Raw genomic sequence first — 102,908 nt, 5'->3', positions numbered from 1 at the left:
CTGCGGTCAGCGTCGTCTTACCATGGTCAACGTGCCCAATCGTGCCGATGTTGACGTGCGGTTTTGTACGCTCAAACTTTTCCTTTGCCATTCCTCAGGCGCCCTTTTGCGATTTGGGGGACCCTTGGTCCCGTGGTTACATCTGCGCGCGCGAGATATTTGGTTCAAAGGGGAAAATCAAGCACATCCTGAGGGAAATGCGCCGATCACGCCGGATTTTGCGTGAGCTCACTCGTTTCCAGCGGCTGGATCAGGTCGGGACGCCGATCAAACCAACCATTGTCCTTGTGTTCTTCGGCCAGCCACTCTTCGACTCGGTCGGCAACTTTCAGGGCAAGGCCACTCATCTGCTCTTCTTTTGTGCGAGTATTGCCCGATCCTGTCAGAGCGCTCTCTCCGGTCGTGTCTTCCAGAACTTGGAATTGCTTACCCTTGGCGAGGAATTCTTTCTTCTTCACATCGTAGACATTAACCAGAACAATCGCCGTGCTTTTGGGATTGTAGATGACGGGAATGCCCGGAGGCGCCAGCATATAGCCTTCGAGGCTGATACCGATGTCGTATTCCTGAGCGCCTTCATAGCGGCCGAGACGGATATCAACCGCGTTCTGAATGGCGTTTTCCCATTCTTTTGGTGTCGCATCGCGCGAGACCGGTCCTTGGCGGGCTTTCTCAGCGAAGGCGTAGTTTACGCGTAGCTTGAATTCCCCCAACGATTCAGGTTCCTCATATACTTGCGTCTGCGCGCAGGCGCTCATCAGGGCAAGTCCAGTAATCAGGGTCAAAATGCGCAGCATGATCTCGTCTCGATAGGCCTGTTTTTCTTTGATCTAGCGCACCGATACGGCCTGTGCCAAGCCGTATCGGCGGAATTCGCCCGAAACCCTCGTCAGATCACGAGAATTTATAGTCCCGCGGGAAACCATAAGGGGGCTTTTTCCCAACGCTGGCGCGCTTGGCCAGCCATTGGGACATATCCGTTTCGTGCCGGGTTTTGTCGCCGCCCATGGACCATCTCAGGCCCTCTTCCCAGTTAAAGGTGGTGATGTCGGACAGGCCGCCATCCAACTCCAACGTACCCTGCCGGCCGCGCGCCATATTGTATTTCTGCAAGCGCACGCCTTTGCCTCGGGTCATCTCGGGCAGCTCTTCGGTCGGGAAAACCAGGAACTTACCATTCTGCGAGACTACTGCGACGTGATCGCCCGCGACCGGTTTACAGATCATCGCCGTCTCGTCGCCCTTGACGTTCAGCACCTGTTTCCCATTGCGGGTCTGGGCCAGAACGTCATCTTCAGGCACCATAAAGCCGTTGCCTGCGTCGGAGGCCACCAGCAGCTTGCGCCCCGGCTTGTGGATCAGGATGTCGATGATCTGCGCCTCGTTCGGCAGATCCACCATCAGGCGGAGCGGCTCACCCATGCCCCGCCCGCCGGGCAGGTTCGCGGCGCTGACCGTATAGAACCGCCCGTTCGACGCGAACACCAGCAACCGATCCGTGGTTTCCGCATGGAAGATGAAACGGGGGCCGTCACCATCTTTGAACTTTAATTCACGCTTGAGGTCGATGTGACCGGTCATGGCCCGAATCCAGCCCATCTGAGAGCAGACCACTGTGATCGGCTCCTTGTCGATCATCGCCTCAAGCGGCACTTCCTCGACCTGTCCGGCCTCGGCGAACCGGGTACGGCGCGCGCCGCCTTCGTAGTCTTTGCCGAAGGTCTTCTTGGTCTCTTTCAACTGCTCGGCGATCTTGGCCCATTGCAGAGCGGGATCGGCCAGTAGGTCTTCGAGATTGGCGCGCTCCAGCATCAACTCGTCGCGTTCGCGGACCAGTTCCATCTCTTCCAGACGGCGCAGACTGCGCAGGCGCATATTGAGAATCGCGTCGACCTGAACTTCAGACAACTCACCCTCACCCGGTTTGGGCGTGATGTAGTCGGATTCGTCCGTGGCGCGGACGTGATCAATCCCCCAATCCTCGCGCATCAGCGCCGCTTTAGGGTCGTCGTCGTAGCGGATGATGTCGATCACACGGTCGAGGTTGAGGAAGGCGACGATAAAGCCCTCCAACACTTCCAACCGGTGGTCGATCTTGGCCATGCGGTGACGCGAGCGGCGGATCAGCACCTCTTGCCGGTGATCAAGAAAGGCGCGCAGCACTTCCTTCATCGAACAGACCTTGGGCGTCACCCCGTCGATCAGCACGTTCATGTTCAGGCTGAACCGCACCTCAAGGTCCGAGTTGCGATAGAGCATGCCCATCAGCACCTCAGGGTCCACGTTCTTGGAACGCGGCTCAAGGATAAGACGGATGTCGTCTGCGGATTCGTCCCGTACATCGGCGAGGATCGGGATTTTCTTGGTCTGGATCAGCTCGGCGATCTTCTCGATCAGCTTGGATTTCTGAACCTGATACGGGATCTCGGTGACGACGATCTGCCATTGGCCGCGGCCCAGATCTTCGACTTCGAACTTGCACCGCAGCCGGAAGGACCCGCGCCCGGTGCGATAGGCTTGCGCGATATTCTCGGGCGGCTCAACGATGACGCCGCCGGTCGGGAAATCCGGACCGGGAACATAGTTCAGCAACGTGTCGTCGCGCGCATCCGGCGTTTTGATCAGATGCAGACAAGCGTCGCAGAGTTCCGAGATATTATGCGGCGGGATATTTGTCGCCATGCCTACGGCAATCCCGCTGGCTCCGTTGGCCAACAGGTTCGGAAACTGCGCGGGCAGAACGACCGGCTCGGTCAGCGTCCCATCATAATTGTCGCGGAAATCAACGGCGTCTTCGTTCAAACCTTCAAGCAGCGCCTCGGCCACGATGGTCATCCGCGCTTCGGTGTATCGCGAAGCCGCGGGGTTATCGCCGTCGATATTGCCGAAATTCCCCTGCCCGTCGACCAGCGGGTAGCGGACGTTGAAGTCCTGCGCCAGACGCGCCATCGCGTCGTAGATCGCGGCGTCACCATGCGGGTGATAGTTACCCATCACATCGCCCGAGATCTTCGCGGACTTCCGGAAACCTCCGGTTGCACTGAGTCGCAATTCCCTCATCGCATAGAGGATTCGCCTGTGAACCGGTTTCAAACCATCACGCGCATCCGGCAGCGCCCGGTGCATGATGGTGGACAGCGCATAGGTCAGATAGCGCTCACCAATTGCGCGGCGTAGCGGTTCGGCTACCTCGCCCCCATTGTCAGGGGCCTCCATGTTGGGGTCGTCGATCGTATCGTTCATATATGATGTGATACGACGCAAGCGCGGCTTGGTAAAGCAACCAAGACTTTTTTTACTGGGGACAAGTCGCGCTTTTTGCAACAGGGGGAGGCAACCCCCGGATTTCCCCCATTTTTCGACTCCCACCTCGAAATATGCTATGCTCTCATGAATTAAACTGCTGCCAATTCTTGTATTTACGATTTCTTCGGGGGGAAGCGTCATGACGCGCCTGATTCTTGTTACTTTTGCCGCCCTTGGCTGGGCCTTCTACGTCATGAGCGGAGGCCCCGACTTTGAGCCGCGCGGCCTGCGCAGTGACAATCCGCAGCGCATGGCTGCCACGTTCGAACCTGCACCGAAGGCGACGCCTCCGGCAGCCGCTCCGGTTGAGGAATTGGTGACCCGCGCCGCAGTTCAACCCATCCCCGTTATTGAGTTTATTGCAGAACCCGAACCTGTTCTGGGCGAGGAAGAAACCAAGGCGCTTCTGTCTCAGGTTGCAGCCGGACTGCAGGCGAATCCGTCCCTGTTCGAAGATCAGGATGTGACGCTGACGTTGGCCTCGCTGGAAGGCGGCGTGACGGCGATGCAGCAAGTCACAACCGACGCGGAACCTGCTGTGGCACCTGTCGCGGAGCCGGAAAAGGACATCCGCGAAATCTCTGGCACCCGCGTGAACATGCGCGATGGTCCGGGCACGATCTATCCCATTATCGGCAAGGCCACGATCGGGCAGCGGGTTGAGGTTCTGAGTGATTCCGGCACCGGCTGGCTGCGCACACGCGTGTTTCCCGGGCAACAGGTCGGATGGATTTCGGCATCACTGGTCCGCAAAACCACGAACTGACGTCCGGGCGTCATTGCCCTGTTTCCTCTCGCAGCCTAGGTGTTGAGGACGTTGAGGTTCGGGGCCATCATGCAGAAATCAATTCTTATTACCGGCTGCTCGTCTGGCATCGGTCTGGATGCAGCACACGGTATGCGTGCACGCGGCTGGCGCGTCTTTGCCTCGTGCCGCCAGCAGCGTGATTGCGACAGGCTGCGTGCGCAGGGATTTGAAAGCCCGCGAATCGACTATCAGGACACAGACAGCATCACCGCCGGACTGGCCGAGGTTCTTGAGGCCAACGGAGGCACCTTGGACGCATTGTTCAACAATGGGGCGCACGGGCTGCCCGGCGCGGTCGAAGATGTGCCGACCGACGGTTTGCGGTTCATCTTCGAATCGAATGTCTTCGGCTGGCACGAGCTGACGCGGCAGGTCATTCCCGTCATGCGCGAACAGGGTCATGGGCGCATTGTCCAGAACTCCTCAGTTCTGGGGCTGGTCGCATTCCCCTGGCGCGGCGCCTATGTCGCCACCAAATATGCGATCGAAGGTCTGACCGACACGATGCGCCTGGAACTGCGCGGCAGCGGCGTCAAGGTCATCCTGATCGAACCCGGTCCGATCACGTCAAAAATCCGCGAAAAGGCGATCCCGGTGTTCGAGCGGTTCGTGGATTGGGAGAACTCGGTCTTGCGTGACAGGTATGAGGCATATTTGCTGAAACGGCTCTACGAAGGCTCTGGCCCAGACGCGTTCGAACTGCCTGCCTCGGCGGTCACCAACAAGCTGGCACATGCGGTCGAAGCGAAACGGCCAAAGGCACGCTACTATGTGACGACTCCGACCTATATCGCAGGCTATTTGCGGCGAATTCTGCCAACAAAAGCCATCGACCGCATTCTGTCAGACATCTGAGGCAATATTTCCCGTTCGCTTTTGGCACTGCAGGCGCTAGATCAGGCGCACACAAAGAATAAGCGGACGGTGACTGACGATGGACCCTTTGATGGTCGTTTTGCTCTTGGCGATGGCGGCGGTTGTCGTCGTGCTGACCCTTGGAATCGCAAATTTCGGAAAAAGCGGCATGGATGCCGCCAAGAAGAGCAACAAGATGATGCGCCTGCGCATCCTCTTTCAATTCATTGCCGTATTGCTGATTGTGCTTTACGTCTTCCTGCGCGGACAAGGAGTTTGAAGATGGTCGTTCTGAACAAGATCTACACGCGCACAGGCGATGACGGAAAAACCGCTTTGGGCAATGGCGAACGGGTTGCGAAATACTCGGGCCGCGTGGCCGCATATGGAACGGTTGATGAGCTGAACGCCTTTGTCGGCGTCGCCCGGACCGAAGCCGAGGGTGAAACCGACGCCGCCTTGGCCCGCATACAGAATGACCTGTTCGATCTGGGGGCTGATTTCTGCCGCCCCGACATGGAAAAAGACGCCGAGGCCGACTACCCGCCGTTGCGCATCGCGCCTGCCCAGATCGACCGGCTCGAGGCTGAAATCGACGCGATGAATGCCGATCTTGAACCACTGCGCAGCTTCATCCTGCCCGGTGGCTCGCCTTTGGCGGCGCATCTGCATGTCTGCCGCACCGTCTCACGCCGGGCTGAGCGTCTGGCTGTTGAGCTTACCAATATGGAGCCTGTCAACGAGGTCGCGGTCAAATATCTGAACCGTCTGAGTGATTGGTTCTTCGTCGCCGCCCGCTGCGCCAACAACAGCGGCAAGGATGATGTCTTGTGGGTTCCGGGCGCGAACCGCTGAAAGCGGCGGGACGTCCCGGCGACCGGAAGGGCGGAGCCCAGGCCTAAAAGGTTGGCGCAACGTGTCGTCAACTCGGCGCCCTGCTGACCAAAACAATCAGTATTCTTGGTTCAGCTCGACGGATTGGCCACCGACGACCAAATCTCCCCGACCCCAACATCGACGGCTAACCGTCAAAAAACTCTGCTCCCTATTCGTCAAAAAACACAAAACGCGACGTCTCAAGCCCATGACGTGACGATTTTGCTCTGTTGTCGATGAGATTGAGGCGCTATCTAGTCCCGCGAGAGCATTGGTGGAGTCGCAACGCGGCTTGCCGTTTTTGTAAGGAGCGAACGCAAAAATGAAGGTACTTGTGCCTGTCAAGCGCGTGATTGACTACAACGTTAAGGTCCGTGTTAAGGCGGATGGCAGCGGTGTTGATCTCGCCAATGTAAAAATGTCGATGAACCCGTTCGACGAGATTGCAGTTGAAGAGGCGATCCGCCTGAAAGAAGCAGGCAAGGCTGACGAAGTCGTTGCTGTTTCGATCGGCGTGAAGCAGGCGCAGGAGACGCTGCGGACTGCTCTGGCCATGGGTGCCGACCGCGCGATCTTGGTTATTGCTGCGGATGACGTCCACACGGATATTGAGCCTCTGGCCGTTGCGAAAATCCTGGCCAAAGTGGTCGAGGAAGAGCAGCCGGGCATCGTTCTGGCGGGCAAGCAGGCGATCGACAACGACATGAACGCCACCGGCCAGATGCTGTCGGCCCTGCTGGGTTGGAGCCAGGGCACCTTCGCCTCCGAGCTGGACATCGAAGGCGACACTGCCAAGATCACCCGTGAGGTTGACGGCGGTCTGCAGACCATCAACGTCAAGATGCCGACCATCGTGACCGTTGACCTGCGCCTGAACGAGCCGCGCTATGCTTCGCTGCCGAACATCATGAAGGCGAAGAAAAAGCCGCTGGATGAGAAAACCGCTGCCGATTACGGCGTCGACGTCACTCCGCGTCTGGAAATCGTCAAAACCGATGAGCCGCCGGCGCGTGCCGCTGGTATCGTCGTCGGCTCGGTTGATGAGCTGGTCTCGAAACTCAAAGAAGCGGGGGCTGTGTAATGGCTGTACTTCTGCTTGCCGAAGTCAACAATGGCGAACTGTCGATGGACGCCACCGCCAAGGCCGTATCCGCCGCGAAAGCGCTGGGTGATGTGACCGTTCTGGCCGCAGGTGGTTCTGCCGCTGCTGCCGGTGAGGCTGCTGCCAAGATCGACGGCGTGTCCAAGGTTCTGGTTGCGGAAGACGAGTCGCTGGGCCACCGCCTGGCGGAATCGACCGCAGCACTGATCGTAGGTCTGGCCGATGGCTATGAGCACATCGTTGCCCCTGCCACCACCGACGCCAAGAACGTCATGCCGCGCGTTGCTGCGCTGCTGGACGTAATGGTGATCTCGGATGCGTCCGGTGTGGTTGACGGCTCGACCTTCGAGCGTCCGATCTACGCGGGCAACGCGATCCAGACCGTCAAGTCGAACGACGCCAAGAAAGTCGTCACCTTCCGCACCGCTTCCTTTGATGCGGCAGGCGAAGGCGGTGCGGCTGCGGTTGAGACCATCTCGGTTGGCGAAAACCCCGGCCTGTCGTCCTGGCTTGAGGACAAGGTTGCCGAGAGCGACCGTCCCGAGTTGACCTCGGCTGGTGTTGTTGTTTCGGGCGGCCGTGGTGTCGGCTCGGAAGAAGACTTCAAATTGATCGAGACTCTGGCTGACAAGCTGGGCGCCGCTGTTGGCGCGTCGCGTGCCGCCGTGGACTCGGGCTATGCCCCGAACGATTGGCAGGTGGGTCAGACCGGTAAGGTTGTTGCACCGGACCTGTATGTCGCTGTTGGCATCTCGGGCGCGATCCAGCACTTGGCGGGTATGAAGGACTCGAAGGTTATCGTTGCGATCAACAAAGACGAAGAAGCACCGATCTTCCAGGTTGCTGACTTCGGTCTGGTTGCCGACCTGTTCCAGGCCGTACCCGAACTGACCGAGAAACTCGGCTGATCGAACCAAGCGGTTGCTTGGAAAACCATTGCAAGGCCCGCTCCAATGGCGGGCCTTTTTCAATGCAAATCCCGGATCGAGCGGGAGAGAGTTTCCGCGATCCGACGATGGGTCGCCGGGCCGACCATATGTTCGGCCATAGGCTGCTGAAGGGTCCCGAACAGCATATCCTCCAACTCATCCGATTCGCCGGAGATCCGGACTGACATCGAAACGACATCCGCACTGTAGGGCCTCAGTGCGTCCAACATCTCGGTATCCACAAAGACCGGCTCACAGCCCAGCGGCCCTGCAACCTCATGGGCGATCTCGCCATCGACCTGCAGGTTCAGCAAAACGACCGGAGGCCGGATCGCCTGTAGAAAAGCGCCAAGCGCCTCGACCCACTTTTTGCGAAGTTCGTGGGTGACGATTTCGAAGCGTGCGTCCGAATAGGAATGCAACAGTCCCAGCAAGTGACGCACGAAATGGACGTCCGTGAAATCCACCTCTGGGTAGAGCGTCAGCAGGTCCGGTGTCGGAGATAAAAACCGGTCGTTGCGGCGCGGATGCACGCGGTAGAAGCGATTCGATTGCCCCAGCGCCCCTGGCAATTGCAGCACGCAAAGTTCGGACTCATTCGCCAGCTCAACCAAGGTGGAATCGCCGCACAGCGCCTCAACCCCACAAAGAAGACTGCCGAAGTTGATGCATTTGCGGTCCAGCAGACCTTCGAGAATCGCGACGTAGGGGCGTTCGACGAAGCGACCGAATGTCTCGTCCCCTCCGATACACGCCAGATAGGACCCGTCCAACGCGCGCAACGGCCCCCGGAATCGCAGTTTTGACGCCCCATACTGACAGACGCTGTCTTCGAGCACGGCTGCGCACGTTTGATGATAGCTCATATCACTCACCCAATTTTTCACCCGGTTGCCATCTTGCCGTCGCAAGTCTTGCGAAATTGCTAATGCGCGGATTTGAGGCAAATTTGACCGGTCCACAGACCTCGGATGCCTCTTGCCGCCCGCCCCAAACTGCCGGTAATGTCGCGGCGAGCTGAGAGCAGAGGCACCAGAGCATGGAAATCAAATCGGTCGGAGTGATTGGCGCAGGCCAGATGGGCAACGGGATCGCGCATGTTCTAGCCTTGGCCGGCTATGACGTGTTGGTCAATGACGTCAACAAGGACGCCCTGGACAATGCCGTAAAGACGATCGAAGGCAATCTGGCGCGTCAGGCCTCACGCGGGAAAATCTCGGACGAGGCTGTGCAAGCCGCTTTGGGGCGGATCACCACCACGCTGGAATTGCCGCGTCTGGGCCAGACCGATCTGGTGATCGAGGCCGCGACCGAGCGTGAGGCGATCAAGCAGGCGATCTTTGAGGATCTGCAACCGCATTTGCTGCCGCATACGATCCTGACATCGAACACATCCTCGATCTCGATCACGCGATTGGCCAGCCGGACCGACCGACCAGAGCGGTTCATGGGGTTCCACTTCATGAACCCGGTGCCCGTCATGCAACTGGTCGAGCTGATCCGAGGGATAGCCACCGACGAAGAGACCTATAACGCCTGTAAGGCCGTTGTCGACAAACTGGGCAAAACCGCCGCCAGCGCCGAGGATTTCCCGGCCTTTATCGTGAACCGTATCCTGATGCCGATGATCAACGAGGCGGTCTATACGCTCTATGAAGGTGTGGGGAGTGTTCAATCCATCGACCAGTCGATGAAGCTGGGCGCCAATCATCCTATGGGGCCACTGGAACTGGCCGATTTCATCGGGCTCGACACCTGTCTGGCGATCATGAACGTGTTGCATGATGGGCTGGCGGATACCAAGTATCGCCCCTGCCCGCTGCTGACGAAATATGTCGAGGCCGGTTGGCTGGGGCGTAAGACCCAGCGTGGATTCTACGACTATCGCGGCGACGTGCCGGTTCCGACGCGCTAAGAGGGGGCCAGCCCCCTCGCCCGGATTTCATCCGGTCTCACCCCCGGGATATTTTAGCCAGATAAAGGAGCGGATCAGCGCTTTGCTATGCCGCCCAAAGACATCGTGTGGTTTCGCAGCCACGCCATGAAACCGCGCGGGTCGCGTTCAAGCAGTTGCATGTCTTCATCCGAGATCGGCTCTCCGATCACCGGGGATTGGGGCTTGTTGCAAGAGCGGACGATCTCATGCAGCAACAGGCCCTGCCGTAGGATCGGCGAGAGTTTGTTGGCGATCTGATAGGCGCGCGAGTTGCGGCCGGGGAAGTAGATCGGCACCACGGCCGCGCCTGAACGGCGTATCATTTTGGCGGTGAAGACGTTCCATTCGCGTTCAATCGCCGGCCCGAACCAATCATCCGAGGACATCACCACACCAGAGGGGAACAGGGCGACCACGCCACCCTCTTTCAGGTGGTCCATCGCCTTGGTCCGCATTTCCAGCATTTTGGTTTGCGCTTCAGGATCATGCGGGAAGGGAACGGGGATCATAAACGAGGTCGCGGCCTCATCCAGGCCAGTCAGAACCGAGCGGGTCAGAATACGGTAGTCGCTACGAACACGTCCAATCAGTTCAGCGAAAATCATGCCGTCCACCATGCCATGAGGATGGTTGGCGACAACGACAACGGGGCCGGTTTTGGGAATACGTGCGATCTGTTCCTCGGGTGTGGTGAGGGTGATCCCCATCGTCTTGAGCGCCCCACCCCAGAACCGCTGGCCACGATACTGCTCGTTTTTCTTTTCGAATTTATTGACCATCCGAAGAATGGTCAGCTTGCCAGTACACCATTCGATGGCGCGGATTGCCGTCGCGGTCCAGGCATCGTCGAACGAATTGGCATAGGTCAGGGTTCTACGGTCGTAGACCTCGCCCTGATCTTCGGTCCCGTTGACCACGGGGCCTGTCTTGGTGTCGTGCGTTGTTTCCGCCAATTCTTGGTCTTCCCGTTCTTCCTGTCCCGGCGGGGTGGCTTTAGAACCCCTCGCCGAACTTGTCGTTCACAAGCGTTTCCAAGGCTTCTGCCAATGCCTCAGCATCCGGCCCGGAGGTCTCGACGTCAATAGTGGTTCCGCGCGAGGCTGCCAACATCAAAAGGCCCATGATACTGTCGCCTGATGCAGAAAGTCCGTCCTTGGAGACTTCGGCACTGGCATCGAAACCTTCTACTACCTCAACCAGCTTGGCCGAGGCGCGGGCGTGCAGGCCCTTTTCGTTGATGATTTTCAAGCTTCGATTGGTCATTTCAATACGTCCGGTCCTAATCCAATGTCACATTTTGCGCATTGATGTACTTGCGTCCAGCCTCCATCGCGTGACGCACGGCATCGGCTACGGGCAGGTGGCGGCTTTTGGCCAATTTGATCAGCATGGGAAGGTTCGCGCCATACAAAATGCGCCGATCCTGCGGCGCACAGGCCCGGAGGCTGAGGTTCGACGGGCTGCCACCGAACAAGTCCGTCACGATCACCACACCGCCGCCCATATCAACGTCGTTTGCGGCACGGCAGATTTCGGCCTGCTTTTCATCGCGGTCATGATCGGCTTCGATCGCAATCGCGACCAGGCCGGGCTGCGGCCCGACAACATGCTGCATGGCGGCCAGATACTCTTTGGCCAACCCTCCATGCGCTACGATCACTATCCCGATCAATCCGGCCTCACATTCAATGCGCGTCGTTCCATCTCGCGGTGCCTAATTGCCACCTGCTGCCCCCTGTCTGCAAGGGCTTTCGCAACCGCCTCGGCCAAAGCGACAGATCTGTGCTGGCCGCCGGTACACCCGAAAGCAACCGACAGGTGCGCTTTGCCCTCGGCGCGAAAGGCAGGCAACAGAAGGTCCAGCATTCCGACCACCCGATCAAAGAACGGAGCGTAGTTCTTATCGGACTGGACGTAGCGCGCCACGTCAGCGTTTCGACCGTCCGCGGCACGCAATTCGGGCCGCCAATAGGGATTGGCCAGAAAACGGCAATCGAACACCATATCGAGGCCGCGCGGCAGGCCGCGCTTATACGAGAAGGACTCGATCGAGACCGCAAGATGGCGGCCACCTTGTGGGGCGAACCAGTGTTCGACCTCTTCACGCAGTTGGTGAACATTCAGGGCGCTGGTGTCGATCAGGGTATCGGCGATTTCGCGAATTGGGGCCAGCAGCTCTTTTTCTTGGCGCACGCCGGTTTCAGGGCCCGCGTCCTTTGCTACAGGATGACGCCTACGGGTTTCCGAAAAACGGCGTAGAAGAACCTCATCACTGCAATCCAAATAGAGGACGGTCAGTTCCACCTGTTCCATGCGGCCAAGCTTGGCGGCCAGTTCGATGAAGCCGATGGTCGAGAAATCTCGGTTGCGCGCATCAATACCCAAAGCCATGGGCCGATCATCTGTTGCCCCTTCAAGCAGGCGCGTCAGCAGGCCCATAGGCAGATTGTCTATTGCCTCAAACCCCAGATCCTCAAGCACGTGAATGGCTGTCGATCGTCCTGCCCCGGACGGCCCAGTCACTAGAACGATCCGCCGTTGCGCTGTCATGTGCTGGTCCATTCCGGGTCTACGCGCCCCATTTTAAGCAGTTGCATCAGTGCTTCGGCCAAATTGGGCACGCCAGCGCCAAACAACAAGGGTACATAGTGCCCCAGCAGCTGCAAAGTAACAGGTTCTGGCAGGCGGGCAGGCTGCGTTTGATCCATGTCGAGCACATAGTCCAAAGCCACCGGGCCGCAAGGGGCGGTGCGCAACAGCCCGATGCCACGCGCCTCGATCAAGCCCGCAATCCGCTGTGGTGCGTCGGCAATCACCGCGCCCTCGTCCCGGCGCAGATCGACCCGGTCGTCGGCAACCAGATCGGCCCCAAAGGCCATCATGCGAAGGGCGAGTGAGGATTTGCCCGACCCCGAAGCTCCAATGATCAGCAGCCCCCGCCCCTGAACGGCGACACAGGTCGCGTGAATACAGGCCCTGTCTTTATCCGAAATGTCTGAAAGCGTCTGACTGCTCATGTCCTAGACAGGAAGCCCCACGACGAAACGCGCGCCCAGCGGCTCCGAGGTGACATCGGCTTCGGTCGGTCGGATATTCTCGGCCCAGATCACGCCGCCATGCGCCTCAACAATCTGTTTCGAGATCGCCAACCCGAGGCCGGAGTTGTTGCCAAAATGCTCCTCGGGCCGTTCAGAGTAGAAGCGTTTGAAGACCTTGGTCAGAGCCTGTTCTGGTATGCCGGGGCCTGTGTCTTCGACAACGACAAGCACACGGTGGTCTCGTTGACGTACCCAAACGCGGATCGCATCGCCCTCCTCGCAGAAGGAGATCGCATTGGTGATCAGATTGACGAAAACCTGGGCCAAGCGCGCCTCAAGCCCATTGATCACGATCGGGTCGGCGGGCAGGTCAGTGGCGTATTCGATGCCCTTGGACTTAGCATCTTCGCCCAGAAACTGACCCAGATTGTCCAACAATTTCAGCAGGTCAAAGGGCTGCTCAGCCTCTTTTACAAGCTCCGCATCCAGCCGCGAGGCGTTCGAGATATCGCTGACCAGGCGGTCCAAACGCCGCACGTCATGTTCGATGACGCCCATAAGCTTTTCACGCTGATCGTCGCGCTTGACCATCCGCAGCGTTCCCACAGCGGATTGGAGGCTGGCCAGCGGGTTCTTGATCTCATGCGCCACGTCCGCTGCGAATTGTTCATTCGCGTCAATCCGGTTGTAAAGCGCCGTGACCATGCCCCGCAGCGCCAAGCTAAGACGACCAATCTCATCAGGGCGGGCGCTCAGATCCGGGATGCGGATGCGGCCCGGATTAACGCCTGTACCCCGGTCCTTGCCCATCTCGGCCGCGGCGGCCAGATCGGCCAGCGGATTGGCAATGGTCGACGCGAGAACAAGGCTGAGACCAACCGAGACCAGCAGAGCGACAACAAACATTTGCAGGATCCGCTCCTGCTCGCGCCGCGCCAGCGCGTCGATCTCACCCGCTGGGCCGGTTATCGCTACTGCTCCAATCGGCGCATCGTTGAACACGATGGGAGAGGCGGCAACGATCACGGTCTCTTCCATCTCGTCCTGAACGGCCTGCACCTGCGTTCTCCCGCCAAGCGTATCGGGGATGATGGATTGCACCCGTTGGGCCAGTGTTGGGGCCTCGTCAGTCGTTGACCAGTTGAACACCCGGGACACCCCGGTCCAGACCGCATTCAAAGCGTCACTGATAACCGTGCTTCCGGTTTGGATGTCCGCCTCTGACTGCAGGATGGTCGATAGATCCACGGCAACGGAGGCACCCCGCGTCCAGCCGATCAACGTGCCGCTGGCGTCGTAAACAAAGACCTCGCCACCTTCTGGCAAGCTTAGCCCAGCCAGCGTGTCTCCTACATCCAGCACCCGCGGATTCTGCGCGCCCGCAGCTGCGTTTTGACGGATCTGAGCCTCAAACACGTTGCTGACCAGCTGCGCATCGCCCATGAGGTTGCGCGCGGTTTGCTGAACCTGTTCTTTCCGGGAGTCGTCCAGATACAACAGTCCTGTTACCAGAATGACCAAGGCGATCAGGTTGAAGGTGACGATCTTGCGCGCCAAAGGCGAGCCGCGCAGAGAAAACAGGTTCCTCCGCGACCGCTTCTCTCGCAGTTCGGCAGACTCGGGGTCTTGTGGGATAACCCAGTCATCCCCGATGACGACATCACCGTCGTGCAGCTCGTCAGATTGGTCAGTGTCACGCACGGGACCACAATACCTTCAAACGGGGCGCGTGCCTATTCTTCGTTGTAGCGGTAGCCGATGCCATAGAGCGTCTCGATGGCCGAGAACTCAGGATCAGCGGCGCGCATCTTCTTGCGAAGACGTTTGATGTGGCTGTCGATGGTGCGATCGTCGACATAGACCTGATCGTCATAGGCCACATCCATTAGCTGGTCGCGGCTTTTGACGAAGCCAGGGCGTTGCGCCAGGGCCTGCAGAAGCAGAAACTCGGTCACGGTCAACGAGACATCATTGCCCTTCCAGGTCACCGCATGGCGCAGCGGGTCCATCCGCAACTCACCACGTTCCATGACCTTCGCATCACCTGTGCTAACCGCAGCGCTATCGCCCTCGGTGGCTTCCTGACGACGCAGCAAGGCGCGAATACGTTCTACCAGAAGGCGCTGCGAAAACGGCTTCTTCACATAGTCGTCCGCGCCCATGCGCAGACCCAGAACTTCGTCGATCTCGTCATCCTTGGAGGTCAGAAAGATAACCGGCATCTGGGTTTTTTGGCGCAGCCGCTGCAACAGATCCATCCCGTCCATCCGCGGCATCTTGATATCCAGAACAGCCATATCGGGCAGCTTTTTGTTGAAAGCATCCAGCGCAGCCTGACCGTCATTATACGTTTCAACCTCGAAACCCTCGGCTTCGAGCGTCATGGATACCGACGTCAGAATGTTTCTATCGTCATCCACCAGTGCAATCTTTGACATTGGGGTCACCCCTATTCCTGCTCACATACGCAATAATACGCTTTTTTGTAGGATATTGTTGGCGGTTTTAAGGCGCCGAATCAATCCGTAACCACGAATCAAGCCTTTCTTGCGGCAGTTCTGCGGCAAAAATGCCTTGCCGACCGCAAAATGCTGCCCGGTTTTCCGACAGGAAATTTGTGATGGCGCTAAACCTGAACTTGGTTGCGCTAACTGCGTCAAAGCCTCCTGTTCATGCCCCAAACGACCATGATAAGAGGACGCCTGTCCGCCGGAGTCGTCCGGCATGATTGCCCCAAGAGCGCACCGGGCCGAACTGCCTCCGCGCCGCCACAGGAGAAGACACACATGACATCTGGACGGGTTAACCCGCAATTCCGCCTCGAAGATCAGGGCATCGAGGGTCTGGGCAATGTCTATTATAACTTCATGGAACCGGCGCTGATCGAAGAAGCGCTGAAGCGCGGCGAAGGCACTCTTGGCAATGGCGGGGCCTTTCTGGTCACCACCGGCAAGTTCACTGGCCGTTCGCCCAAGGACAAACACGTCGTCAAAACCGACAGCGTCGCCGACAGCATCTGGTGGGAAAACAACGCCGCCATGAGCCCCGAAGGCTTTGACGCACTGTACGAAGACATGCTGGCCCATATGAAAGGCCGCGACTATTTTGTGCAGGACCTCGTTGGCGGGGCCGATCCGACCTACTCGATCAACGTGCGCATGGTCACCGAGCTGGCCTGGCACAACCTGTTCATCCGCCATCTGCTGCGCCGCCCGGATCGCGAAGATCTGGATGATTTCACGGCTGACTTCACCATCATCAACTGCCCCAGCTTCCAAGCGGATCCCACCAAGCACAACTGCCGTAGCGAGACGGTGATTGCACTGAACTTCGACCGAAAGCTGATCCTGATCGGCGGCACCGAATACGCGGGCGAGAACAAGAAATCCGTCTTTACGCTGCTGAACTACATGCTGCCGGAAAAAGGCGTGATGCCGATGCACTGCTCGGCCAACCACGCCGTTGGGAACCCGGTCGACACCGCTGTCTTCTTCGGCCTGTCGGGCACCGGCAAGACCACCTTGTCCGCCGATCCAGCACGCATTCTGATCGGTGACGACGAACATGGCTGGTCGGATCGTGGTACGTTCAACTTTGAAGGCGGCTGCTATGCCAAGACCATCAACCTGAACGCCGAGGCTGAGCCCGAGATCTACGCGACAACCTCGAAATTCGGAACAGTAATCGAGAACATGGTCTTCGATCCCGAAACCAAGGAACTTGATTTCGATGATGACTCGCTGACTGCAAACATGCGCTGTGCCTACCCGCTCGAGTATATCTCGAACGCGTCCAGCAGCGCTCTGGGCGGTCATCCCAAGAACATCATCATGCTAACCTGTGATGCGTTCGGCGTTCTGCCTCCGATCGCGCGGCTGACACCGGCGCAGGCCATGTATCACTTCCTGTCCGGCTTCACCTCTAAGGTAGCAGGTACCGAACGTGGCGTGACCGAACCGCAGCCGACCTTCTCGACCTGCTTTGGCGCGCCTTTCATGCCGCGCCGCCCTGAGGCCTATGGCAACCTGCTGCGTGACAAGATCGCCCAGCACGGCGCAACCTGCTGGCTGGTCAACACCGGCTGGACCGGTGGCGCCTACGGGATTGGAAGCCGGATGCCGATCAAGGCGACCCGCGCTCTGCTGACCGCCGCACTGGACGGTTCGCTGGCCGATGCCGAGTACCGCAAGGACGCCAATTTCGGCTTCGACGTGCCTGTCTCGGTTCCCGGAGTGCCTGAGGTTTTGCTGGATCCGCGCCGCACTTGGGATGATCAGGTTGCGTTCGACAAGCAGGCAGAGAAGCTGGTGCAGATGTTTGCGGAGAACTTTGAACAGTACATTCCGTTCATCGACGAAGACATCAAGGCTGTTGCCATCGGCTGACCTGAATCAAGGGCGCTTCGGCGCCCTTTTCTTTGCCTGAGCGTTCACCTTCCGGTTACCGCGCGGAAACAGCATATACAAATGCGTTGTTCCGAAGTTTCCGATACGCTACAGTCGCTACATTAAATTGGCCCGGAGCTTTTGCACCGGGCCGAATCTTAAAATAACCTTTGGGCAGCTCATGCGCGGACACTCACACCGGCGAATTGGGCAACCTAATCACGACGCTAGTCTAAGTAGATGGGGTAAAGTGTCAATATGAAACCAACCAAACACCACGGTGTTTGGACGTATTTCCAGGTTTCGGCTTTGGCTGAGTTGGCACGACAAAGACAGGTAAGATATGACCGAAATCTCGAAACTCACCGAACTTCGCAAGCTTATGCAAAGCATGGAGCGCACACTAGGCCTTGAACAGCTTTCTCCGGTCGAGCGCGACATTTATTACGCGGCCGAAGAGCTATCGAAGGCCGATCAGGAAGTCCGGACATTCGGCTTGATCGAACACACTCTGGTCCAGAGCGTTTCGCGGCCCACCTTTTTCCGCGCGCTGAAGTCGCTGGTCGAAAAGGGTTATCTGTCGCAAAGCGGCACAGCCAATCGCGGACGGTATATCGTACATGCACCACGGTGACGCCGCGCCCCGGCAGATCAACGGCTGATCGACGTGCGCAAGTGGGCCTCGGAAACATTTTTTGCCTCTTTGGCCTATGTGATCGCATCCTTCCTCACTTTCGAGGTCCTGATGCCTTTGCAGAACTTGTTCTTTCCCGAATATCCAAGTCGGGCAAGTCTGCTGTTTCTGCCGCATGGCGTGCGCGTTTTGTCCGCGTGGCTATTGGGCTGGAGGGCGATCTTTGCCCTCCTTCCCGGTGTTTTCATCGTTTTCGCAGCACTCGGTGGCAGCGATGTGTTCTTGCCCAGCCGTCTTATGGCGATGGCAATCGCCGTAACAACGGTTCCCGCGGTCTTCTATCTCTGCAAATGGCTCGGCTGGGATTTGTTCCCGCGCGCCGACCGAAAACCCTGCTGGATCTGCATCATGGGCGTCGGCGTTGTAACTTCGTTCCTGGTCTCGGGTCTGACGAATTTAGCCTTCGGCAGTGCGACCGCTGAGTACATCGCCTTTCTGATCGGAGACGTCTCGGGCCTCTTCTTCCTGATGCTCGGCCTCTATTTCGCGTTTCGCTTTGCGGACAAGCGGGCGTGATCCGCTAACCGAACAGACCACGGCGGACGAGGTTCAGCCCAGCAATCAACAGTACCAACAGGGTTATTTTCCGAAACAGGGCCTGATCAATGCGGTCCTGCAACCGCATCCCCAGCCACAACCCCGCAAGGGCGGGCACGACCAAAACGGCCGAAAACGGTGCTGTGTCTCGGTTCAGTATCCCTGATCCGATATGGGCCACTGTCAAAGCCACAGCGCCCAGCCCATAGATCACGCCCTGCACTCTCAACTGCTCTTGCTTCGGGGTGTTCAAGGCCGTCAGATAGGCCACGGTCGGAGGGCCCCACACGCCCGACATCCCCCCGACAAATCCGGCGATTGCTCCGAAGATCGCTTCGAAACGCGCTGATGCCGCCTTGAGGGAAAAGGTGACCCCGAGGATCTGCAGCAAAGCAAAGGCTGTCACCGGAATGCCGATCAACATCAGGAAGGTCGAAGCTGGAACCAGCGTCACCAACTGCGCTCCGATCAGCAGAAAGATCAAACCAACGCTCAGAAAGACCCGGAACCGCCGGATCGAGGCAATAGCCGCCCGCCCCCCTTCCTGCAGCGCCTGAACACCATTGGTCACAACGGTCGAGAAGATCAGACCGGCAACCGCGAGCTCAGGCGACAGGAACATGCTCAGCCCCGAAACGAGAACCATCGGCATCGCAAACCCGACCATGCCTTTGACCCATCCGGCTAGACACGCAATCGCAGCAGCCAGGGCAAGATCGGTCGGAGAGAGTGTGGAAAACAGTGTCATGCCGTCTAGATATCACCCTGTGCGCTCTCTGCACTGCAAAAATTCCAAGGTAATATTTGAACTTTTTCGCTGCGTAATAAGTATTTTTGTTGCGCTGCACGTGCAGCATGATATGACCAGACGACGCAAAAGAGGACGTGATTCATGGCCCATGACGGACAGGATATGACCCAGATGACGACAGCTGCGATTTTGCCGGACCTTCTGGCCCTGACAAAAGCCGCCGTACCCGCGGTCGAAGCTGTATTTGAGCGTGCACGCGATTCGGTGCGGTCCATGGTCGAGGCGGACGGTCGCGTCTCGGGCGCTTTGATCGAGGCGAACCAGACAGCTGCCCACGGGCTAGCATGGCTGGCGACCTATCATCAGTCCCTCGCGCAGATGCAACGCTGGGCCGAAGCGCTTGAGGCGGACGGCAAGTTTGGCGAGATTGAGCAACTGCTGCACCAGATCGCCTTTGGTGAGTATCTGCATCAGGTCGCTGGTGGTATCCCCATGAACCAGGGCGAGGTTGTCCGCCTGCAGGATTTGGGGCTGGGCTGGGACGCTCTGTCCGGGTTCCAGACTTCTGAGATCCAGACTCTGATGGCGCAGGCAAATACGCAAGCTGCGCGTTCGCGCCTTGTATCCCTGATGGAAGACCAGGCCGGAGCCACCATGTTCGGCGCGTCGGGTCTGGACGAAGAGCTTGAGATGATCCGCGACCAGTTCCGTCGCTATGCTGTCGAAAAGATCGAACCGCACGCCCATGACTGGCACCTGAAGGACGAACTGATCCCGATCGAAGTTATCGAAGAGCTGGCCGAGATGGGCGTTTTCGGCCTGACCATCCCCGAAGAATTCGGTGGATTTGGCCTGTCCAAAGCCTCGATGTGCGTGGTGTCCGAGGAGTTATCGCGTGGCTATATCGGCGTCGGTTCTCTGGGCACACGCTCCGAGATCGCGGCCGAGTTGATCATCGCAGGCGGTACGGATGAGCAAAAAGCAAACTGGCTGCCGAAGCTGGCCAGCGCCGAGATCCTGCCGACCGCTGTGTTCACCGAACCCAACACCGGCTCGGATCTGGGTAGCCTGCGCACCCGCGCGGTCAAGAACGCCGATGGCGACTATGAGATCACTGGCAACAAAACGTGGATCACTCACGCGGCCCGCACCCATGTGATGACCCTGCTGGCACGTACCAATCCTGACAGCACCGATCACCGGGGCCTGTCGATGTTCCTGGCAGAAAAGACACCGGGCACGGATGAGGCCCCCTTCCCCACCCCCGGCATGACCGGTGGTGAGATCGAGGTGCTGGGCTATCGCGGCATGAAAGAGTACGAGCTGGGATTCGACGGCTTCCACGTGAAGGGTGAAAACCTTCTGGGCGGCGAAGAAGGCAAAGGCTTCAAGCAGTTGATGGAAACTTTTGAGTCCGCCCGCATCCAGACCGCCGCCCGCGCCATCGGCGTGGCGCAAAGTGCGCTGGATATCGCGATGCAATATGCGCAGGACCGCAAGCAGTTTGGCAAATCGCTGATCAACTTCCCGCGCGTTTCCGGCAAGCTGGCGATGATGGCGGTTGAGATCATGATCGCGCGGCAGTTGACCTATTTCTCGGCCTGGGAAAAAGACCACGGCCAGCGCTGCGATCTTGAGGCCGGCATGGCCAAGCTGTTGGGGGCCCGTGTGGCCTGGGCCGCGGCCGACAATGGTTTGCAAATCCACGGCGGCAACGGCTTTGCGCTGGAATACAAGATCAGCCGCGTCCTGTGCGACGCGCGTATCCTGAACATTTTCGAAGGGGCTGCCGAAATTCAGGCACAGGTCATCGCACGGCGCCTGCTGGGCTGACCGAAATTCGGCAACTTCATTTCCCCAACTGAACCCGGCGTTCGCGCTGGGTTTTTTTCTTGAACTGCACATTTTGTGCGCGGCGCTAACCACGCATACCACAACGCCAACAGATCCAATTCTGGACACTTCTCACTGCAACTTCCCCCTTCCCGATCCAGCGCAGATCACTTACACGACCTCTGGAAACCCGGACGGAGAGACGAACGTGATACGCCTGACCGCGCTGTTTGCTGCCTTGGTGATGCTGACCCTTGGGGCTTGCGCTCCGTCTTCGACTGTTACACGGGCGGATGTCGATGGGCTGGCGCTTGAGATCCGCAACCTTGGCCCTAATGTCGACCCGGTCGAGGCCCGCCGCGCCGCGGAAATCTCGTACAGCTATTCACAACAATTGAAGCGCGACTGGAACGTGACGGATTCGCCGATCGTTCACAACGCCAAGGTCATCAACGGCTTTCGCAACTACGGCCTATGCAATGACTGGGCGCAGGCCATGACCCGGCGCTTGCAGCAAGAGAACTTTCAAACGTTGGACGTGCATTGGGCCACCTCCCCTCCGACCACGTTCCGCATCATCCACCATTCGGCTGCGATCAGCGCGCGGGGGGAAAGCCTGAAGGACGGCGTGATCCTTGACCCCTGGCGGCAGAGCGGTGACCTTTTCTGGGGCGAGATCTCGGAAGACGACCGTTACAATTGGCGGCCAAGGCTGGAAGTACGCGAAGAGCTGATCTCGGCCAGCGCGGGCAGCTGAGAATCCGGTTCAGCACAAACCGAAGTCGCGCTAGATTGTGCCCATGCTACGCCTGACCCTCGTTCTGCCCTTGATGGCGCTGTTTCAATGCGACCGCGACGAAACCGTGGCGGCCTATGGCGCGTCTGACCGGTCCTGGGTGCTGCAAGAGATTGACGGGCAGCCCTTTCAAGCCAGCGCCCTGCTGCAATTCCCCGAGGAGGGCAAAATCGCGGGCAACGCCCCCTGCAATAGCTACAATGGCACGCTGAACGCGCCCTATCCATGGTTCGAGATCAAGGACCTTGCCGCCACCCGCGCCGCCTGTGCCGCGCTTGAGGCCGAGGGCATGTATTTCGCAGCCCTGTTGGCGATGACCCAATCCGAGGTTTCGGGCGATGTTCTTATTCTGCGCAATGAGGACGGGCACGAGATGGTGTTCAAAGCCGCCCAGTAAGCCTCTCGATGAACCGCGCCCGCGCCTCGGGCAGCGGATGATGGCCCAGCGCGGGCGCAACGCGGTGTTCCATGAAATACCCTGTCGTATTCAGCCCCTGCACGATCTCAGAATCCGGGGCCGTCCCTTCGCCCCTTAGACAGGGCGGCAGGGGCAACAGGCGGTCGACCCACTCTCCGGCGCCCTCAACACTGACGGCCCGACCGGTTTTGGGCGAGACATAGACCAGCCCCTCGGTCGCGCCGGTTACAGCGCAGGAGGACAGATCGAGGCCAAAGCCCAGCTCCTCAAGCAGCGCAAGTTCCCACCGCAGATAGGCCAACGGCCAGATCTCATCTTGCCCCAGCAGATCCATCAACTGCTCGGTCTGGGTATAGATGGCGGGATGCGGTTCCCGCTCGGGCAGGCAAAAGGACAACAGCGACACCACGGCGTTAAGCCCCGCCAGCGCCAGACGCCCGGAAAACGCCGCTGCCGCGCGCGAGCGCAGAGGTTCGACCTGGAAAGTGCCAATATGTTCCTCAAGCCGCGCACGCCACAGCACGTCCAGTTGCGCGCCTGGCTGCAGGATCGGCGCGATCTTGCGGCTGGTTCCCCCACGCACCACACCCGCATGACGGCCATGGGCCTCGGTGAAGACCTCGATGATCGCGGCCGTTTCACCGTGGCGGCGCGTGGTCAGTAAGATGCCGTGATCGCGCCAGTCCAAGGCAAGCTCCGGTCGGGGTTGAAAATCAGTCGCCTCACAAGAGCGCAACTGCGCGGCGGGCGCAAGCGGGATGGGGACTCGACAAACCAGACGCTTGGTCCATGATTACGATTGGGCGCGCGATGGGCGGGAGGACAACGATGTCAGGCAGAGTTTGGGTTACGCTAATTGCAAGCTTGATCGGTTTTAGCCCTCTTTCCGCATTCGCCCAGGCAGACTGGTCGCAGGTTAAGCCAGTTCTCGACAAGCGCTGCGTGGTTTGCCACGGCTGCTACGATGCGCCCTGTCAGGTCAAGTTGACCTCGCCCGAGGGGCTGCTACGCGGCGGCAGTAAGCTGGCGGTTTACCATTCGCAGCGACTGGAAGATGCCCAGCCGACCCGTTTGGGACAGGATGCCTCAACGGTTGAGGGGTGGCGGGATTTGGGGTTCCATCCGGTTCTTCCGCTGGCACAAGGCGAGACCAGCCTGCTGGAAAGCTATCTGGCACTGGGGGCCGAGAACCCTCTGCCTCCCAACGCGCCGCTGCCAGAAACGTTGGGGCTGGCGCTTGACCGCCCCTTGGTCTGCCCAACCGATCAGGAGTTCGACGCCTTCCGCGAAAGCCATCCAATGGCCGGAATGCCCTATGGGACTGCTCCGCTGACGGCCTCAGAGCATGCGCTGTTGATAGACTGGGTGCAGAGCGGAGCAGCCTTGCCTGAGGCGGTCATGCCATTGCCGGACGATATCCAAGAGCAAGTCGCCGCGTGGGAAGCTTTCCTGAACGCCCCCGACCCGCGTGCGCAATTGATGAACCGATATCTGTTCGAACATCTGTTTCTGGCCCGCCTGCATTTCGAAGGCGATGATCCACGGCGGTTCTTTCAAATCGTCCGGTCCAGAACGCCCAACGGAGAAAAGATCGACAGTATCGCCACCCGCCGCCCGTTTGATGATCCCGGCTCTTACCCTTTCTTCTACCGTTTGCAACAGGTCGATGAGACCATCGTTCACAAGGAACATCTGGTCTACACGTTAAGTCCTGATCGCATGGTGCGGTTTCAGGCGTTGTTCCTGCAACCCAACTGGGCACTGACCGACCTGCCCTCCTATGGCGATGCCAAAGGTGGAGACCCGTTCTCGACCTTTGCGGCGATCCCCGCGCGTAGCCGGTACCAATTCCTTTTGGACGATGCGCTGTTCTTTGTCCGCAGCTTTATCCGAGGCCCTGTCTGTCACGGAGAGACTGCCGTTGACGTCATCGAGGACCGGTTCTGGGTCAGTTTCCTTGACCCCGACGCCGACCTCTCGATCACCGACCCAAGCTTTCTGGCCGAGGGCGCTGCGCTTCTTGAGCTACCCGTCTCGCAAGTGGATCAAAGCTTGGGCGACCTGCACATGTTCTCGCATCAGAACCAGGCCCAGTACCTTGAGTTCCGCGATACCCGCTATCGCAACAGCCCTGCGCATCAGACCGGTTGGGGCTATGACGCGATCTGGGATGGTGAGGGCACTAACCCGAACGCCCTGATCACCGTATTTCGGCACTTCGACAACGCCTCGGCCCTGACTGGGTTTCATGGCGATATCCCGGAAACCGCCTGGGTCATCGACTATCCGGTGTTTGAACGGATCTACTATAATCTGGTTGCCGGATATGATGTGTTCGGACGTGTCGAACACCAACTGGCGACCCGTATCTACATGGACGAATTGCGCATGGAGAGTGAGGACAGCTTCCTGACCTTCATGCCACGCAATCTGCGGCCGAGTATGCACGAAAACTGGTACCGAGGCGTTCTGGCCAGATTGCACACGTTCTGGCACACCCGCCGCATCGACGACACGATGCCCACGGGGATCACATTTGAAACGAACGCTCCGAAGCAGGAGTTTCTTTTGCAGCTTCTGGCCCGCGGCAATGGGCTATGGCCGCTCTCCGATCCTATCAACCGATGCGATGGCGCGAATTGCGCGCAGGATGCGCTGACTGCCTTGGCCAGCCAGACCGGGCCGTGGGTCAAGTTCCTGCCCGACCTTTCCTTGCTGGTGGTCGAGACAAGCGACGAGAAGGCCGAGGTTTTTACGCTGATCCACGACAAGGCCCATACCAACATAGCCTTCCTGTTTGACGAATCCGCCCGGCGAGAACCTGACAAAGACGTTCTGACCATTCTGCCCGAGATGATCGGAAGCTACCCAAACTTCTTCTTCAAACTGCCTGAGGCGCAATTGCCCGATTTTGTTCAGGCTGTGAAATCACTTGCCACTCAAGAAGACTGGATGCAGCTGGTCGCCGATTTCGGCGTGCGCCGGACCAGCGAAGATTTCTGGGCCATCAGCGATCAGATCCATGCCCGTTTTCTGAGGGACAAACCAATTCAGGCGGGTATTCTGGACCTCAACCGATACAAAGACCCAAAGTCGGGCGATGATCCAACCTGAGCATTGCGGTTTGATGAAGAGGGGATGAAAAACACCCGCCAGCGCCGCAAGCTGTGACACTTACACGATAAGTTCAGCCCGGCAGGCTTGCCCGAGGACGGCAGCGGACCTACCCTTTTACCATGCGATCTTTTGCACATATCCGGCCAGCCTATAGCCGGGCCGAGCGCATCAGTGACGGAGTTGTACATGTTCTGGGCTTGTTTCTAGCCCTCATCTCGGTTCCTATTCTGATTGTTATGACGATGCTTTATCGCGCTGACCCGGACGCGGTGATGGGTGCGTCGATTTACGGAGTGACGCTGATCCTGATGCTCAGCTTTTCTGCGCTCTACAATATGGTCGTGAGTGACCGATGGTCCGAGGTACTGCGCAGGCTGGATCACTCGGGCATCTATGTGAAGATCGCAGGCACCTACACGCCCTTCCTGCTGCTGTCCGGCGCGCAAGCCCCGGGGCTGATGATCGGCCTATGGTCCTCGGCCACGCTGGGGTCGGTGCTGAAAATGGTGGACCCGCACCGCTTTCGCTGGATCGGGCTGGTCTTGTATCTGGGAATGGGCTGGGCCGCCGTCTGGAGCGGGCACGCTTTGCTGGACGAGCTGCCACCTTCGGTACTCGCTCTGATGATTGCCGGAGGCGTAGTCTATACCGCAGGCGTCATCTTCTACCTGTCCGACTGGATGCCCTATCACAACACGATCTGGCATGTTTTCGTTCTGGCAGGCAGTGTTCTGTTTTTCGCCGCCGTATCGCTGCGGGTGTCGCTGGAGCCGCTGGTGCTGGGCTAATGCCCACTCAGAACGTTAGGCCCGCGTGCATCAGGATACCAACCACCATCAACAGGTTGAGGATCATCGAGATCCCATTGCCCACGTAAATCGGCAGCTTCCCGACCACCAACCCATAAGCAAACCACAGAAATGACAGCGCAGCATAAAGCGACCAGGACAAAAGCGACTGGCCGGTGGCGTGTTGCGAGTGGGTGAAAAACAGCTTGATCAGCTGCGGAAGCGTAGCAAAGGGGCCGACAACACCAATGAAGACCATGAAGCCTTCGAATCGCTGCATCCAATGGCCCAGATTCGATTTTTCAAGTTTCTCAGCGAGTGTTTCAGCCACGCCAACACCTGACCTTTTTGCGGTTTTCTCAACGATCAGCCTTTGCCGACCTGCCCTTCAAACTAAACGGTTTGAGCCGCCTGTCCAAGTCCCTGTGGGTGGGGCTATTCCAGCCCCTCTTCATCCAGCAAATGCCGCCCCTGCCGATCTTCGACCTCAATCACCCAGAGATCAGGGTCAAAGTTGCGCTGGCGCTGGATGGCCTCGTCCACATCACCCTCGGCGCCGCTGGAGAGTTCTACCCATTTGCGCGCGCCGCTCATCAGGTCAAAGCTGCGTTGGAAGGCCACCGCCTGCCCGTCGAGTGTGTTGAGCTTGACCAGAACCGCACCCGCCGTTTCGTCGCCATGCGCCACCACAAAGGCCGGGATTTCCTGAAACCGCAGCCGTGCCAGATAGGCATGGACCCAGAAGTCTGCGGTCAGACGGGTCATGCGTTGCCGTCTTTGAAATCCAGACCCATCTCCGAGTACCGCTCGGATTCTTCCAGCCAGTTGGGCCGGACTTTGACCTGCAGGAACAGGTGAATCTTGCGGTCGAGGAACTCTTCCAATTCCGCCCGCGCGGCCTGGCTGACGGCCTTGATCGTCTCGCCCTTTTTGCCCAGCACGATGCCTTTGTGGCCGTCGCGCATGACGTAGATGATCTGATCAATCCGGGCCGAGCCGTCTTTGCGCTCTTCCCAGCTCTCGGTTTCGACGGTTAGCTGATAGGGCAGTTCTTGATGCAGACGCAGGGTCAGCTTCTCGCGCGTCATCTCGGCGGCGATCATGCGCAGGGGCAGATCGGCGATCTGATCCTCGGGGTAAAGCCACGGGCCTTCGGGCAGCTCACCCGCCAGCCATTTGCGCAAGTCGTCGACGCCGTGGCCCTTCTCGGCCGAGATCATGAAGGTTTCGGCAAAAGGGTAGCGTGCGTTCAGGTCGCTGGTCAGCGCCAGCAGCTTCTCGGAGGGCACCTTGTCGATCTTGTTGATGGCCAGCGCGATGGTGCGGCCTTGTCCGATCTCTTCGAGACCTTCGAGGATCCGCTCGACCCCTTCGGTGATGCCGCGATGGGCCTCGATCATCAGAACAACCACATCCGCATCAGCCGCCCCACCCCACGCTGCGGCGACCATCGCACGGTCCAGACGGCGGCGCGGTTTGAACAGGCCCGGCGTGTCGACAAAGACCAGCTGCGCGTCGCCCTCCATCGCCACGCCACGAATGCGCGCGCGGGTGGTCTGCACCTTATGCGTCACGATCGAGACCTTGGCCCCGACCATGCGGTTCAAAAGGGTGGATTTGCCTGCGTTTGGCTCTCCGATCAGGGCGATAAATCCGGCGCGTGTGGTCATGTGTGTTGCGATCCTGTTTGCAAGTGCGCACCCCTATAGCAGAATGCCCGCGCGGGCCAGAGGGTTTTGTCGCATTGCGATCCGTCGTGTGCAGTGAAACTGTAGCCACACGCCACGCCGATGACAGCCAGGCGAGGATTTCATCAAAGAGGCAAATCATGAAACGTCGAGAGTTCCTTTTGGGCAGCAGCGCCGTCGCAGGGGCAATCGGACTAGGAGGGTTCGGGCTGGCCTCAGCCGCGCCTGAACTGGTCATCCAATCGGCCAGTTTTACACTGCGCGATCAGGTGACGACCGGGATGGTCAGCCTGTCCTCGGATGCGCCGCCGCCGGTGTTACGGGGCCGTCAGGGTGAGGCGATGCGTCTGCCGGTACGCAACTCGACACTGGACTACACCGCGATGCATTGGCACGGCCTGCGCATTCCGAACGCAATGGACGGCGTTCCCTATCTGACCCAGATGCCAATGGGGCCGAATGAACTGTTCGACTATGAGTTCACGCCCCCCGATGCCGGAACCTATTGGTACCACCCTCATTGCATGACGATGGAGCAGATGGCCCATGGTCTGACCGGCGTGATGGTTATTTCCGAGGCCGAAGATCCCGGGTTTGACAGCGAACAGGTCATTAACCTGCGCGATTTCCGTCTGGATGACGAAGACCAGTTCTTGCCCGCCTATACCCAGCGCGGCGCGGCACGGGCTGGAACGTTCGGCAATCTGCAAACCGCGAATTGGCTGGATACGCCTGTCTATGACCACATCTCGGGCGGGTTGGTGCGGCTGCGGGTGGTGAACACGGATACGACCCGGATCTATCGGCTACATCTTGAGGGCGCGAGGGCGCGGATCATCGCCTGGGACGGGCATCCGGTTGCTGTCGAGGTTCCCCTGCCAAGCGCCGAGGACCCTCTGCTGGTTGGACCGGGCCAACGGGTGGATTTCGCGGTGGCGATGCCCTCAGGCGAGGGGCAGATGGTGGATCTGGTCGCGAAACTGCCGGGTCAGCCGCATCGCCCGATGGCACGTCTTCGGGCCGTGGGCGCGGATGTTGCGCGTGATTTGCGGGAGTTGAAACCATTGCCCCCGAACCCGGTTGCACGGCCTGATCTCGCCACTGCCGAGCTGCATGAGTTCGTCTTTGGCTGGACGCCCGAGGGTGGAGAGCCGAATAACGGATTCTGTGGCTCTCTGGGGTATAATTTCTGGTCGATCAACCGGACCCCGTGGGCAGGAGATGCCACCGAGGGCGTTGGCCCTCTGGCCGTATTGGAGATGGGCAATAGCTATGTTCTGCGGCTACGGAACGAATCGCCGAACCTGCACCCGATCCATTTGCATGGGCTTGTATTTACGCCTTTGAAGTCGAACCTACGCAAACTGCCGCCTTTGCTGACCGATACCATGCTGCTTTTGAAGGATGAGGTCGTTGAGATCGCTCTGGTCGCCGACAATCCCGGTGACTGGGCCTTTCATTGCCATGTGATCGAACATCAGAAAACTGGTCTGACCGGGTATATCCGGGTGGTCTAGGGATTGGATTGGCTGCGCCAATCCAACCGGGAGGAGGCCAGCCCCCTCGTCCGGATTTCATCCGGCCTCACCCCCGGGATATTTTTAGCCAGATGAAGAGCGGATCGGGTTTTGGAAGATGAACGGGGCTATTTGGGCAGCGCGTCCAGAAGAGCCTTTGCCGCCGCCTGTTCGGCCTGACGTTTTGATCCGGCGGTAGCCTGTGCCTCGGCCCCGTCTTGCAGGCGGGCGGCGATGGTGAAAACCGGGGCGTGGTCGGGGCCGCTGCGTTTGACCTCGATATAGCTGGGCGGTTTCTGGCCGCGGGCCTGTGCCCATTCCTGGAGCGAAGTCTTGGCGTCGCGAGCGTCGGATTCGACCGTGTGGATTCGATCCCCCCAGAGGGCGAGGATGACATCGCGAGCGGCTTCAAACCCGGCGTCGCGGTAGATGGCGGCGATTACTGCCTCCATCGCGTCGCCCAGAAGCGCCTGTTTGCGGCGGCCACCGGACAGCATCTCGGACCGGCCAAGCTTGAGCACCGCACCCAGATCAATCTGGCGGGCGACATCGGCACAGGCCTCTTTACGCACCAGCGCGTTAAAACGAGGGGCAAGTTGGCCTTCGGAGGCTTTCTTGTCCGCCTCCAGCAAGGCTGTCGCCATAACGAGCCCAAGAACGCGGTCACCCAGGAATTCGAGCCGTTGGTTATCGGGCCGGGTGGCGGACGAAACTGAACCGTGGGTTAGTGCCCGCACCAACAGCTCGGGGTTCGAGAATTCGTACCCCAAGCGGTGTTGAAATGCCTTTATGTCGGCCGATACCTTCAATTGACCGCCTTGAAGAAGCGGTCGCTGCGCCATGTCCAGAAAAACAGCATAGACCGGCCAGCCGACGAGAACATGATACGGTCGGCGCGACCGATCAAGTTTTCGTAAGGAACATAGCCTACCCCACCAGCAGATTGCGGCAGACGGCTGTCGGCAGAGTTATCGCGGTTGTCACCCATGAAGAAATAGTGGCCTTCGGGCACGGTGTAGATGCCGGTATTGTCGGACCCCTGATTGCCGATACTCAGCACGTCATAGGATACGCCATTGGGCAGGGTCTCGACAAAGCGCTCTTTCTCACAGACGCCACCGATGCCCACCGGACCGTTGGAGCAGCGCGGACGCAGGCGTTGCGGGCCTTGCGGAGCCGCCACTTCAGTGAACACGCCATCGGCTTGTTGCGGGACGGGTGTGCCATTCAGGATGATCTGCCCTTGGCGAACCTGAACGCGGTCGCCCGGCAGGCCGATGAGGCGTTTGATATAGTCGCGGCCCGTCACAGGGTGGCGGAAGACGATCACATCGCCGCGCTCGGGCTCTCCGCCCCATATGCGGGTATTGTCGTCACCCGGAAGCCAGCCGCATATATCCTCGGCGTCTATATTCAGACCGACGCTGGGGATGATCAGGCTGGGGCAGGAGGCGTAGGAGTAACCGTAGGCCATCTTGTTGACGAACAGAAAATCGCCGATCAGCAGGGTCTGCTTCATCGAGCCGGAGGGGATCCAGAAGGGCTGGAAGAACAGGGTGCGGAAAACGCCTGCGATCAACAGGGCGTAGACGATGGTTTTGATCGTCTCCCAGATGGGATTTCCGGTTTTGACGTCCTCGGCCATACTGCTCTTTCGCTCCTTGGTGTGTTGGGTGCTACATGCGGGCCATGCGGGGGCAAGTCAAGGCTGCGTACCGGGTTCTTGAAGCGGGCGCGCCTCGATCACCACAAAGGCCTGCGCCCAGGGGTGGTCATCGGTCAGGGTGACGTGGATGATCGCCTCATGACCCTCTGGCGTCATCTGGTGCAGCCGGTCGGCGGCCCAGCCGGTTACATGCATCACGGGCTGGCCCGTGTGCAGGTTGCTGACCGCCATGTCCTTCCAGGCGATACCCATGCGCAGGCCGGTGCCCAGCGCCTTGGAGCACGCCTCTTTCGCGGCCCAGCGTTTGGCATAGGTACCTGCGGTGTCGTGGCGACGTTCGGCCTTGCGCTGCTCGGTCTCTGTGAACACGCGATTGCGGAAACGGTCGCCGAAACGGTCGAGCGTGCGCTGAATGCGCTCGATATTCGCGAGGTCTGTACCCACTCCGAGGATCACGACAACCGAACCGTCAAAATCTTGTAGCTGGCGACGCCGAAGAACCCCGCAAAGGCAAAATCGAACCAACGTCGAGCACGCCGGTAGGCGCTAACCATACGCACCGAGGAAAACAGGAAGGCGTAACCGATGAAGATCAGCAACGATCCCGCATAAAGTAGGCCGAAATATCCCAACAACACCCATAGGCTGGCATCATTTGGGGCAACGATCGCATAGATCGATCCCCAACTGAGGATCGCCTTGGGGTTCGTCAGGTGAATGGCTGCACCTTTCGCAAAGATCGTGCGCAGCGACCCGGTGACTGGCTTGCCCAATGGAACCTCACCGGCGGTCATCGCGCGGCGCAGTGCCTTGAGTGCCAGCCAGCCCAGATAGGCGACACCAAAGTAACGGATCACCTCGAAGACCCAGACGTTTGCCAGCATGATCGCCGACAGGCCCAGCGTGGCGGCGATTCCCCAAGCAGCAGAGCCTGCGCATATGCCAAGTGCAAAGACCAGCCCTGCGCGGCGACCCTCAGTCATAGCGGTACCGGCAATGCCCATGGTGGCCGGACCGGGTGAACCCCCTGCCATCAGCCAGGCAAACCAGATCGCTATGAAAGCTGGCGTGATCACGCCCGCGCCTCATCCATTAGGCGGCGCATTTCCTGAATGGCGGGGGTAAGGCCCAGAAAGATCGACTCGCCGATCAGGAAGTGGCCAATGTTCAACTCACGCACCTCGGGGAAGGCCGCGACGGGTTTCACTGTCTCATAGGTCAACCCATGGCCTGCATGGACTTCGAGGCCCAGCGTATGGGCAAAGGTCGACATCTGGCGCAGGCTTTCCAGCTCACGCTCGGCGTCTTCCATGCGGCCTTCGGCAAAGGCATCGCAATATGCGCCTGTGTGGAGCTCGATCACCTCGGCCCCGATGCGATGGGCGGCTTCGATCTGGCGTTGGTCAGCAGCGATGAAGATCGACACACGACAGCCGACATCGCGCAAGGGGGCGATGAAATGGGCCAATTTGTTTTCCTCGCGCGCGACTTCCAGCCCGCCTTCGGTGGTGCGTTCCTCGCGCTTCTCCGGCACGATACAGACCGCATGAGGTTTGTGCCGCAGGGCGATCTTCTGCATCTCGTCGGTGGCAGCCATCTCAAAGTTCAGAGGGACCGAGAGGACCTCCATCAGACCATCGATATCGGCGTCGGAGATATGGCGACGGTCTTCGCGCAGATGCGCCGTAATGCCATCGGCCCCGGCTTCTTCTGCCAGTTTAGCGGCGCGCAGCGGGTCGGGGTAAGCCCCACCGCGTGCATTACGCACGGTGGCAACGTGGTCGATATTCACACCAAGTCGCAGATAAGTGTCAGACATCGCGCGATTCCTTTTTCACGGTTTGAGCTGAAGCTAGTACCTTTTCCACCGAAGTGTCAGCCTCGGTTTCGGCCAGACGCTTGATTTGTTCAAACTTCGCTTTGATCCGCGCGCGGCGGCGCTGTTGATAGGTGCGGATCAGCGGCAGGCTGAGGTAAAAGCAGATTACCCCCGCCAGCAGACCGGGAAGAATGCCGCCGATCATATAGGGGTAGAACACCTCGCGGTAGAATAAGCCCAAACCGTGCCAATCTGCGACGCGGTCAGTGAACATGGCGAGAAAGTTGTTCTTCAGATCGCCCATGGCATCCGCGAATTTCCCCATCAAGCCGCGGGTTTCGCTTTTCTCGAATTCGGTACCCAGAAGGAAATGCCCCGTCTGCAAGCAGATGACACCGATAGGAACATAGGTCAGCGGATTGCCGAAGAACGTGCCGCTGAGGGCAGCCACGATATTGCCGTTGAGCAGGCGCGCGCCGATGGCGGCGACCAGAAAATGCAGGCCATAGAAGGGTGTAAACGCTGCAAACACCCCTGCCCCGATACCGCGTGCGATCCGCTCGGGCGAGTCTGGCAAACGGCGAACGCGATGTTTGACATAGTGAAAGGCGCGGGTCCATCCGCCACGTGGATAGACAAACTCAGATGCGGCCTGAATGGGAGAGCGTCGATCTCGGCGCTTGAAAACCACTCCTGATCACCTCATCTCAACCAGCCGGCAGGGCGGCATTTTCACGCTCTCGGTACCGTTCGACAGCGGCCACGTCACTTTCTGCCTCGAGCATCAGCATCAGCGAATGCAATTGTTCAAGGTCTCGCAGTTCGACATTGATCAGCAGTCGGTAAAAGTCCGGTTTGCGGTCGACGAACTCAAGGTTCGAGATATTGGCCTTTTTCTCGCCGATCAATGTGCAAATACGCCCCAGTACGCCTGCATCGTTGCCGATGGTGAGGTCAAGTGTCGCGCCATAGACTGCCGGGTGGGTGCCAGAATGCCAGTGAAGATCGACCCACCGCTCGGGCTCATTCTCATATGCGCCCAGGCGGTTGCAGTCGATGGCGTGAACCTCGACGCCCTTACCCCGATGCGTGATGCCGACAATCCGCTCGCCCGGCAGGGGCTGACAGCAGGGGGCGCGGTCGAATTTCTGACCTGGCTCAAGACCGATCACGGCGCGCCGCAGGGGGATCGCATCGCCGTCATCCTGTGTCAGTTCCGGATAAACGGCGCTGACCACATCATGGGCTGTCAGTTCGGCACTGCCCAAACGTGCCAACAGCTCATGCCGGTCTTTCAGACGCAGGTGCTTGGCGGCTGTATCCAGCGCCTTATCGGTGGATTTGCGGCCGACATGTTCGAACCCGGAACGCGCAAGCTCTTTGCCAAGTTTAATGAATCGTTCGCGGTCAACCTCGCGCAGGGCGCGGCGGATCGCGGTGCGGGCCTTGCCGGTGACCGCGATCTCAAGCCAAGTGACCTGAGGGGTCTGGCCATCAGCGGTGATGATATCGACCGACTGACCGTTCTTCAGCCGGGTCCAGAGCGGCACGCGGATCGCATCGACTTTTGCTCCGACACATGCATGGCCGATACGGGTGTGGATGGCGTAGGCAAAATCAATCGGCGTCGCCCCACGCGGTAGCTTCACGACATCGCCTTTCGGCGTGAAGCAGAATACCTGGTCCGAGTACATCTCAAGCTTGACGGCTTCGAGGAAGTCTTCGTGATCTTCCTCATTGTCGAATTGCTCGGTCAGGTTCGAAATCCACTTGGCGGGGTCGACCGCAAACGGGTTCTCGGTCCGGACGCCGTCGCGATAAGACCAGTGCGCGGCCACGCCGGTTTCAGCCACATCGTGCATCTGGCGCGTACGGATCTGAACTTCGACCCGTTTGCCGTCACGCCCCGAGACAGTGGTGTGGATCGAGCGGTAGCCGTTCGATTTCGGTTGAGAAATATAGTCCTTGAACCTGCCGGGCACCGCGCGCCAGCGCTGGTGGATCGCGCCGAGGGTGCGATAGCAGTCTTCCTCGGTTTCGGTGATGATGCGAAACCCGTAGATGTCAGACAGGCGCGAGAAGCCCTGATCCTTTTCCTGCATTTTGCGCCAGATCGAGTAGGGTTTCTTGGCGCGACCAAAGACTTCTGCCTCGATGCCCGCTTTCTCCAGCTCATGGCGCATGTCACCGGTGATCCGGTGAATCACATCTCCGGTTTCGCGCTGCAGGGTGATAAAGCGGCGGATGATCGACTGGCGCCCTTCGGGGTTCAGCACACGGAAGGCGAGGTCTTCGAGCTCCTCGCGCATCCACTGCATGCCCATTCGGCCCGCAAGCGGCGCGTAGATATCCATGGTCTCGCGTGCTTTGACGATCTGCTTTTCGGGGCGCATCGCCTTTATGGTGCGCATGTTGTGCAGACGGTCGGCCAACTTAACCAGAATGACCCGCAAGTCCTTGGACATAGCCATGAACAGCTTGCGGAAATTCTCGGCCTGTTTGGTTTCGCGACTGGAGAGTTGCAGGTTGGTCAGTTTGGTGACGCCATCGACCAGTTTGGCGACCTCATCCCCGAACAGCTCGGCCACTTTACCATAGCTGGCTTTAGTGTCTTCGATCGTGTCGTGCAAAAGCGCCGTGATAATTGTCGCATCATCCAGACGCTGTTCGGTCAGGATGGCGGCAACGGCAACGGGATGGGTAAAGTAGGGCTCGCCGGAATGCCGGAACTGCCCTTCGTGCATCTGCTGGCCGAATTCATAGGCCTTTGCGATGCGTTCAGCGTTTGTCTTTGGGTTATAATTGCGGACCAGCGCAATCAGGTCGTCAGCAGAAATCATCCGGTCCGCACCTTCGTTTTGAGGGCTTACCCCTGCCCTTGAGCCTCCATCAGAGCACGCAGGAGTTTTTCTTCCGACATGTCATCTTCGGCAGGTTTGTCCGATTCGGCGCCCATCAGCAGAGCCATCTGATCTTCTTCGGGCTCATCAACCTCGATCTGGGTCTGGTTGGCCTCGATCAGACGCTCGCGCAGTTCATCCGCGCTCTGGGTTTCGTCGGCGATTTCACGCAGCGAGACAACGGGGTTCTTGTCGTTGTCACGATCCACAGTGATCGGTCCACCGGCGGAAATCTCACGCGCACGATGGGCGGCAAGCATCACCAGTTCAAACCGGTTGGGAACCTTGTCTACGCAGTCTTCAACCGTCACGCGGGCCATGGAACGCTACTCCGTTGCTGAGTCCATATCAGGAAGCGTTGTATCTAAGACCGATTGAGCGCCTTGACAAGCAGGAAATAGCGCAAATCCACCAATCTACAAAGGTGTGACCGCGGCGATGTCTTCCGCTGGCAGCGCCTCGAGCATCTGCTGGACGGTCTGACCCAGAACTGGATGGCGCCAATCCGGGGCCACGTCGGCCATGGGCACAAGCACAAACGCCCGGTCCTGCAGTCGGGGATGGGGCAAAATCAGCTGCTCCGGGGTCTCTTGACGCTGTGCATCCGCGGGCAGGCTCAGCCAGCGATCGAAGGTGGCGGGATCGGGCAACACCTGATCATCGTAGCACACCAGATCCAGATCCAGCGTCCGCATCCCCCAGCGCTGCACCCGCTCACGACCGAACTCATGCTCGACCTCATGCAGAACCTCCAGCAGCTGCGCAGGCGGAAGGTCAGTCTCGATCAGAAGGGCGGCATTGACGTAGTCGGGGCCCGCACCCGGAGGGAAACAGGGCGTTTCAAAAAATCGGCTTTCAGCGCGAATCACCACACCACGGTCCGCAAGCGCTTTTATTGCGTTGCGAAGTGTCACCTTGGGCCCTAGTCCGCTCAGATTGAGATTTGCGCCCATCGCAACAACTGCATTTGACGTGGTTTTGCCCATTAATACCCCCATATTCGGCCAAATGCATACTTGCGATGCGCATTAAAAGCCCTAATTATAGGCACACCAGCACGCTTAATTTTACACCACTCACTCTTAAACGCGCAGCGGGCTGGATTATACCGGAAGGACCTATTTATGTTTTATAAGGACGAACGGCTAGCGCTGTTCATCGACGGCTCGAATCTTTATGCCGCCGCAAAAGCACTTGGCTTCGACATCGACTACAAGCTTCTGCGGCAGGAATTCATGCGCCGTGGCAAGCTTCTGCGTGCTTTTTACTACACAGCGCTGCTGGAGAATGACGAGTACTCTCCGATCCGACCGCTTGTTGACTGGCTGCACTATAATGGCTTCACCATGGTGACCAAACCGGCCAAGGAATACACCGACAGCATGGGGCGTCGGAAGGTGAAGGGTAATATGGATATCGAACTCACCGTCGATGCTATGGAACTGGCGCCACGTGTTGATCATATTGTGCTGTTCTCGGGCGATGGGGATTTCCGCCCGCTAATTGCCAGCCTGCAACGTCAGGGCGTACGAGTTTCGGTCGTGTCGACCATCCGCAGCCAGCCTCCGATGATCTCGGACGAGCTACGCCGCCAGGCCGACAACTTCATCGAACTGGAAGACCTGCGCGACGTGATCGGCCGCCCGCCTCGGGAAATGCCGACCGAACCACGCAGTGTTGCTGCCGCTGGCGGGCACTAGCCGACGGCGTCACAATTGGGGATGAGATTAGCGCGGTCAGGGTATGAAACCCTGGCCGCGCTTCTTTAACTAAGGTTTGGTACTGAAACACCCAAGGGCTATCAGTGATTCATGTCAGATCAATGACGCCGCCCTGTCTGGACCAAGGCCGTGAAAAGACCTACCTGTGGCGCAAGGAGACAGCGACATGACCAAGCCGCCATTGACTTTGTACCTTGCCGCGCCGCGCGGGTTCTGCGCGGGTGTAGACCGTGCCATCAAGATCGTCGAGATGGCGCTGCAGAAATGGGGCGCGCCGGTCTATGTCCGGCACGAGATCGTCCACAACAAATTCGTGGTCGACGGGCTGCGCGCCAAGGGGGCCGTGTTTGTCGAGGAACTGGATGAATGCCCAGATGACCGGCCGGTGATCTTCTCGGCTCATGGGGTCCCCAAATCCGTCCCTGCCACCGCCGCCCGGCGTGAGATGATCTATGTCGATGCCACCTGCCCTCTGGTCTCGAAGGTCCATGTCGAGGCGCAGCGCCACTCGGACAACGGCCTGCAGATGATCATGATCGGCCACAAAGGCCACCCCGAGACCATCGGCACCATGGGACAGCTGCCCGAAGGTGAGGTGCTGCTGGTCGAAACCGTCGAAGATGTTGCCACGGTTCAGGTCCGCAATCCCGATCAGCTGGCCTTTGTCACCCAGACCACCCTGTCGGTCGATGACACCAAGGATATCATCGCAGCGCTTGAAGAGCGTTTCCCCAAGATCGTCGGCCCGCACAAGGAAGACATCTGCTACGCCACAACCAACCGGCAAGAGGCCGTGAAAGCCGTCGCGCCGAAAGCGGATGCGCTGCTGGTGGTGGGCGCGCCGAACTCGTCCAACTCGCGGCGATTGGTCGAAGTCGCCTCGCGCGCCGGATGCAACTATGCGCAGTTGGTTCAACGCGCCACCGATATCGACTGGCGGGCGCTTGACGGGATTTCGAGCATTGCCATCACTGCCGGGGCTTCAGCCCCCGAAGTGTTGGTCAATGAGGTCATCGAGGCGTTCAGCGATCACTACGACGTCACCGTCGACCTTGTTGAAACCGCCGTCGAAAACGTCGAGTTCAAAGTCCCCCGCGTGCTGAGGCAACCAGCATGAACGGCGTCCCCAAATCCGCGCTCTATCTGGGGTTGGCGGGGCTGATCCCGTTCATTTGGGGGGCACTGACTTATCTGAACTCGGACCTGCACGATCTGGGTACGCGCGAGCTGGGCTCTCGCTTCGTAGGGCCTTACATCCAGCTTTTCTATGGCTCGGTTATCCTGAGTTTCATGTCCGGTGTGTTGTGGGGCTTCGCCACCAAGACCTCGGGCAGCAAGGCGACCGTGGGCTATACCCTTTCGGTGCTGCCCGCCCTTTGGGCTTTCTTCATGACAGGCGGTGGGCCGATCAGCGCCGGCACCAATCTGATGATCGGCTTTGCCGGGCTTTTGGTTCTAGACGCCCTGTTCTGGTATTGGGGCCTCGCGCCGCGCTGGTGGATGCGATTGCGTATCCTACTGACGGCCATCGTCCTGCTGTGCCTGGCCGTCGGAGTGTATCTATGAGCGATCGTGAGACGATCTCAGTCTATGACGAACAGGCCGCGCGCTATGCCGATCTGACTGATGAAGCGAACACCGAGGACCCACAACTGACCCGTTTCATTCAGGCGGTACCAACGGGCGGAAAGGTGTTGGATCTGGGCTGCGGTCCCGGTGCCTCATCAGTGATCATGGCGAAGTCGGGGCTACAGGTTGAGGCCATGGATGCCTCGGCCGAGATGGTCCGGCTGGCCTCGGCGCACCCTGGCGTTTCCGCCCGCCAGGCGGCGTTCTCGGACCTGAAGGACGAGGATGTCTATGACGGCATCTGGGCCAATTTCAGCCTTCTACACGCCAAACGCGCGGATTTCCCGAACCATCTGGCCGCCATTCACCGGGCGTTGAAACCCAAGGGCGTCTTCTATATCGCCATGAAGCTGGGACAGGGTGAAGGGTCGGATCGTTTGGGGCGGTTCTACAGCTATTATTCCGAGGAAGACTTGAAAACCTATCTTCAAAAGGCGGGCTTTACCGTCACCGCACGACGACTTGGCAGCGGAACCGGGCTGGATGGCTCGGTCTCGGACTGGATTGGGCTTGCCGCCCATGCCTGAGCTATTTGCCTATACCGATGGTGCCTGTTCCGGCAATCCCGGTCCCGGTGGCTGGGGCGTTCTGCTCCGCGCGATGCAGGGGGACTCGATCCTGAAAGAACGGGAACTCAAGGGCGGTGAGGCCGAGACCACCAACAACCGGATGGAACTGCTGGCCGCCATCAGTGCGCTGGAGGCGCTGGAGCGCGCGTCCAAAATCACCGTCGTGACCGACAGCGCCTATGTGAAGAACGGCGTAACAGGGTGGATTTTCGGGTGGAAGCGGAACGGTTGGAAAACCTCAAACAAGAAACCCGTCAAGAATGTGGACCTATGGCGGCGTTTGGACGAAGCGCAGGGTCGTCATGATGTGACATGGGAATGGGTCAAAGGCCATGCGGGCCATCCCGAAAACGAAAAAGCGGATGAACTGGCCCGCGCGGGGATGGCCCCCTTCAAACCCGTAAAGGCGCAGAAGTGAGCGCGCTTGCCCTGCTGGACTATGCCTCGGTTCTGATCTTCGCGCTGACTGGGGCACTGGTGGCCAGCCGGGCGCAGCTTGATCTGGTGGGCTTTGCCTTCATCGCCTGCCTGACTGCGGTCGGAGGCGGCACCGTGCGCGACCTGCTGCTGGATCGCCATCCCGTCTTCTGGGTCGGCCAGCCGGACTACATCCTGATCGCTGTCGGGGCCGCTGTTCTGGTGTTCTTCACCGCGCATCTGGTCGAAAGCCGCTATAGCTGGCTGATCTGGCTGGACAGTTTTGCTTTGTCCATAGCTGTTGCTGCGGGAACTGGAGCAGCGCTTTCGCTGGATCAATCCGGCACCATCGTGGTGCTGATGGGCGTCACCACCGGATGTCTGGGCGGGTTGATGCGCGATGTGGTCTGCAATGAGGTCCCCCTGGTTCTGAAACAGGGAGAACTTTACGTTTCAGCAGCGTTTGCCGGTGCCTTGACGGCAGTGGTCGCGACACGGCTTGGGCTCGAGGGCCTGCCCGCTCTGGCGCTATGTGCAGCGACCTGCTGGGCCTTGCGCGCCGGATCGCTTATCTTTGGCTGGAGGCTTCCTGTCTACAAAGCCCGCCCGCCACGCCAGTAAGGCGTGCGCCGCCCGAAACAAAACGAAGGCCCGCTTGTGAAACCTGCCCTGTCTTTGCTTGCCGCCAGTGCGCTTTGCCTCGCCTCTTGCGCGGAACCCTACAGCCCGACGCAATTCGTGGCCCAGGGCGATCAGATCGTTGTCACCGGAGCCATCGACCACACCACTTTGGATGCGTTCCGAGAGGTGGCAGCCGACAACCCGCAGATCAAAACGCTTGTTTTGCAAAGCATCGAAGGGTCGGTGGATGACGATGCCAACGTGATCTTCTCGCGCGAGGTGCGCAACCGGGGTTTTGACACGGTGGTGCCGTCCGACGGCATGGTCGCCTCGGGGGGGACCGACCTGTTTCTGGCGGGCAACAGGCGCACCTTGCAGCCGGGCGCCTGCGTCGGCGTTCATAGCTGGGGCGGAGGTGGCATCATCGCCACCGAACTGCCCGAGGACGACCCCGAACACGACCGATATCTGGACTATTATGACGATATCGGCGTGTCCGAAGATTTCTATTGGTACACGCTAGAGGTCGCCTCGGAAGACGAAATGCACTGGTTGACAGCCGCCGAGGCCAACGGCTACGACATGGCCACCACGCGCGCGACGCGACTGGGATCCCACGCCACCTGCGACGCGCGCTGAATTCAGCGCGACAACAGCCGCGCGCCGATCTCTTTGACGAATTTCGCAGCCACCATCGCGGTCATGCCATAGGGGTCGCGATGGGGGTTCAGTTCGACAATATCCGCGCCGACCAACTCCCCCTCGAACCGATGGATCAGGTTAATCACCTCGCGCGTGCTGAGTCCGCCGGGTTCGTGATGTGACACACCCGGCGCAAAGGCCGGGTCCAACGCGTCGAGATCCAGAGACAGGTAGACCGGTCCATCAAAGCTAATCTCCAGATCGGGACGCCAATTGCGCATATCGATCACCTCGACCCCGAACTTGTCCGCCTGCTCCTGTTGGTGCTTGTTCATGGTACGGATACCGACCTGCACCAGTCGTTTTACTTTGCCGGTCTCCATCACCCGCGCGAAAGGGCAGCCATGCCCCAGAGGGCCGATATCCTGCGTATCGTACAGGTCAGGATGCGAGTCGACATGCAGAATGTTCAGCCCCTCATACCGCTCGGCATGGGCCTTGATCAGCGGGAAGGCGACCGAGTGATCACCGCCAAGAGACAACAGCCGCGCACCGGTTTCGATACGTGCGGCAGCACCGGCCTCGATCCGGTCGATCGGCTCTTGCCCGCGCATCTCGAACACATCCAGATCACCGGTATCCTTGAACCGATCCGTGGCCCCCAGATCAGTGCCATCCTCGGCCGTCAGGTTGGCCGCACCGGAATGCAACGCCTCGCGAATGCGACCGGGCGCGAAGGCCGGACCCTGCAGAAATGAGGAATGCAAATCCAGTGGAACGCCCATCAGGGCAACATCACCAGCGTTCAGATCATAAGACATGGGTCACCTGCTTGAAAACTCGGCTTGATCAGGCGGTGACCGAAGGAAAAGGTCAAGCCTTAACGGCGCTTTAAGCTCTGCCAGATCCAGATCACCAGCAACGCGCCCAGCACGGCCCCCACAAAACCGGACAGCCAGCCTGAAACGGTGATAAGTGCACGCAACAGGAACCCGCCGACCAGGGCACCGACGATACCGATCAGCATGGTGGTGGGGATGTCAGCCTCGATCCGCATCAGACGGGTGGCGAGGAACCCTGCGGCGGCTCCGATCACGATCAGGGCGACAACGGGCATGTCATCGCCTCCAATGGGTCGGCACGATGATCAGCGCACCGATTGAGGATAGAACCGCGTCCAGCCCAGGCGGGCCAAAGCTGATACCGAACATGATGCGCACGAAGTAGAACAGGAATGCTCCGCCAACACAGATGATGATGGACTGCAGGTAACCATTATGGGTGAATTCCGTCTTCTCAGAGAGGTAGCCGACTATCCCGGCAATCACGACGGTGCCCATCAGGACCATGAACATCTGTCTCTACTCCGACGTCAGGCGAGTGCCGACCGGGATGGGCCAGCCCCGTAGAAAGGTTTCCCTATCCTGCGCGCCTTTGCCTGCCCGTTGCAAGCGCAACAGTTCAACCGCGCCCTGCCCGCAGGCGACATGCAATTCGGGTGTCAGGACCTCTCCCGGAATGCCCTGCCCCTCGGCCACGCGCGAAGCCAGCAGCTTGAGGCGCGCGCCCTCCATCCCGGTCCACGCGCCGGGAAAGGGCGACAGGCCCCGGATCTGGCGGTCGACCTCAAGCGCGGGGCGGGTCCAGTCGATCCGCGCCTCGGATTTGTCGATTTTTGAGGCGTAGGTGACGCCCTCTTCGGGTTGTGGCTGGGGGGTGAGGTCCGGCAATTGAGCCAGCGCCTCGGTGATCAACGCGGCCCCCATGGTCGAGAGCCGGTCGTGCAGCAGCGCGGTGGTTTCCTCAGGTTCAATCGGCGTGGCCCGACGCATCAGGACGGGACCCGTGTCCAGACCCGCCTCCATCTGCATGATGCAGATGCCGGTTTCCGCGTCGCCCGACATGATCGCGCGATGGATCGGCGCGGCCCCGCGCCAGCGTGGTAGCAGGCTGGCATGGATATTTAGGCAACCCTGCACGGGTGCGTCCAGAATGGTTTGCGGAAGAAGCAGGCCGTAGGCGACAACTACCGCCACATCCGCGTTTAAGGCGGCAAACGCGGCCTGTTCTTCGGGCGACTTCAGCGAGACTGGGTGCCGGACCTCTAGCCCCAACGCCTCGGCGCGCGCATGCACGGGTGTCGGGCGGTCTTTCTTGCCCCGGCCAGCAGGGCGCGGAGGCTGGCAATAGACGGCGGCAATCTCATGCCCTGCATCTACCAGAGCATCCAATACCGGGACCGAGAAATCGGGCGTGCCCATGAAAATTAGTCGCATGTTCCGCTCCGGTACGGTTTCCGGGTGCCGGGTTGAAGCCCGACCTACCCCTGTTTCTTGGCTTTGCGCAACAGCATGTCGCGTTTGACCTTGCTGAGGCGGTCGAAATACATCCGGCCGTTCAGATGGTCGATCTGGTGCTGCACGCTGGTGGCCTCGATCCCCACAAAATCGCGGCGGTCAATGATGCCCTGTTCGTTCAGGAATTTGACCGTCACGGCCCGAGGGCGCTTTACCTTGGCCGACACGCCCGGCAGATTCGGGCTGGCCTCATCATGTTCGCGCAACTCGATCGAGCTGTGCAGGATTTCCGGGTTCGCCAGTCGTACCACCCGACCGCGCTCGGTCGAGCCATCGACAACGGCCAGACGCAGCATCACCCCGATCTGAGGCGCGGCGAGGCCAACACCGGGCATCGCCTCCATCGTATCGATCATATCGTCCCAGATGGCGCGGATCTCATCGGTGATCTCAGATACATCTTCCGCCTTGGTCCGCAAGCGTTTGTCCGGCCATTGCAGACAGGTGCGGACGGTCATGTTCGTGCCTTCTCGCGCTTGAGCTTTTGCATCTTGCGCGTGATCATCTGCCGTTTTAGCGGCTTGAGGTAGTCGATGAACAGCTTGCCATCCAAGTGGTCTAACTCATGCTGCACGCAGGTGGCCCAGAGCCCATCAAAGGTTTCCTGCTGCGCGTTGCCATTCTGGTCCATCCAGGCCACGTCGACGACCTTCGGGCGCGTGACCTCGGCATATTGATCCGGGATCGACAGGCAACCTTCCTCGTAGACATTGGTCTCATCCGACGAGGCGATGATTTCGGGGTTGAACATGACCAGCGGACGAGGAGCCTCGCCCTCTTCCTTGACGCAATCGAGAACGATCAGGCGATCCAGCACTCCGATCTGCGGCGCGGCCAGACCAATGCCGGGCGCATCATACATGGTCTCAAGCATGTCGTCGGCCAGCTTGCGCAGATCATCTGTCAGATCGGCAACCGGGGCGCAGACCTTTTTCAGGCGAGGATCGGGATGGATCAGAATAGTGCGTTTCATGAGGCTGATTTAGGGCATCCCGCCCGTCGCCGCAACGCCCCCCTTGCACCCGCCTGATTTGTAGTTAGCTTTCGCCTCGACAGATGGAGCAGACATGACTTTCAATACCCCAACCGACCGCCGCGGCACCCACAGTTCAAAATGGGACAAGATGGAGCAACTCTACGGCGTATCCCCCGATGATGGGCTGGCGATGTGGACGGCAGATTCCGACTATCAAACCGCGCCTTGCGTGATTGATGCGTTGCGCCGCGCCGCTGAACATGGGGTCTTTGGCTATTCGTGGAAACACCCCGAATATCTGGCTTCGGTTCAGTGGTGGATGCAAACCCGCCACGATTGGCAAATCGACACCGATTGGGTGCTGACCTCGCAGGGTTTGGGCAATGCAATCGCCCTCTGTCTGGATGTCTGGAGCGATCCAGGCGATGGCGCTGTGATCTTCACGCCCGTTTACCATGAGTTTGCCCATAAGGTGAACAAATCCGGACGCCGCGTGGTGGAATGCCCGCTGGTGCGCGACGGAGACAGCTACGCGATTGATCTGGACGACGCGCAGTCGCGTCTGGATGGGTCGGAGAAGCTGCTGCTGTGGTGTTCGCCGCAAAACCCGTCGGGCCGGGTTTGGACGACTGAAGAACTGCGCTCGGTGGCTGCATTCGCCGGGCGCAACGGACTGATTCTGGTCTCGGATGAGATCCATCATGATCTGGTTTACCCAGAGGCGAAGTTTGTCCCGATGGACGTCGCAGCCCCCGAGGCGCGGCCTTGGACCGTGACCCTTACGGCAGCGTCGAAGACCTTCAATATTGCAGGTCAGCGCACCGGCAACATGATCATCCCCGACCCGAAGCTGCGTGCAGCGATGCGCTACCGGCTGGATACGCTGGACTATGAACCAAGCGCCCTGGGCGTGGCCATGATCACCGCCGCCTACACGCCCGAAGGGGCGGAATGGGTGGATGCTCAGGTCGCGCATCTGGATAAAAACCGCCAGCTGTTTGACGCCACGATCGCCGAGATTCCGGGCCTTTGGTCGATGCCCCTACAGGCGACCTATTTGGCCTGGGTTGATTTCTCGGGCACCGGGATGAGCCATGATGAGTTTGTCCGGCGTCTGCGTCAGGGCGCGCGGATCGCGACCTCGTCGGGCCCCGGGTTTGGCACGGGCGGCGAGACTTTCGAACGCTTCAACCTTGCCACCCAACACGCCCGCGTCGAAGAGGCCTGCGCGCGGCTGAAACAGGCGTTCGGGGATCTGCAATAGCAGATGCGCCTGCTGGCCCGGATCACGCTGGTCTTTCTGATCGCAGCCCTTGGCTGGATCGGCTGGCTGAGATACGGGCCGCGCCCTCCTGCGCCTGCCATGGCGCCTGACGCCGCACAGATCGACCACATACTGATCGAAAAATCTGCCCGTCGCCTAACCGCAACGTTGGACGGAGCCATCGTACTGCAAACCGAAATCGCACTGGGCTTCGCGCCGGAAGGAGATAAGGAGCAGGAAGGCGACGGTAAGACGCCTGTTGGAGTTTTCACCATCGACCGCCGCAATCCGAACAGTGCGTTCCACCTTTCACTTGGGATCGACTACCCTCAACCCGAAGACATCGCCCGCGCCCAGCAACAGGGCAACGACCCCGGCGGAGATATCTTCATTCACGGACAACCAAATGGTGTTGTTGGCCTCACCCTGCCCGGAGACTGGACGCTTGGCTGTATCGCTTTGTCTAATGAAGAGATGGCCCAGCTTTGGAGCCTGACGCCGACCGGAACAACCGTCGAAATTCGACCCTAGATCGCTTTGAGTTTGGTTTGAACCGCCATACGGGGCCTTTCCGTGCGGTCGAGCTCGCCTTTCGATAAACTGGCCTTAGGGAAAGCGCTTCAATCCTCGTGCCCCAGCAGAGCAATCGGAGCGTCTGGTGCTCGGTAGAAATCCAGCGGCGCCTTGTCGGAAGCCGCCGTGTTGCGCTTGAACTCATAACGCATTTCGCCTGCCTCTTCCTCGTCCGCGACGATCAGGCATTGATACAAATGGTTCGCGCCGTCATGGATATCGACCAACCCGCGCAAACGCGGCGTGGTTTCAGCTTCGACTGTAAAGCCATTCTTCCACAATCTAAGAATTTTGAAGTAATTGTCGCCCATTTCCACCCGCAAACGGCTGGTCTTTTTCAAAGTGGCGATTCGCGCAGCCTCCAACTCAGCGCTCATTTCCTTGGAAACATAGGTACTCATCAAATTTCCCCCCTTCGATATCTCTTATTGTGGAGGCAAAACTGTAAAAATCCAGTGAAGCCGACCACATAACATCAAAGCGCTCGCAGATGTTGCGCGCGCATCTCAGGCCGGTGATGTGCGCAGGTGCAGGCTGAATGCGCGCGGGCTGTCATAGGAAGGCCGGGTTCTGCACCCTATCTTTGTCGAAACGCAGATACGGAGGACGCGAGATGGGCCTGCTGGTCGACGGAACCTGGCACGACACCTGGTATGACACCAAATCCACCGGCGGCGCATTCAAGCGCAGCGCCGCTCAATTCCGCAATTGGCTGACGGCTGATGGCAGCGCTGGCGCGTCCGGCAAAGGTGGCTTCAAGGCCGAACCGGGGCGCTATCACCTATATGTCAGCCACGCCTGTCCTTGGGCCCATCGGACACTGATCTTTCGCGAACTCAAGGGGCTCACCGATCTGATCTCAGTCTCGGTGGTGCATCCGGACATGCTGGACAAGGGCTGGAGTTTTGAAGCCGATGATCACGGCGCGACCGGAGATGATCTTTACGGCCTGGACTATGCCCATCAGATCTACACTAAGGCCGACCCCGCCTATTCCGGTCGGGTTACGGTGCCGATCCTGTGGGACAAACAGCAGGAGACGATCGTCTCGAACGAAAGCTCGGAAATCATCCGCATGTTCAACTCGGCCTTCAACGAGATCACGGGCAACCGCGATGACTACTGGCCCGAGGTGATGCGGGACGAGATCGAAGAGGTCAACGCGCGGATCTATTCGGACGTCAATAATGGTGTCTACAAATCCGGCTTTGCCACCTCGCAAGAGGCATATGATGCCGCCGTCCACCCACTGTTCGACACGTTAGACTGGCTCGAGGACCGGCTAGCCCGGAACCGCTATCTGATGGGCGACCGCGTGACCGAGGCCGACTGGCGGCTGTTCACCACGCTGATCCGGTTCGATCCGGTCTATCACCTGCACTTCAAGTGCAACAAACGCCGGCTGATCGACTACCCCAACCTCTGGGCCTATACGCGTGAGCTATATCAATGGCCGGGCGTCGCGCAGACCGTGAACATGAACCATATCGTGCGGCACTATCACTACAGTCACGACAGCATCAATCCGCACCGGATCATCCCGGTTAACCCGACGCTTGACTATCTTGAACCGCACGGACGGGATCAGCGCCCCGCTGCGTAGTGTTCCACCATCGCCGCCAGATCCTCGGGCGGGGTGCCGCTTTGCACATAGGCGCAGGCATTGGGACTGTGTGCAAAGATTGACCCGTCCGAGAAGAAGGTGGTGTTGGTGACAAAAATTACCCGTGCATCAGGACGGCGGTAGCTGGCGAAATCAGCCACGGCCAAAGCGCTGCCGGTTTCCAGAACCAGATCCAGCACGATGATCTCGAACTCCGAGCCATAGAGCGCCAGTATCGCGGCCTCTTGCCCGGCCACAAGCGTCACCTCGGCACCTTGCCGTTCAAGATGCCTTTTCCAGACCCGACCCAGATCGGGGTTACTCTCAACAATCAAAACTTTCATACTACAACCTCGGCACTTGGTGTGGTGAGTGGTGCCGACCCCCAAGTCCCGTGATCACGTCATTTCCTTAACAAAGTGTTAACTCTGCCTGCTGACGGGTCTGATCACGCGGATTTGCTTGTCAAAACGGCGAAAATCCGCTTGAAGCGGGGCGAATACGTCATTTGGGACATGCGGTGGGATGAACGATAGCGAATTGAATCCTCATGCGAAACGCGACCATGGTGGCGGTCTGGATGGGGCCATCGCGCAATATGGCGGCGCACGCAGCGATTGGATCGACCTGTCCACCGGCATCAACCCGCATCCCTACCCGATCGCAGGGCTGCACCCCTCGGATTGGACCGAACTGCCCGATCATGGGGCGTTCGAGCGGCTCAGCATAGCCGCCCGCCAATTCTGGAATGTCCCGGCGCAGGCGGCAATCCTGCCCGCGCCCGGAGCTTCGGCTCTAATCGCGCGCATTCCCGCACTGGCGGCGCAAGGCCGGGTGCTGATCACGATGCCCACCTATAACGAACATGCCGCCGCCTTTCGGGCTCAAGGCTGGGACGTGCAGGAAAGCGGCCCTGCTGAGGCGCGGGTGATCGTGCATCCGAACAACCCGGATGGCCGGGTGTGGCAGGCCAGCGACGCCACCGCGCCTTTGACCATCATCGACGAGAGTTTTTGCGACGTGGTGCCCGGTGCCTCACTGATCCATCTGGCCGGACAGCCCGGCGTGATCGTTCTGAAAAGCTTTGGTAAGTTCTGGGGGTTGGCCGGGATGCGGCTGGGCTTTGCCATCGGCGCACCGGATCTGATTGCCCGACTGAACGACCTGACCGGCCCGTGGGCTGTCTCGGGTCCTGCTTTGCGGGTCGGAACACAAGCCCTCCTGGACTCGGATTGGGCGAGAGAGACCCGCGTGCGTCTGGAGGACGAGGCCACCCGGCTGGACGCCATGGTTACGGATAAAGGCGCACGGCTGGTCGGAGGCACAAGCCTGTTCCGCCTCTACGAGGTCAATGATGCGGCCCTTTGGCAGGACCAGTTGGCACAGGCACATATCTGGAGCCGCATCTTCCCCTACTCCCAACGCTATCTGCGCCTCGGCCTGCCCCCTGCACACGGGTGGGATCGGCTGGAGGCCGCGCTGTGAGCATCCCCTTTCTGTTGGTTTGCGCCATGTGTCTGGACGCGGCACTGGGCGAGCCGGACTGGCTCTGGTCTCGCATCCGGCACCCCGCGGTCGTGATCGGCAATGCCGTTGGATGGCTGGACAAACGGCTGAACCACGGCACGGCACGGCGCGCCAAGGGCGTCTGCACGCTGATCCTGCTGGTCGTGGTCGCCCTTGGTGTCGGCTGGGGACTGGCACAGCTGGGCGGAGTTGTTGAGATTCTGGTCTGTGCGATCCTGTTGGCGCAGAAGTCGCTTGTGACCCATGTCCGCGCCGTCGGCGAAGGGCTACACGCCTCGGTTGCTGACGGGCGGGCGCAGGTGGCTATGATCGTCTCACGCGACACAAGTGACATGACCGAGGAACAGGTCGCCCGATCCGCGATCGAAAGCGCGGCAGAGAACCTCAGCGACGGCGTTATCGCGCCCGCTTTCTGGTTTCTGGTGGCGGGCCTGCCCGGGTTGCTGGTCTACAAGGCCGTGAATACCGCTGACAGCATGATCGGCTACCGCACCGAGAAACACCGCGATTTTGGCTGGGCCTCGGCCCGGTTCGACGACCTGCTGAACCTGATCCCTGCGCGCCTGACCTGCCTGATGATCGTGGCGCTGTCAGGTCAATGGGCGCGTTGGAGGGATATCCTGCAGGATGCCCGTCGCCATATCTCGCCCAATGCAGGCTGGCCCGAGGCCGCCATGGCCCGCGCGCTCGACGTCGCACTGGCCGGGCCGCGCAGCTATGACGGGCAGTTGCGCGATCTGGCCTGGGTTAATGGCGATGCGCGCCGTCAGATCGGCGCGGCAGAGGTTTTCCGCGCATGCGACATGCTCTGGCGTGTCTGGGGGCTTGCGCTTGGCTTCGTCTCAGTGTGGGTTGGGATCAACGTGATCTTCTAAAGGACGCCCCATGCGCTTTCTGTCCGGCCTTTTCGCCGCCGCCCTGATGACCTCACCTGCTTTCGCGCAATGTGGCGGAGGGTTCAATTCGTTCGTCAAAGGGTTGAAGGCCGAGGCCGTCCAGCAGGGGTTCGACAAAACTACCGTCGACGGCTTCTTCAAGGGCGTCCAGCAGGACAACGCCGTTCTGAGAGCCGACCGTGCGCAGGGCGTGTTCCAGAAACCCTTCATCGAGTTTTCCCGCCGCCTGATCTCACAAAACCGGATCGACCGGGGCAAGGCCATGTCGCAGAAATACGATGCGGTCTTCGACCGGATCGAACGCGAATATGGTATCTCACGCGGGGTCCTGCTGGCCTTCTGGGCGTTCGAGACCGACTACGGCGCGTTTCAGGGCGATTTCAACACCCGCAATGCTCTGGTCACGCTGGCCCATGACTGCCGCCGCCCCGAGTTGTTCCGACCCCAGATCTTCGCTGCCATTGAGCTGTATAGTCAGGGCAATTTCGACCCCGCCCGCACCACGGGCGCCTGGGCCGGAGAAATCGGCATGGTCCAGATGCTGCCCCGCGACATACTGGAAAACGGCGTGGATGGGGATGGGGACGGCAAGGTCTCGCTGAAAACCTCGGCCCCGGATGCGCTGATGTCAGGTGGCAAGATGCTATCCCATCTGGGTTGGCAGCCGGGCCAGCCCTGGCTGCAAGAGGTGACAGTGCCCGCGCAGATGGACTGGTCGCTGTCCGGGCCGGACAAACCTCGTGCAGTGTCTGACTGGCAGGCAATGGGTGTGCAGGCCCGTAGCGGCTCGCTGGCCAACCTGCCTGCCTCGCTGATCCTGCCGCAGGGGCACAAAGGGCCGGCCTTTCTGGCCTATCCAAATTTCGACGTCTATTTCGAATGGAACCAAAGTTTTACCTACGTCCTGACAGCAGCCTATTTCGGCACAAGGCTAGAGGGCGCACAGATCTATGACGCGGGCAATCCGGCAGCAGGCCTGAACGGCGCACAGATGAAGCAATTGCAGAGCAAACTGCAATCGCGTGGCTATGACGTCGGCAAAATCGACGGGATTTTAGGGGCTGGTACCAGAGCGGCAGTGCAGGCAGAACAGAAGCGGTTGGGCCTGCCCGCTGATGCGTGGCCTACGCCTGAATTACTGAACAGACTCTAGATGGAGCACCCCCTACTGGCTGAACAGAACGTCAACAGGGGCGCGTGATGGGCCATTTTCCACCGGTCTGATTTTGTGCGGGAACCTGTTCGGGGTATGATTCCCTATCCATTGCGAAGGAGTTCATTTATGAATATTGAGATACTTCAGCCCCAACCCTTCGACATTGTCGGCCAGACAATCATGATCGCAGGCAACGCCGTTGGCTTTGAAGGACATCTTTCCGTCTCGGTCACCGAAGGTCATGTCGAATTCAATGGAGCCGCGACGGCCGGGGCAATTGCTCTGCGCCAGTTTCAGGCCACGCTGGAAATCCCTGACACTCCGAATTTCCAACTCGACCGTCTGATCCTGACGGTCAAGGATGACAGCGCCGGTGGTGAGGGCGGGATTCCGACCGTCCATGTTCCGATCTTTTACGGCCCGCGCATTCTGCCGGGATATGTCGGGTATCGGAACTACACCGTCGCGCCCGGAGATACTCTGACCGCGATCTCTGTATCGCAATACGGTAATGCCGGGCAGGTCTCGGTGATCCAACGGGCAAACGCGCATTTTATCAGCGACCCGGATGTGATTTTCCCCGGTCAGGAGTTGAGGATTCCTATCGTCTGATCGCGCGTGAGTAGCGGCAGACAGCTATTGCGCTTCGGGTCTAACTGGATACCGATCACCCTTTTGATCAATCAGAATCAGCCGCTCACCACTTCGCACATAGAGATCACACCGGCTGAACCCGTTGCGATATGCGATACAGACGCTGCCATCCTCGGCAATGGAATAGGTGCCAAAGGCGGATTCTCCGCTGGCGTAGGTGTAGGAATAGGCCCCTCCGGCCGAGTATTTTGACTGACCGTCGTCAAAAAAGGTCAAGGTTCGGCCTGCTAAACCGTTCAGCTCTTCAGAGGTCAAAGGCACGTCTCCGGGCTTTACGGCCCATTCGGCGGCAGAAAGCGGGGTGGCGGAGAGCAGGGCAAGCAGGAAGAAACGTATCATACCGCCACCCTAGCCCGAAGCGTCGTGAAACAGGCATAACGTTGCGGTGAGGGGGTCAGGCGACCATCTGCTCGGCTTTTTTCAGATCGACCGAGACCAGTTGGCTGACGCCCTGCTCCTGCATGGTGACGCCGAATAGCCGGTCCATCCGCGCCATGGTTACTGCGTGGTGGGTGATGATCAGGAACCGTGTGTCGGTCTGCCGGCACATCTCGTCCAGCAGGTCACAGAACCGGGTGACGTTGGCATCGTCCAGCGGCGCGTCGACCTCGTCCAGCACGCAGATCGGGGCCGGATTGGCGAGGAAGACGCCAAAGATCAGCGCGGTCGCGGTCAGGGTCTGTTCCCCACCCGACAGCAGGCTGAGGGTCGAGAGTTTCTTGCCCGGCGGCTGGCACATGATCTCAAGGCCCGCATCCAGCGGATCGTCGCTTTCGACCATGACCAGATTGGCCTCGCCGCCGCCGAACAAATGCTTGAACAGCATGGCGAAGTTCGAATTCACCTGTTCAAACGCGGTCAGCAGACGCTCACGCCCTTCGCGGTTGAGGCTGGCGATGCCGCTACGCAGAGCCTTGATTGCCTCTTCCAGATCGGCCTTTTCACCGTTCAGAGTATCGAACTCTTCCTGAACCTCTTTGCTGTCCTCTTCGGCGCGCAGGTTGACCGCGCCCATCGCGTCACGTTGACGTTTGTGGCGGTTGACCTCTGCCTCGAGCGCGTCGGCGGCGGGCATCTGATCCGGGTTCACGTCCAACTGGTTCAGCAACTGGTTCGGGGTCAGCTGCTGATCCTCCGCAATTCGCTCTGCTGCCGCAGTTACGCTTTCCTTGGCCGCATCACATCGCGCTTCGGCTGCCGCACGGGTTTCACGCGCCTCTGAGGCCAAGCGTTCCGCGTCTCGCTCGGCCATGACAACCTCGCGCTGCTGGGTTTCAGCCTCAGCAAGCTTGTCGGCGGCCTCGGCCCGGCGGGCTTCGGCGGCTTCGATCATCTCATTCAGCTCTTCCCGCGCTTCAGCGATCTCGGCGGGCGCGGCCATGGCCTCAGAGAGTTCCTCCTCGGACCCCTCCTTGCGGTCGGCCAGTTCAGAAATCCGCTTTTCGGCGGTCTCCAACCGGTGCTTCCACCCGCTGAGGTCTTTCGTCACCTCCTGGCTACGACGTGTCCGAGCCTCACCTTCGCGGCGCAACTCATCATGGGTCGAGCGGTGGGTCAGCATGGTGATCCGCGCGGCCTCGACCGTTTGCTTGATGTCTTCAACCTGCGCGCGGGCACTGTCGAGGTCGCCCAGTTCGGCCAGCGCGGCTTCGGCCTCACGCAATTGCGCGCGGGCGGACATGGCATCGTCCTTGTGGCGGTCCACAGACAGGGTCAGAGTTTCCAGCTTGCCCTGCGCCAGATTGCGATCTGCCTCGGCGCGCGACAATGCACGGGCGGTTTCGGCCATCCGCTGATCGGCCCCGCGGCGCGCCTCACGCGCGCGGCGGTCGGCTTCGGTGACATCGGCCAATTGCTGCGACAGGGCCTCATGCGCGGCGCGGGCGCCTTCGGCCTGCGCTTCGGTGCGGGCGAGTTCCTGTTTCAAGGCTTCCAGCTTGTTCAGCTGCTCCAATCGCAGGGCGGCAGCGCTGGGGGCATCTTCGGCCCAGGCGCGGAATCCGTCCCAGCGCCACAGATCACCGGATCGCGACACCAGCCGCTGACCCGGTTTCAAGGACGTCTGCAACCGCGCGCCAAGCTCAGCATCCACCAAGCCGATCTGCGCGATCCTGCGGCTGAGGCGATCCGGACCCGAGACATGCAGCGCCAAAGGTTCGGCCCCTTCTGGCAGAGGCTGATCCGCGTCGTAGCCCGCGACCTTAACCCAGCCCGATGGCCCATCGCCCTCAACCAACGGCGCGCGCAAATCGTCGGCCAAAGCCGCACCCAGCGCCTTTTCGAAGCCCGACGCGACGCGCAGCAGGTCCAGCACCTGCCCGCCTTCGGCGGTGTCTCGTTCGACCAGCTTGGCCAGCGCGGTGGTTTCGGCTCGGATGGCCCCCAACTCACCCTCGGCCTCGGACCGTTGGGCCCGTGCCTCGGCCTCGCGCGCCTGCGTCTCGGTCCGCATCTCATCTGCGGCAGCCAGCGCTTCCTCGGCTGCTTCGGCGGCTTCGCGAGCCTCTTCTTCACCCTCTTGCGCCGCCTCAAAAGCGTCATCCGCACGCGTCAGGGCAGACTTAGCTTCGTCCACCGCCAGCCGCGCTTTCTCCTCTTCGCCCTCGGAACGGGCTAGGGTCTTGCGGCTGTCTTCAACCAAGCGTTGCGCCGACTGGTGGCGCGCTACCAGGCGGGCCATATCCTCGGTCTGTTGAGACAGGTGGTCTTCGCGTTCCTGCAGGACTGAGGCTGCTTCGCGCGCCACCTCGGCCGCCTCGGCGACCTTCTCATCATGACCTTCCGCAGCCTTGATCAGCTCGCGGGCTTCCCATTCCAGGCGCTCGATCATTTCGCCTGCATCGCGGTTCAGGCCCGTTTCGCGTTCGATATCGTTGCCGAGTTGCTGAATGCGGTTGGTCAGCGTTTCAATGGTCTGGCGCGCGCGGGTTTCCTGATCCGAGAGTTGATCGCGCTGTACCTGCTGGCGTTGCAGGACGGCGGCGGCGATGGCCTCTTCTTCGCGAAGGGGCGGTAAGGTTTCCTCGATCTCGGCGCGTTTGGCAGCGGCCTCGCGGGCGGCAGCCTCGGCGCGTGAGGCTTCGGTGATCCGGTCGCGCAGCTTGTCTTCGGCAACCTGACGGGCGATATCTGCCTCTTTCCAGCGACGATAGAGCAGCATCCCCTCAGCCTGCCGCAGCTGTTCCCCAATCTCGCGGTAACGCGCGGCTTGGCGCGCCTGACGCGCCAATTGCGCAAGTTGGCCGCCCAACTGTTCCAGCACGTCATCGACACGGGTCAGGTTGGCCTCGGTGCCTTTCAGCTTCAACTCGGCCTCATGCCGCCGTTGATAGAGGCCCGAGATCCCGGCAGCCTCTTCCAGAATGCGACGGCGGGCGCGGGGTTTGGCGTTGATCAACTCGGCAATGCGGTTCTGCCCCACCAGCGCGGGCGAATGCGCCCCGGTCGAGGCATCGGCAAACAGCATCTGTACATCGCGGGCACGCACATCCTTGCCATTGGTCTTGTAAGCGCTGCCCACGTCGCGGGTGATGCGGCGGACGATTTCCAACTGGTCGCTGTCATTGAAGCCCGAAGGCGCCAGACGTTCCGAGTTGTCCATGGTTAGGACCACCTCGGCAAAGTTGCGCGCGGGTCGCGTAGCCGCCCCAGCGAAGATCACATCCTCCATCGCGCCGCCGCGCATGGATTTGGGGCGGTTTTCACCCATCACCCAGCGCAGAGCCTCAAGAAGATTGGATTTGCCGCAGCCATTGGGACCCACTACACCGGTCAACCCATCCGCAATGATCAGATCGGTCGGATCAACAAAGCTTTTGAAGCCGGTCAGTTTGAGTTTGCTAAAGCGCAAAGGCGGCCTGTCCCATGATTCCTAATACAGGGAAGTCTGCGCAACGGATTGGGGCCGAGTCAACGGATATGCGCAGGATATGGGCAATGGACCCGAGTTATCCACAACATCTTGGCAGTATCACGCGCAATGCGACGCGCGCTAGTAGGGCGTACACTCAAAAACCTGATAGCCGGATTCCCCGGAATAACCATAGTTGACGCATTCATAAGACCGCAAAAGCAGCGCACCAAAGATCAGCTTTTCCCCAAGTTCCTGATCACAGCCCAACACGCCCACCGTCACCGCCGCATCCCCCTGCACATCCATCAACGGACAGCCCGAGACCTGCGCCATAGCCAGCGCCGCCCGGTCGCGAACCGGCCCCAAGCGCGGCGCGTATTGAGAGTTCACCCTCACCGCCTCGACCAATGGGCCGCGCACACGCACGTCAAAGACACTGCCATTCACCGCAACCCGCGTTGCAGGCATATCGCGGAAATGAGGCGAGCCACCCGAACAGGCAGCCAGCAGCAGGATAGGAAGTAAGCGCATCATGCTGCCGTTCTAACGGCGATATGGTTAACGAAGCCTTACTGACCGCCAGCACGCAGCACCTGCCCAAGGCGCCGAATGCCCTCGCGGATGGTGTCCTCATCGGAGTTTGAGAAACTCAGCCGAAGGGTGTTTTCACCACTGCCATCCGGGAAAAACGCCTGACCGGGAACAAAGGCCACTTTGACCGTGTCCAGAGCTCGGGCCAAAAGCGCAGCACCGCTGGTCCCGGCGGGCAGCGTCAGCCACACGAACATCCCACCCTCGGGTTTGGTCCAGGAGACACCGTCGGGCATATGGGCCTGCAACGCCGTCAACATGGCATCGCGGCGCGCGCGATAGGTCTGCCTCACTTTTGGGATATGGCTTTCGAAACAGGCCTGCGCCACCTGATGCACAGCCATCTGGTTGATCGTGGCCGAATGGAGATCCGCCGCCTGCTTCATCAGAACCAGCTGCGAGATGATAGGTTTGGCCGCCACAACCCAACCAACCCGCAACCCCGGCGACAGGGTTTTCGAGAAGCTGCCGCAATAGATCGTCCGACAGCCCTCAATCGACCCCTTCCGCGCTTGCTCCAGCGCCAGAATCGGAGGGATTGGCGCACCGTCATAGCGCAGCGCCTGATAGGCCCCATCTTCGATAACCACGCAGTCCAGATCCTCGGCCAGATCCAGCAGTGCCTCGCGCCCACGCAGATCGACAGTTTCACCCGTGGGATTGGAAAAGTCCGGCGAGAGATACGCGAATTTGACCCGTCCCTCGCCTGCGGCCTTTCGATATTCCTCGGCCCCTTGATTGCCGGGAATGCTGAGCTGGTCGAAACGCGGCTCATAGGCATTGAACGCGGAGATTGCACCCAGATAGGTCGGCCAGCCGACCAAGGCGGTATCGCCGGGAGACAAGAACAGCTTGCCCAAATAGTCCAGCGCCTGCTGCGAGCCCGAAGTGATCAGGATGTTGTCCATGTCACACGCGACTCCGATTGAGGCCATATGGTCGACCAACCATTCGCGCAGCGGAGCATATCCTTCGCTCACCGAATATTGCAGCGCTTGCGCCTGCCGGTCCGGACCAAGAGCTGCCTGAAAGGCCTGCGCAAACGCGTCCGCCGGAAACAGGGCAGGATCGGGGATACCACCGGCGAATGAGATGATATCCGGCTGATCCAGGAGTTTAAGCAACTCCCTGATCTCGGATGCCTTCATGTTCTGCGTCCGAGTGGCGAATAGCGGATGTGTGGTCATTGGGCTCCTCCGATCTCAATGCGCGCAGCCTATGCAGACACTAAGTAAAGTCAATAATGCTGACCTAATGTTTCACTCGATGTGAAGCCCCTGTTCTTGAACCCGCACGCGCCCTGTGGTCATATGTTTTGACCAATTTCGGACGACCCTATGCCCTTTCAGAAAATTCAAACTGAGAAGCTATCGATTGCTGTGGTTCGGCAGATTGAGCTGCTGATCCTGCGTGGCATCCTGCGCCCCGGCGAGAGATTGCCGTCAGAACGAGAACTGGCCGAGCGGATGGGAGTCTCGCGCCCGTCCCTGCGCGACGCCATCGCCGAATTGCAGGAGCAAGGCTTGCTGACCGCAAAAGCCGGGTCAGGGATCTACGTGGCCGAGGTGTTAGGATCTGCCTTTTCGCCAGCGCTGATCCGATTGTTTGGCAGCCATGAAGAAGCGGTGTTCGACTACCTCTCATTCCGCCGCGACCTCGAGGGGCTGGCCGCCGAGCGTGCCGCGCGTCTGGGATCGACAAGTGATCTGAAGGTCGTTCAGGCGATCTTTGACCGGATGGAGGCCGCCCATGCCCGCAACGCCACCCAAGATGAAGCGCAACTGGACGCGGATTTCCACATGGCCATCATCGAGGCCAGCCACAATGTGATCATGCTGCATATGATGAGGTCAATGTATGACCTGCTACGTCAGGGCGTGTTCTACAACCGCCAGATGATGTTCCAGCAACGCGCAACCCGCGAAGCCATCCTCGACCAACACCGGGCGATTAACGCCGCCTTACAGGCGCGCAACCCTGCCGAAGCGCGTTTGGCGGTGGAACTGCATTTGGATTTCGTCGAGCGCTGTATGAAGGATCAGCAAAAGGCGGAACGGAACGAGACTATTGCGCAGCAGCGCCTAATGAACGAAACAAGTCGATCGTGATTGCTTAGCTTTGGCTTTGCATCCCTTTGACGCGTAGTTTCATTGCCTCATAGTCCTGCTGAGTCAAACTGCATTCCTTGATTTGCTTTTCCAGCTTGCGGCGCTTCCAACTGCGGGGCCAGTTTAGTTCATCCAAGGTTGTGAAGGCATAGATCTCACCGCGAATGTGGACCTTCTTCATTCCCAGTTTCTGCGCCATGAAGTCCAGGCAGTTTTCCGAGAAGAAACTGATGTGTTGACCGGTTTCAAATGCCCAGTACCACCAGTCCAGACCGGGGATGTTACTGGGGTCGAAACAGGTTGCAGAGAAGAAGATCGTATCAAAGCAGAAATCCGAGCGGGAAGCTTCGAGGTGGGACAACGGATTTGGCAAATGCTCTAGCACTTCAAAGGCGGTGGCAACCTGGTACGACGCCCCCGCTTCGGCTTCGAAACCACGTGCTAGCAGGTTTACCGCGTAAGGGTCGGACCAGTAGAAATCCACGCCAATATCGCGCAGACCGCGCACAAGAAGCCCGTAACCGCCGCCGATGTCTACGCCTCGTTCATTTTGCAGGCCATTCGCCCACATGGCCATCGAAATAGTCTCAATATTCCCGAGGTTGCGCATGACAATTCCAGTATCTGTCAGCGCGATTGCGTCGCTATAGGCTTCGTCCAACCAGGTCGGACTATCGACCCATATGTATCCACAGCTTTCATCGAGAAAGTACCGGGCTGGATGGCGACCGATTACCTTTGATTCAAACAGGAATTTTCCTTCTTGCCCGGTCAGTGGTGAATTCGGCATTTCTTTTGAAGTCCTTTAGAATGGGCAATACTTTGGGCGGCGTGACCGGGTTTCTCGTTCCGCGTTCTTGTATGGCACCGCATGGAAACCATTCAGACAAACACGAAACAAATTCCCGAAATTCAACGCAGCCGCGAGCACTGTTTTGCGATCTAACACAACGACTGGTGGCTATCCAGCGTACATTAGGCCGACCGCCACCCGCTTGCGGCTTTCAACACCCAAAGTCGCCACCGTGAGAAAATAGCGGGATCAACCTTTGACAAGCCGGGAAACTCTTTGTCCGCTTCTTTCTTGCTGCGCAAAGCCAAAGGAGTGCCCAAGACGCTATGTGTCAGACTGTTGTCCAGGGCGGGTTTCAAGCGCTCCCTCTCAATCGCGTTCAGCAACTCAGCATGATAGGCATCCATTGCCTCGGATCGCTGCCCTTTCCGAAATCTGAACGCACCAATCCGGGCATCCACTGGCACCAATTCGGAGAACCGCAAGAACCGCATCCACAATTCTCCGTCGACGGCAAGTTTGAGGCTTTCATCCAACTGCCCCCCTGCTTTGTCCCACAGGCTTCGTCGCCAATACGTGGATTCCTGCTGAACCCATTGATAGTCGCCAGCCAGAAATCGCGGGTACGATACGCGTCTTGCGCGATGTGAGTGCAAGATTTCGCCGGCTTCGTCTATGGTCGTGATACGCCCGGTCAACCAGTTGACAGAGTCGTGCTGACCAAAAATCGACCCTACGGTCTCAAGGCCACCCGGCATCAAGACGTCGTCCGAGTTTATCCATCCCATGACATCGCCAGTTGCCAAGGCAAACCCTTTGTTCACCGCATTGGCCTGCCCCGTGTCTGGTTCCGAAATAATATGGGCAAACGCATCCCGATGTCGCTCGGCAATGTCTAGTGAACCATCTGTGCTGCCGCCGTCGGACAAGATAAGTTCAAGATTCGGGTAAGACTGTTCGATCACCGAAACAATCGTTTGCTCCAGGAACTCGGCGCAATTCAGATTGGGAATCACCAAACTTATTTTCGGGATTTCCATTGTCTCAGATCCTTACATTCAAAAACCAAATCTAGATATTCTCATACCAGCAAAGCAACCAGCGCGCTCAAGGCCCCTCTTTCACGGTCCGAGGCAAAGTTCATCGTATTAAGTGCTTGGGAATTCTGCGGCCACTTCCCGGTCCGGTATGCTCAGTCTGCGCAACTGATAGCAGCCCGGGGTCGATGAAAAGACGCTTACCCTGTTCCCTCAGCAACTGGTGCAGCATGACATGCTCACACGTGATCATACCCGAAGCGTCACGCGCCGCGTATTCTGCATTCCGCAACGCGTCGGTTTTGTAGATCCCGAGCCCGCCGAAGGCGCTATCAACCTCGATAAGAGGGACGTCGGACGGTATATGGTACTGCCTGGAGTAAATGATTTTGCGTTTCATGCGGCGAAACCAGACGCTGCGCAACATCCTGGGCGGGGTCAAGCTGACGAGTTCCCGCCACGGATCAGCGGCACACCAACCTTCTCGGCGTAGCGCGTAGAGATCATAGTAAACAGGGTGTGAATTTGCGAATACGGCGTCCCACCTTGGGGTTTCCCGAGAAAGCGCGCGCAAAACCTGATCCGCATCCAACTCCGTGTTCGGACCATCCATGTCGAGAACCATCGTGAACGGAAATTGCTTTCCGCAGGCAAACAGATGCTTCAACACGGCATTTCTGGCTGCCGCAATACGCTCGACCCTCTCATCATGGAGCGCGGCCAGGCCCTCAAGAGTAAGTATTTCGACATTCTCATGGGAGGCGGCATAGCTCGCCAAAACCTGATCGGTGCCGTCAGAGTTATCATTGGTTGCAATGATGACACGACTGTCTTCAAGCCGCTCTCTTAGGCTCTGAATGCGCGAGAGGGTCGCACTTAGGGCCGTGCCGCCATCTCGGACAACTCCAAGAATGTTCATAAGGATTTAGGCACTCTCAATCTGGGCTCTGAAACGAAGATGACCCGAAAGCGTGCTTCCGGGTCATCTAAAATAGTACAAAGTGCTATCAGTGCAGCTTTTCGCCAACATCAGCGATTGCCGCGTCGATGAGCTTGTTCGCCTGCGTCGCGGTCATTTGCTTCGCCAGTACGGCGTTTGCAGCAGATACCGCAACCGAGATCGCCTGATCGCGAACTTCCTTCACGGCTGACGCCTCAGCCGAAGCGATCTGATCCTGCGCCGCCGCCAGACGACGTGCGATGGATTGTTCCAGATCGACCTTGGCCTGTTCGGCCGCGCGGGCTGCGTCTTCTTTCGCAGCAGCAACGATCGCGTCCGCTTGCGTCTGCACTTCCCGCTGCTTGCGCTCATACGAGGCCAGCAGGCTACGTGCTTCTTCATGCAGGGCGCGCGCTTCGTCCAGCTCGGACTTGATGCCCTCGGCACGGTTGTCCAGAGCGCCACCGATCATGCCGGGGACCTTGAAGTAGAACAGAACCGCGATGAATACGATGAAGCCCAGAAGAACGACAAAGTCGGTGTTGCCCAGCGAGAAGAACGGACCTTTGGCCGCCAATGCGGGGCTGGCTGCGCCGAACGTCAGGATAAGGGCAAGAGTGTTCCGCATGTCACTTATCCTTTCATCTGCGCGTCAACGGCACTGTCGATGGCTTTGGCATCCGCCTCGCCGCCCAGTGCAGTCACCAGTTCAGCCGCCGTATCCTTGGCAACCACTTGAATGCTTTCCAGCGCACCGGCACGGATGTCGGCAATTGCCTTCTCCGATTCAGCCGCCTTTGCAGCGATTTCCGCATCCGCCTTGGCAATCGCGTCATCCAGACCAGACTGGATTTCGGCGCGGGCTTCCGCTGCGATACGCTGTGCCTCAGAACGGGCATCGGCCAGCGCTTTGTTGTAGGCCTCTTCGGCCTCGACCGCCTTGGCCTTCAGATCTTCGGCCGCAGCCAGGTCATTTGTAATGGTCCCCTGACGTTCAGCCAGGATTGCCGCGATGCGGGGCAGAGCCACGCGAGACAGGACCAGAAAGATGACGACCAGCGTAATGACCAGCCAGAAAATCTGGTTGGGGAACCAATCGAAGCAGAGCTGTGGCATCCCGATGGCAGAGCCATAGGAGTCGACGCACGAGCCAGCTACCTCTTCTGTAAGGGGTTCAGTCGCCATGATATCCTCCGTCGGAAACTTGTCTTTACAACAGGTGGGCCGCTATGGCTTGGGCCCACCTGCGCGTAAGGATCAGGTTCCGCAGATTATACGGCGAACATCAGCAGCAGCGAGACCAGGAATGCGAAGATCCCCAGGGCTTCTGCGAACGCGATACCGATGAAGAGAGTTGCGGTCTGCGAAGCAGCCGCCGAAGGGTTGCGCAGAGCGCCGGCCAGGAAGTTACCTGCTACGTTGCCCACCCCGATTGCGGCTGCGCCGGAACCGATTGCTGCCAGGCCTGCGCCGATGTGTGCGAGATCGCCTTCCATGATGTATCTCCTTACGAATTGGAAGTTTCGATGTTGGGTGTTCGGACCTTAGTGCGACGGATGCAGCGCATCTTTCAGATAAACACAGGTCAGAATGGTGAATACGTAGGCCTGAATGAAGGCCACCAGGACCTCGAGACCATACATTGCGGTGATCGCCAGAACGGACACGGGCGAGATCACGGCAACCGCAGCGAAGCCTGCGAAAACCTTGATAACCGCGTGGCCAGCCATGACGTTCCCTGCAAGACGAATGGAGTGGCTGACGGGGCGCACGAAGTACGAGATCAGCTCGATGATCGCCAGGATCGGGCGCAGTGCCAAAGGCGCGCTGGAAACCCAGAACAGGCCCAGGAACGCGGCGCCGTTTTTGACGAAGCCCAGAACGGTCACGGTCAGGAACACAGCCAGAGCCAGCGGAATGGTGACTGCGAAATGCGAGGTTGTAGTGAACGAGGTCGGGATCAGGCCCAGGAAGTTGGCGCAGACAATGAACATGAACAGGGTCATGACATATGGAAAGAACTTGACGCCTTCCTTGCCGCAGATGTCTTCCAGCATCTTGTAGACGAAACCGTAGGTCAGTTCTGCGATCGACTGCATACGTGTCGGAACGATTGCGCGCTTCGATGTGGGCAGAACCAGCAGCAGAACAACCGCGACAATCGCAAAGAACAGCCACAGGGTCACGTTGGTGATGGTGAACATACCAACAGCGCCGTCGCCAAACAGCGGTTTGACGATGAACTGATCCATTGGGTGGAATACCAGGCTGCTGCCTTCTGCTGCGGTGGTCTCGGTTGCCACGTTCAGTCCCTCTCGTCCTTCTCGGCAGCCGTCGCCGCCATTTGTTTCTCTTGGGCCTCTTTCGCGCTGCGGAGCATAACCTTCACGCCCGCGACAAGGCCCAGCAATGTGAACAGCACCAGGAAAATCGGGATTGTCCCGAGCAGGCTGTCCAGCCCGTATCCGATGCCAAATCCGATCCCCAGACCGGATACCATTTCGATGACCATCCTCCAGGCAAGCTCGCCTCCGGATACGTCAGCATCTGCACGGGGCTTGGGCTGTTTCGCCTTTTTCGCCGCGTCGATCTTGGCCTCAAGCTGCGCCATACGCTGCTTTTGGTCGTCATCGGTCACGGGCGTTTCCCTCGTACAGTCTTGAGTAGCGTGCTAAGGGGCAAGGGGCGCAGAGTCAACGGGCTTGCGCGCCCGAATTGACGCAGGTTAAAGTATTGTAATTATGTTGCTAATTATGATTAGCCAACACAACCCATAGAACCCGAAACACTCCGCAACGGGAAAATCACCTGAATTCTCATATTCAACCTTTTGGTTGATCTTTGCTCGCTCATCAGTAGCTTGCGCATAGCTTTCACGTTAAAACCGGCTTGACTAACACTGTGAAGTTCAGGCCAACAGGCAGGAGATGTGCGAATACTTCTGCGCCCTCAAATGGGTCGCCTTTGCAAAAAGATACGTCCGGGGAAACGAGAGCCGAAAATGGGAGACATCGTTTGGTTGAGCAACATACATCGGGATCCATCTGCGACATATGGCTATCGGCCCGTCGGATTTCCAGATGTGCCAAGGCCACCGAGGGACAATGAGATTGGAGTCGCATTTAGCTCTGTCACAAAGCGGCAAACCGAGCATTTGCCCATCGAAGATCACGAATTTCCGGGACAGCTTTATGCTGTTAGACGTTGGGCACATCACAAGCGGCGCAAACGAAATATTTTTAGTGCTGGCGGTGCGCTGGTCGTCTCGCGCACTTCTGCAAATATCTTGCGTGACCACGATATAGGATCATCAAGACTTATCCCCGTTGAACTTCTGCACCCCGATCAGAAGACCAAGCTAGATGGAGATTGGTTTTACCTTGTTCTAGGGGATGGAAAGCCCTGTTTTGAGGGAGAGGCATCTGAAGGGGTCACACCCCTAGGAGATCCGGCCGAACGCTACATGGTGCGAGGCAAAGATCATGTGAACGATGGAGATTTGGTTTTCTCCGAAAATGTCCTGACCGGCCCAGACATCTGGTTCGATCCAGTTATCATTGACGCACCGATCCTGAGCGACCGCCTCGTCAACGCCCTGAAAATCGCGAAGGTGGCGAAGGACTGGGGTTTGTTACGCTGCAAAGTGGTTTCGGATTGAAGCCATGTCCAACGACCTCGACACCGTATTCGCCGCCCTCGCCGATCCAACCCGCCGCACCATCCTTGCGATGCTGCTGGAGGATGACATGGCCGTCACCGATGTGGCCGAACCGTTCGAGATGTCTCTGGCCGCGATCTCGAAACATCTGGTCATTCTGACCCGGGCCGGGCTGATCAGCCAGGAAAAACGCGGGCGGGTAAAATGGTGCAAGCTTGAGCCGGACGCCCTGCGCGCGGCCTCGGTCTGGATGCAGGGCTTCGGGCAGTTCGAACCCGTCAATCTGGACGCGTTCGAACGGTTTTTGGAAGTCGAGCTCCCATCGGGAGACGACCCTTAAGTCATCTGACCACGAAGACCGACATTTTTGAATGCTGCGCTAGTTTCCCGGCATGGCTCGTGAAGATATAGTCTGTGATCCGAGGGGCATGTGTACCGACAACGATCAGATCCGCGCCAATCTCTTCGGCGGCTTTCGCAAGATCCCCGTCCACTTCGGCGGCCACATCGACAGAGTGGATATTGCGCGTCTCAACCTCGGTGCCACTTAGTTTGCCGATCTCGTCTGCCAGCGCCGAAAGGCTTTCGGCAATCGCCTCATCCGTTTGCAAGGCCTCACCAGGCTGCATACCCGTCACGCTGACGAGGGTAACCCTGGCGCTCTGCCATTTGGCGATTTCAGCCGCGACTGCAGTTGCCTTCTGGACCTCAGGCGGCATATGCAAGTCGACGGGGATCATGATGTGATTGTACATGATGTCCTCCTCTCTCCGGGTTTGAGACTAGAGGACACTGCAACTTGCGGCCTTGATCTGGCTCAACCCCTTAGAAACGGCCGGTTTACCCCTCCTGACTGTATTCTACATCGGTGATCACACCGGTCACATCCGCCTGGCAAATCCAGGGCGCTTCGGCGCCCGCCACAGAGACGCTCACGACCGTTCCCGTTGCCTCTGACTGGATTGAGGTCGCCTGAACATCGACAGATGCCACCCCAGTTTCCGCCGAGACCAGCGCCTCACAACTGGCCTGTAGATCTGATCCTTTCTGGTCAGAGCCGTTCGAGGCACAGCCACAGAGGAAAAGGGCCGTTCCAATCACGAAAACTCGGGTCATTTTGCGTTCCTTTCGCGCAATAGTCGAAATCTGCCACAGCTGGGATCAGGCACAAGAGTCACTTTGGCTCTGTTTGCGGAGCGGGCGCTTCGTCTTTCAACAGCATGAGAAGCGCGAGGATGGTCAGCCCGACCCCACCAAGAATAAGGCCTGTCGGGATGCCGTTGCCCAGCGCGATCTCCCACAAGATCACCCAGCTTGGGACAAGATAGGTATAGGCCATCACCTTGGCCGAGGGCAGGCGCAAAGCTGCGAACTGCACCAGCACGAAACTGACGGCGGTCGCAAAGAAGGACAGGTAGAACAGGCCCAGCCAGACGATACCCGGAAGGTTGGCCCAGTCGGTTGCAAGGATGTCGCGCCAGCCAAAGCCGGTCAGTAACAGGCACCCTGCGACAAGCGTGCCGAAGGTGAACACTACAGCCGGCTCGCCCCGGTTCAGTTTGCGCACCATCGGGGTGTAGATCGCATGGGCGACACAGCCCCAGAAATAGATGATCTCGCCCCCTCCGATCGAGAACGCCCGGAAAGCCTGCCAATCCGCGCGAAAAATCACCCAAAGCGCGCCTGCCGCACCGACCACTAAAGCCAGTGCCATCCGGGGTGTTGTGACCTGACGCAACAGCGCCCACCCGGCGAAGGCGGCGATGACGGGCGTCAAGGTGAACACCGCAGCCGCGCTGACCGGTGGGGCGGTTTGCAGCCCGTAGAACATCAGCACGAAATAGGTGGCGAACAGCCCGCCAAGCACAAGATACCGCCAAGGCGCCTGCGCCGCGCTGCGTGGCAAACCGGTGGTGGCCAATGCGGCAAGGCCGATCACACCCGCGGCGATCCCGAACCTCACCGCATTCAGCGCCGCCGGGGCGATCTCATTGGCGATGATCGACCCCAACGAGAAACTGCCCGCGACCAGGGCCGAGAAGACCAGCATGGCCAGATGGCCACGCGCTTGTGGGCTCATGGCAGCCAGCCCTTGGACTGGTCCTTCAGGAATTGCAGGAAAGACTGCACCTTGGTCGTGCGATGCAGGTCCACATGCGTCACCAGCCACAACTTGCCGGACCATTCCGGCAGGGGCTCCATGACCTCTTCGAGTTCAGGATGGCGCGCGGCCTCCCACCGGGCCATGAAGCCTATCCCTGCCCCGGCCAGAACCGCTTCGCCACAGGTGAAGTTGTTGGAACACAAGAAGGTCATTGCCTCAACCGGTGCATTCGCACGCAGCCAGCGAGAAAACGGCGCGCGGCTGTTTTCGTCGTCATTTCCGACAAAGGCGTGGTTGCCAAAATCCTCGACGCCCGAAGGTTTGCCGCGCCGCGCGATATAATCCTTGCTAGCGTAGAGCCCGACTTCCTGCGCGACAAAGGGCTGTACCACGTTGTCTGGTTGATCGGGTGCGGCACCGGCACGAATGGCCACATGTGCCTCACCATATTCCAGTCGGAACAGACGATCCCCGGTCAGATAGCGAACGATCAGGCCCGGATGTGACCTCTGAAACTCGGTCAATGTCGGCACGACCAGAGGGGCCAGCGACGCCAGAGAGGTCACGACCAACTCGCCCGAGACATCATCGCCGCGCCCCTTCATGCGACCGACCAGCTGGTTGAATTGATCTTCGGTTGCTTGGGCCACGCGCAACAGGTCCTCACCCGCCTCGGTCGGGGTGTACCCCCGCGCATGACGCTGGAACAGCTTCACTCCGAGGCGCGCCTCAATGGCGTCGATATGGCGAATGACCGTCGCATGATGCACGCCCAGAACCTCGGCCGCGCCGCTGACCGTTCCCATACGGGCCACCTGATACGCGGTTCTGACTTCGTCCCAATTGTCCATCACGACCTCATAATGTGCAATTTCAAACACTCAATGTTGACTTAGCCGAGTTTTGTTCGTCAGCGCAATGCTCATATTGGAAGCAGAGCGAAAATTCCCCAATGAGGACATCATGACCAAAACAATCCTGCATATCGACGCCTCGGCACGCCGCAACGGATCAGCAACCCGCGACCTGTCGCATCGCGTCGTCCAGCATCTTGGCGCGGAACGCATCATCCGCCGCGATCTGGCTAGCCCCCTGCCCCTACTGACCGAGGACTGGATCGCCGCTAACTTCACCCCGGCAGACCAACGCGATGCCGTTCAGCGCGATCAACTGGCCCTGTCCGACGAACTGGTGAACGAACTGCAACGCGCCGATACCATCGTGATCGGCCTACCGATCTACAACTTCTCGGTCCCCGCGGCGTTCAAGGCGTGGATTGATCTGGTTGCCCGAGCCGGTCTGACATTCTCTTACACCGAAAACGGCCCCAAAGGTCTGCTTGAAGGCAAACGCGCCGTTCTGGCAATCGCATCAGGTGGCACGGCGGTCGGATCTGAAATCGACTTTGCAACCAACTACGCCAAACATGTTCTAGGCTTCATCGGCATCACTGACGTCGACGTCGTAGCTGCAGATCAATTGGCCATCGATGCCGACTCGTCGGTAAAAAATGCCCACAAAGCCATTGGTGAACTGGCAGCCTGATCCGGCTCTGGCCAAAACAAAGCGAAACGTCCAATCTGCGCAGCGGTAGCTTTCTGCGGATTGGGCGTTTGTCATGAAAAAGATCGGAATTCTTGGGGGCGTCGGCTGGGCCTCGACGGTGGACTACTACCGCGCGATTTCCGAAGGGGCGAGCCGCCACTTCGCCGCGCGTGGACACGGGTCCCCCCTACCCATCCCACCGATGACAATCGAATCCGTCACGCAAGCCAAGACACGAGCCCTACGCGGCGTGGCCGGGGATGAGGCCAGTTGGGCCGCATTCGACGCGGTGTTTCGCGAGGCGCTTCTGACCTTGGAGAATGCGGGATGTGATTTTGGGATCATCGCCTCAAACACTCCGCACGCGCGTCTTCATGCGATCCGGCAAGGCGTTTCGATGCCAATTCTCAGCATCTTCGACGCGACGGCGGAGGTCACCGCGTCAACAGGCGCTCCACGGGCGCTGGTTTTGGGTACAACCGTGACCATGCAAGCGACAAACTACGCCGACAGGTTGGCCAATGAGGGCATCGCCGCGAATGATCGTCTGCCCGAAGCCGAAATCGCCGAGATGCAGGCCATGATCGACAGCGAGTTTTACGGCGGTGCGTCAGAATCCGCTCATGACCGGCTACTCACCTTTTGCAACAAGCATGCAGAACCGGGCACGGCCATCCTTCTGGCTTGTACGGAACTGCCACTGGCTTTCCCCAACCATCTGGACGACCCGGTGTTCGAAGCCAACGGGCATTTGTTCATCAACCCGTCGGCGGCCCATGTCGCTGCTGCACTGAAACAGGCTTTGGAGGACTGACTAAGCCAGCCAGGTCACATCGCAACCTATCTGATCGAAGAACGCCAACAAATTCGCGCGCTCCATCGCGACGGTTCGGTCATTGACCAGCGGGTGCATGTAGATCACGTCGGCCTGCTGCGCCGCTGCGTCCATGAAGAACCGCACGTTATTCTGCACCCCGTTGATCATCGCCAGCGGGCTGACTGCACCCGGACGGATGCCAAGGTTCTGCAACAACCGATCTGCCGAGCCAAAAGACAGGTTGCCGATCCCCAATTCAGTGCCCAGCGCTTTGAGGTCAATCTCTCGGCTCTGTTCAAGCGTCACCAGATAGTTGCGCTTTCTTTTGTCGCGCAGGTAGAGGTTCTTCAACCGCAAGGCATTCTCGCCCGGCACCATGAACTGGCCCTCGACGGCCTTCGCATCCTCAACCGTGCGCAGTGGCACATGAGAATGCAGCCGGTACTCCAACCCCCAATCATCCAACTGCGCCAATAACGCATCGGAACTGAGCGGCAATGTATCTTGGTAAGCGGATGATGCGTCCATGAGAGCCTCCTGTTTGGCGCGCTCATCGTGCAACGCGCGGGCGAATTCAAGCCACGACAGACCTCAAATTCGATGCTAGCGTGCCGCCATGAAAGTCTCGCGCAACACTCCGGACCAGTTGATCCTATCCAATACACCCTGGCTGATAGGCATCATGCTGGTTGTCTTCATCCTCTGTTTCGTCGGCGCAGGCCTTTTCATGGCAACCGAAGGGGGTGAGGGTATCTTTTTTGGCATTTTCTTTGCCCTGGTCGGTGGCGGTTTGGGCTTTGGCGCCTTCTGCGTCTTTGTGAGGCGCGTGCAGGTCATACTGGACCGTCGCACAAACAGCATCGTGATCCGCCGCCAATCGATCTTTGGTTATGACACCGTGGAACATGATCTGTCGAACCTCTCCCATGCCGAGGTGGAGACCACCACCTCGAGCCGTAAAGGAACCTCGTCCAAGATGCATCGCCCCGTTTTGATTCTGGAAAAAGGCATGAGTGCAGGCCGTCACCCGATTGTCGAAGCCTATGTAAGCGGAGGCGGCGCACAGCGGATGGTCGATGCGGTCAATGGCTGGCTTCCGGCGCACAAGGTTGACTCTGACAGCCAATCCGCCTAAAGCCGCATCCAAACATCCGGAAGCGTATGACCTTCCGGTCCCTTGAGTCGTTCAGGGATCGCCCCCCACCAGCGAGTTTCGCCCGTGGGGGCAATTGTGTATTTAACCGGTGTTTCCTACCTAGGAAGGGCCATCAGATAACCGGCTAAGGAGGCCGAAGGCATGTTTGAAAATCTATCCGAACGCCTTTCTGGCGTCTTTGACCGGCTGACAAAACAAGGCGCCCTGTCCGAAGAAGACGTCAAAACCGCCCTGCGCGAGGTTCGCGTGGCCCTGCTTGAGGCCGACGTCTCGCTGCCCGTCGCACGCGCGTTCGTCAAGAAAGTGCAGGAACAGGCGACCGGTCAGGCTGTTACCAAGTCGATCACACCCGGTCAGCAGGTCGTCAAGATCGTGCACGACGCGCTGGTCGAAACTCTGCGCGGCGAAGAAGACCCCGGCAAGCTGAAGATCGACAACCCGCCTGCCCCGATCCTGATGGTCGGTCTGCAGGGCTCGGGCAAGACGACCACCACAGGTAAGCTTGCGAAACGCCTGAAAGAGAAAGAGGGCAAGAAGGTCCTGATGGCCTCGCTCGACGTCTATCGTCCTGCGGCGATGGATCAGCTGGCCGTTCTGGGGACTCAGGTCGGTGTCGATACGTTGCCGATCGTTCCGGGCCAGTCGCCCGTCGACATCGCCAAACGCGCCAAGCAGCAGGCGACACTGGGCGGCTATGACGTCTACATGCTCGACACCGCGGGCCGTCTGCATATCGACGAAGTCCTGATGGACGAGGTCGAGCAGGTGCGCAACGTGGTTGACCCGCGCGAGACCCTGCTGGTCGTTGACGGCCTGACCGGTCAGGTCGCCGTTGAAGTCGCCGAAGAGTTCGACGCCAAGGTTGGCATCTCGGGCGTAGTCCTGACCCGGATGGACGGCGACGGGCGCGGCGGTGCGGCTCTGTCGATGCGCGCCGTGACCGGCAAGCCGATCCGTTTTGTCGGTCTGGGCGAAAAGATGGATGCGCTCGAAACCTTCGAGCCGGACCGGATCGCCGGTCGTATTCTGGGCATGGGCGACATCGTTGCTCTGGTCGAAAAGGCCCAGGAAACGATGGAGATGGAACAGACCGAGCGCATGATGAAGCGCATGGTCAAAGGTCAGTTCAACATGAACGACCTGAAAATGCAGCTGGAACAGATGATCCAGATGGGCGGCATGCACGGCATGATGGGCATGATGCCCGGCATGGGCAAGATGGCCAAGCAGATGGATCAGGCCGGTCTCGACGACAAAATCCTGCGTCAGCAGATCGCCATGATCCAGTCGATGACCAAACGCGAGCGCGCCAACCCGCAGCTGCTTCAGGCCAGCCGTAAGAAACGGATTGCAGCGGGTTCGGGGATGGAGGTCAGCGACCTCAACAAACTGCTCAAGATGCACCGGCAGATGTCGGACATGATGAAGAAGATGGGCAAGATGGGCAAAGGCAAGATGCTGAAACAGGCCATGAAGGGCATGTTCGGCAAAGGTGGTCCCTCGCCCGAAGAAATGGCAGCAGGCATGGACCCCAAGGCGCTGGAACAGGCGGCCAAGGCCATGGGCGGCAAGATGCCCGGTGGTCTGCCCGGACTGGGTGGTGGCATGGGCCTGCCCCAAGGCCTCAGCGGGTTTGGCAAGAAGAAGTAAATGACTGCCCTCACGCATCATATCCCCCAGCTTGAGACCGAGCGCCTGATCCTGCGCGCGCCGTCTGAGGCTGATCTTGACGCAGACACTGCGTTCTTCGCCAGCGAAGCTGCGAAGTTTGTCGGCGGGCAGATGCGTCGGGATGAAGTGTGGCGTGTGATCGCTGCTCTGCTGGGCCACTGGTCGCTGCGCGGCTACGGATACTGGAGCGTCGATGAAAAAGACACCGGCGAATATCTTGGTCGTGTCGGTCTATGGTGCCCCGAAGGCTGGCCTGAACCCGAGGTTGGCTGGACGCTGCTGAACCACGCCACTGGCAAGGGATACGCGACTGAGGCCGGGTTTGCAGCGCGCAACTACGCCTATGATGTTCTGGGTTGGGATACCGCGATCTCGCTGATCGACCCCGAAAACCATGCCAGCATCGCCGTTGCCAAACGTTTGGGCGCACAGTTCGAATACAATTACGAGCATCCCAAGTATGGGACGTCGGAAATCTGGCGGCACCCCGCCCCGGCGGATCTGGTGAACGGTGGAATGGAGGCCTACGCATGACCTCTTTCACCATCCCCACTGTCGAAACTGAACGTCTGATCCTGCGCGCACCGCATCAGGACGACCTGCCCGCGATGACTGCGTTCTTCAAAACAGAACGCAGCTACATGGTGGGAGGCCCAAAGGATGAGCTGGGCAGCTGGGATTCGCTGGCCAATCGGTTGGGTCATTGGGCGCTCAATGGCTTTGGCCTGTGGCATCTGACCCAGAAATCGAGCGGCGCGTTCGTCGGCTGGGCGGGTATGATCTTTGCTCCGGGCTGGGATGAGACGGAATTAGGCTGGACCCTGATGGAGCAGGCTGAAGGCAAAGGTCTGGGCTTCGAGGCCGCACAAGCCGCGCGCCACTACGCAGCCCAGCATCAAGGCCTGAACGGCGTTATGTCTTATATCGCCCACGCAAATGACCGCTCGCGCGCTTTGGCCGAGCGTCTTGGCGCCACCTATGAGCGCGAAGCCGAGCTGCTGGGCAAGAAAGCCCAGATGTGGCGTCATCCGCGTATCGATAACTCTGAAACTGCTTTGACCTCCGAAAGGATCGGCCAATGACCAACCCCGTGACACAGGCTGCGACGCTGCTGAAAGAGCATCGTGAAAGCATCGACCGGCTGGATGCGATCCTTGTCTATACGTTGGGCGAGCGGTTCAAACACACGCAGGCCGTTGGCAAGCTCAAGGCCGAACACGACCTTCCCCCGTCCGATCCTACGCGCGAAGCCGCGCAGATCGCACGGCTAGAAGACCTGGCGAAAGAGGCCGATCTGGACCCCGATTTCGCCAAGGCTTTTCTGAATTTCATCATTCAGGAAGTCATCCGACACCACCGGAAACATCAAGAGTGAACCTCCGGTTCAACAAACACCAGAATTGACCGGGCAATTCCCGGCACACGCCATCTAAAGGAGATACCACCATGGCAATGAAAATTCGTCTCGCCCGCGGCGGCTCGAAAAAACGTCCCTTCTATCGCATCGTTGCGGCTGACAGCCGTATGCCTCGCGATGGCCGTTTCATCGAGAAGCTGGGCACCTACAACCCGCTGCTGCCGAAAGACAGCGAAGAGCGCGTGAAAATGAACATGGAGCGCATCCAGTACTGGCTGGATCAGGGCGCTCAGCCCACCGACCGTATCGCACGTATGCTCGAAGCTGCTGGCACCCGTGACAAAGCCGAGCGCAACAACCCCAACAAGGGTACTCCGGGCAAGAAAGCCCAAGAGCGCGCGGAAGAGAAAGCTGCAAAGGCTGCTGAAGCTGCCGAAGCAGCTGCTGCACCGGCTGAAGAAGCTGCAGCAGAAGAATAAGCAGGCCGACGCGTGCAGGATCAGGCTTTCACCGAGGATTTTCGCACGCAGTTCGATCTGTTGATGCGGCTCCGGCGCGATGTGCGTCGGTTCCGCACCGACCCTGTGGACGAGGCAGTGCTGACGCGCTGCCTCGACGCGTTTCTGCTGGCCCCATCCGTGGGGCTCAGCGAACCTTGGCGTGTGATCCGCGTCGAAAGCGAAGCCGCGCGCGACGCGGCGCTCAAGAATTTCCAAACCGCCAATGCGGACGCTCTGGCCGGGTATTCCGGTGAAAAGGCACAACTGTATAGCGGCCTCAAGCTTTCGGGCATGCATGAGGCGCCAGTGCAATTGGCGGTGTTCTGCGATGACACCACCAGCAAAGGTCAGGGTTTGGGCGCAGGCACCATGCCCGAGATGCGGCGCTATTCGGTTGTCTCGGCCATCACTCTGTTCTGGCTGGCTCTGCGCGCGCAGGGGCTGGGATTGGGCTGGGTTTCGATCCTGGATCCCGAGCAGATGAACACCGATCTGAACGTCCCGGACAACTGGCGGCTGATCGGTTACTTCTGCGTGGGCTGGCCGGAAGAAGAATCCGACACGCCCGAGCTGGAACGGGCGGGTTGGGAAGACCGCGACGATACTCTGCCGATCGAGGTGCGATAGGCCCATGTTCGGATTGTTACGGCTTCCCATCCTGTTGCTGATCGCATTTATTGTCGGCGTGTTCTTTGAACGCAACAATCAGCGCGAAGCCTGCGAGGGGATCGGGCAATGGCGAAACGGACTATGTATAACGGAAGGCTCAAATGAGTGATCTGATCTGCGTCGGCAGCATTGCGGGATCATACGGTGTGCGCGGCGAGGTGCGGCTGAAAAGCTTTTGCGCCGTGCCGGAAGACATCGAAGCCTATTCGCCACTGACCGACGAAGACGGCAAAGAGCGATTTCCCGTGGTGCTCACCCGCGCGATCAAGAACGGATTTGCCGCGCGTCTGGGCGGGGTTGAAACCAAAGAAGAGGCGGACGCCCTAAACGGACTGCGCCTGTATGCCCGGCGTGATCAGCTTCCTTCGCTGCCGGATGACGAGTTCTATCACACCGATCTGATCGGGCTGGAGGTGTATGACACCGGCGGCACCCTGCTGGGCAAGGTGAAGTCTGTGCAAAACCACGGTGCGGCGGATTTGTTGGAATTGCACGGGCCGGGTCTGAAATCGACTGTCCTGCTGCCGTTCACGCTGGAAGCTGTTCCGACAGTTGATCTGGAGGCCGGTCGCATCGTTGCCGATCCGCCTGAAGGCCTGATCTGATGCGGCGCGTTCTGCTGCATCTGGGGTTGCACAAGACAGGCACCACCGTTGCGCAGTCGTTTCTCTACAAGAACCGTCAGTTGATCTGGCCCCATTTTTCGCTGATCCTACCCTACAAGACCCGCAAAACCGGACTTGCAGACATCGCCACGCGGCATTCGGTGTATCGGATGAACAGCACACTGGCCGAGTTCGAAACAGGTGTGCATGCGCTGCTGGAACCGATCGATTTTGGCACCAGTCGCGGCCTGATCCTCAGCGAGGAGAATTTCGCCGGCCTGCGCCCCAGTCGCAACAGCGCCGAAGGCTACGGGGCGACCCCGGAATTGGCGACGACGCTGGTTGAGCAGGTGACAGACCGTCTGGGGCCTGAGCCGGTCGACCTCACGATCTATCTGTCCTTGCGACAGCGTGAGGATTGGATGCGCAGCCTCTGGGCACATGATCTGCGGCGGACGCGGCTGGTACAGGACTATGACAGCTTCTGGGGCGCGCTGAACCACCTGCCCTCCCCGAAAGAGACGGCCGACATGCTTCAGGACCGACTGCCGCTGGTCAAGGTCCAGACCGAGTGGATGGAGGACCTGCGCAAGCGGCGCTTTGGTCCGGGCGCTCCGTTTGCTGCGTTCCTGAACCTACCGCGCGACAAGATGTTCAAATTGGTCGCACCCGAGCCGCACAAGCCCCGTCCTACTGATGATGTTCTGCTAGAATTGCTGGAGTTGAACCGTTCCGCGCTGGACGATGCGGCTTTGATGGCGCAAAAGAAGGCCCTCATCAAACGCGCCAAGGACGATCTGGTTTCCCAGTCATGACAGATAGACCAAGCAAATCCCACGGTCGAAAGGCCATCCGCCCTACTCTGCAACCGCGCGAGTTGATGACGCCAACGCCGGATCTGCACGGTGTATGGAAGGCAAAGATCATCACCTTGTTTCCCAGCGCTTTCCCCGGCGTTCTGGGCGAAAGCCTGACAGGTAAGGCTCTGCAGGAAGGGCTTTGGCAGCTGGAAACTGTTGATCTGCGGCAGTTCGGGATCGGCAAACACCGCAATGTGGATGACACACCCGCAGGCGGCGGCGCTGGTATGGTGCTACGCGCCGATGTTTTGGGGCCTGCCATCGAACAGACTATGGCCGGAATCCGAGGCAACTGGCCGCTTATCTATCTCAGCCCGCGCGGCAAGCGCATGGACCAGCGTATGATGCAGAACCTGGCGCGCTGCGACGGGATGACCTTGCTCTGCGGTCGGTTCGAGGGCGTGGACGAGCGGGTGTTGGAGCACTATGGCGTGCAAGAGGTCAGCCTCGGCGATTTCGTCATGACCGGCGGTGAGATCGCGGCGCAAGCTCTGATCGACGCCACTGTACGGCTGATCCCCGGCGTGCTGGGCAATCAGGCCTCGACCGAAGAAGAGAGCTTTTCCTCGGGCCTGCTGGAACACCCGCAATACACGCGCCCCGCAGAATGGAACGGCCGCCCGATCCCTGAGGTCCTGATGTCCGGTCACCACGGTCGCATCGCCGAATGGCGCCAACAGATGGCCGAGGACATAACGCGGGAACGGCGGCCTGATGTGTGGGACGAATACGTTCGCGCCAGGCAGAAATCTATCAAATGACACAGGCGACTGTGGCCCGCAAACCGCAGGTCAACAGATAAAGCCGATGCTAATTGAAGTTGAGAAAGTCGTGACCTACTCATCCTTGAGTTTCGCGATGGACTCAAAAGATTCGCACATTTGAAAGACGGCAATTCATGAAAAAGCTATTACTTGTGGGCTGCGCACTTGTCTCGGCATGCGCGACCAGTGCTTTGGAAGACTCCGTGCCAACTCAGGCCGGACATAATATGGCTTCCGCCAGAAACGCGGTGTTGTCTTGCTCAAACGAAGCTGACATCGGCGGTAATGCAGCAGTGATCGGAGCCTATCCCGCCTTCATCCTGATGTCGTCACCTTTGGTCGGATCTGTGCTTGCATATGGCAGCCGACACGAACTCAGGGCGCAAGGCGAGATGGATCAGGTAGACCGCTGCCTGAGCGAGCGCGGCTTTGACCGCCGCGTGCTGACCCAAGGAGAAGCGTTCTGGCTGCGCAATGCCTACGGTGAGGAACGCGTGCGCAGGCTCGATCACCTTGTCACGGGCGGCACCGTGGAAAGCTACGCGGCAAATCAATCCTAAGGCGTCTACCCTTTCCACTGCGCCCAAATCTCGGGCGGGCCGCTAAAGACGTTTATGTCGACCTTGCCCTGAACACCCGGCACCAGCCCGGTGCCAGTGTACTGCCAGAACCTCCAGACCGCGCCGGGATAGACCTGGCGAGGATGTCCCGCGACCGAGCGAAGCCAGAACTCGGTCTTTGACAACCGTCCGATATCGGTGTCCTGGTAGAAATCCACCGTCGTGTAGACGATCGGCCGACGGCCATAGTGACGTTCGAGGATATCAAGGAACTTTTGCGCCTCGGCCCGGACGATTTTGCCATCAGGGCGAAGGGTGCAGGTTTTCGAATGCGGCGTCCATTCCATGTCCAGCACATGCGGCAGGTCCGCGCCTTTCGGAACATTCTGAATGAACCACTGCGCCTGTTCGCGGGCCGGTCGGCAGAAATAGTAATAGTGATACGCTCCCCACGGCACACCCGCCGCCTGCGCGCCGCGGCGATGTTCGTCGAACATCGGGTCGGTAAAATCACCCCCCTCGGTCGCTTTCATGAACACAAAGCTGACGCCCGAGGCCTTGGCTTGACGCCAGTCAATCGGCCCCTGCCAGCGCGACACATCTAAACCGTGAACCGGATACAGGCCGGGATGTCGCCCGTCCCAGTCATGGGGGTCGGCATCGCCAAAATCGGGGTAGATCACGGCGGGCGCGGTCCGGTCCACGCCCGGTGTGGCCTCTACGACCTGCGGCGGAGGTCCTCTGCGTCCGCAGGACATCAATACTGCGGCCGCCAGGGCCAGCATGATTGCAAATCGGGTCATTGTTTCAGCCTGAAATAACTGCTCTTGTAATTGATCTCAGAATGCCTGATCCAACACACAAAGCAACGTCGCATTCGGGAATTGGCAAAATCCCACCGCTGATGCCTGCGATTTAGGCTTGATCCCTGTTCGCAAACCCCCTAAAGCAGCGCAATCCGGTGCCGTGTGACGCGACTCCGGTGTTTTGGTTTGTTTCATGGCGCACCGCTTGGCTTTCTTCGGCCTCCGCGTGTCAGGGCAGACCGGACCAAAGGAACATTCGATCTGACCTCTGGCGGGCTGTTCGCAGGACCCGGTGAAGACCAAGAGCTCTCAGGCCGTGCCCAAACTTCGTGGACCAACCACGAGCAGATAGGAGTGAATGCGATGGACCTGATCGCACAGCTTGAGGCGGAACAGATTGCCGCCCTGGGGAAAGACATCCCCGATTTCAAAGCCGGTGACACCGTTCGTGTCGGCTTTAAAGTGACCGAAGGGTCGCGTACCCGTGTGCAGAACTACGAAGGTGTCTGCATCGCGCGTAAAGGTGGCAACGGCATCGCCGGTTCGTTCACCGTCCGCAAAATCTCGTTCGGCGAAGGCGTGGAGCGTGTGTTCCCGCTGCATTCGACCAACATCGACAGCATCACCGTTGTTCGCCGTGGCCGCGTCCGTCGCGCCAAACTGTACTACCTGCGCACCCGTCGTGGTAAATCCGCACGTATCGCAGAGGTCACCAACTACAAGCCCAAAGCTGGCGCCGAAGCGTAAGGAACGGAAAGATGAAAAAAGACATCCATCCCGATTATCACGTCATCGACGTCAAAATGACCGATGGCACCGTTGTTCAGATGAAATCCACCTGGGGCAACGAAGGCGATCAGCTGGCTCTGGAAATCGACCCCTCCGTGCACCCCGCATGGACCGGTGGTTCGTCGCGCCTGATGGACGCCGGCGGCCGCGTGTCGAAGTTCAAAAAGAAATACGAAGGTCTGGGCTTCTAAGCCTTACCGTGTTCGGTTTCGAAAGGCCGTCCCTTGGGGGCGGCCTTTTTTTCCGACTAAATGCATGATGCACGTCACGCTGGCCTGTTTCCAAAATGAAATCGGATCGATAACTGTCTTACTTCGTCAGTTCCACAGCACTGTGTAGTGGCGGCACGGGTCCGCGCAGCAGCAGCAGCGCCAAAACCATCCCGATCAGAGCGGCAATTGCAGCGACCACCATTGCGCTGTCAAAGGCGTTGTCCTGCAAATCCCGTAGAGCCTCAGCCAGAGCTGTTCCTGCCGTCGGCTCCAAGCTGGTGAGTAACTGCTGGACCTGGCCAGGTTTGCCATGGGTTAGCGCATGTGCCAGATCAGCACGCTGCGAAGATCCCGAGGGCAGTGCGTCAATCACTTCGGACAGGCCCCGGCGTATGGTGATGGACTCTGCCAACCCACCGACCACTGCCCCCATGGTTGCTCCGAAATAGAGACAGGCGTTGATCACGCCTGAGCCCTGCCCAACATGCTCTTCGGGCAGAAGGCGCAGGCCGAGGCGTGGCAGAAGCGAGAAACAGATACCCAACCCGATCCCGACGATCAGCAGCTTCCACCAAATTTCGGAATATTGCGTGGTATTCGAAACTGTCGTCAGCAACAGGAACCCACATGCCATTGCCCCCAGACCGATCGCAACCGGCCACTGGAAACTGTAGGGCGCCAGAAAGCGGGGCGCGGTGACAGATATGACAAACATGCTGAGGCTTAGCGGCATAATCGCCAATCCCGCTCCGATGGAAGTATAGCCAAAGGCATCTGGCGATTGCACAAATGTGTTGAAATAGACAAAGAAACAGAAAAGCGTGAAACCGGTAAAGAACATTCCCGCGGCGGCCATGAAGTAACGCGGATGGCGGAAATACCGCAGCTCGATCAACGGGTCATCACTGCGACGCGAAACAATGACCAGCAGGACGGTCGCCAGGGCCGCCACAGCCAGCGGTATTAGCGTCAGCGGTGTGCTCCACCCGCCGCTTTCCCCATTGCTAAGCGCAAAGGACAGCGGCCCGAGAAACAACAGAATGGCAACTGCTCCGGGATAGTCGAATCGTGCCCCGGCAAGGCGTGTGTCAGGTACGTATTTTCTTTTGCTGACATGCAACCCAATGATAAAGGCCACGACCAGTAGAACCAAATCGGCGGCAAACACCGCGCGCCAGCTGATGTAGTGCCCAAAGGCACCGCCTACAATGGGACCAACGCCGATAGCCAGCCCGACAATCGCGCCCCAGAAACCGGTGACACCGGCTCTCTGCTCCTCAGGTGTCGCCGCTGTCAGCAGGGAAAGAGAGGTTCCGAACAACGCCGCCGCCCCCGCGCCTTGCGCTCCACGCCCGATCAACAGCATAGTCGCATCTTGCGCAAACAGGACCGAGCCAGACCCAAAGGCAAAGACGACCATACCAAAGAAGAAAACCCCCATCTTGCCAGTGATATCGCCCAGACGACTGACGATGGTAACAAGCGAGGCGCTGGCGACGGTATAGATCGCCATTACCCATTGCAGGCCGGACGGTGTCAGGTCGAATTCGGCTTTCAGGTTGGGCAGGATCGTCGCAACGGCGGTGGTGTTAAACCCCACAACCATCATGCAGATTGCTGTCATCGCCAGCACCACGCGGGCGCGGGCTTGTGGGGTTACGTCTGTCGGCGTCTTTCCGTTCATCGTGTCACCCTGAGCTTGTGGCTCTTTACCGCAATTTTTCAGTAGATTACCGATTTTTGCAGCTACGCATAGGGTTTACGTCAAATCCAATAGGTCAAGGCCAGCGGTAGAACGAGTATGGTCGTCAAGGTAGACACTAGGATGAACCCGGCGACATCCGGGCCGTATTCCGGTACGTGCTGGTCGATGAACAGGTATGTCGCTACCGAGGACGGCATCAGGCTGCACAGGATCAGGGCACCACGCTCGGCACCTGTGAAGCCAAAAAGCCAGACCAGACCCATGGCGATGCCCACAGCCATGACCAGATGCAGTCCGGTCAGCAAGACGGCACGCCCCAGACTGGCAATCCTTAGCGTCGCCAGCGTGTGGCCCAGTGTCAGCAACATCAGCGGGATCGACAACCCGCCGAGGATATCGAAGGACTTGGCAATCGGTTGCGGCAGGCTGGTCCCTGTAGCCATCAGGATCAGCGACAGGGCCACGGAATAGATGATCGGCGATGTGACCAGCTTTATGACCGAGAACACTCCGGCCGGGATCCACATGCCAACAGTAAAGATGCTGATCAGCACAACGACGACAAAGGCCATTGTGTAGGCCATCCCCGCATCGCCCAGCGCAAGCAGAGTGATCGGTAGGCCAATATTGCCCACATTCCCATGCATCAGAGGGGTCAGAAACGCCCTTACAGGCAGGCGCAGAAGCCGCAAAGCCACAAAGCCCAGAACGCCAAAACTGGCCACAGCCAGCGCGGCGGCGCTCATCATATCCAGAAACGTGCCCAGATTCAGCTTGGTGCCCGCAAGATGCGACAGGATCAGGGTCGGATAGCCGACCCGCGAGACGATCCCTCCGACCACCTTATTGTCAAACGGAGACTTGGTAAGCGCCAGCCCATACCCGATGCCCACGCAAATCAGGACCGGTAAAACCACATTCAGAACGCTCAGGAACAGCTGCTCCAACCGGTATCCTCCTGTCCGATCCCCGATTGAACAGTGAATCACGGACCCGGGTTTGGCAAGCATGGCGTTCTAAACTGCCAAAGCGATTGGGTTTTCCAAATTAGAGCCTGTTATTGGTCGAAACAACGCTCCGAGGTTCTTTTCTTCCCCGCTGACACAACATATAGTGGCTCATAACAACGTGTGGACAAACACGGTAGGGCTTGGGAACGACGGCATGGCACATATCATAGTAGTGGGGAACGAAAAGGGCGGCGCAGGCAAATCGACCGTTTCCATGCATGTGGCCACCGCTCTGGCGCGTCTGGGCCGCAAGGTCAGCACGCTGGATCTGGACCTGCGCCAGCGAAGCTTGGGACGCTATTTCGAGAACCGGGCGAATTTCTTAAAAAACGCTGAGGCGACACTGCCCAGCCCGCGCCACCACGACCTGCCCGAGATCGACGCCAGTACCCTTAAACCGGGCGAGAATATCTATGACCATCGTCTTTCGGCGGCTGTTTCGCAGCTTGAGAATGACAGTGATTTCATCCTGATCGACTGCCCCGGCTCACACACCCGCCTCAGCCAGGTAGCGCATTCGCTGGCCGATACGCTGATCACACCGCTGAACGACAGTTTCATTGATTTCGACCTGCTGGCCCGGATTGACTCCAAAGGTGAGAAGATCCTCGGCCCTTCGGTCTATTCCGAAATGGTTTGGAACGCGCGGCAACTACGGGCGCAGGCTGGTTTGAAACCGATCGACTGGGTCGTCGTGCGTAACCGGGTGGGTACTCAGCGCATGGTCAACAAGGAAAAAATGCAACGCGCGATCGAGATGCTGTCGCAACGCATCGGGTTCCGCGTCGCTTCGGGCTTTTCCGAGCGGGTCATCTTCCGCGAGCTCTTTCCCCGTGGCCTGACTCTGTTGGACCTCAAAGATATTGGCGTCAAACAGCTGAACATCTCGAACATCGCCGCGCGTCAGGAGCTGCGCGACATGATGCGCGAGTTGAACTTGCCCGGCGTCGAGATCGACTTCTAAGCGCTATTTGAACCGCTTACTCGCCAGACCTGGCAACCCCAATCGGGCACTACAGCCTAAGACGCGCGGCGGTAGCGCTCGAATGTTATCCAGACAGTGTCACGAGAAATCTCGGCAAAGCGGCACTTCTTGAGGATCGATTGAGACGCAATATTGCTCTCGTGCACAACCGCAAAAAGCCGACTAATCTCAGGGTTTAGACGCAAGCACTGCGTGCAGAATTGCGCTACGATGGAGCTGGCATACCCTTTGCCCCAATGCTGCTCGCCGATCCAATAGCTAATTTCGGCGCTGTCTTGTCCCACCCTCAGTATTCTGGCTTGCCCGATGACAATGTCGTCTACCGTGGCGGCCAAGACTTCGTGATGATCTTCACCCGTCAATTCGATCAACTGTCGCGCGTCATCCTCGCTGATTGCACCCGGGTATCGATCGGGCAAATATTGCCACAATCGTTCTGACGAGAGCATGGCAGCATAGTCAGCTGCATCCTGCGCTTGCCAGCGACGCAACCGAATTTGCCGAGATTGAGGCCGGCTGGATGTTTCAGATATGTCATCCTCACAGAGCAGAGGCACCCATCCGATTTGCACAGGATCATATGCCAACTCGATGCCACGCATCTTGCACCAGTCAATTTCGTCCCGCGAAAGGACACCCTGCGATCGCGAAGTGGGCAAGTGGACTGAGGATAGAAATGCGCGGACATCGTCCGTTTTGGCAAAGTTGTTTTGAATATTCATGTAATCCTCCGAGCAAACGCACCAAAAACAAGCGCTCTAAATTAGGCCACAAGATAATGATGGTTGTTTCGGCCCAATATAATAGCCTATTGTGTTAGAAACTTTGATTGGAAAAACCTATCAATGGAATTGCAGCTGACACTAAAACAACTGGCTTACTTTCGAGCGCTGGCCGAAACTGGTCACTACAGAAAAGCCGCTGAGCGGATAGGTATCAGCCAGCCATCTCTGAGCCTGCAGATTGCCAATCTCGAAGCCGCGCTTGAACTGAAACTGGTCGAGCGCGGCAGAGCCGGAGCAGTACTGACACCAGAGGGGCGGGAAGTACTGGAAAAAACCCGAAGCATCTTGTCAGAGGTCGCTTTGCTGCAAGAAACTTCCGGCCGGATGAAATCCGAGCTTGCGGGCACGTTCCGACTGGGATCATCACCAACCCTCGGTCCGTACCTTTTGCCGCGTGTTTTTCACCACCTGCATGAAAACCACCCGAACCTAAAACTAACAGTGCGAGACGGAGCGCCATCCGAACTGATGCAGGAGCTTCTAAGCGGGGTACATGATTTCATTCTGACGCAATTGCCCGTGAACTCGTCAGACGTCACGATCCTGCGCCTGCTTCGGGAACCTCTGAAACTTGCGGTGGCCCGAAATCACCGCCTTGCCCACAAGGAAATGGCCAATGACCAAGATCTGAAGGGTGAGAGCATTCTGGCGCTCTCTCGTCGTTTCACACTTCACAACCAAGTAGCGGACCTCGCCAGTACTTTGGGGGCCAACCTCCTCCACGACTACGAGGGCACAAGTCTTGACGCAATTCGGCAGATGACAGCGGTGAATATCGGCGTTTCCTTTCTTCCCTCGCTCTACGCCGCATCTGAAATTCCGGAGGTCGGCGGAGATGTGGTTCTGGTGCCCTATCGCCCGGGACGGTTGAACAGGTCCATCGGTCTGGTTTGGCGAAAGTCCAGCGGTCACCACAAGACGTTCGCCTTCCTTTCGGAGATTATTCTAAGTGTCGCCAGAAATGAGTTTTCGGGACTGGTCAGCATCGAGGGCTAGAAGGAGTGCGTTTGGACCGATATGCCTGCGAGCAGGTGTTTCTATTTCAGGATAGAAAACCGAATTTGGCCAATCCGCTCTGGCACCTCTTTTCAGAGATCGATGCAGCAGGTCTGAGCAAGAGGAAAACCTGTGACCGCCGTCTGTGCGCTGCAGCACTTCAGCCGTCACCCACAGCCGCGATCAGAGCTTTGGCCAAAGGCAGTGGCGAATATCCCAACCGTGACGGCGTCAGCCCCAAACGCACTACGACCATATCTTGCGAAGGAAAAATGCCGACGGATTGGCCGTCATGGCCCTGCAGCCAGACGGTGTCCTCGAATTGCGGCTCACCACGTGGGCCGTCCAACCACATGTGCCCTTTGGCATAGGCCCCTTCCGAGATTGCAACGGGTTCGAACATCCAATCGGTGTAGCCTTCGGGCAAGATATGTTGCCCTTTCCAAACACCGCCCTGCAGCAGAAACTGCCCAAAGCGCGCCCAGTCGCGCGCGGTGGCGTACATGTAGCTTGAACCCACGAAAGTATCCGTCCCATCGGTCTCCATCACAGCTGAGTGCATTCCCAGAGGGTCGAACAATGCCTTACGGGGGTAGCCGAGGTCGCCCTCTTCAAGCTGGCCCTGCCACACCCGCGAAAGAACTGTGGACGTGCCCGAGGAATAGCTGAACCCGGTCGCAGTGGGATAGGCGGCTGGGCGTCCGGCGGCGAAATCGACCATGTCATCCTTGAGATACAGCATTCGCGTTACGTCCGAGACGTCGCCATATTCTTCATCCCATTGCAGACCACTGGACATGGCCAGCATGTCCTCGACCGTGATGTCGCGGCGCGAGTCCCCGGCCCAATCTGGGAAGATATCCGTCAGATCATCGCCCAGCGCCATATCGCCCGACTGGATCAGCGTACCAATCAACCCTGCGGTGATGGTTTTCGTCATCGACCATCCCAACAAAGGGGTTTCTGCGTCAAAGCCATCAGCATAAACCTCAGCAATGATGCGCCCGTCCTTGACCACCACGACGGCGCGGTAGCCTTCGCCCAGCAAGGACGGGTCCGACAATACATCAGCCAGCGCGGGGTTCTCGGACAGAACCACCTCATTTCCATACGGCCAAAGACCGTTGGGTACGGGCGCGGGTTCGGGCAGGGTGTGATCCGCCAACGTTACGTCGTGCACATTCGTGCATCCCAAACCGGGGCGATACTGGGATGTGGCCGGAGCGAAGAAGCCAAACATACGCGCCTCGACCGATTGGCCCTGTTCGTCGACGCTGACCGAAACCTGCTTCAGCAACGGATGCCCCGGCGCCTGCACATCACTTTGCAGCACGGTATCGGCATCGCGCCCGGCAAGGAACACGTTCGAACAGACGATCTTGGCGGAATAGTTGGTGCCCACTTTCAACAGATCCGGTGGCGCGACCCAAAGGTAGCCGCCTGCTGCGACAACAGCCAGCGCCAATGCGCCAACCGAGTATTTTAGAACCTTCCTGAACATGCCCCCATTTCGGGCCTAGGCGGCCCGCCTCTTTTTTCCATTTGACCAGAGGGTTTCACCACGACGCGCGCCACGCCACCGTTACGTTGCGTTCTTGGCCTCTGTCTCGTCCGAGACCTGCGTGGGGCTGTAGATCGTAAACAGCTCTTTCGGTTCGTTCACACCGCGCAACATGTAGCGCCCGACCGAAATCAGTTCCTGGCTGCAGGGTTGTGCGGCGCGGGCGACGTCGTCGGAGACGAGAATCCTCTGGCCCAACGACCGGTGCATCCCGGCAATCCGGGCCGCCTGATTCACCGCAGGGCCAATCACCGTGAAATCCAGCCGGGTTTCTGATCCGATATTGCCATAGAGGATCTCACCCGAATGCAGCGCCAGAGTGAAATTCGCCACCCTCTGCCCATCTGCCAGTCGTTGCGCGTTCAGCTCTTCCATCCGGCTTTGCAGCATGGCGACAGCGGCCAGAGCCGCGCGGGCATCAGCGTCGCTCTCTCCCACATCAAACATAGCCATCAGCCCGTCACCCATGAATTTTAAGATGTTGCCACCATTGTCGTGTACCACGCCCACGGCAACGGCCAGATAGTCGTTCAGCATGTCGATGATCTCGTGACCCGGCATATCCTCGGACAGGGTGGTGAAGCCTTCGAGGTCGAAATTCCAGATCACCGCATCAATCTGCTGCAATGAACCGCGACGGATTTCGCCAGACAGGACACGCCGCCCCGCATCGCGCCCCAGATAGACGCGCATCAAATCCTTGGCCATGGTCTGGTTCTTGGCGGATTTCAACGCAAGCCCAAGATGCGGCAGCGCGATGTGAATTTTCCCCAGATCGCTGTCATCAAAACCGGTCGGAGCGTCGCTGGTCCAGGACATCAGCACTCCATCACCGATCTTTTTCTCACCCGCCGGGCGCACCTGTTCCGAGCGTTCAAACGACACGCCCGTTGCGTAGTAATCCGTCGCTCCGATCTCGCGCAGGTCATTCAACAAGGGGAAACGGCTTGGTTCGTTCTGGTCCACCAGTCGAACGCGAAGGTCATCCATGTCCTTATGCAAAAGCGCATAGAGAGGGCTGCGTTGCCAGACTTCACTTGGGGTGTCGGTGTTTGCGAACCGTTCGGATTCCCCGCCGGAATCCCGATACCAGCTATAGCCAGTGCCGCCGTAAAGCGGATGCAGCGTCGACTGCGCCGCGTGGAATCGCATCAGTGGAAGCCCCAGATCAATCAGGCGGTTGCAAAAGCCGTCCAGCAATTCTTCCTGACCAGCCCCTTCAAGCCCTTTGGAAACAAGCCAGTCGATAAGGTCAAAGATGGGATCTGAAGAGGTCATGGAACTGTCCGTCAAAGTATTGCCCTGAATGTGGGCTGCGTGATGGAAATTACCAGACCTTATGCCATCCCTGCCAGTCGCCGCAGCATTTTCCTCAGCATGGCGGCCTCTTCTTCTGAGAATGCGCCCGCCAGTTTCGCGTCATATCGCTCGGCGATGCCGCTCAGTTCACGATAGACGGCTTGACCGGCAGGTGTCAGCGTCAGCCATTCGACCCTTCGGTCGTCCTCATCCCTTGTGCGTTTGAGGTAGCGGCTTTGTTCCAGCTTATGAACCGCGCGGCTGATCTTGGTTTTGTGCAGTTTCGCACGCGTGCCAATCTCTTTCGCGGTCAGAGTGCCCAAGACACCCAGATGGAACAGCACCCGCCATTCGCTGCGCAGCATGCCATAGCGTTCTTTGTAGAGGCGCTGAAACTCCAACGAGGCTGCCTCAGCCGCCTGATTCAACAGGAACGGCAAAAAACTCTGCAGATCAAAATCATCTTTTTCCTGGGACATGCTTGTTAGTTACAAAAACAACTAATATCTCACAAGCAGAAAACCGAGGAGTTCACGATGTCCCAAAAGACTGAACCGCATGGTCTGACGCAGGCTGCTACACCGGTCGGAACGCATCCCGGCTATATGCCGGGCTTCGGCAATGATTTTGAGACCGAGGCGCTGCCCGACGCGCTGCCGCAGGGCATGAACAGCCCGCAGCGCTGCAACTATGGCCTCTATGGCGAACAACTCAGCGGCACGGCCTTCACCGCCAACCCACCCGAGCGGACGTGGTGCTACCGCATTCGCCCGTCGGTCAAGCATTCGCATCGCTATGAGAAAATTGACCTGCCCTACTGGAAATCCGCGCCCTGTATCGACCCGGATGTGATCAGCCTTGGTCAGTATCGCTGGGACCCGGTTCCGCATTCTGACGCCTCTTTGACCTGGTTGACCGGCATGCGCACCATGACGACGGCAGGGGATGTGAACACGCAGGTCGGCATGGCCAGCCATGTGTATCTGGTCACCGACTCGATGGTTGATGACTATTTCTTCTCGGCCGATTCCGAGCTGCTGGTGGTTCCGCAAGACGGTCGCTTGCGGTTTGTGACCGAGTTGGGGATCATCGATCTGGAGCCGCAGGAAATCGTAATCCTGCCGCGCGGGTTGCTCTACCGTGTTGAAGTGCTGGAAGGTCCGGCACGCGGATTTGTCTGTGAGAATTACGGGCAGAAATTCGAACTGCCAGGGCGCGGACCGATCGGTGCCAATTGCATGGCCAATCCGCGCGATTTCAAAGCACCCGTCGCGGCGTTTGAGGACCGAGAGGTGCCCTCAACCGTGACGATCAAATGGTGTGGGCAGTTCCACGTCACTCGGATCGGTCATAGCCCGCTGGACGTGGTGGCCTGGCACGGCAACTATGCGCCTTACAAATACGACCTGCGCACCTACTGCCCAGTCGGAGCGATCCTTTTCGACCACCCGGATCCATCGATTTTTACCGTCCTGACAGCGCCTTCGGGCCAGCCCGGCACGGCCAATATCGACTTCGTCCTGTTCCGCGAACGTTGGATGGTGGCCGAGGACACCTTCCGCCCGCCGTGGTACCACAAGAACATCATGTCCGAGCTGATGGGCAATATCTACGGCCAGTATGACGCTAAACCTCAGGGCTTTGTTCCGGGCGGCATGAGCCTGCACAACATGATGATCCCGCACGGCCCGGATCGCGAAGCGTTCGAAAAAGCCTCAAACGCCAATCTGGGGCCGGACAAGCTGGACCACACCATGTCCTTCATGTTCGAAACCCGCTTTCCGCAGCATCTGACCGCCTTTGCCGCAACCGAGGCCCCCTTGCAGGACGACTATATTGACTGCTGGGCCTCGCTTGAGAAAAAGTTCGATGGGACACCGGGAAGGAAATAACCTGCCATGAGCTTTGATATCTGGATCACCTATGTCGCCACCGTCCTGCTGCTGATGAGCACTCCAGGACCAAGCCAGCTTCTGATGCTGTCGAACTCGGCCACCAACGGGCTGCGCCGGGGCGTGTTCACGGCTGCTGGTGATCTGACGGCGAACCTGTTGCAGATGTTGGCGGCGGGTCTCGGGCTTGCCGCGATCATTGCGGCCTCAGGCACCGCGCTGGCTGTGATCAAATGGCTGGGCGTCGCATATCTGGTCTTTCTCGGCGTCAAAGCGATTGTCAAAGCAAAACCTCAAACCGCGCAAACCGCACAAATGGCCAGCCGCAAAACCTTGTGGATGCAGGGCTTCATCACGTCAGCCGCCAATCCCAAAGCAGTGGTGTTCTTTGCTGCACTGTTTCCGTTGTTCATCGATGGCGCGCTACCTTTCTGGCCGCAATTCGCGATCCTCTCGGCCACCTATCTGATCATGGACGGGTTGTTTTTGATCGCTTACGGGGCCAGCGCCAGTTGGCTGGCGACGCGGCTAAAAGGGTCTGCGCGGCTGTGGCTGGATCGCGCGGGGGGCGGTTTCATGATTCTGGCTGCCGTTCTACTGGGGCTGAAGTCCCTGCGAGACGCTCAATAAACCAAGACAAGGATCAAAAGATGCCTTTGCTGAAATCCTGGGTCGCCTCGGCCAATGATGCGACCCATCCATTTCCGTTGAACAACCTGCCCTACGGGGTCTTTGCCCTAGGCGAAGAAGAGCCCAGATGCGGCGTTGCCATTGGGGATATGATCCTCGATGTCACCACCGCCGAGGCCGAAGGGCTGATCACCCTGACCGATGAGCCTCTGTTCGACCTGCCCTTCTGGAACCCTTTGATGGAGCAAGGCCCCGCCGTCTGGGCCGCCCTGCGCGACCGATTGACGGCGCTACTGTCTGAAGGCGCGGCGGCACAAGAGGCGGTGGAGCCCCTGCTGGTACCGCAAAGCGCGGTTGTCATGCACATGCCCTTCGCGGTCAGCGAATACACCGATTTCTACGCTGGTCGGCATCACGCCTTTAACGTGGGCTCGATGTTCCGGGACCCCGAAAACGCGCTGCCGCCGAACTGGTTGCATATTCCCATTGGGTACAATGGCCGGGCATCGTCTGTCGTGGTGTCGGGTACGGATATCCGCCGCCCGTGGGGGCAGCTGAAGTCGCCCGATCGGGACAAACCTACCTTCCTGCCCAGCCGCCGCTTCGACTTTGAGCTCGAGATGGGGGCAATCGTTGGCACTCCGTCCGACGGCCCGATCTCGGTGCAGCAGGCGGACGATCATATCTTCGGCTACGTGCTGCTGAACGACTGGTCCGCCCGTGACATTCAAGCGTGGGAGTATCAGCCCCTTGGGCCGTTCCAAGCCAAGGCCACGGCCACATCCGTCAGCCCATGGATCGTGACCAAACCGGCACTGGAGCCGTTCCGCTGTGACACGCCCGAGCGCGAATTCGAGTTGCTGGATCACCTGAAGGACTGCGGCCCGATGCTATACGACCTTTCGCTTGAGGTGACGCTGGCCCCCGAGGGGCGGGCTGCGACCACAATCACCCGCACGAATTACAGCGAAATGTACTACTCCGCCGCGCAACAACTGGCCCATCACGCCAGTTCGGGCTGCCCGATGAACACCGGTGATCTGTTGGGGTCCGGCACGATTTCCGGGCCGACGCGCGATACCCGAGGTTCGCTGCTGGAACTCAGCTGGGGCGGCAAAGACCCCTTGAGCCTTGAAACCGGTGAGGCCCGCAGCTTCCTTGAAGACGGAGACACGCTCACCCTGTCCGGCGCGGCAAAAGGGGATGGCTACACAATCGGGTTCGGGACTTGCCATGGCACTGTACTACCGGCGCTGGAAGACCCTTTCAAACCCTGAGCCATGCCGCACAGCACCTGTGTGCCGGTGTTGGTAGGATTGAGCGCCAAGACCGCCTAGGTTCATTGCATCCAAGCAATGAGGCCCCCGATGTCTGAGATCACCGGCTATCACGCCCATGTCTATTTCGACGCCGACACACAGGATTTAGCGCAACACATCTGCGAAGAGGCCGCCCACCTCTTCCCGGTGCAGATGGGACGCATGCATGCGCGCCCGGTTGGCCCGCATCCGAGGTGGAGCTGCCAGCTGGGCTTTGCCGCCGACGCGTTCGATCAGGTCATTCCGTGGTTGATGCTCAACCGACAGGGCCTGACGATCTTCACCCATGCTGAAACCGGCGATCACCTGGCCGACCACCGGGATCACGCCTTGTGGATGGGAGAGCTTTTGGATCTGGATCTGTCGATCTTCGACAAAGCCTAGCCCAACGAACGCGCCTGATCCCGCAGCACAAATTTCTGAACCTTACCGGTGGATGTCTTGGGCAAAGTTCCGAACACCACCGTCTTGGGCGCTTTGAAATGGGCCATGTTGTCCCGGCAGAACGCAATCAGATCGGCCTCGGTTGCGCTGGCCTGAGGTTTTAGCTCAACGAAAGCACAGGGGGTTTCGCCCCATTTCTCATCCGGGCGGGCGACCACTGCGGCCTCCATAACCGCAGGGTGCTTATAAAGGACACCTTCAACCTCGACGGATGAGATATTCTCACCGCCCGAAATAATGATGTCCTTGGACCGGTCCTTCAGCGCGACATAACCATCGGGGTACATCACCCCCAAATCGCCCGAGGCAAACCAACCGCCGTTGAACGCCTTGTCGGTGGCATCGGGGTTCTTGAGGTAGCCTTTCATCACCACGTTGCCCTGCATGAAGATCTCACCCATGGTTTCGCCATCAGCGGGCACAGGCTCCAGCGTTTCGGGATCGGCCACCATCAGGCCCGAAAGCGCCGAATAGCGCACGCCCTGACGCACCTTGAGGGCGGCCCGTTCGGCTGGAGCCTTCAGGTTCCACTCATCCTTCCACGCGCAGACGACTGAAGGGCCGTAGGTCTCGGTCAGGCCGTAGACATGAGTCACCTCGACGCCCATCCCCTCCATCGCTTCGATCACGGCGGCGGGCGGCGGGGCACCGGCGGTCATGACCTTGATCTGGTGGTCGAAATCCTTGAGGTGATCGGGGGCATGCGCCAGCATATTCAAAACGATGGGCGCGCCGCAGAAATGGGTGACTTTCTCCTCTCGGAAGGCGGCATAGATCGGCTCGGCCCGAACCGCGCGCAAGCAGACCGAGACCCCGGCATTCAGGGCCATGGCCCACGGGAAGCACCAGCCATTGCAGTGGAACATCGGCAGGGTCCACAAATAGACCGAATGCTTCGGCATACCCCAATCCAGCAGGTCAGACTGCGCGTTCAGGGCCGCGCCCCGGTGATGATAGACCACGCCCTTGGGGTTGCCGGTCGTACCAGAGGTATAGTTGAGCGTAATCGCATCCCACTCATCCGCGGGCAGAGACCAATCGAACTCCGGATCGCCTTCGTTCAGCAGGGCGTCATAGGTCAGGCTGCCAAGGCGTTCGCCACCATCAAAGCTAGGATCTTCGATATCGATCACCAGCAGGTCATGATCGACCTGCGGCAGCGCCTCTTTGACGACGGCGGAAAACTCAGGGTCGACCAACAGCACCTTGGCCTCGGCGTGGTTAAGGATGAAGGCGATGATCGGCGCGTCGAGGCGCGTGTTGATCGCGTTCAGAACAGCGCCGGCCATGGGAATACCGAAATGGGCCTCATAGAGCTCGGGGATGTTGGCGGCGATGATCGAGACGGTATCGCCCTTGCCCACCCCACGGGCCGTCAGGGCGCTGGCAAGACGGCGGCAGCGCTCATAGGTCTGCGCCCAGCTGTAGCGGCGGTCTCCATAGACGACGGACGGATAGCCGGGGTACACCGCCGCCGTCCGTTCAATGAAGCTGAGCGGGGATAGCGGCGTGTAATTCGCACGGTTCTTATCCAGATGACGCTCATACATATTGGCTGCTTGCATCCGCCAACCCTCCCAATTCGCGTGTGTCGCCACATGACCATAAACACAAGGCTGTGACCATCTTGTAGAAATACGACAACTGGCGGGGCTCTGGCGATACGCTATGATGACATCTGGCCCTATATTCGCGACCCCATTCGCGGTGATCTGGGCCATCGCAATTACTTGCTATCGTGGGACCGATCCCACAATCTGCACACCGCATCAGACTGAAAGGACATGTCATGGACGGCACGTTCAACGAAAACGATCTTTCCCGCGTGGTCGAGGCCGACCGCGCCCATATCTGGCACCACCTAATCCAGCATAAACCCTTTGAAACAAACGATCCCCGCATCATTGTCGAAGGCAAAGGCATGCGTGTCTGGGACCAGAAAGGCAAAGAGCATCTGGATGCGGTCTCTGGCGGCGTCTGGACGGTGAACGTCGGCTATGGCCGCGAATCCATCTGTAAGGCGGTCTATGACCAGCTTATGAAGCTCTGCTATTTTGCGAATTCGGCAGGGTCGATTCCCGGATCTATCTTCGCGGAAAAGCTGATCGAAAAGATGCCAGGCATGAGCCGGGTTTATTACACCAACTCGGGCTCCGAGGCGAACGAGAAAGCCTTCAAGATGATCCGTCAGATCGCGCATAAGCGCTATGGCGGCAAAAAGACCAAAATCCTGTATCGCGATCGCGACTATCACGGCTCGACTCTGGCGGCGATGTCAGCGGGTGGTCAGGATGAGCGCAACGCGCAATACGGCCCGTTTGCTCCGGATTTCGTACGTGTTCCCCATTGCATGGAATACCGCAAGCACGAACTTAACGGCGCGCCGGAGGAAAACTTTGGCGAGTGGGCTGCCGACCAGATCGAAGAGGTCATCCTGCGCGAAGGGCCAGACACCGTTGGCGCGCTGTGCCTTGAGCCGGTGACCGCAGGTGGCGGTGTGATCGAAGCACCCGAAGGCTACTGGCAGCGCGTTCAGGAGATCTGCAAGAAGTACGACGTGCTGCTGCACATTGATGAGGTTGTGTGCGGCGTCGGTCGGACAGGTACTTGGTTCGGCTACCAGCAGTATGGCGTGAAGCCTGACTTTGTCACCATGGCCAAAGGCGTTGCCTCGGGCTATGCGGCCATCGCCTGTCTGGTCACCACCGAAGAGGTCTTTGACATGTTCAAAGACGACGCGGCGGATCCGATGAACTATTTCCGTGACATCTCGACCTTCGGCGGCTGCACCGCTGGTCCGGCCGCGGCGATCGAGAATATGCGCATCATCGAGGATGAGAACCTGCTGGGCAACTGCGTCGAGATGGGCGATCGCATGATGGGTAACCTACAAGCGCTGATGGACAAGCATAAGGTCATCGGTGATGTACGCGGCAAAGGCCTGTTCCTGGGTGCCGAACTGGTTGCAGACCGCTCCACACGTGAACCGATGGACGAAAAGAAGGTACAGGCCGTTGTGGCAGACTGCATGGCGCAGGGTGTCATCATCGGCGCGACCAACCGCTCGCTGCCGGGTCGCAACAACACGCTGTGCTTCTCGCCTGCTCTGATCGCGACGGCTGATGATATCGACCAGATCACCGATGCGGTCGACGGTGCGCTGGGACGTGTGTTCGGCTAGCGAATGAAAACCGGGAAACCGGGGGATCACGCCCCGGTTTCCCGACCTCTGGGCCGCAAGCCTTTTTGCGAACCAGACGATCAGACACACCTCTTGCTCTTGCGCATCAACCGTCGCAGACTTGCAAGCAGAGGAGTGTATCATGACACCCAAAACCTCAGACTCGGAACCGTCGGGCGACATGGCATCGCCGCAAGGTGCAGCGCTCAAGGTCAACACAGTAAGCGCGCAGGACATCAAGGACTCACTGAAGGCGGGCGTGGCAGACTTTCTGGCCCGCCCTGTCATGAGCGGGTTTTTCGGCCTGTTCTACGCCGTTTTTGGCATTGTCTTTGTGTGGTGCCTGATCTGGCTCGGCAAGGTCTGGATGATCATTCCGGCCATTGTGGGCTTTCCACTGGTCGCGCCCTTTACCGCTGCCGGGCTCTATGAGATGTCCCGACGATTGCAGAACGGGGAACAGTTCGGATGGTCCGATATCTTGACGGTGATGGCCAATCAACGCAAACGCGAGATGGGCTGGATGGCCTTTGTCACCCTGTTCATTTTCTGGGTATGGGTCTATCAGGTGCGCCTTTGGTTGGCGATCATCCTGCAGAATGCCTCCTTCTCGGACTTTGACGGATTTCTGAACACCGTCTTCTTCACGCCCGAAGGCTGGACGTTTCTGGCCATTGGCACCTTTATCGGCGCGGGCCTGTCGGCCGTGCTGTTTTCGGTCACCGTTGTCGCCATGCCGCTGCTTCTGGACCGAGAGACCAACTTCGTTTCGGCCATGCTGACCTCGATCCGGGTTGTTACCGAAAACCCTGTGGTGATGCTGGGTTGGGCAGCAATCATCTCGGCAACAATGCTGCTCTCGCTGATCCCAGCCTTTCTGGGCCTGATCTTCACCCTGCCGATCCTTGGCCACACCACGTGGCACCTCTATCAGCGCGCCGTCCCTCCGGCCGAGGACTGAACGCGGTCCCCGTTGGGGAACAGGCGCACATCCAAAACAAAAAAAGACCGCCCCAAGTGGGACGGCCCTTTGTTCACTGTCTCTCTTTTCAGAGATCAGGCAGCAAGAGCGGCCTGAGCTTTGGCGACGATCGCACCGAACGCTTCCGGTTCGTGTACGGCCAGGTCGGCCAGAACTTTGCGGTCCACTTCGATACCGGCCAGGTTCAGGCCGTTGATGAAGCGGGAATATGTCAGAGCCTCGTCATGCGAACGGACAGCAGCGTTGATACGCTGGATCCAAAGCGCGCGGAAGTTGCGCTTGCGGTTCTTGCGGTCGCGGGTTGCATACTGGTTGGCCTTGTCGACGGCCTGACGAGCAACTTTGAAGGTGCTCTTGCGGCGGCCATAGTAACCTTTGGCGGCCTTGATAACCTTCTTGTGACGGGCGTGAGTTACGGTTCCACCTTTAACGCGGGACATCTCTTAATCTCCTCTTAGCGGTCGTAGGGCATGTAGCCCTTGACGATCTTGGCGTCGGGGGCGGACAGGGTGGTGTTGCCACGGGCGTCGCGGATGAACTTCTTGGTCCGCTTGATCATGCCGTGCCGTTTGCCGGCCTGGCCAGCAAGGACCTTACCGGTCGCAGTCACCTTGAAGCGCTTCTTGGCGCTCGACTTGGTCTTCATCTTAGGCATTTCCGTCTCCTTTCAGGGTTCGGTACTAAACGCGACTCGGCATGCCATCTCGGCCGGTCACGCGATCAGATGCGCCGTTTACGCAAGTTCGGTCATACTGGCAAGGGGGTTTGGCCCAGAATCTGCGCTTTTCGCAGCGGCCCAGGCACCGGGGCAGCATAGGGCCACCCCGGTGTATTGGTTTAGTGGCTGAATTTGCGGATTTCGCCGCTCTTCAGACGCTCGGAGTAGGACGCCAGCTCCTGACGCACCACTTTCATCAGGAAGTAGAGCGCAAAGACGTTCACAACCGCCATCGCAAAGATCGCCGCATCCGAGAAGTCGATGACCGGGCCAAGGTTGGCCGCCGCACCAATGACAACGAAGATGCAGAAAATGATCTTGAACACCAACTCTTTGGTGTGGCCTTCGCCGAACAGATAGGTCCAGGCTTTGAGGCCATAGTAGGACCAGCTGATCATGGTCGAGAAGGCAAACAGGACCACGGCAATCGCCAGAATGAACGGGAACCAGCTGAACGCGCTGCCAAAGGCCGCCGAGGTCAGGCTGACGCCGGTATTGCCGTCGACCGTTGCAATCGCATTGCCCGCTTCGTTCAGCATGTAGTTGCCGGTTGCCGGATCAACGATCAGCTGCTGGGTGATGATGATCACCAGCGCCGTCATTGTACAGATCACAACCGTGTCGATGAACGGCTCAAGCAGCGAGACAAAGCCCTCGGTGATCGGTTCTTTGGTCCGTACGGCTGAGTGCGCAATCGCTGCGGAGCCCACACCCGCTTCGTTCGAGAAAGCCGCACGACGGAAGCCCTGGATCAGCGCACCGACCATACCGCCAGCAACGCCAAGCCCGGTGAAGGCACCTGCGAAGATCTGACCGAAGGCCCAGCCGATCTGGTCGGCGTGCATCAGGATGATGACCAGCGCCGCCAGCACGTACATGACACCCATGAACGGCACGACCTTTTCGGTCACACGCGCGATGGATTTCAGGCCACCCACGATCACCGCAAAGACGATGCCCGCAAAGACCAGACCTGTGATCCAGCCCGGATAGTCTCCGACAATCCCGGCAATCTGCTGGTGCGCCTGATTGGCCTGGAACATGTTGCCTCCGCCCAACGCGCCAAGGATACAGAAGATCGAGAAGAGCACGGCCAGGATTTTGCCGCCCGGCAGGCCAAGCTCGGCAAAGCCTTTGGACATGTAATACATCGGGCCGCCCGAGACGGTGCCGTCTTCATATTCGTTGCGGTATTTCACACCCAATGTACATTCGGTGAATTTCGACGCCATGCCCAGCAGGCCCGCGACAATCATCCAGAATGTGGCACCCGGACCACCGATCCCGATGGCAACCGCCACACCGGCGATATTCCCAAGACCAACGGTCCCCGACAGCGCGGTGGCAAGGGCCTGAAAATGGCTGACCTCACCCGCGTCATTGGGGTCGGAGTAATCGCCTTTAACCAAGCTGATCGAGTGTCCGAAGAATCGGAATTGCACAAAGGCAAAATAGAGCGAAAACACTGTGGCCGCGACGACCAGCCACCCCACGATCCATGGGAATCCAGTGCCCGGAAACGGCGCGAAGATAAAGCTAACGAAGGGGCCGGTAAAATCCGCGAAAGCCTGATTGATCTTCTCGTCCAGACCCGGCGCCTCTTGCGCGAAAGCGGGGCCAGACATCAGAGCCATGGTCGCACCAAGGCCCAGTTTTTGAAGCATATTCATCCTAATCCCTCCGCTCAGTTCACAACCGTGACAGGCACGTCGGCATGCATGACCAGATTCTGGGTCGAGCTTCCAAACAGCCGTTTCTTGAACCCATCCGCCGAGGCCCGGCCGACGATGATCTGAGTGCCGCCGTTTTCAACCGTGATCGCGTTCAGCGTCTCGGCCACGTCGCCATGGCGCACGATGCCCTGCGCTTCGAACCCATCGGCCTTCAGCGCCTCAACCGTAGGGGCAATGATTCGCGAGGTGGCCAGTTCGACCTCTTCTTCGCGCCGCTTGTGCCGTTGGGCGTTTTCTTCCGGTGTTTGGAAAGTGAAAGGGGACCATTCGATGACATAAACAACCAGCATTTCGCATGAGCCAATCCGCCCGGCCAAATCCTTGGCAAAGGCGACGGCGCGCTCTCCGGTTTCTGTCCCGTCCAGTCCAATGACAATCTTTGTTGTCATGACGTTCCTCCAATTTTTTTCTGGTTTGACCGGGACCCGTGCCCCCGGTAGAGCGACCGGAACCTGGAACTATCTGAGATGATCGCCCTAAGGCTAAGTATCCGGCAAAATCACCAAAAAACAGAGGTATTTTTGCTGCATACAACCCTACGGGCATCTTCCCCTTGAAAACAAACAGGAAAAGTCGCCTAAAAATTAGGCGGCTTGAGAATTCTCAATATGATCCTTTCTGAAATCCGGTCAGACTCATCCCGGATCGGTGTTGTAGATCAGCCGCTCGTCACACGGCGCAATACGCAGAATATTGGTGGTTCCGGGGACATTGAACGGAACGCCTGCGGTGACAACGATCTGATCGCTTTCGGCGGCGAAGCCACCTGCGCGCGCGGCGCGGGCCGCATTGACCACGGCCCCTTTGAACCTCTCAAGCTCGGGCGTCATCACACAGTGACAACCCCAGCTTAGGCACAGGCGGCGGGCGGTTCCAGTCGCTGGCGTCATGGCGATGATCGGCACGCCTGGACGTTCCCGTGCCGTTAGCAACGCGGTGGTACCGCTTTGGGTGAAACAGCAGATCGCCTTGATGTCGGTCTTTTCCGCTATCTCGCGCGCGGCCGCCACGATACCATCCGCGATGGTCGACCCTTTGGCAGTACGCGAGGCCGCGATGATCTGCGTGTAGGTCGGGTCGGCCTCGACCTCGATGGCGACCTTGTTCATGGTCTGCACGGCCTCGATCGGGTACGAACCTGCCGCAGATTCCGCGCTGAGCATGATGGCATCCGTGCCTTCGTAAATAGCGGTTGCAACGTCCGAGACCTCGGCGCGGGTTGGCATCGGGCTTTCGATCATGCTCTCCAGCATCTGGGTCGCGACGATGACCGGCTTAGCCGCACCACGGCACTTGCGAACCAGACGTTTCTGGATGGGAGGCACCGCCGAAACCGGCAACTCAACCCCCAGATCGCCCCGCGCCACCATGATCCCGTCTGATGCGTCGAGGATATCGTCAAACGCCTCTACCGCTGCAGGCTTTTCGACCTTCGACAGGATCGACGCTCGTCCATCCGCCAGCGCACGCGCCTCGAACACGTCCTTGGCCCGCTGCACAAAGCTGAGCGCCAGCCAATCCACGCCCAGTTGGCACACAAACTCCAGATCGTCGCGATCCTTGGCTGACAAGGCCGCCAGTGGTAGCAGCACATCAGGCACGTTCACACCTTTGCGGTTCGAGATCGTCCCGCCCACCTCAACCGTGCAATTGGCGAAATCCTGACCGCAGTCCTGCACGGTCAGACGGATCTTGCCGTCATTAACCAGCAGCCGCGCACCGGGTTCCAGCGCCGCAAAAATCTCAGGGTGTGGAAGGCAGACACGGTTGATATCGCCGGCCTCGGGGTCGAGGTCCAGCCGGAAGGCCGCGCCCTCTACCAGTTCTTCCGCATCATTGGCAAAGACCCCAACACGCAGTTTCGGGCCTTGAAGATCGGCCAGGATCGCGATCGGACTGTCCAGATCCTTTTCCACCTGACGAATGATGCGATGCCGTTCGCGGATCTCGTCATGGCTGCCATGGCTCATGTTCAGGCGAAAGACGTCGGCCCCGGCCTCATGCAAAGCCCGGATGGTGTCATAGTCATTGGACGCCGGTCCCAGCGTCGCCACGATTTTTACATTTCTAAGGCGTCGCACTGGTTTCGCTCTCCTCAATCCCACGGTGATGCGGCAATGTTACCGCAAACAGTATGTGGGTGGTTATTGCGCAATTCCCTTTTGGAAGCAACTGCCATACACCTGCCGCAAACTTGATGACAGGCACATGACATACACTCCGTTTTTTATCCATGGCGAGGATCGCCCGTCCCGATGGCTGATCACCTGCGATCATGCGACCAACACCGTCCCTCCCGAAATCAACGGCGGGGATCTAGGATTGCCGCGCGAAGATATGGAACGCCACATCGCCTATGATGTCGGCGCCTACGAGGTCTCGAAACATCTGGGCGAGATCCTGAACGCGCCGGTCATTGCAGCCAATTTCTCGCGCCTTGTGATTGATCCGAACCGGGGTGAGAATGACCCGACGCTGCTGATGAAGCTCTATGACGGTTCGATCATTCCCGGCAATCGCCACGCTGATGCGGCCGAGCGTGAGCGGCGTTTAGACATGTGCTACCGCCCCTATCACGACGCGCTTGGACGGCTGGCCGCCCTGCCCCATGCGGTGATCGTGTCGATGCACTCTTTCACCCGCCAACTCCGCGGTCGCGAACCACGCCCTTGGCATGTAGGCGTTCTGCACACCCCGGATGAGCGCTTCTCACGCCCTCTGATCAATCGCCTGATGGCCGAAGACGATCTGTGCGTCGGCGTGAATGAGCCTTATACTGGCGTTCTGCCCGGCGATGCCATCGACACGCATTGCACCTCACATGGTCGGCCAAACGCATTGATCGAGCTTCGCAATGATCTAATCGCGGATCACGCGGGACAGCGGGCCTGGGCAGAACGGCTGTCGGTGATCCTTCAGGATGCGCTAACAGACAGCGGCCTTTGATCGCACATTGTTGTGAGCTGCACCTTCAGCCCCCACATTGGAAACCGGGAAGGAGGCGACCATGACACAAGAGTTGCTGACAAGAGTTTTTGGCTGGATGGCAATACTGAACATCGCTGTTTTGCTGTTCACAACCCTTATGATTGTGCTGCTAAAGGATTGGATTGCAGGCGTTCATGCCGGAATGTTCCAAATGGAACAGCCTGATGTAAAGCGTGCCTATTTTCGCTATCTGGCCAACTACAAAATCCTCACGCTGATTTTCTGCATCATTCCGTGGCTGGCATTTAAACTGGCCTAACGCAGAGTCAGTTGAAACACCCCCATCAGAGCGTTAATTCGGAAATAGACAGCATCCAATTCCTCGGAGCCACACCATGGACAAGCAAACTGAAATCGAACTTCAAGCCGCAGCGTTCCGTCGGCTGCAAAAGCACTTGATGGAAGATCGCACCGACGTTCAGAATATCGACATGATGAATCTGGCCGGGTTCTGCCGAAACTGTCTGTCACGCTGGTACCAGGAAGCAGCCAACGATAAAGGCATCGAGATGGAAAAAGACGAGGCGCGTCAGATCTTCTACGGTATGACCATGGATGAATGGAAAGCCAACTACCAGACCGAAGCCAGCCCCGACAAACAGGCCGCCTTCAAGGTCGCGTTTGATGAGAATGTCACAAAAAAGGACTGAGAGCTCTTAGCCAAGAGGTGAATAGCTTAAACTTCTACGCTTTTCTCATAGGGCAGAACTCAAGGGCACGCTGTGATGAATTCCAACATTTTTCGAGTTTAGGTTGGTGCGCAAACCCACGAGACCTCCCGACGGGCGCTATATCGCTGTAATAATGTAATATTTTTGGGTTATGAGATTAGGATTTGAACCTGCGACCTTGAGGTTATAGGCCTGACGAGGTGAGAACGCTAAGCGATTGATCCAGTGGATCAATTGTAGTCTGAACGGG

The 102,908-nt window shown here is 59.0% G+C and carries 123 protein-coding genes; 59 read left to right on the top strand and 64 right to left on the bottom strand.

Annotated features, from left to right (window positions below):
- The 3 genes from ACR0AI_RS20660 to parC form a co-directional block, all read right to left on the bottom strand.
- On the bottom strand, window positions 1-91 hold a 91-nt coding region (locus ACR0AI_RS20660), incomplete at its 3' end, for a GTP-binding protein (protein WP_215675807.1).
- Window positions 92-206: 115 nt separating this feature from the next.
- Window positions 207-797 (bottom strand): hypothetical protein, encoded by a 591-nt coding sequence (locus ACR0AI_RS20655; RefSeq protein WP_170692758.1) that lies wholly within the window; start codon window positions 795-797, stop codon window positions 207-209.
- 97 nt (window positions 798-894) lie between these two features.
- Window positions 895-3,243: a DNA topoisomerase IV subunit A gene (gene parC, locus ACR0AI_RS20650; protein WP_480676836.1), complete on the bottom strand. Its 2,349-nt coding sequence runs from the start codon at window positions 3,241-3,243 to the stop codon at window positions 895-897.
- A 202-nt stretch (window positions 3,244-3,445) separates the two neighbouring features.
- On the opposite strand from parC, the gene ACR0AI_RS20645 reads away from it, so the two are divergent.
- The 6 genes from ACR0AI_RS20645 (at window position 3,446) to ACR0AI_RS20620 (ending at window position 7,855) form a co-directional block, all read left to right on the top strand.
- Complete coding sequence (locus ACR0AI_RS20645; RefSeq protein ID WP_480555471.1) at window positions 3,446-4,072, top strand: SH3 domain-containing protein; 627 nt, start codon at window positions 3,446-3,448, stop codon at window positions 4,070-4,072.
- Between the two features lie 69 nt (window positions 4,073-4,141).
- Window positions 4,142-4,969: an SDR family NAD(P)-dependent oxidoreductase gene (locus ACR0AI_RS20640; RefSeq protein WP_480676833.1), complete on the top strand. Its 828-nt coding sequence runs from the start codon at window positions 4,142-4,144 to the stop codon at window positions 4,967-4,969.
- 79 nt (window positions 4,970-5,048) lie between these two features.
- Entirely contained in the window at window positions 5,049-5,249 is a 201-nt protein-coding gene (locus tag ACR0AI_RS20635) for a twin transmembrane helix small protein (protein WP_170380419.1), read from the top strand.
- 2 nt (window positions 5,250-5,251) lie between these two features.
- Window positions 5,252-5,824, top strand: a complete 573-nt coding sequence (locus tag ACR0AI_RS20630; protein WP_480542327.1) for a cob(I)yrinic acid a,c-diamide adenosyltransferase — start codon at window positions 5,252-5,254, stop codon at window positions 5,822-5,824.
- Between the two features lie 343 nt (window positions 5,825-6,167).
- Complete coding sequence (locus tag ACR0AI_RS20625) at window positions 6,168-6,926, top strand: electron transfer flavoprotein subunit beta/FixA family protein (RefSeq protein WP_170556409.1); 759 nt, start codon at window positions 6,168-6,170, stop codon at window positions 6,924-6,926.
- Entirely contained in the window at window positions 6,926-7,855 is a 930-nt protein-coding gene (locus tag ACR0AI_RS20620) for an electron transfer flavoprotein subunit alpha/FixB family protein (RefSeq protein ID WP_480676831.1), read from the top strand. The genes ACR0AI_RS20625 and ACR0AI_RS20620 overlap by 1 nt, the downstream gene beginning before the upstream one ends.
- A gap of 59 nt (window positions 7,856-7,914) precedes the next feature.
- Here the strand turns inward: ACR0AI_RS20620 and ACR0AI_RS20615 are convergent, their stop codons facing one another.
- The gene (locus ACR0AI_RS20615; RefSeq protein WP_480676829.1) at window positions 7,915-8,742 is read right to left on the bottom strand and encodes a DUF6473 family protein; all 828 of its coding nucleotides are present in this window, start codon (window positions 8,740-8,742) and stop codon (window positions 7,915-7,917) included.
- Window positions 8,743-8,915: 173 nt separating this feature from the next.
- Between ACR0AI_RS20615 and ACR0AI_RS20610 the strand changes: the two genes are divergently transcribed.
- The gene (locus tag ACR0AI_RS20610; protein WP_480565689.1) at window positions 8,916-9,791 is read left to right on the top strand and encodes a 3-hydroxybutyryl-CoA dehydrogenase; all 876 of its coding nucleotides are present in this window, start codon (window positions 8,916-8,918) and stop codon (window positions 9,789-9,791) included.
- 74 nt (window positions 9,792-9,865) lie between these two features.
- Here the strand turns inward: ACR0AI_RS20610 and ACR0AI_RS20605 are convergent, their stop codons facing one another.
- From ACR0AI_RS20605 to ACR0AI_RS20570, 8 genes are read right to left on the bottom strand one after another with little or no spacing between them, the layout of a single operon-like run.
- On the bottom strand, window positions 9,866-10,765 hold the full coding sequence (locus ACR0AI_RS20605) for a lysophospholipid acyltransferase family protein (protein ID WP_480676827.1): 900 nt from the start codon (window positions 10,763-10,765) through the stop codon (window positions 9,866-9,868).
- A gap of 40 nt (window positions 10,766-10,805) precedes the next feature.
- Window positions 10,806-11,075 (bottom strand): HPr family phosphocarrier protein, encoded by a 270-nt coding sequence (locus ACR0AI_RS20600; RefSeq protein ID WP_170380425.1) that lies wholly within the window; start codon window positions 11,073-11,075, stop codon window positions 10,806-10,808.
- Window positions 11,076-11,091: 16 nt separating this feature from the next.
- Window positions 11,092-11,484: a PTS sugar transporter subunit IIA gene (locus tag ACR0AI_RS20595; protein ID WP_170474049.1), complete on the bottom strand. Its 393-nt coding sequence runs from the start codon at window positions 11,482-11,484 to the stop codon at window positions 11,092-11,094.
- A complete protein-coding gene (gene rapZ, locus ACR0AI_RS20590) occupies window positions 11,481-12,362 on the bottom strand; it encodes an RNase adapter RapZ (protein WP_480701456.1) in 882 nt (293 codons plus the stop codon). Before rapZ ends, ACR0AI_RS20595 begins: the two co-directional genes overlap by 4 nt.
- Window positions 12,359-12,829: an HPr kinase/phosphorylase gene (locus ACR0AI_RS20585; protein WP_480676823.1), complete on the bottom strand. Its 471-nt coding sequence runs from the start codon at window positions 12,827-12,829 to the stop codon at window positions 12,359-12,361. Before ACR0AI_RS20585 ends, rapZ begins: the two co-directional genes overlap by 4 nt.
- A gap of 3 nt (window positions 12,830-12,832) precedes the next feature.
- Window positions 12,833-14,551: a sensor histidine kinase gene (locus ACR0AI_RS20580; RefSeq protein WP_480676821.1), complete on the bottom strand. Its 1,719-nt coding sequence runs from the start codon at window positions 14,549-14,551 to the stop codon at window positions 12,833-12,835.
- 32 nt (window positions 14,552-14,583) lie between these two features.
- A complete protein-coding gene (locus ACR0AI_RS20575) occupies window positions 14,584-15,288 on the bottom strand; it encodes a response regulator transcription factor (RefSeq protein WP_170380430.1) in 705 nt (234 codons plus the stop codon).
- Between the two features lie 21 nt (window positions 15,289-15,309).
- A complete protein-coding gene (locus ACR0AI_RS20570) occupies window positions 15,310-15,576 on the bottom strand; it encodes a hypothetical protein (protein WP_480676819.1) in 267 nt (88 codons plus the stop codon).
- 60 nt (window positions 15,577-15,636) lie between these two features.
- On the opposite strand from ACR0AI_RS20570, the gene ACR0AI_RS20565 reads away from it, so the two are divergent.
- From ACR0AI_RS20565 to ACR0AI_RS20555, 3 genes are all read left to right on the top strand, one after another.
- Complete coding sequence (locus ACR0AI_RS20565; RefSeq protein ID WP_480676817.1) at window positions 15,637-17,235, top strand: phosphoenolpyruvate carboxykinase; 1,599 nt, start codon at window positions 15,637-15,639, stop codon at window positions 17,233-17,235.
- 343 nt (window positions 17,236-17,578) lie between these two features.
- On the top strand, window positions 17,579-17,869 hold the full coding sequence (locus tag ACR0AI_RS20560; protein ID WP_170380432.1) for a hypothetical protein: 291 nt from the start codon (window positions 17,579-17,581) through the stop codon (window positions 17,867-17,869).
- A gap of 111 nt (window positions 17,870-17,980) precedes the next feature.
- Window positions 17,981-18,445, top strand: a complete 465-nt coding sequence (locus ACR0AI_RS20555) for a hypothetical protein (RefSeq protein ID WP_480565700.1) — start codon at window positions 17,981-17,983, stop codon at window positions 18,443-18,445.
- 4 nt (window positions 18,446-18,449) lie between these two features.
- On the opposite strand, the gene ACR0AI_RS20550 is transcribed toward ACR0AI_RS20555, so the two are convergent.
- A complete protein-coding gene (locus ACR0AI_RS20550; RefSeq protein WP_480676815.1) occupies window positions 18,450-19,214 on the bottom strand; it encodes a sulfite exporter TauE/SafE family protein in 765 nt (254 codons plus the stop codon).
- Between the two features lie 144 nt (window positions 19,215-19,358).
- Between ACR0AI_RS20550 and ACR0AI_RS20545 the strand changes: the two genes are divergently transcribed.
- The 3 genes from ACR0AI_RS20545 (at window position 19,359) to ACR0AI_RS20535 (ending at window position 22,243) form a co-directional block, all read left to right on the top strand.
- Window positions 19,359-21,050 carry an acyl-CoA dehydrogenase family protein gene (locus ACR0AI_RS20545; protein ID WP_480676813.1) on the top strand — a complete coding sequence of 564 codons (1,692 nt, stop codon included), beginning with the start codon at window positions 19,359-19,361 and terminating at the stop codon, window positions 21,048-21,050.
- Between the two features lie 208 nt (window positions 21,051-21,258).
- Window positions 21,259-21,807: a hypothetical protein gene (locus ACR0AI_RS20540; RefSeq protein WP_480676811.1), complete on the top strand. Its 549-nt coding sequence runs from the start codon at window positions 21,259-21,261 to the stop codon at window positions 21,805-21,807.
- A 43-nt stretch (window positions 21,808-21,850) separates the two neighbouring features.
- Entirely contained in the window at window positions 21,851-22,243 is a 393-nt protein-coding gene (locus ACR0AI_RS20535; RefSeq protein WP_480676809.1) for an META domain-containing protein, read from the top strand.
- Here the strand turns inward: ACR0AI_RS20535 and recO are convergent.
- Window positions 22,227-22,952 carry a DNA repair protein RecO gene (gene recO / locus ACR0AI_RS20530; protein WP_480676807.1) on the bottom strand — a complete coding sequence of 242 codons (726 nt, stop codon included), beginning with the start codon at window positions 22,950-22,952 and terminating at the stop codon, window positions 22,227-22,229. The genes ACR0AI_RS20535 and recO overlap by 17 nt on opposite strands.
- A gap of 140 nt (window positions 22,953-23,092) precedes the next feature.
- Between recO and ACR0AI_RS20525 the strand changes: the two genes are divergently transcribed.
- Together ACR0AI_RS20525 and trhA are read left to right on the top strand one after the other, a co-directional pair.
- Entirely contained in the window at window positions 23,093-25,378 is a 2,286-nt protein-coding gene (locus tag ACR0AI_RS20525) for a fatty acid cis/trans isomerase (protein ID WP_480676805.1), read from the top strand.
- 122 nt (window positions 25,379-25,500) lie between these two features.
- Window positions 25,501-26,169 carry a PAQR family membrane homeostasis protein TrhA gene (trhA, locus tag ACR0AI_RS20520; protein ID WP_480676803.1) on the top strand — a complete coding sequence of 223 codons (669 nt, stop codon included), beginning with the start codon at window positions 25,501-25,503 and terminating at the stop codon, window positions 26,167-26,169.
- A gap of 7 nt (window positions 26,170-26,176) precedes the next feature.
- Here the strand turns inward: trhA and ACR0AI_RS20515 are convergent, their stop codons facing one another.
- The 3 genes from ACR0AI_RS20515 to era form a co-directional block, all read right to left on the bottom strand.
- Window positions 26,177-26,500 carry a SemiSWEET transporter gene (locus ACR0AI_RS20515; RefSeq protein ID WP_170662549.1) on the bottom strand — a complete coding sequence of 108 codons (324 nt, stop codon included), beginning with the start codon at window positions 26,498-26,500 and terminating at the stop codon, window positions 26,177-26,179.
- A gap of 104 nt (window positions 26,501-26,604) precedes the next feature.
- Window positions 26,605-26,934, bottom strand: a complete 330-nt coding sequence (locus tag ACR0AI_RS20510; RefSeq protein ID WP_480676801.1) for a DUF1491 family protein — start codon at window positions 26,932-26,934, stop codon at window positions 26,605-26,607.
- On the bottom strand, window positions 26,931-27,839 hold the full coding sequence (gene era / locus ACR0AI_RS20505) for a GTPase Era (RefSeq protein ID WP_170380441.1): 909 nt from the start codon (window positions 27,837-27,839) through the stop codon (window positions 26,931-26,933). The genes ACR0AI_RS20510 and era overlap by 4 nt, the downstream gene beginning before the upstream one ends.
- Window positions 27,840-27,997: 158 nt before the next feature.
- Here era and ACR0AI_RS20500 point away from each other — a divergent pair, with 158 nt between their 5' ends.
- On the top strand, window positions 27,998-29,374 hold the full coding sequence (locus ACR0AI_RS20500) for a multicopper oxidase family protein (protein WP_480676799.1): 1,377 nt from the start codon (window positions 27,998-28,000) through the stop codon (window positions 29,372-29,374).
- A gap of 128 nt (window positions 29,375-29,502) precedes the next feature.
- Here ACR0AI_RS20500 and rnc read toward each other — a convergent pair whose 3' ends face one another.
- The 9 genes from rnc to folK all read right to left on the bottom strand — a co-directional run bounded on the left by rnc (window position 29,503) and on the right by folK (window position 36,745).
- Window positions 29,503-30,183 carry a ribonuclease III gene (rnc, locus tag ACR0AI_RS20495; RefSeq protein WP_170768418.1) on the bottom strand — a complete coding sequence of 227 codons (681 nt, stop codon included), beginning with the start codon at window positions 30,181-30,183 and terminating at the stop codon, window positions 29,503-29,505.
- Window positions 30,180-31,019, bottom strand: coding sequence for a signal peptidase I (lepB, locus tag ACR0AI_RS20490; RefSeq protein ID WP_170556391.1), 840 nt, complete (start codon window positions 31,017-31,019; stop codon window positions 30,180-30,182). Before lepB ends, rnc begins: the two co-directional genes overlap by 4 nt.
- A gap of 57 nt (window positions 31,020-31,076) precedes the next feature.
- Window positions 31,077-31,496, bottom strand: coding sequence for a holo-ACP synthase (gene acpS / locus ACR0AI_RS20485; protein WP_480676797.1), 420 nt, complete (start codon window positions 31,494-31,496; stop codon window positions 31,077-31,079).
- A complete protein-coding gene (locus tag ACR0AI_RS20480) occupies window positions 31,493-32,116 on the bottom strand; it encodes a LysE family translocator (RefSeq protein WP_480676795.1) in 624 nt (207 codons plus the stop codon). Before ACR0AI_RS20480 ends, acpS begins: the two co-directional genes overlap by 4 nt.
- Window positions 32,113-32,859, bottom strand: a complete 747-nt coding sequence (locus tag ACR0AI_RS20475; RefSeq protein WP_480676793.1) for a pyridoxine 5'-phosphate synthase — start codon at window positions 32,857-32,859, stop codon at window positions 32,113-32,115. The genes ACR0AI_RS20480 and ACR0AI_RS20475 overlap by 4 nt, the downstream gene beginning before the upstream one ends.
- Window positions 32,852-33,550 carry a DUF2062 domain-containing protein gene (locus tag ACR0AI_RS20470; protein ID WP_480676791.1) on the bottom strand — a complete coding sequence of 233 codons (699 nt, stop codon included), beginning with the start codon at window positions 33,548-33,550 and terminating at the stop codon, window positions 32,852-32,854. The genes ACR0AI_RS20475 and ACR0AI_RS20470 overlap by 8 nt, the downstream gene beginning before the upstream one ends.
- A gap of 16 nt (window positions 33,551-33,566) precedes the next feature.
- Window positions 33,567-35,699 carry a RelA/SpoT family protein gene (locus ACR0AI_RS20465; RefSeq protein ID WP_170556386.1) on the bottom strand — a complete coding sequence of 711 codons (2,133 nt, stop codon included), beginning with the start codon at window positions 35,697-35,699 and terminating at the stop codon, window positions 33,567-33,569.
- A gap of 26 nt (window positions 35,700-35,725) precedes the next feature.
- Window positions 35,726-36,079, bottom strand: coding sequence for a DNA-directed RNA polymerase subunit omega (gene rpoZ / locus ACR0AI_RS20460; RefSeq protein WP_170380450.1), 354 nt, complete (start codon window positions 36,077-36,079; stop codon window positions 35,726-35,728).
- A 96-nt stretch (window positions 36,080-36,175) separates the two neighbouring features.
- Window positions 36,176-36,745: a 2-amino-4-hydroxy-6-hydroxymethyldihydropteridine diphosphokinase gene (gene folK / locus ACR0AI_RS20455; RefSeq protein WP_480676789.1), complete on the bottom strand. Its 570-nt coding sequence runs from the start codon at window positions 36,743-36,745 to the stop codon at window positions 36,176-36,178.
- Between the two features lie 138 nt (window positions 36,746-36,883).
- Here folK and ACR0AI_RS20450 point away from each other — a divergent pair, with 138 nt between their 5' ends.
- From ACR0AI_RS20450 to ACR0AI_RS20420, 7 genes are all read left to right on the top strand, one after another.
- A complete protein-coding gene (locus tag ACR0AI_RS20450) occupies window positions 36,884-37,459 on the top strand; it encodes a LabA-like NYN domain-containing protein (RefSeq protein ID WP_039541714.1) in 576 nt (191 codons plus the stop codon).
- Window positions 37,460-37,646: 187 nt separating this feature from the next.
- Window positions 37,647-38,597 (top strand): 4-hydroxy-3-methylbut-2-enyl diphosphate reductase, encoded by a 951-nt coding sequence (gene ispH, locus ACR0AI_RS20445; protein WP_480676787.1) that lies wholly within the window; start codon window positions 37,647-37,649, stop codon window positions 38,595-38,597.
- Entirely contained in the window at window positions 38,594-39,046 is a 453-nt protein-coding gene (locus ACR0AI_RS20440; RefSeq protein WP_170474146.1) for a DUF3429 domain-containing protein, read from the top strand. Before ispH ends, ACR0AI_RS20440 begins: the two co-directional genes overlap by 4 nt.
- Window positions 39,043-39,636 carry a class I SAM-dependent DNA methyltransferase gene (locus ACR0AI_RS20435; RefSeq protein WP_480676785.1) on the top strand — a complete coding sequence of 198 codons (594 nt, stop codon included), beginning with the start codon at window positions 39,043-39,045 and terminating at the stop codon, window positions 39,634-39,636. Before ACR0AI_RS20440 ends, ACR0AI_RS20435 begins: the two co-directional genes overlap by 4 nt.
- Complete coding sequence (gene rnhA / locus ACR0AI_RS20430; RefSeq protein ID WP_480676783.1) at window positions 39,629-40,096, top strand: ribonuclease HI; 468 nt, start codon at window positions 39,629-39,631, stop codon at window positions 40,094-40,096. Before ACR0AI_RS20435 ends, rnhA begins: the two co-directional genes overlap by 8 nt.
- Window positions 40,093-40,716 (top strand): trimeric intracellular cation channel family protein, encoded by a 624-nt coding sequence (locus ACR0AI_RS20425; protein ID WP_480676781.1) that lies wholly within the window; start codon window positions 40,093-40,095, stop codon window positions 40,714-40,716. Before rnhA ends, ACR0AI_RS20425 begins: the two co-directional genes overlap by 4 nt.
- A gap of 36 nt (window positions 40,717-40,752) precedes the next feature.
- Entirely contained in the window at window positions 40,753-41,355 is a 603-nt protein-coding gene (locus ACR0AI_RS20420; protein ID WP_480701454.1) for a COG3904 family protein, read from the top strand.
- 2 nt (window positions 41,356-41,357) lie between these two features.
- Here the strand turns inward: ACR0AI_RS20420 and speB are convergent, their stop codons facing one another.
- The 6 genes from speB to def (ACR0AI_RS20390) are packed head-to-tail and all read right to left on the bottom strand — an operon-like array spanning window position 41,358 to window position 44,688.
- Window positions 41,358-42,179: an agmatinase gene (gene speB, locus ACR0AI_RS20415; RefSeq protein ID WP_480676778.1), complete on the bottom strand. Its 822-nt coding sequence runs from the start codon at window positions 42,177-42,179 to the stop codon at window positions 41,358-41,360.
- Between the two features lie 59 nt (window positions 42,180-42,238).
- The gene (locus ACR0AI_RS20410; RefSeq protein ID WP_170380459.1) at window positions 42,239-42,475 is read right to left on the bottom strand and encodes a GlsB/YeaQ/YmgE family stress response membrane protein; all 237 of its coding nucleotides are present in this window, start codon (window positions 42,473-42,475) and stop codon (window positions 42,239-42,241) included.
- Between the two features lies 1 nt (window position 42,476).
- Complete coding sequence (locus ACR0AI_RS20405; RefSeq protein WP_170380460.1) at window positions 42,477-42,713, bottom strand: hypothetical protein; 237 nt, start codon at window positions 42,711-42,713, stop codon at window positions 42,477-42,479.
- A gap of 6 nt (window positions 42,714-42,719) precedes the next feature.
- Window positions 42,720-43,634 (bottom strand): methionyl-tRNA formyltransferase, encoded by a 915-nt coding sequence (gene fmt / locus ACR0AI_RS20400; RefSeq protein ID WP_480676776.1) that lies wholly within the window; start codon window positions 43,632-43,634, stop codon window positions 42,720-42,722.
- Window positions 43,635-43,678: 44 nt separating this feature from the next.
- Window positions 43,679-44,173 carry a peptide deformylase gene (def, locus tag ACR0AI_RS20395; RefSeq protein WP_480676774.1) on the bottom strand — a complete coding sequence of 165 codons (495 nt, stop codon included), beginning with the start codon at window positions 44,171-44,173 and terminating at the stop codon, window positions 43,679-43,681.
- Entirely contained in the window at window positions 44,170-44,688 is a 519-nt protein-coding gene (gene def, locus ACR0AI_RS20390) for a peptide deformylase (protein ID WP_480676772.1), read from the bottom strand. The genes def (ACR0AI_RS20395) and def (ACR0AI_RS20390) overlap by 4 nt, the downstream gene beginning before the upstream one ends.
- A gap of 94 nt (window positions 44,689-44,782) precedes the next feature.
- Here def (ACR0AI_RS20390) and ACR0AI_RS20385 point away from each other — a divergent pair, with 94 nt between their 5' ends.
- Entirely contained in the window at window positions 44,783-45,955 is a 1,173-nt protein-coding gene (locus ACR0AI_RS20385; RefSeq protein WP_480676770.1) for a MalY/PatB family protein, read from the top strand.
- A 3-nt stretch (window positions 45,956-45,958) separates the two neighbouring features.
- Window positions 45,959-46,486, top strand: coding sequence for a L,D-transpeptidase family protein (locus ACR0AI_RS20380; RefSeq protein ID WP_480676768.1), 528 nt, complete (start codon window positions 45,959-45,961; stop codon window positions 46,484-46,486).
- Between the two features lie 89 nt (window positions 46,487-46,575).
- On the opposite strand, the gene ACR0AI_RS20375 is transcribed toward ACR0AI_RS20380, so the two are convergent.
- Window positions 46,576-46,929 (bottom strand): hypothetical protein, encoded by a 354-nt coding sequence (locus tag ACR0AI_RS20375; RefSeq protein WP_170380466.1) that lies wholly within the window; start codon window positions 46,927-46,929, stop codon window positions 46,576-46,578.
- A gap of 212 nt (window positions 46,930-47,141) precedes the next feature.
- Here ACR0AI_RS20375 and ACR0AI_RS20370 point away from each other — a divergent pair, with 212 nt between their 5' ends.
- Entirely contained in the window at window positions 47,142-48,131 is a 990-nt protein-coding gene (locus ACR0AI_RS20370; protein ID WP_480676766.1) for a glutathione S-transferase family protein, read from the top strand.
- Here ACR0AI_RS20370 and ACR0AI_RS20365 read toward each other — a convergent pair.
- Window positions 48,113-48,475, bottom strand: coding sequence for a hypothetical protein (locus tag ACR0AI_RS20365; RefSeq protein ID WP_170380467.1), 363 nt, complete (start codon window positions 48,473-48,475; stop codon window positions 48,113-48,115). The genes ACR0AI_RS20370 and ACR0AI_RS20365 overlap by 19 nt on opposite strands.
- Before the next feature lie 181 nt (window positions 48,476-48,656).
- On the opposite strand from ACR0AI_RS20365, the gene cobD reads away from it, so the two are divergent.
- From cobD to ACR0AI_RS20345, 4 genes are all read left to right on the top strand, one after another.
- Window positions 48,657-49,616 carry a threonine-phosphate decarboxylase CobD gene (gene cobD, locus ACR0AI_RS20360; protein ID WP_480676763.1) on the top strand — a complete coding sequence of 320 codons (960 nt, stop codon included), beginning with the start codon at window positions 48,657-48,659 and terminating at the stop codon, window positions 49,614-49,616.
- On the top strand, window positions 49,613-50,533 hold the full coding sequence (gene cbiB, locus ACR0AI_RS20355; protein WP_480676761.1) for an adenosylcobinamide-phosphate synthase CbiB: 921 nt from the start codon (window positions 49,613-49,615) through the stop codon (window positions 50,531-50,533). Before cobD ends, cbiB begins: the two co-directional genes overlap by 4 nt.
- Window positions 50,534-50,543: 10 nt before the next feature.
- Entirely contained in the window at window positions 50,544-51,707 is a 1,164-nt protein-coding gene (locus tag ACR0AI_RS20350; protein ID WP_480676759.1) for a lytic murein transglycosylase, read from the top strand.
- 129 nt (window positions 51,708-51,836) lie between these two features.
- Complete coding sequence (locus tag ACR0AI_RS20345) at window positions 51,837-52,322, top strand: LysM peptidoglycan-binding domain-containing protein (protein ID WP_480676757.1); 486 nt, start codon at window positions 51,837-51,839, stop codon at window positions 52,320-52,322.
- 24 nt (window positions 52,323-52,346) lie between these two features.
- Here ACR0AI_RS20345 and ACR0AI_RS20340 read toward each other — a convergent pair whose 3' ends face one another.
- The 4 genes from ACR0AI_RS20340 to ACR0AI_RS20325 all read right to left on the bottom strand — a co-directional run bounded on the left by ACR0AI_RS20340 (window position 52,347) and on the right by ACR0AI_RS20325 (window position 57,995).
- Entirely contained in the window at window positions 52,347-52,703 is a 357-nt protein-coding gene (locus ACR0AI_RS20340; RefSeq protein ID WP_480676755.1) for a hypothetical protein, read from the bottom strand.
- A 55-nt stretch (window positions 52,704-52,758) separates the two neighbouring features.
- Window positions 52,759-56,214, bottom strand: a complete 3,456-nt coding sequence (locus ACR0AI_RS20335; protein ID WP_480676753.1) for a chromosome segregation SMC family protein — start codon at window positions 56,212-56,214, stop codon at window positions 52,759-52,761.
- Window positions 56,215-56,355: 141 nt separating this feature from the next.
- Window positions 56,356-56,751: a hypothetical protein gene (locus ACR0AI_RS20330; RefSeq protein ID WP_480565753.1), complete on the bottom strand. Its 396-nt coding sequence runs from the start codon at window positions 56,749-56,751 to the stop codon at window positions 56,356-56,358.
- A 35-nt stretch (window positions 56,752-56,786) separates the two neighbouring features.
- Entirely contained in the window at window positions 56,787-57,995 is a 1,209-nt protein-coding gene (locus ACR0AI_RS20325; protein WP_170681292.1) for an aminotransferase-like domain-containing protein, read from the bottom strand.
- A gap of 150 nt (window positions 57,996-58,145) precedes the next feature.
- On the opposite strand from ACR0AI_RS20325, the gene ACR0AI_RS20320 reads away from it, so the two are divergent.
- On the top strand, window positions 58,146-58,916 hold the full coding sequence (locus tag ACR0AI_RS20320) for a FadR/GntR family transcriptional regulator (RefSeq protein WP_480676751.1): 771 nt from the start codon (window positions 58,146-58,148) through the stop codon (window positions 58,914-58,916).
- Between the two features lie 4 nt (window positions 58,917-58,920).
- Here ACR0AI_RS20320 and ACR0AI_RS20315 read toward each other — a convergent pair whose 3' ends face one another.
- From ACR0AI_RS20315 to ACR0AI_RS20280, 8 genes are all read right to left on the bottom strand, one after another.
- Window positions 58,921-59,706, bottom strand: coding sequence for a class I SAM-dependent methyltransferase (locus ACR0AI_RS20315; protein WP_480676749.1), 786 nt, complete (start codon window positions 59,704-59,706; stop codon window positions 58,921-58,923).
- Between the two features lie 185 nt (window positions 59,707-59,891).
- Window positions 59,892-60,749 (bottom strand): glycosyltransferase family 2 protein, encoded by an 858-nt coding sequence (locus tag ACR0AI_RS20310; protein WP_480676747.1) that lies wholly within the window; start codon window positions 60,747-60,749, stop codon window positions 59,892-59,894.
- Window positions 60,750-60,849: 100 nt separating this feature from the next.
- On the bottom strand, window positions 60,850-61,665 hold the full coding sequence (locus ACR0AI_RS20305) for a hypothetical protein (protein WP_480542247.1): 816 nt from the start codon (window positions 61,663-61,665) through the stop codon (window positions 60,850-60,852).
- A gap of 88 nt (window positions 61,666-61,753) precedes the next feature.
- The gene (locus ACR0AI_RS20300) at window positions 61,754-62,314 is read right to left on the bottom strand and encodes a F0F1 ATP synthase subunit B (protein ID WP_209255056.1); all 561 of its coding nucleotides are present in this window, start codon (window positions 62,312-62,314) and stop codon (window positions 61,754-61,756) included.
- A 5-nt stretch (window positions 62,315-62,319) separates the two neighbouring features.
- Complete coding sequence (locus ACR0AI_RS20295; protein ID WP_170380480.1) at window positions 62,320-62,871, bottom strand: F0F1 ATP synthase subunit B'; 552 nt, start codon at window positions 62,869-62,871, stop codon at window positions 62,320-62,322.
- Between the two features lie 86 nt (window positions 62,872-62,957).
- The gene (locus ACR0AI_RS20290) at window positions 62,958-63,182 is read right to left on the bottom strand and encodes a F0F1 ATP synthase subunit C (protein ID WP_005981269.1); all 225 of its coding nucleotides are present in this window, start codon (window positions 63,180-63,182) and stop codon (window positions 62,958-62,960) included.
- A gap of 48 nt (window positions 63,183-63,230) precedes the next feature.
- The gene (locus ACR0AI_RS20285; RefSeq protein WP_170380481.1) at window positions 63,231-63,989 is read right to left on the bottom strand and encodes a F0F1 ATP synthase subunit A; all 759 of its coding nucleotides are present in this window, start codon (window positions 63,987-63,989) and stop codon (window positions 63,231-63,233) included.
- Between the two features lie 2 nt (window positions 63,990-63,991).
- The gene (locus ACR0AI_RS20280; protein WP_170380482.1) at window positions 63,992-64,324 is read right to left on the bottom strand and encodes an AtpZ/AtpI family protein; all 333 of its coding nucleotides are present in this window, start codon (window positions 64,322-64,324) and stop codon (window positions 63,992-63,994) included.
- Between the two features lie 363 nt (window positions 64,325-64,687).
- On the opposite strand from ACR0AI_RS20280, the gene ACR0AI_RS20275 reads away from it, so the two are divergent.
- Both ACR0AI_RS20275 and ACR0AI_RS20270 read left to right on the top strand, forming a co-directional pair.
- Window positions 64,688-65,344: a hypothetical protein gene (locus ACR0AI_RS20275; protein WP_170556360.1), complete on the top strand. Its 657-nt coding sequence runs from the start codon at window positions 64,688-64,690 to the stop codon at window positions 65,342-65,344.
- 4 nt (window positions 65,345-65,348) lie between these two features.
- Window positions 65,349-65,684: a metalloregulator ArsR/SmtB family transcription factor gene (locus ACR0AI_RS20270; RefSeq protein ID WP_170556359.1), complete on the top strand. Its 336-nt coding sequence runs from the start codon at window positions 65,349-65,351 to the stop codon at window positions 65,682-65,684.
- A gap of 1 nt (window position 65,685) precedes the next feature.
- Here the strand turns inward: ACR0AI_RS20270 and ACR0AI_RS20265 are convergent, their stop codons facing one another.
- The 4 genes from ACR0AI_RS20265 to ACR0AI_RS20250 form a co-directional block, all read right to left on the bottom strand.
- Entirely contained in the window at window positions 65,686-66,099 is a 414-nt protein-coding gene (locus ACR0AI_RS20265) for a universal stress protein (protein WP_170641468.1), read from the bottom strand.
- Between the two features lie 85 nt (window positions 66,100-66,184).
- Window positions 66,185-66,460, bottom strand: coding sequence for a hypothetical protein (locus ACR0AI_RS20260; protein ID WP_480676743.1), 276 nt, complete (start codon window positions 66,458-66,460; stop codon window positions 66,185-66,187).
- Between the two features lie 58 nt (window positions 66,461-66,518).
- Window positions 66,519-67,424 carry a DMT family transporter gene (locus tag ACR0AI_RS20255; RefSeq protein ID WP_170641471.1) on the bottom strand — a complete coding sequence of 302 codons (906 nt, stop codon included), beginning with the start codon at window positions 67,422-67,424 and terminating at the stop codon, window positions 66,519-66,521.
- Window positions 67,421-68,299: a LysR family transcriptional regulator gene (locus ACR0AI_RS20250; protein WP_170556355.1), complete on the bottom strand. Its 879-nt coding sequence runs from the start codon at window positions 68,297-68,299 to the stop codon at window positions 67,421-67,423. Before ACR0AI_RS20250 ends, ACR0AI_RS20255 begins: the two co-directional genes overlap by 4 nt.
- 112 nt (window positions 68,300-68,411) lie before the next feature.
- Here ACR0AI_RS20250 and ACR0AI_RS20245 point away from each other — a divergent pair, with 112 nt between their 5' ends.
- A complete protein-coding gene (locus tag ACR0AI_RS20245; protein WP_170662476.1) occupies window positions 68,412-68,993 on the top strand; it encodes an NAD(P)H-dependent oxidoreductase in 582 nt (193 codons plus the stop codon).
- Window positions 68,994-69,066: 73 nt separating this feature from the next.
- Complete coding sequence (locus tag ACR0AI_RS20240; RefSeq protein WP_480676741.1) at window positions 69,067-69,807, top strand: aspartate/glutamate racemase family protein; 741 nt, start codon at window positions 69,067-69,069, stop codon at window positions 69,805-69,807.
- On the opposite strand, the gene ACR0AI_RS20235 is transcribed toward ACR0AI_RS20240, so the two are convergent.
- Window positions 69,808-70,338: a prolyl-tRNA synthetase associated domain-containing protein gene (locus ACR0AI_RS20235; RefSeq protein ID WP_480676739.1), complete on the bottom strand. Its 531-nt coding sequence runs from the start codon at window positions 70,336-70,338 to the stop codon at window positions 69,808-69,810.
- A gap of 88 nt (window positions 70,339-70,426) precedes the next feature.
- On the opposite strand from ACR0AI_RS20235, the gene ACR0AI_RS20230 reads away from it, so the two are divergent.
- From ACR0AI_RS20230 to ACR0AI_RS20180, 11 genes are all read left to right on the top strand, one after another.
- A complete protein-coding gene (locus ACR0AI_RS20230) occupies window positions 70,427-70,945 on the top strand; it encodes a hypothetical protein (protein ID WP_480676737.1) in 519 nt (172 codons plus the stop codon).
- A gap of 162 nt (window positions 70,946-71,107) precedes the next feature.
- On the top strand, window positions 71,108-72,616 hold the full coding sequence (ffh, locus tag ACR0AI_RS20225) for a signal recognition particle protein (RefSeq protein WP_480676735.1): 1,509 nt from the start codon (window positions 71,108-71,110) through the stop codon (window positions 72,614-72,616).
- Window positions 72,617-73,171: a GNAT family N-acetyltransferase gene (locus ACR0AI_RS20220; RefSeq protein ID WP_170722653.1), complete on the top strand. Its 555-nt coding sequence runs from the start codon at window positions 72,617-72,619 to the stop codon at window positions 73,169-73,171.
- Window positions 73,168-73,719: a GNAT family N-acetyltransferase gene (locus ACR0AI_RS20215; protein WP_480676733.1), complete on the top strand. Its 552-nt coding sequence runs from the start codon at window positions 73,168-73,170 to the stop codon at window positions 73,717-73,719. Before ACR0AI_RS20220 ends, ACR0AI_RS20215 begins: the two co-directional genes overlap by 4 nt.
- A complete protein-coding gene (locus tag ACR0AI_RS20210) occupies window positions 73,716-74,012 on the top strand; it encodes a chorismate mutase (RefSeq protein WP_170380494.1) in 297 nt (98 codons plus the stop codon). The genes ACR0AI_RS20215 and ACR0AI_RS20210 overlap by 4 nt, the downstream gene beginning before the upstream one ends.
- A gap of 71 nt (window positions 74,013-74,083) precedes the next feature.
- On the top strand, window positions 74,084-74,473 hold the full coding sequence (gene rpsP / locus ACR0AI_RS20205; RefSeq protein ID WP_170350323.1) for a 30S ribosomal protein S16: 390 nt from the start codon (window positions 74,084-74,086) through the stop codon (window positions 74,471-74,473).
- A gap of 12 nt (window positions 74,474-74,485) precedes the next feature.
- Window positions 74,486-75,121 (top strand): 5,6-dimethylbenzimidazole synthase, encoded by a 636-nt coding sequence (gene bluB, locus ACR0AI_RS20200; RefSeq protein WP_480676731.1) that lies wholly within the window; start codon window positions 74,486-74,488, stop codon window positions 75,119-75,121.
- 143 nt (window positions 75,122-75,264) lie between these two features.
- Window positions 75,265-75,768, top strand: coding sequence for a ribosome maturation factor RimM (rimM, locus tag ACR0AI_RS20195; RefSeq protein WP_170474267.1), 504 nt, complete (start codon window positions 75,265-75,267; stop codon window positions 75,766-75,768).
- On the top strand, window positions 75,768-76,583 hold the full coding sequence (locus tag ACR0AI_RS20190; RefSeq protein ID WP_170641492.1) for a hypothetical protein: 816 nt from the start codon (window positions 75,768-75,770) through the stop codon (window positions 76,581-76,583). Before rimM ends, ACR0AI_RS20190 begins: the two co-directional genes overlap by 1 nt.
- Window positions 76,580-77,389, top strand: coding sequence for a tRNA (guanosine(37)-N1)-methyltransferase TrmD (trmD, locus tag ACR0AI_RS20185; protein ID WP_480676728.1), 810 nt, complete (start codon window positions 76,580-76,582; stop codon window positions 77,387-77,389). Before ACR0AI_RS20190 ends, trmD begins: the two co-directional genes overlap by 4 nt.
- Before the next feature lie 230 nt (window positions 77,390-77,619).
- Window positions 77,620-77,952: a hypothetical protein gene (locus ACR0AI_RS20180; RefSeq protein WP_480676726.1), complete on the top strand. Its 333-nt coding sequence runs from the start codon at window positions 77,620-77,622 to the stop codon at window positions 77,950-77,952.
- A 5-nt stretch (window positions 77,953-77,957) separates the two neighbouring features.
- Here ACR0AI_RS20180 and ACR0AI_RS20175 read toward each other — a convergent pair whose 3' ends face one another.
- Window positions 77,958-78,755 (bottom strand): glycoside hydrolase family 25 protein, encoded by a 798-nt coding sequence (locus ACR0AI_RS20175; protein WP_170474278.1) that lies wholly within the window; start codon window positions 78,753-78,755, stop codon window positions 77,958-77,960.
- 366 nt (window positions 78,756-79,121) lie between these two features.
- Here ACR0AI_RS20175 and rplS point away from each other — a divergent pair, with 366 nt between their 5' ends.
- Entirely contained in the window at window positions 79,122-79,505 is a 384-nt protein-coding gene (rplS, locus tag ACR0AI_RS20170; RefSeq protein WP_170380501.1) for a 50S ribosomal protein L19, read from the top strand.
- A gap of 11 nt (window positions 79,506-79,516) precedes the next feature.
- Window positions 79,517-79,738 carry a 50S ribosomal protein L31 gene (gene rpmE / locus ACR0AI_RS20165; RefSeq protein WP_480676724.1) on the top strand — a complete coding sequence of 74 codons (222 nt, stop codon included), beginning with the start codon at window positions 79,517-79,519 and terminating at the stop codon, window positions 79,736-79,738.
- 118 nt (window positions 79,739-79,856) lie between these two features.
- Here rpmE and ACR0AI_RS20160 read toward each other — a convergent pair whose 3' ends face one another.
- Both ACR0AI_RS20160 and ACR0AI_RS20155 read right to left on the bottom strand, forming a co-directional pair.
- Window positions 79,857-81,443 (bottom strand): MFS transporter, encoded by a 1,587-nt coding sequence (locus tag ACR0AI_RS20160; protein WP_480676722.1) that lies wholly within the window; start codon window positions 81,441-81,443, stop codon window positions 79,857-79,859.
- An 80-nt stretch (window positions 81,444-81,523) separates the two neighbouring features.
- Window positions 81,524-82,411, bottom strand: coding sequence for an AEC family transporter (locus tag ACR0AI_RS20155; protein ID WP_480701451.1), 888 nt, complete (start codon window positions 82,409-82,411; stop codon window positions 81,524-81,526).
- 217 nt (window positions 82,412-82,628) lie between these two features.
- On the opposite strand from ACR0AI_RS20155, the gene ACR0AI_RS20150 reads away from it, so the two are divergent.
- Window positions 82,629-83,438: a division plane positioning ATPase MipZ gene (locus tag ACR0AI_RS20150; RefSeq protein ID WP_170463159.1), complete on the top strand. Its 810-nt coding sequence runs from the start codon at window positions 82,629-82,631 to the stop codon at window positions 83,436-83,438.
- 56 nt (window positions 83,439-83,494) lie between these two features.
- Here the strand turns inward: ACR0AI_RS20150 and ACR0AI_RS20145 are convergent, their stop codons facing one another.
- Window positions 83,495-84,181, bottom strand: a complete 687-nt coding sequence (locus ACR0AI_RS20145) for a GNAT family N-acetyltransferase (protein WP_480676718.1) — start codon at window positions 84,179-84,181, stop codon at window positions 83,495-83,497.
- Window positions 84,182-84,304: 123 nt separating this feature from the next.
- Between ACR0AI_RS20145 and ACR0AI_RS20140 the strand changes: the two genes are divergently transcribed.
- Window positions 84,305-85,240: a hydrogen peroxide-inducible genes activator gene (locus ACR0AI_RS20140; RefSeq protein ID WP_480676716.1), complete on the top strand. Its 936-nt coding sequence runs from the start codon at window positions 84,305-84,307 to the stop codon at window positions 85,238-85,240.
- A gap of 160 nt (window positions 85,241-85,400) precedes the next feature.
- Here the strand turns inward: ACR0AI_RS20140 and ACR0AI_RS20135 are convergent, their stop codons facing one another.
- The 3 genes from ACR0AI_RS20135 to ACR0AI_RS20125 all read right to left on the bottom strand — a co-directional run bounded on the left by ACR0AI_RS20135 (window position 85,401) and on the right by ACR0AI_RS20125 (window position 88,579).
- The gene (locus tag ACR0AI_RS20135) at window positions 85,401-86,741 is read right to left on the bottom strand and encodes a serine hydrolase domain-containing protein (protein ID WP_480676714.1); all 1,341 of its coding nucleotides are present in this window, start codon (window positions 86,739-86,741) and stop codon (window positions 85,401-85,403) included.
- Between the two features lie 81 nt (window positions 86,742-86,822).
- On the bottom strand, window positions 86,823-88,079 hold the full coding sequence (locus tag ACR0AI_RS20130; RefSeq protein ID WP_480676712.1) for an adenylate/guanylate cyclase domain-containing protein: 1,257 nt from the start codon (window positions 88,077-88,079) through the stop codon (window positions 86,823-86,825).
- A gap of 59 nt (window positions 88,080-88,138) precedes the next feature.
- Entirely contained in the window at window positions 88,139-88,579 is a 441-nt protein-coding gene (locus ACR0AI_RS20125; protein ID WP_480676710.1) for a MarR family winged helix-turn-helix transcriptional regulator, read from the bottom strand.
- Window positions 88,580-88,636: 57 nt separating this feature from the next.
- On the opposite strand from ACR0AI_RS20125, the gene hmgA reads away from it, so the two are divergent.
- The 4 genes from hmgA (at window position 88,637) to ACR0AI_RS20105 (ending at window position 92,325) form a co-directional block, all read left to right on the top strand.
- Entirely contained in the window at window positions 88,637-89,992 is a 1,356-nt protein-coding gene (gene hmgA / locus ACR0AI_RS20120; RefSeq protein WP_480676708.1) for a homogentisate 1,2-dioxygenase, read from the top strand.
- Window positions 89,993-89,998: 6 nt separating this feature from the next.
- A complete protein-coding gene (locus ACR0AI_RS20115; protein WP_480676706.1) occupies window positions 89,999-90,622 on the top strand; it encodes a LysE family translocator in 624 nt (207 codons plus the stop codon).
- A gap of 20 nt (window positions 90,623-90,642) precedes the next feature.
- A complete protein-coding gene (fahA, locus tag ACR0AI_RS20110) occupies window positions 90,643-91,899 on the top strand; it encodes a fumarylacetoacetase (protein ID WP_480676704.1) in 1,257 nt (418 codons plus the stop codon).
- Between the two features lie 90 nt (window positions 91,900-91,989).
- The gene (locus ACR0AI_RS20105; protein ID WP_480676702.1) at window positions 91,990-92,325 is read left to right on the top strand and encodes a DOPA 4,5-dioxygenase family protein; all 336 of its coding nucleotides are present in this window, start codon (window positions 91,990-91,992) and stop codon (window positions 92,323-92,325) included.
- On the opposite strand, the gene ACR0AI_RS20100 is transcribed toward ACR0AI_RS20105, so the two are convergent.
- Complete coding sequence (locus tag ACR0AI_RS20100; RefSeq protein WP_480676700.1) at window positions 92,322-93,950, bottom strand: acyl-CoA synthetase; 1,629 nt, start codon at window positions 93,948-93,950, stop codon at window positions 92,322-92,324. The genes ACR0AI_RS20105 and ACR0AI_RS20100 overlap by 4 nt on opposite strands.
- Before the next feature lie 224 nt (window positions 93,951-94,174).
- On the opposite strand from ACR0AI_RS20100, the gene ACR0AI_RS20095 reads away from it, so the two are divergent.
- Window positions 94,175-95,566: an aminotransferase class III-fold pyridoxal phosphate-dependent enzyme gene (locus tag ACR0AI_RS20095; protein WP_170720392.1), complete on the top strand. Its 1,392-nt coding sequence runs from the start codon at window positions 94,175-94,177 to the stop codon at window positions 95,564-95,566.
- 142 nt (window positions 95,567-95,708) lie between these two features.
- On the top strand, window positions 95,709-96,527 hold the full coding sequence (locus tag ACR0AI_RS20090; RefSeq protein ID WP_480676698.1) for a DUF2189 domain-containing protein: 819 nt from the start codon (window positions 95,709-95,711) through the stop codon (window positions 96,525-96,527).
- Window positions 96,528-96,622: 95 nt separating this feature from the next.
- Here the strand turns inward: ACR0AI_RS20090 and rplT are convergent, their stop codons facing one another.
- The 5 genes from rplT to pyk form a co-directional block, all read right to left on the bottom strand.
- Window positions 96,623-96,988, bottom strand: a complete 366-nt coding sequence (gene rplT, locus ACR0AI_RS20085) for a 50S ribosomal protein L20 (RefSeq protein ID WP_008756009.1) — start codon at window positions 96,986-96,988, stop codon at window positions 96,623-96,625.
- 14 nt (window positions 96,989-97,002) lie between these two features.
- A complete protein-coding gene (gene rpmI / locus ACR0AI_RS20080; RefSeq protein WP_010443552.1) occupies window positions 97,003-97,203 on the bottom strand; it encodes a 50S ribosomal protein L35 in 201 nt (66 codons plus the stop codon).
- Between the two features lie 182 nt (window positions 97,204-97,385).
- Window positions 97,386-98,936: an alanine/glycine:cation symporter family protein gene (locus ACR0AI_RS20075; RefSeq protein ID WP_170380992.1), complete on the bottom strand. Its 1,551-nt coding sequence runs from the start codon at window positions 98,934-98,936 to the stop codon at window positions 97,386-97,388.
- Between the two features lie 14 nt (window positions 98,937-98,950).
- Entirely contained in the window at window positions 98,951-99,388 is a 438-nt protein-coding gene (locus ACR0AI_RS20070; RefSeq protein ID WP_480676696.1) for a universal stress protein, read from the bottom strand.
- Between the two features lie 246 nt (window positions 99,389-99,634).
- Window positions 99,635-101,080: a pyruvate kinase gene (gene pyk / locus ACR0AI_RS20065; protein ID WP_480676694.1), complete on the bottom strand. Its 1,446-nt coding sequence runs from the start codon at window positions 101,078-101,080 to the stop codon at window positions 99,635-99,637.
- Between the two features lie 127 nt (window positions 101,081-101,207).
- On the opposite strand from pyk, the gene ACR0AI_RS20060 reads away from it, so the two are divergent.
- The 3 genes from ACR0AI_RS20060 (at window position 101,208) to ACR0AI_RS20050 (ending at window position 102,637) form a co-directional block, all read left to right on the top strand.
- Window positions 101,208-101,945, top strand: a complete 738-nt coding sequence (locus ACR0AI_RS20060; protein ID WP_480676692.1) for an N-formylglutamate amidohydrolase — start codon at window positions 101,208-101,210, stop codon at window positions 101,943-101,945.
- A gap of 61 nt (window positions 101,946-102,006) precedes the next feature.
- Window positions 102,007-102,246 carry a DUF6868 family protein gene (locus ACR0AI_RS20055; RefSeq protein ID WP_480676690.1) on the top strand — a complete coding sequence of 80 codons (240 nt, stop codon included), beginning with the start codon at window positions 102,007-102,009 and terminating at the stop codon, window positions 102,244-102,246.
- A 76-nt stretch (window positions 102,247-102,322) separates the two neighbouring features.
- A complete protein-coding gene (locus ACR0AI_RS20050; RefSeq protein WP_480676688.1) occupies window positions 102,323-102,637 on the top strand; it encodes a DUF1244 domain-containing protein in 315 nt (104 codons plus the stop codon).
- Window positions 102,638-102,908 lie beyond the last annotated feature (271 nt).

This window comes from Ruegeria sp. BG3 (assembly GCF_056538485.1).
Note: the sequence above shows the minus strand (reverse complement) of the source record. Positions and strands in the feature narration are given on the sequence as shown.

Excerpts from the sequence above, each read along its gene's own strand:
- ACR0AI_RS20160 (WP_480676722.1), bottom strand. The coding sequence starts at position 81,443 with ATGAACGGAAAGACGCCGACAGACGTAACCCCACAAGCCCGCGCCCGC.
- ACR0AI_RS20115 (WP_480676706.1), top strand. The coding sequence starts at position 89,999 with ATGAGCTTTGATATCTGGATCACCTATGTCGCCACCGTCCTGCTGCTG.
- ACR0AI_RS20570 (WP_480676819.1), bottom strand. The coding sequence starts at position 15,576 with ATGCCGGACGACTCCGGCGGACAGGCGTCCTCTTATCATGGTCGTTTG.
- ACR0AI_RS20555 (WP_480565700.1), top strand. The coding sequence starts at position 17,981 with ATGCCTTTGCAGAACTTGTTCTTTCCCGAATATCCAAGTCGGGCAAGT.
- era (WP_170380441.1), bottom strand. The coding sequence starts at position 27,839 with ATGACCACACGCGCCGGATTTATCGCCCTGATCGGAGAGCCAAACGCA.
- ACR0AI_RS20405 (WP_170380460.1), bottom strand. The coding sequence starts at position 42,713 with ATGTTCATGGTCCTGATGGGCACCGTCGTGATTGCCGGGATAGTCGGC.
- hmgA (WP_480676708.1), top strand. The coding sequence starts at position 88,637 with ATGTCCCAAAAGACTGAACCGCATGGTCTGACGCAGGCTGCTACACCG.
- ACR0AI_RS20535 (WP_480676809.1), top strand. The coding sequence starts at position 21,851 with ATGCTACGCCTGACCCTCGTTCTGCCCTTGATGGCGCTGTTTCAATGC.
- ACR0AI_RS20250 (WP_170556355.1), bottom strand. The coding sequence starts at position 68,299 with ATGGACAATTGGGACGAAGTCAGAACCGCGTATCAGGTGGCCCGTATG.
- fahA (WP_480676704.1), top strand. The coding sequence starts at position 90,643 with ATGCCTTTGCTGAAATCCTGGGTCGCCTCGGCCAATGATGCGACCCAT.
- ACR0AI_RS20255 (WP_170641471.1), bottom strand. The coding sequence starts at position 67,424 with ATGAGCCCACAAGCGCGTGGCCATCTGGCCATGCTGGTCTTCTCGGCC.
- ACR0AI_RS20630 (WP_480542327.1), top strand. The coding sequence starts at position 5,252 with ATGGTCGTTCTGAACAAGATCTACACGCGCACAGGCGATGACGGAAAA.
- ACR0AI_RS20125 (WP_480676710.1), bottom strand. The coding sequence starts at position 88,579 with ATGTCCCAGGAAAAAGATGATTTTGATCTGCAGAGTTTTTTGCCGTTC.
- ACR0AI_RS20140 (WP_480676716.1), top strand. The coding sequence starts at position 84,305 with ATGGAATTGCAGCTGACACTAAAACAACTGGCTTACTTTCGAGCGCTG.
- ACR0AI_RS20345 (WP_480676757.1), top strand. The coding sequence starts at position 51,837 with ATGAATATTGAGATACTTCAGCCCCAACCCTTCGACATTGTCGGCCAG.
- ACR0AI_RS20315 (WP_480676749.1), bottom strand. The coding sequence starts at position 59,706 with ATGCCGAATTCACCACTGACCGGGCAAGAAGGAAAATTCCTGTTTGAA.
- ACR0AI_RS20260 (WP_480676743.1), bottom strand. The coding sequence starts at position 66,460 with ATGACCCGAGTTTTCGTGATTGGAACGGCCCTTTTCCTCTGTGGCTGT.
- ACR0AI_RS20245 (WP_170662476.1), top strand. The coding sequence starts at position 68,412 with ATGACCAAAACAATCCTGCATATCGACGCCTCGGCACGCCGCAACGGA.
- ACR0AI_RS20230 (WP_480676737.1), top strand. The coding sequence starts at position 70,427 with ATGAAAGTCTCGCGCAACACTCCGGACCAGTTGATCCTATCCAATACA.
- fmt (WP_480676776.1), bottom strand. The coding sequence starts at position 43,634 with ATGCGACTAATTTTCATGGGCACGCCCGATTTCTCGGTCCCGGTATTG.
- rpsP (WP_170350323.1), top strand. The coding sequence starts at position 74,084 with ATGGCAATGAAAATTCGTCTCGCCCGCGGCGGCTCGAAAAAACGTCCC.
- folK (WP_480676789.1), bottom strand. The coding sequence starts at position 36,745 with ATGGGCAAAACCACGTCAAATGCAGTTGTTGCGATGGGCGCAAATCTC.
- ACR0AI_RS20145 (WP_480676718.1), bottom strand. The coding sequence starts at position 84,181 with ATGAATATTCAAAACAACTTTGCCAAAACGGACGATGTCCGCGCATTT.
- ACR0AI_RS20265 (WP_170641468.1), bottom strand. The coding sequence starts at position 66,099 with ATGTACAATCACATCATGATCCCCGTCGACTTGCATATGCCGCCTGAG.
- ACR0AI_RS20075 (WP_170380992.1), bottom strand. The coding sequence starts at position 98,936 with ATGAATATGCTTCAAAAACTGGGCCTTGGTGCGACCATGGCTCTGATG.
- parC (WP_480676836.1), bottom strand. The coding sequence starts at position 3,243 with ATGAACGATACGATCGACGACCCCAACATGGAGGCCCCTGACAATGGG.
- ACR0AI_RS20575 (WP_170380430.1), bottom strand. The coding sequence starts at position 15,288 with ATGTCAAAGATTGCACTGGTGGATGACGATAGAAACATTCTGACGTCG.
- ACR0AI_RS20625 (WP_170556409.1), top strand. The coding sequence starts at position 6,168 with ATGAAGGTACTTGTGCCTGTCAAGCGCGTGATTGACTACAACGTTAAG.
- trhA (WP_480676803.1), top strand. The coding sequence starts at position 25,501 with ATGCGATCTTTTGCACATATCCGGCCAGCCTATAGCCGGGCCGAGCGC.
- rpoZ (WP_170380450.1), bottom strand. The coding sequence starts at position 36,079 with ATGGCCCGCGTGACGGTTGAAGACTGCGTAGACAAGGTTCCCAACCGG.
- ACR0AI_RS20210 (WP_170380494.1), top strand. The coding sequence starts at position 73,716 with ATGACCAACCCCGTGACACAGGCTGCGACGCTGCTGAAAGAGCATCGT.
- ACR0AI_RS20440 (WP_170474146.1), top strand. The coding sequence starts at position 38,594 with ATGAACGGCGTCCCCAAATCCGCGCTCTATCTGGGGTTGGCGGGGCTG.
- ACR0AI_RS20175 (WP_170474278.1), bottom strand. The coding sequence starts at position 78,755 with ATGACCCGATTTGCAATCATGCTGGCCCTGGCGGCCGCAGTATTGATG.
- ACR0AI_RS20070 (WP_480676696.1), bottom strand. The coding sequence starts at position 99,388 with ATGACAACAAAGATTGTCATTGGACTGGACGGGACAGAAACCGGAGAG.
- ACR0AI_RS20500 (WP_480676799.1), top strand. The coding sequence starts at position 27,998 with ATGAAACGTCGAGAGTTCCTTTTGGGCAGCAGCGCCGTCGCAGGGGCA.
- ACR0AI_RS20105 (WP_480676702.1), top strand. The coding sequence starts at position 91,990 with ATGTCTGAGATCACCGGCTATCACGCCCATGTCTATTTCGACGCCGAC.
- ACR0AI_RS20320 (WP_480676751.1), top strand. The coding sequence starts at position 58,146 with ATGCCCTTTCAGAAAATTCAAACTGAGAAGCTATCGATTGCTGTGGTT.
- ACR0AI_RS20385 (WP_480676770.1), top strand. The coding sequence starts at position 44,783 with ATGACTTTCAATACCCCAACCGACCGCCGCGGCACCCACAGTTCAAAA.
- ACR0AI_RS20130 (WP_480676712.1), bottom strand. The coding sequence starts at position 88,079 with ATGACCTCTTCAGATCCCATCTTTGACCTTATCGACTGGCTTGTTTCC.
- ACR0AI_RS20215 (WP_480676733.1), top strand. The coding sequence starts at position 73,168 with ATGACCTCTTTCACCATCCCCACTGTCGAAACTGAACGTCTGATCCTG.
- ACR0AI_RS20095 (WP_170720392.1), top strand. The coding sequence starts at position 94,175 with ATGGACGGCACGTTCAACGAAAACGATCTTTCCCGCGTGGTCGAGGCC.
- def (WP_480676774.1), bottom strand. The coding sequence starts at position 44,173 with ATGACCGTCCGCACCTGTCTGCAATGGCCGGACAAACGCTTGCGGACC.
- rimM (WP_170474267.1), top strand. The coding sequence starts at position 75,265 with ATGAGTGATCTGATCTGCGTCGGCAGCATTGCGGGATCATACGGTGTG.
- rapZ (WP_480701456.1), bottom strand. The coding sequence starts at position 12,362 with ATGACAGCGCAACGGCGGATCGTTCTAGTGACTGGGCCGTCCGGGGCA.
- ACR0AI_RS20060 (WP_480676692.1), top strand. The coding sequence starts at position 101,208 with ATGACATACACTCCGTTTTTTATCCATGGCGAGGATCGCCCGTCCCGA.
- lepB (WP_170556391.1), bottom strand. The coding sequence starts at position 31,019 with ATGGCCGAGGACGTCAAAACCGGAAATCCCATCTGGGAGACGATCAAA.
- ACR0AI_RS20610 (WP_480565689.1), top strand. The coding sequence starts at position 8,916 with ATGGAAATCAAATCGGTCGGAGTGATTGGCGCAGGCCAGATGGGCAAC.
- trmD (WP_480676728.1), top strand. The coding sequence starts at position 76,580 with ATGACAGATAGACCAAGCAAATCCCACGGTCGAAAGGCCATCCGCCCT.
- ACR0AI_RS20475 (WP_480676793.1), bottom strand. The coding sequence starts at position 32,859 with ATGTCTGACACTTATCTGCGACTTGGTGTGAATATCGACCACGTTGCC.
- ACR0AI_RS20275 (WP_170556360.1), top strand. The coding sequence starts at position 64,688 with ATGGGAGACATCGTTTGGTTGAGCAACATACATCGGGATCCATCTGCG.
- ACR0AI_RS20375 (WP_170380466.1), bottom strand. The coding sequence starts at position 46,929 with ATGAGTACCTATGTTTCCAAGGAAATGAGCGCTGAGTTGGAGGCTGCG.
- ACR0AI_RS20350 (WP_480676759.1), top strand. The coding sequence starts at position 50,544 with ATGCGCTTTCTGTCCGGCCTTTTCGCCGCCGCCCTGATGACCTCACCT.
- cobD (WP_480676763.1), top strand. The coding sequence starts at position 48,657 with ATGAACGATAGCGAATTGAATCCTCATGCGAAACGCGACCATGGTGGC.
- def (WP_480676772.1), bottom strand. The coding sequence starts at position 44,688 with ATGAAACGCACTATTCTGATCCATCCCGATCCTCGCCTGAAAAAGGTC.
- ACR0AI_RS20270 (WP_170556359.1), top strand. The coding sequence starts at position 65,349 with ATGTCCAACGACCTCGACACCGTATTCGCCGCCCTCGCCGATCCAACC.
- ACR0AI_RS20545 (WP_480676813.1), top strand. The coding sequence starts at position 19,359 with ATGGCCCATGACGGACAGGATATGACCCAGATGACGACAGCTGCGATT.
- ACR0AI_RS20310 (WP_480676747.1), bottom strand. The coding sequence starts at position 60,749 with ATGGAAATCCCGAAAATAAGTTTGGTGATTCCCAATCTGAATTGCGCC.
- ACR0AI_RS20615 (WP_480676829.1), bottom strand. The coding sequence starts at position 8,742 with ATGAGCTATCATCAAACGTGCGCAGCCGTGCTCGAAGACAGCGTCTGT.
- ACR0AI_RS20050 (WP_480676688.1), top strand. The coding sequence starts at position 102,323 with ATGGACAAGCAAACTGAAATCGAACTTCAAGCCGCAGCGTTCCGTCGG.
- ACR0AI_RS20655 (WP_170692758.1), bottom strand. The coding sequence starts at position 797 with ATGCTGCGCATTTTGACCCTGATTACTGGACTTGCCCTGATGAGCGCC.
- ACR0AI_RS20180 (WP_480676726.1), top strand. The coding sequence starts at position 77,620 with ATGGCTTCCGCCAGAAACGCGGTGTTGTCTTGCTCAAACGAAGCTGAC.
- ACR0AI_RS20365 (WP_170380467.1), bottom strand. The coding sequence starts at position 48,475 with ATGAAAGTTTTGATTGTTGAGAGTAACCCCGATCTGGGTCGGGTCTGG.
- rpmI (WP_010443552.1), bottom strand. The coding sequence starts at position 97,203 with ATGCCTAAGATGAAGACCAAGTCGAGCGCCAAGAAGCGCTTCAAGGTG.
- ispH (WP_480676787.1), top strand. The coding sequence starts at position 37,647 with ATGACCAAGCCGCCATTGACTTTGTACCTTGCCGCGCCGCGCGGGTTC.
- rplS (WP_170380501.1), top strand. The coding sequence starts at position 79,122 with ATGGACCTGATCGCACAGCTTGAGGCGGAACAGATTGCCGCCCTGGGG.
- ACR0AI_RS20645 (WP_480555471.1), top strand. The coding sequence starts at position 3,446 with ATGACGCGCCTGATTCTTGTTACTTTTGCCGCCCTTGGCTGGGCCTTC.
- ACR0AI_RS20325 (WP_170681292.1), bottom strand. The coding sequence starts at position 57,995 with ATGACCACACATCCGCTATTCGCCACTCGGACGCAGAACATGAAGGCA.
- ACR0AI_RS20585 (WP_480676823.1), bottom strand. The coding sequence starts at position 12,829 with ATGAGCAGTCAGACGCTTTCAGACATTTCGGATAAAGACAGGGCCTGT.
- ACR0AI_RS20235 (WP_480676739.1), bottom strand. The coding sequence starts at position 70,338 with ATGGACGCATCATCCGCTTACCAAGATACATTGCCGCTCAGTTCCGAT.
- rplT (WP_008756009.1), bottom strand. The coding sequence starts at position 96,988 with ATGTCCCGCGTTAAAGGTGGAACCGTAACTCACGCCCGTCACAAGAAG.
- ACR0AI_RS20330 (WP_480565753.1), bottom strand. The coding sequence starts at position 56,751 with ATGATGCGCTTACTTCCTATCCTGCTGCTGGCTGCCTGTTCGGGTGGC.
- ACR0AI_RS20300 (WP_209255056.1), bottom strand. The coding sequence starts at position 62,314 with ATGCGGAACACTCTTGCCCTTATCCTGACGTTCGGCGCAGCCAGCCCC.
- ACR0AI_RS20550 (WP_480676815.1), bottom strand. The coding sequence starts at position 19,214 with ATGACACTGTTTTCCACACTCTCTCCGACCGATCTTGCCCTGGCTGCT.
- ACR0AI_RS20150 (WP_170463159.1), top strand. The coding sequence starts at position 82,629 with ATGGCACATATCATAGTAGTGGGGAACGAAAAGGGCGGCGCAGGCAAA.
- ACR0AI_RS20620 (WP_480676831.1), top strand. The coding sequence starts at position 6,926 with ATGGCTGTACTTCTGCTTGCCGAAGTCAACAATGGCGAACTGTCGATG.
- speB (WP_480676778.1), bottom strand. The coding sequence starts at position 42,179 with ATGTCTTATGATCTGAACGCTGGTGATGTTGCCCTGATGGGCGTTCCA.
- ACR0AI_RS20290 (WP_005981269.1), bottom strand. The coding sequence starts at position 63,182 with ATGGAAGGCGATCTCGCACACATCGGCGCAGGCCTGGCAGCAATCGGT.
- ffh (WP_480676735.1), top strand. The coding sequence starts at position 71,108 with ATGTTTGAAAATCTATCCGAACGCCTTTCTGGCGTCTTTGACCGGCTG.
- ACR0AI_RS20220 (WP_170722653.1), top strand. The coding sequence starts at position 72,617 with ATGACTGCCCTCACGCATCATATCCCCCAGCTTGAGACCGAGCGCCTG.
- ACR0AI_RS20295 (WP_170380480.1), bottom strand. The coding sequence starts at position 62,871 with ATGGCGACTGAACCCCTTACAGAAGAGGTAGCTGGCTCGTGCGTCGAC.
- ACR0AI_RS20410 (WP_170380459.1), bottom strand. The coding sequence starts at position 42,475 with ATGCCCGTTGTCGCCCTGATCGTGATCGGAGCCGCCGCAGGGTTCCTC.
- ACR0AI_RS20600 (WP_170380425.1), bottom strand. The coding sequence starts at position 11,075 with ATGACCAATCGAAGCTTGAAAATCATCAACGAAAAGGGCCTGCACGCC.
- ACR0AI_RS20190 (WP_170641492.1), top strand. The coding sequence starts at position 75,768 with ATGCGGCGCGTTCTGCTGCATCTGGGGTTGCACAAGACAGGCACCACC.
- ACR0AI_RS20640 (WP_480676833.1), top strand. The coding sequence starts at position 4,142 with ATGCAGAAATCAATTCTTATTACCGGCTGCTCGTCTGGCATCGGTCTG.
- ACR0AI_RS20510 (WP_480676801.1), bottom strand. The coding sequence starts at position 26,934 with ATGACCCGTCTGACCGCAGACTTCTGGGTCCATGCCTATCTGGCACGG.
- ACR0AI_RS20305 (WP_480542247.1), bottom strand. The coding sequence starts at position 61,665 with ATGAACATTCTTGGAGTTGTCCGAGATGGCGGCACGGCCCTAAGTGCG.
- ACR0AI_RS20055 (WP_480676690.1), top strand. The coding sequence starts at position 102,007 with ATGACACAAGAGTTGCTGACAAGAGTTTTTGGCTGGATGGCAATACTG.
- ACR0AI_RS20635 (WP_170380419.1), top strand. The coding sequence starts at position 5,049 with ATGGACCCTTTGATGGTCGTTTTGCTCTTGGCGATGGCGGCGGTTGTC.
- rpmE (WP_480676724.1), top strand. The coding sequence starts at position 79,517 with ATGAAAAAAGACATCCATCCCGATTATCACGTCATCGACGTCAAAATG.
- ACR0AI_RS20380 (WP_480676768.1), top strand. The coding sequence starts at position 45,959 with ATGCGCCTGCTGGCCCGGATCACGCTGGTCTTTCTGATCGCAGCCCTT.
- ACR0AI_RS20370 (WP_480676766.1), top strand. The coding sequence starts at position 47,142 with ATGGGCCTGCTGGTCGACGGAACCTGGCACGACACCTGGTATGACACC.
- ACR0AI_RS20240 (WP_480676741.1), top strand. The coding sequence starts at position 69,067 with ATGAAAAAGATCGGAATTCTTGGGGGCGTCGGCTGGGCCTCGACGGTG.
- ACR0AI_RS20435 (WP_480676785.1), top strand. The coding sequence starts at position 39,043 with ATGAGCGATCGTGAGACGATCTCAGTCTATGACGAACAGGCCGCGCGC.
- ACR0AI_RS20565 (WP_480676817.1), top strand. The coding sequence starts at position 15,637 with ATGACATCTGGACGGGTTAACCCGCAATTCCGCCTCGAAGATCAGGGC.
- ACR0AI_RS20100 (WP_480676700.1), bottom strand. The coding sequence starts at position 93,950 with ATGCAAGCAGCCAATATGTATGAGCGTCATCTGGATAAGAACCGTGCG.
- ACR0AI_RS20450 (WP_039541714.1), top strand. The coding sequence starts at position 36,884 with ATGTTTTATAAGGACGAACGGCTAGCGCTGTTCATCGACGGCTCGAAT.
- ACR0AI_RS20090 (WP_480676698.1), top strand. The coding sequence starts at position 95,709 with ATGACACCCAAAACCTCAGACTCGGAACCGTCGGGCGACATGGCATCG.
- ACR0AI_RS20135 (WP_480676714.1), bottom strand. The coding sequence starts at position 86,741 with ATGTTCAGGAAGGTTCTAAAATACTCGGTTGGCGCATTGGCGCTGGCT.
- rnhA (WP_480676783.1), top strand. The coding sequence starts at position 39,629 with ATGCCTGAGCTATTTGCCTATACCGATGGTGCCTGTTCCGGCAATCCC.
- ACR0AI_RS20560 (WP_170380432.1), top strand. The coding sequence starts at position 17,579 with ATGACCGAAATCTCGAAACTCACCGAACTTCGCAAGCTTATGCAAAGC.
- ACR0AI_RS20465 (WP_170556386.1), bottom strand. The coding sequence starts at position 35,699 with ATGATTTCTGCTGACGACCTGATTGCGCTGGTCCGCAATTATAACCCA.
- ACR0AI_RS20525 (WP_480676805.1), top strand. The coding sequence starts at position 23,093 with ATGTCAGGCAGAGTTTGGGTTACGCTAATTGCAAGCTTGATCGGTTTT.
- ACR0AI_RS20340 (WP_480676755.1), bottom strand. The coding sequence starts at position 52,703 with ATGATACGTTTCTTCCTGCTTGCCCTGCTCTCCGCCACCCCGCTTTCT.